This is a genomic window from Celeribacter sp. (assembly GCF_048266405.1).
In the GTDB taxonomy this organism is placed as follows: Bacteria; Pseudomonadota; Alphaproteobacteria; order Rhodobacterales; family Rhodobacteraceae; genus Celeribacter.
In genome coordinates, this window is record NZ_JBLWZO010000011.1 from 1 (window position 1) to 92,497 (window position 92,497).

At 54.8% G+C, this 92,497-nt stretch carries 90 protein-coding genes and 1 pseudogene; 44 read left to right on the forward strand and 47 right to left on the reverse strand.

Translation table 11 applies throughout. From position 1 onward, the window contains the following. Positions 1-280: LysR substrate-binding domain-containing protein (locus tag ACN0TS_RS15400; protein ID WP_417260250.1), on the forward strand; the 280-nt coding region annotated here is incomplete at its 5' end. A gap of 24 nt (positions 281-304) precedes the next feature. On the opposite strand, the gene ACN0TS_RS15405 is transcribed toward ACN0TS_RS15400, so the two are convergent. Beyond that, positions 305-1,240 carry a LysR family transcriptional regulator gene (locus ACN0TS_RS15405; protein WP_417260251.1) on the reverse strand — a complete coding sequence of 312 codons (936 nt, stop codon included), beginning with the start codon at positions 1,238-1,240 and terminating at the stop codon, positions 305-307. Positions 1,241-1,365: 125 nt separating this feature from the next. Here ACN0TS_RS15405 and ACN0TS_RS15410 point away from each other — a divergent pair, with 125 nt between their 5' ends. From ACN0TS_RS15410 to ACN0TS_RS15440, 7 genes are all read left to right on the forward strand, one after another. After that, positions 1,366-2,316, forward strand: a complete 951-nt coding sequence (locus ACN0TS_RS15410) for an LLM class oxidoreductase (RefSeq protein WP_417260252.1) — start codon at positions 1,366-1,368, stop codon at positions 2,314-2,316. Positions 2,317-2,326: 10 nt separating this feature from the next. Beyond that, entirely contained in the window at positions 2,327-3,121 is a 795-nt protein-coding gene (locus ACN0TS_RS15415) for an SDR family NAD(P)-dependent oxidoreductase (protein ID WP_417260253.1), read from the forward strand. 24 nt (positions 3,122-3,145) lie between these two features. Further along, on the forward strand, positions 3,146-4,159 hold the full coding sequence (locus tag ACN0TS_RS15420) for a zinc-binding alcohol dehydrogenase family protein (protein ID WP_417260254.1): 1,014 nt from the start codon (positions 3,146-3,148) through the stop codon (positions 4,157-4,159). Between the two features lie 209 nt (positions 4,160-4,368). Then, the gene (locus tag ACN0TS_RS15425; protein ID WP_417260255.1) at positions 4,369-5,121 is read left to right on the forward strand and encodes an amino acid ABC transporter substrate-binding protein; all 753 of its coding nucleotides are present in this window, start codon (positions 4,369-4,371) and stop codon (positions 5,119-5,121) included. 4 nt (positions 5,122-5,125) lie between these two features. Continuing rightward, the gene (locus ACN0TS_RS15430; RefSeq protein ID WP_417260256.1) at positions 5,126-5,800 is read left to right on the forward strand and encodes an amino acid ABC transporter permease; all 675 of its coding nucleotides are present in this window, start codon (positions 5,126-5,128) and stop codon (positions 5,798-5,800) included. Then, a complete protein-coding gene (locus tag ACN0TS_RS15435; RefSeq protein ID WP_417260257.1) occupies positions 5,797-6,558 on the forward strand; it encodes an amino acid ABC transporter ATP-binding protein in 762 nt (253 codons plus the stop codon). The genes ACN0TS_RS15430 and ACN0TS_RS15435 overlap by 4 nt, the downstream gene beginning before the upstream one ends. Before the next feature lie 232 nt (positions 6,559-6,790). Further along, positions 6,791-7,801 carry a GSU2403 family nucleotidyltransferase fold protein gene (locus ACN0TS_RS15440; RefSeq protein ID WP_417260258.1) on the forward strand — a complete coding sequence of 337 codons (1,011 nt, stop codon included), beginning with the start codon at positions 6,791-6,793 and terminating at the stop codon, positions 7,799-7,801. 115 nt (positions 7,802-7,916) lie between these two features. Here ACN0TS_RS15440 and ACN0TS_RS15445 read toward each other — a convergent pair whose 3' ends face one another. Further along, on the reverse strand, positions 7,917-8,816 hold the full coding sequence (locus ACN0TS_RS15445) for a LysR family transcriptional regulator (protein WP_417260259.1): 900 nt from the start codon (positions 8,814-8,816) through the stop codon (positions 7,917-7,919). 105 nt (positions 8,817-8,921) lie between these two features. Between ACN0TS_RS15445 and ACN0TS_RS15450 the strand changes: the two genes are divergently transcribed. From ACN0TS_RS15450 to ACN0TS_RS15485, 8 genes are all read left to right on the forward strand, one after another. After that, positions 8,922-10,634: an acyl-CoA synthetase gene (locus ACN0TS_RS15450; protein ID WP_417260260.1), complete on the forward strand. Its 1,713-nt coding sequence runs from the start codon at positions 8,922-8,924 to the stop codon at positions 10,632-10,634. A gap of 40 nt (positions 10,635-10,674) precedes the next feature. Further along, complete coding sequence (locus ACN0TS_RS15455; RefSeq protein WP_417260261.1) at positions 10,675-11,709, forward strand: TRAP transporter substrate-binding protein; 1,035 nt, start codon at positions 10,675-10,677, stop codon at positions 11,707-11,709. 168 nt (positions 11,710-11,877) lie between these two features. Continuing rightward, positions 11,878-12,414: a TRAP transporter small permease gene (locus tag ACN0TS_RS15460; RefSeq protein WP_417260262.1), complete on the forward strand. Its 537-nt coding sequence runs from the start codon at positions 11,878-11,880 to the stop codon at positions 12,412-12,414. Continuing rightward, positions 12,414-13,730 carry a TRAP transporter large permease gene (locus ACN0TS_RS15465; RefSeq protein WP_417260263.1) on the forward strand — a complete coding sequence of 439 codons (1,317 nt, stop codon included), beginning with the start codon at positions 12,414-12,416 and terminating at the stop codon, positions 13,728-13,730. The genes ACN0TS_RS15460 and ACN0TS_RS15465 overlap by 1 nt, the downstream gene beginning before the upstream one ends. Positions 13,731-13,741: 11 nt before the next feature. After that, positions 13,742-14,929: a thiolase family protein gene (locus tag ACN0TS_RS15470; RefSeq protein WP_417260264.1), complete on the forward strand. Its 1,188-nt coding sequence runs from the start codon at positions 13,742-13,744 to the stop codon at positions 14,927-14,929. After that, complete coding sequence (locus ACN0TS_RS15475; protein WP_417260265.1) at positions 14,926-15,360, forward strand: Zn-ribbon domain-containing OB-fold protein; 435 nt, start codon at positions 14,926-14,928, stop codon at positions 15,358-15,360. Before ACN0TS_RS15470 ends, ACN0TS_RS15475 begins: the two co-directional genes overlap by 4 nt. Positions 15,361-15,371: 11 nt before the next feature. Beyond that, positions 15,372-17,042 (forward strand): acyl-CoA synthetase, encoded by a 1,671-nt coding sequence (locus ACN0TS_RS15480; RefSeq protein WP_417260266.1) that lies wholly within the window; start codon positions 15,372-15,374, stop codon positions 17,040-17,042. Continuing rightward, positions 17,039-18,217: an MFS transporter gene (locus tag ACN0TS_RS15485; RefSeq protein WP_417260267.1), complete on the forward strand. Its 1,179-nt coding sequence runs from the start codon at positions 17,039-17,041 to the stop codon at positions 18,215-18,217. Before ACN0TS_RS15480 ends, ACN0TS_RS15485 begins: the two co-directional genes overlap by 4 nt. A 176-nt stretch (positions 18,218-18,393) precedes the next feature. Here the strand turns inward: ACN0TS_RS15485 and ACN0TS_RS15490 are convergent, their stop codons facing one another. The 12 genes from ACN0TS_RS15490 to ACN0TS_RS15545 form a co-directional block, all read right to left on the reverse strand. Further along, on the reverse strand, positions 18,394-19,194 hold the full coding sequence (locus tag ACN0TS_RS15490) for a tetratricopeptide repeat protein (protein ID WP_417260268.1): 801 nt from the start codon (positions 19,192-19,194) through the stop codon (positions 18,394-18,396). Between the two features lie 60 nt (positions 19,195-19,254). Continuing rightward, positions 19,255-21,060, reverse strand: a complete 1,806-nt coding sequence (locus ACN0TS_RS15495) for a TadG family pilus assembly protein (RefSeq protein ID WP_417260269.1) — start codon at positions 21,058-21,060, stop codon at positions 19,255-19,257. Beyond that, a complete protein-coding gene (locus tag ACN0TS_RS15500; RefSeq protein ID WP_417260270.1) occupies positions 21,050-21,496 on the reverse strand; it encodes a TadE/TadG family type IV pilus assembly protein in 447 nt (148 codons plus the stop codon). The genes ACN0TS_RS15495 and ACN0TS_RS15500 overlap by 11 nt, the downstream gene beginning before the upstream one ends. A 2-nt stretch (positions 21,497-21,498) precedes the next feature. After that, positions 21,499-22,458, reverse strand: a complete 960-nt coding sequence (locus tag ACN0TS_RS15505) for a type II secretion system F family protein (protein WP_417260271.1) — start codon at positions 22,456-22,458, stop codon at positions 21,499-21,501. Next, positions 22,451-23,422 carry a type II secretion system F family protein gene (locus ACN0TS_RS15510; protein ID WP_417260272.1) on the reverse strand — a complete coding sequence of 324 codons (972 nt, stop codon included), beginning with the start codon at positions 23,420-23,422 and terminating at the stop codon, positions 22,451-22,453. The genes ACN0TS_RS15505 and ACN0TS_RS15510 overlap by 8 nt, the downstream gene beginning before the upstream one ends. A 2-nt stretch (positions 23,423-23,424) precedes the next feature. After that, positions 23,425-24,966, reverse strand: a complete 1,542-nt coding sequence (locus ACN0TS_RS15515) for a CpaF family protein (protein WP_417260273.1) — start codon at positions 24,964-24,966, stop codon at positions 23,425-23,427. A gap of 3 nt (positions 24,967-24,969) precedes the next feature. Continuing rightward, positions 24,970-26,196, reverse strand: coding sequence for an AAA family ATPase (locus tag ACN0TS_RS15520; RefSeq protein WP_417260274.1), 1,227 nt, complete (start codon positions 26,194-26,196; stop codon positions 24,970-24,972). Further along, positions 26,193-26,729, reverse strand: a complete 537-nt coding sequence (locus ACN0TS_RS15525; RefSeq protein WP_417260275.1) for a hypothetical protein — start codon at positions 26,727-26,729, stop codon at positions 26,193-26,195. The genes ACN0TS_RS15520 and ACN0TS_RS15525 overlap by 4 nt, the downstream gene beginning before the upstream one ends. A gap of 23 nt (positions 26,730-26,752) precedes the next feature. Then, complete coding sequence (locus ACN0TS_RS15530) at positions 26,753-28,042, reverse strand: type II and III secretion system protein family protein (protein WP_417260276.1); 1,290 nt, start codon at positions 28,040-28,042, stop codon at positions 26,753-26,755. A 46-nt stretch (positions 28,043-28,088) separates the two neighbouring features. Continuing rightward, on the reverse strand, positions 28,089-29,051 hold the full coding sequence (gene cpaB / locus ACN0TS_RS15535) for a Flp pilus assembly protein CpaB (protein ID WP_417260277.1): 963 nt from the start codon (positions 29,049-29,051) through the stop codon (positions 28,089-28,091). Continuing rightward, on the reverse strand, positions 29,051-29,245 hold the full coding sequence (locus ACN0TS_RS15540; protein ID WP_417260278.1) for a Flp family type IVb pilin: 195 nt from the start codon (positions 29,243-29,245) through the stop codon (positions 29,051-29,053). Before ACN0TS_RS15540 ends, cpaB begins: the two co-directional genes overlap by 1 nt. Before the next feature lie 503 nt (positions 29,246-29,748). Continuing rightward, positions 29,749-30,420, reverse strand: coding sequence for a TetR/AcrR family transcriptional regulator (locus tag ACN0TS_RS15545; RefSeq protein WP_417260279.1), 672 nt, complete (start codon positions 30,418-30,420; stop codon positions 29,749-29,751). A gap of 182 nt (positions 30,421-30,602) precedes the next feature. Between ACN0TS_RS15545 and ACN0TS_RS15550 the strand changes: the two genes are divergently transcribed. After that, a complete protein-coding gene (locus ACN0TS_RS15550; protein WP_417260280.1) occupies positions 30,603-31,757 on the forward strand; it encodes an efflux RND transporter periplasmic adaptor subunit in 1,155 nt (384 codons plus the stop codon). A 21-nt stretch (positions 31,758-31,778) separates the two neighbouring features. Next, positions 31,779-34,886 carry an efflux RND transporter permease subunit gene (locus tag ACN0TS_RS15555; RefSeq protein ID WP_417260281.1) on the forward strand — a complete coding sequence of 1,036 codons (3,108 nt, stop codon included), beginning with the start codon at positions 31,779-31,781 and terminating at the stop codon, positions 34,884-34,886. Between the two features lie 84 nt (positions 34,887-34,970). On the opposite strand, the gene ACN0TS_RS15560 is transcribed toward ACN0TS_RS15555, so the two are convergent. Then, positions 34,971-35,483, reverse strand: a complete 513-nt coding sequence (locus ACN0TS_RS15560) for a fasciclin domain-containing protein (protein ID WP_417260282.1) — start codon at positions 35,481-35,483, stop codon at positions 34,971-34,973. A gap of 315 nt (positions 35,484-35,798) precedes the next feature. Between ACN0TS_RS15560 and ACN0TS_RS15565 the strand changes: the two genes are divergently transcribed. Together ACN0TS_RS15565 and ACN0TS_RS15570 are read left to right on the forward strand one after the other, a co-directional pair. After that, a complete protein-coding gene (locus tag ACN0TS_RS15565) occupies positions 35,799-36,374 on the forward strand; it encodes a TRAP transporter small permease subunit (protein ID WP_417260283.1) in 576 nt (191 codons plus the stop codon). Next, positions 36,374-37,765, forward strand: a complete 1,392-nt coding sequence (locus ACN0TS_RS15570) for a TRAP transporter large permease (RefSeq protein ID WP_417260284.1) — start codon at positions 36,374-36,376, stop codon at positions 37,763-37,765. The genes ACN0TS_RS15565 and ACN0TS_RS15570 overlap by 1 nt, the downstream gene beginning before the upstream one ends. An 87-nt stretch (positions 37,766-37,852) precedes the next feature. On the opposite strand, the gene ACN0TS_RS15575 is transcribed toward ACN0TS_RS15570, so the two are convergent. The 4 genes from ACN0TS_RS15575 to ACN0TS_RS15590 all read right to left on the reverse strand — a co-directional run bounded on the left by ACN0TS_RS15575 (position 37,853) and on the right by ACN0TS_RS15590 (position 45,368). After that, on the reverse strand, positions 37,853-38,941 hold the full coding sequence (locus tag ACN0TS_RS15575; RefSeq protein ID WP_417260285.1) for a TRAP transporter substrate-binding protein: 1,089 nt from the start codon (positions 38,939-38,941) through the stop codon (positions 37,853-37,855). A 398-nt stretch (positions 38,942-39,339) separates the two neighbouring features. Further along, positions 39,340-40,986, reverse strand: a complete 1,647-nt coding sequence (locus ACN0TS_RS15580) for a BCCT family transporter (protein ID WP_417260286.1) — start codon at positions 40,984-40,986, stop codon at positions 39,340-39,342. A gap of 158 nt (positions 40,987-41,144) precedes the next feature. Then, positions 41,145-43,652 (reverse strand): CoA transferase, encoded by a 2,508-nt coding sequence (locus ACN0TS_RS15585; RefSeq protein ID WP_417260287.1) that lies wholly within the window; start codon positions 43,650-43,652, stop codon positions 41,145-41,147. A 36-nt stretch (positions 43,653-43,688) separates the two neighbouring features. Next, positions 43,689-45,368, reverse strand: coding sequence for a GMC family oxidoreductase (locus ACN0TS_RS15590; protein ID WP_417260288.1), 1,680 nt, complete (start codon positions 45,366-45,368; stop codon positions 43,689-43,691). Positions 45,369-45,546: 178 nt separating this feature from the next. Between ACN0TS_RS15590 and ACN0TS_RS15595 the strand changes: the two genes are divergently transcribed. After that, a complete protein-coding gene (locus ACN0TS_RS15595) occupies positions 45,547-46,473 on the forward strand; it encodes a LysR family transcriptional regulator (RefSeq protein WP_417260289.1) in 927 nt (308 codons plus the stop codon). 186 nt (positions 46,474-46,659) lie between these two features. Here the strand turns inward: ACN0TS_RS15595 and ACN0TS_RS15600 are convergent, their stop codons facing one another. Continuing rightward, positions 46,660-47,310, reverse strand: coding sequence for a GntR family transcriptional regulator (locus ACN0TS_RS15600; RefSeq protein ID WP_417260290.1), 651 nt, complete (start codon positions 47,308-47,310; stop codon positions 46,660-46,662). A gap of 146 nt (positions 47,311-47,456) precedes the next feature. On the opposite strand from ACN0TS_RS15600, the gene ACN0TS_RS15605 reads away from it, so the two are divergent. From ACN0TS_RS15605 to ACN0TS_RS15640, 8 genes are all read left to right on the forward strand, one after another. Further along, entirely contained in the window at positions 47,457-48,731 is a 1,275-nt protein-coding gene (locus ACN0TS_RS15605; protein WP_417260291.1) for an ABC transporter substrate-binding protein, read from the forward strand. A 67-nt stretch (positions 48,732-48,798) separates the two neighbouring features. Further along, entirely contained in the window at positions 48,799-49,683 is an 885-nt protein-coding gene (locus ACN0TS_RS15610; RefSeq protein WP_417260292.1) for a carbohydrate ABC transporter permease, read from the forward strand. Further along, positions 49,680-50,495, forward strand: coding sequence for a carbohydrate ABC transporter permease (locus ACN0TS_RS15615; RefSeq protein ID WP_417260293.1), 816 nt, complete (start codon positions 49,680-49,682; stop codon positions 50,493-50,495). The genes ACN0TS_RS15610 and ACN0TS_RS15615 overlap by 4 nt, the downstream gene beginning before the upstream one ends. A 12-nt stretch (positions 50,496-50,507) precedes the next feature. Next, positions 50,508-51,563 carry an ABC transporter ATP-binding protein gene (locus ACN0TS_RS15620; RefSeq protein ID WP_417260294.1) on the forward strand — a complete coding sequence of 352 codons (1,056 nt, stop codon included), beginning with the start codon at positions 50,508-50,510 and terminating at the stop codon, positions 51,561-51,563. A 21-nt stretch (positions 51,564-51,584) separates the two neighbouring features. After that, the gene (locus tag ACN0TS_RS15625) at positions 51,585-52,712 is read left to right on the forward strand and encodes a cupin domain-containing protein (protein WP_417260295.1); all 1,128 of its coding nucleotides are present in this window, start codon (positions 51,585-51,587) and stop codon (positions 52,710-52,712) included. Further along, positions 52,712-53,506 (forward strand): HpcH/HpaI aldolase family protein, encoded by a 795-nt coding sequence (locus tag ACN0TS_RS15630; protein ID WP_417260296.1) that lies wholly within the window; start codon positions 52,712-52,714, stop codon positions 53,504-53,506. Before ACN0TS_RS15625 ends, ACN0TS_RS15630 begins: the two co-directional genes overlap by 1 nt. Further along, entirely contained in the window at positions 53,496-54,212 is a 717-nt protein-coding gene (locus tag ACN0TS_RS15635; protein ID WP_417260297.1) for an alpha/beta fold hydrolase, read from the forward strand. Before ACN0TS_RS15630 ends, ACN0TS_RS15635 begins: the two co-directional genes overlap by 11 nt. A 230-nt stretch (positions 54,213-54,442) precedes the next feature. Further along, the gene (locus tag ACN0TS_RS15640) at positions 54,443-54,592 is read left to right on the forward strand and encodes a hypothetical protein (protein WP_417260298.1); all 150 of its coding nucleotides are present in this window, start codon (positions 54,443-54,445) and stop codon (positions 54,590-54,592) included. 389 nt (positions 54,593-54,981) lie between these two features. Here ACN0TS_RS15640 and ACN0TS_RS15645 read toward each other — a convergent pair whose 3' ends face one another. The 4 genes from ACN0TS_RS15645 to ACN0TS_RS15660 are packed head-to-tail and all read right to left on the reverse strand — an operon-like array spanning position 54,982 to position 58,720. Continuing rightward, positions 54,982-55,890, reverse strand: coding sequence for an amidohydrolase family protein (locus ACN0TS_RS15645; RefSeq protein WP_417260299.1), 909 nt, complete (start codon positions 55,888-55,890; stop codon positions 54,982-54,984). Between the two features lie 3 nt (positions 55,891-55,893). Then, on the reverse strand, positions 55,894-56,634 hold the full coding sequence (locus ACN0TS_RS15650; RefSeq protein WP_417260300.1) for an SDR family NAD(P)-dependent oxidoreductase: 741 nt from the start codon (positions 56,632-56,634) through the stop codon (positions 55,894-55,896). A 17-nt stretch (positions 56,635-56,651) separates the two neighbouring features. After that, positions 56,652-57,704: a Gfo/Idh/MocA family protein gene (locus ACN0TS_RS15655; protein WP_417260301.1), complete on the reverse strand. Its 1,053-nt coding sequence runs from the start codon at positions 57,702-57,704 to the stop codon at positions 56,652-56,654. After that, positions 57,701-58,720: a LacI family DNA-binding transcriptional regulator gene (locus tag ACN0TS_RS15660; protein ID WP_417260302.1), complete on the reverse strand. Its 1,020-nt coding sequence runs from the start codon at positions 58,718-58,720 to the stop codon at positions 57,701-57,703. Before ACN0TS_RS15660 ends, ACN0TS_RS15655 begins: the two co-directional genes overlap by 4 nt. 202 nt (positions 58,721-58,922) lie before the next feature. Between ACN0TS_RS15660 and ACN0TS_RS15665 the strand changes: the two genes are divergently transcribed. The 9 genes from ACN0TS_RS15665 to ACN0TS_RS15705 are packed head-to-tail and all read left to right on the forward strand — an operon-like array spanning position 58,923 to position 67,481. Further along, a complete protein-coding gene (locus ACN0TS_RS15665; protein WP_417260303.1) occupies positions 58,923-60,239 on the forward strand; it encodes an ABC transporter substrate-binding protein in 1,317 nt (438 codons plus the stop codon). Positions 60,240-60,280: 41 nt separating this feature from the next. Next, on the forward strand, positions 60,281-61,165 hold the full coding sequence (locus ACN0TS_RS15670; RefSeq protein ID WP_417260304.1) for a carbohydrate ABC transporter permease: 885 nt from the start codon (positions 60,281-60,283) through the stop codon (positions 61,163-61,165). Further along, entirely contained in the window at positions 61,162-62,019 is an 858-nt protein-coding gene (locus ACN0TS_RS15675; protein ID WP_417260305.1) for a carbohydrate ABC transporter permease, read from the forward strand. The genes ACN0TS_RS15670 and ACN0TS_RS15675 overlap by 4 nt, the downstream gene beginning before the upstream one ends. Then, positions 62,016-63,170: a mandelate racemase/muconate lactonizing enzyme family protein gene (locus ACN0TS_RS15680; RefSeq protein WP_417260306.1), complete on the forward strand. Its 1,155-nt coding sequence runs from the start codon at positions 62,016-62,018 to the stop codon at positions 63,168-63,170. The genes ACN0TS_RS15675 and ACN0TS_RS15680 overlap by 4 nt, the downstream gene beginning before the upstream one ends. Positions 63,171-63,174: 4 nt before the next feature. Continuing rightward, complete coding sequence (locus tag ACN0TS_RS15685; protein WP_417260307.1) at positions 63,175-64,239, forward strand: ABC transporter ATP-binding protein; 1,065 nt, start codon at positions 63,175-63,177, stop codon at positions 64,237-64,239. Beyond that, on the forward strand, positions 64,236-65,399 hold the full coding sequence (locus ACN0TS_RS15690) for an enolase C-terminal domain-like protein (RefSeq protein ID WP_417260308.1): 1,164 nt from the start codon (positions 64,236-64,238) through the stop codon (positions 65,397-65,399). Before ACN0TS_RS15685 ends, ACN0TS_RS15690 begins: the two co-directional genes overlap by 4 nt. Continuing rightward, positions 65,396-65,737, forward strand: coding sequence for an L-rhamnose mutarotase (locus ACN0TS_RS15695; protein WP_417260309.1), 342 nt, complete (start codon positions 65,396-65,398; stop codon positions 65,735-65,737). The genes ACN0TS_RS15690 and ACN0TS_RS15695 overlap by 4 nt, the downstream gene beginning before the upstream one ends. Then, positions 65,734-66,642, forward strand: coding sequence for a dihydrodipicolinate synthase family protein (locus ACN0TS_RS15700; RefSeq protein WP_417260310.1), 909 nt, complete (start codon positions 65,734-65,736; stop codon positions 66,640-66,642). The genes ACN0TS_RS15695 and ACN0TS_RS15700 overlap by 4 nt, the downstream gene beginning before the upstream one ends. Next, on the forward strand, positions 66,639-67,481 hold the full coding sequence (locus ACN0TS_RS15705; protein ID WP_417260311.1) for a fumarylacetoacetate hydrolase family protein: 843 nt from the start codon (positions 66,639-66,641) through the stop codon (positions 67,479-67,481). The genes ACN0TS_RS15700 and ACN0TS_RS15705 overlap by 4 nt, the downstream gene beginning before the upstream one ends. A gap of 298 nt (positions 67,482-67,779) precedes the next feature. Here the strand turns inward: ACN0TS_RS15705 and ACN0TS_RS15710 are convergent, their stop codons facing one another. From ACN0TS_RS15710 to ACN0TS_RS15740, 7 genes are all read right to left on the reverse strand, one after another. Further along, positions 67,780-68,919 carry a substrate-binding domain-containing protein gene (locus tag ACN0TS_RS15710; protein ID WP_417260312.1) on the reverse strand — a complete coding sequence of 380 codons (1,140 nt, stop codon included), beginning with the start codon at positions 68,917-68,919 and terminating at the stop codon, positions 67,780-67,782. A 36-nt stretch (positions 68,920-68,955) separates the two neighbouring features. Next, positions 68,956-70,083, reverse strand: coding sequence for an ABC transporter permease (locus ACN0TS_RS15715; protein WP_417260313.1), 1,128 nt, complete (start codon positions 70,081-70,083; stop codon positions 68,956-68,958). Beyond that, entirely contained in the window at positions 70,083-70,880 is a 798-nt protein-coding gene (locus ACN0TS_RS15720) for an ATP-binding cassette domain-containing protein (RefSeq protein ID WP_417260314.1), read from the reverse strand. Before ACN0TS_RS15720 ends, ACN0TS_RS15715 begins: the two co-directional genes overlap by 1 nt. Before the next feature lie 130 nt (positions 70,881-71,010). Further along, on the reverse strand, positions 71,011-71,736 hold the full coding sequence (locus ACN0TS_RS15725; protein WP_417260315.1) for an alpha/beta fold hydrolase: 726 nt from the start codon (positions 71,734-71,736) through the stop codon (positions 71,011-71,013). Then, complete coding sequence (locus ACN0TS_RS15730; RefSeq protein WP_417260316.1) at positions 71,733-72,500, reverse strand: HpcH/HpaI aldolase family protein; 768 nt, start codon at positions 72,498-72,500, stop codon at positions 71,733-71,735. The genes ACN0TS_RS15725 and ACN0TS_RS15730 overlap by 4 nt, the downstream gene beginning before the upstream one ends. Before the next feature lie 70 nt (positions 72,501-72,570). Continuing rightward, on the reverse strand, positions 72,571-73,638 hold the full coding sequence (locus tag ACN0TS_RS15735) for an Ldh family oxidoreductase (protein ID WP_417260317.1): 1,068 nt from the start codon (positions 73,636-73,638) through the stop codon (positions 72,571-72,573). 12 nt (positions 73,639-73,650) lie between these two features. Further along, on the reverse strand, positions 73,651-74,190 hold the full coding sequence (locus ACN0TS_RS15740; RefSeq protein WP_417260318.1) for a cupin domain-containing protein: 540 nt from the start codon (positions 74,188-74,190) through the stop codon (positions 73,651-73,653). Between the two features lie 114 nt (positions 74,191-74,304). On the opposite strand from ACN0TS_RS15740, the gene ACN0TS_RS15745 reads away from it, so the two are divergent. From ACN0TS_RS15745 to ACN0TS_RS15765, 5 genes are all read left to right on the forward strand, one after another. Then, a complete protein-coding gene (locus ACN0TS_RS15745; RefSeq protein ID WP_417260319.1) occupies positions 74,305-75,339 on the forward strand; it encodes a rhamnose ABC transporter substrate-binding protein in 1,035 nt (344 codons plus the stop codon). Between the two features lie 84 nt (positions 75,340-75,423). Further along, a complete protein-coding gene (locus ACN0TS_RS15750; RefSeq protein WP_417260320.1) occupies positions 75,424-76,905 on the forward strand; it encodes a sugar ABC transporter ATP-binding protein in 1,482 nt (493 codons plus the stop codon). Next, positions 76,902-77,879 carry an ABC transporter permease gene (locus ACN0TS_RS15755; RefSeq protein WP_417260321.1) on the forward strand — a complete coding sequence of 326 codons (978 nt, stop codon included), beginning with the start codon at positions 76,902-76,904 and terminating at the stop codon, positions 77,877-77,879. Before ACN0TS_RS15750 ends, ACN0TS_RS15755 begins: the two co-directional genes overlap by 4 nt. Further along, entirely contained in the window at positions 77,876-78,844 is a 969-nt protein-coding gene (locus ACN0TS_RS15760) for an ABC transporter permease (protein ID WP_417260322.1), read from the forward strand. Before ACN0TS_RS15755 ends, ACN0TS_RS15760 begins: the two co-directional genes overlap by 4 nt. Positions 78,845-78,847: 3 nt before the next feature. Next, the gene (locus ACN0TS_RS15765; protein WP_417260323.1) at positions 78,848-79,141 is read left to right on the forward strand and encodes a GYD domain-containing protein; all 294 of its coding nucleotides are present in this window, start codon (positions 78,848-78,850) and stop codon (positions 79,139-79,141) included. A 3-nt stretch (positions 79,142-79,144) separates the two neighbouring features. Here ACN0TS_RS15765 and ACN0TS_RS15770 read toward each other — a convergent pair whose 3' ends face one another. Further along, positions 79,145-79,840, reverse strand: a complete 696-nt coding sequence (locus ACN0TS_RS15770; protein ID WP_417260324.1) for a GntR family transcriptional regulator — start codon at positions 79,838-79,840, stop codon at positions 79,145-79,147. Between the two features lie 325 nt (positions 79,841-80,165). Between ACN0TS_RS15770 and ACN0TS_RS15775 the strand changes: the two are divergent. Next, a pseudogene (locus ACN0TS_RS15775) lies at positions 80,166-81,251 on the forward strand (DDE-type integrase/transposase/recombinase). Positions 81,252-81,340: 89 nt separating this feature from the next. Here the strand turns inward: ACN0TS_RS15775 and hypE are convergent. The 15 genes from hypE to ACN0TS_RS15850 all read right to left on the reverse strand — a co-directional run. Continuing rightward, entirely contained in the window at positions 81,341-82,366 is a 1,026-nt protein-coding gene (gene hypE / locus ACN0TS_RS15780) for a hydrogenase expression/formation protein HypE (RefSeq protein ID WP_417260325.1), read from the reverse strand. A gap of 30 nt (positions 82,367-82,396) precedes the next feature. After that, positions 82,397-83,539, reverse strand: a complete 1,143-nt coding sequence (gene hypD, locus ACN0TS_RS15785; protein WP_417260326.1) for a hydrogenase formation protein HypD — start codon at positions 83,537-83,539, stop codon at positions 82,397-82,399. Beyond that, entirely contained in the window at positions 83,536-83,847 is a 312-nt protein-coding gene (gene hypC, locus ACN0TS_RS15790; RefSeq protein ID WP_417260327.1) for a HypC/HybG/HupF family hydrogenase formation chaperone, read from the reverse strand. The genes hypD and hypC overlap by 4 nt, the downstream gene beginning before the upstream one ends. Before the next feature lie 2 nt (positions 83,848-83,849). Beyond that, a complete protein-coding gene (locus ACN0TS_RS15795) occupies positions 83,850-85,388 on the reverse strand; it encodes a sigma-54-dependent transcriptional regulator (protein WP_417260328.1) in 1,539 nt (512 codons plus the stop codon). After that, positions 85,343-86,170: a hydrogenase nickel incorporation protein HypB gene (gene hypB / locus ACN0TS_RS15800; protein ID WP_417260329.1), complete on the reverse strand. Its 828-nt coding sequence runs from the start codon at positions 86,168-86,170 to the stop codon at positions 85,343-85,345. Before hypB ends, ACN0TS_RS15795 begins: the two co-directional genes overlap by 46 nt. Then, complete coding sequence (gene hypA / locus ACN0TS_RS15805) at positions 86,170-86,511, reverse strand: hydrogenase maturation nickel metallochaperone HypA (protein ID WP_417260330.1); 342 nt, start codon at positions 86,509-86,511, stop codon at positions 86,170-86,172. The genes hypB and hypA overlap by 1 nt, the downstream gene beginning before the upstream one ends. Beyond that, positions 86,504-87,388 carry a hydrogenase expression/formation protein HupK gene (locus tag ACN0TS_RS15810; RefSeq protein WP_417260331.1) on the reverse strand — a complete coding sequence of 295 codons (885 nt, stop codon included), beginning with the start codon at positions 87,386-87,388 and terminating at the stop codon, positions 86,504-86,506. Before ACN0TS_RS15810 ends, hypA begins: the two co-directional genes overlap by 8 nt. 2 nt (positions 87,389-87,390) lie before the next feature. Beyond that, positions 87,391-88,230, reverse strand: coding sequence for a [NiFe]-hydrogenase assembly chaperone HybE (hybE, locus tag ACN0TS_RS15815; RefSeq protein WP_417260332.1), 840 nt, complete (start codon positions 88,228-88,230; stop codon positions 87,391-87,393). Beyond that, a complete protein-coding gene (locus ACN0TS_RS15820) occupies positions 88,227-89,066 on the reverse strand; it encodes a hydrogenase expression/formation protein (protein ID WP_417260333.1) in 840 nt (279 codons plus the stop codon). The genes hybE and ACN0TS_RS15820 overlap by 4 nt, the downstream gene beginning before the upstream one ends. Positions 89,067-89,078: 12 nt before the next feature. Next, the gene (locus tag ACN0TS_RS15825; RefSeq protein ID WP_417260334.1) at positions 89,079-89,465 is read right to left on the reverse strand and encodes a hydrogenase accessory protein; all 387 of its coding nucleotides are present in this window, start codon (positions 89,463-89,465) and stop codon (positions 89,079-89,081) included. Continuing rightward, on the reverse strand, positions 89,462-89,782 hold the full coding sequence (locus ACN0TS_RS15830) for a HypC/HybG/HupF family hydrogenase formation chaperone (protein WP_417260335.1): 321 nt from the start codon (positions 89,780-89,782) through the stop codon (positions 89,462-89,464). Before ACN0TS_RS15830 ends, ACN0TS_RS15825 begins: the two co-directional genes overlap by 4 nt. Before the next feature lies 1 nt (position 89,783). Next, positions 89,784-90,392, reverse strand: coding sequence for a HyaD/HybD family hydrogenase maturation endopeptidase (locus ACN0TS_RS15835; protein ID WP_417260336.1), 609 nt, complete (start codon positions 90,390-90,392; stop codon positions 89,784-89,786). A gap of 310 nt (positions 90,393-90,702) precedes the next feature. Beyond that, positions 90,703-91,467 carry a Ni/Fe-hydrogenase, b-type cytochrome subunit gene (cybH, locus tag ACN0TS_RS15840; RefSeq protein WP_417260337.1) on the reverse strand — a complete coding sequence of 255 codons (765 nt, stop codon included), beginning with the start codon at positions 91,465-91,467 and terminating at the stop codon, positions 90,703-90,705. Between the two features lie 2 nt (positions 91,468-91,469). Then, the gene (locus ACN0TS_RS15845) at positions 91,470-91,670 is read right to left on the reverse strand and encodes a hypothetical protein (protein WP_417260338.1); all 201 of its coding nucleotides are present in this window, start codon (positions 91,668-91,670) and stop codon (positions 91,470-91,472) included. A gap of 14 nt (positions 91,671-91,684) precedes the next feature. Further along, positions 91,685-92,497 (reverse strand): nickel-dependent hydrogenase large subunit (locus ACN0TS_RS15850; protein WP_417260339.1); only part of this gene is annotated, 813 nt, incomplete at its 5' end.

Below are 92,497 nucleotides of genomic sequence, written 5' to 3' on the forward strand. Positions count from 1 at the left end.
AGACCAATCGGTGAGCATCACCCCCGCAAACATGCGGATTGAGGTGAATACCGTCAATGCCGCAAAGGCCGCCGTACTGGCCAGCCTCGGTATCTGGCACCTCCCACGAAGCGTGATCGAGCAGGAAATCGCACAAGGACGATTGGTTCGCATTCTACCGGACTGGAACTTGCCCACTTTGGGCATCTACGCTGTTTGGCCTGACATCGGCCCGCAAAAGGCGCTGACCCGACGGCTGATAGATCACTTCATCGCGCATCGCTCGGATTTGATGCTGTGAGTCCCCTCTTCCAACCCGCGCTTGTCATTGATCGTATACACGAATGACGTCACTGCGCACGAGATCGGATAACGTCCCTCCTATTTCATCCAGCAAGAAATCGACGAACACCCGCACTTTGGCTGTAAGCACATTTGACTTCGGGTAGACCAACCAGAGGGCTGTGTCTTGGTCTAATCTATACTCTGGCAAAACTCTGACCAGACTGCCGTTGGCAAGCTCACGGTGAACGCTCCACATCGAATTTATCGAGACGCCCGCCCCCGCCATCGTTGCGATTTTCTGGCTTTGCCCATCATCGCACAGGAGGCACGACGGTGCGAGCTTTGGGTCGAATTGTGCCTTTTTTCCCTCACGGTTTACCAAGCCCCGTGCCGAGAAATCCTTGAACGCAATTAAACGATGTCGCGCGAGATCGGATGGGTTTTCAAGGGGCGCGTGATCGGCCAGATATGAAGGCGATGCGCACAGCACGCGAAGGTCATCCGCAAGCTTGCGCCCCTTCAGACTGCTGTCCGACATCTCAAGATTGCGCAGGGCCAAATCGAAGCTCCCCTCGATCAGATCGAATTGCGTGTCTGACAGACGTAGATCGAGGGTAATATCGGGATACATTGTGAGGAATTTCGGCAATATCGGCGCGATGTAGTTTTGTGCGAAGGTACTGGGAGCCGCAAACCGCAATGTGCCGCTCACAGTTGGCGTGACCATCCCCAAAGCAGCAAGGGCTGCATCTTCTTGTGCCAGCATTTCCTTGGCGAAGGGCAGGAAATCCGCACCTTCTAAAGACAAAGACACCTTACGCGTTGAACGGCGTAACAAATCTGCGCCGAGCCTTTTTTCCAACTTGGCCAAACGCGCACTTGCGACGGCTGGGGCCATACCCAACTCGCGCCCCGCAGCGCTGATGTTCAGCTTCTCTGCACACAGCACAAACAATCTGACGCTTTCCGTATCCATACTATTATATGTAAAATCGGAATTCTAAAATCCGATTACTCCAGCTTATTTATGATCTCTATATAATTTAGATATCAGGTACAAAGTCAAACAGTCCGTCCCTATGTCAGAGCACTGAAATCAAAATGACCAAATTCAGTTCCATCAATACGGGCTATAACACTGTGTTTCGCCCGGACAGGCTAAGCCTCGGCTTGGTCGTCCCGTTGGAAGGCTACGCCTATGGGACAAAGCCCAAGATGGCCCGCCACCTTGAACGCGTCCGCATGGCCGAGGACCTCGGGTTTGCAGCGGTATGGTTGCGCGATGTCCCCTTTAACGTTCCGTCCTTTGGCGATGCGGGTCAGATGTTCGATCCATTTGTGTATCTCGGTCTGCTTGCCGGCCAGACCAGCCGCATTGCCTTAGGCGTTGCAAGCATGGTCCTGCCCTTGCGCCACCCTGCACATGTGGCCAAGGCCGCGGCGAGCGTGGATGTCCTGTCAGGCGGACGACTGTTGCTCGGCGTGGCATCTGGCGACCGTCCCGAAGAATACCCCGCAATGAATATGTCGTTTGACGATCGTGGCGACAGGTTCCGCGACAGTTTTGACTATATCCGAGCTATGGCGGATGATTTTCCCGCGTTTGATACGGCACAGGGTTCATCGCACGGCGCGATGGACATGTTACCCAAACCAGCGGGCGGCAAGCTGCCGTTACTGATCACAGGGGGCAGCCGTCAGCATCCCGATTGGGTCGCACAAAACAGCGATGGATGGATCACATATCCGCGAGATGCTCAGGCGCAGACACAAGTCATCACCGATTACCGCGCCCGCGTGACCGCAATGGGGCGGACCGACAAGCCTGTGATGCAGTCCCTTTATATCGATCTACTAGACGATCCAGATGCTAAAGCCCGTCCGATCCACTTGGGGTTTCAGTCGGGTGTCAATCACCTTCGCCGCCACCTTGAGGCCTTGCAACATGCGGGCGTCAATCATGTCGCACTGAACTTACGGCTTAATTCTGGCGATACAGAAACAACGATGAAACGGCTGGCAGGTGACATTTTGCCCACGTTTTCAACCTGAAGGACTTGTCATGTCTAAGACTATTCTCATCACTGGCGCCACCGACGGGATCGGCCTTGAGGCGGCAAAACTGTTGGCAAACGAAGGCCACACAATTCTGATCCACGGTCGGAGCGCCGCCAAACTGGATTCCGCTCGCACCGTCATTGGTGGGCATACCCAAGGCTATCTAGCGGACCTTTCGCGCACCGCTGAAGTGGTAAAATTGGTCGATGACATCACCCGCGACCACCCTCACATTGATGTTCTGATCAACAACGCCGGTGTCCTAAAATCGCCGCAAACCGTTACCGAAGACGGATTGGACCTGCGGTTCATGGTCAACACAATTGCGCCCTATATTCTGACCAAACGCTTGTTGCCATTGATGGGGCGAGACAGCCGAATCATCAACCTGTCCTCCGCCGCGCAAGCCCCTGTTGATCTCGCTGCCCTCAAAGGCGGTGTCACGATGGAAGATATGGACGCTTACTCACAAAGCAAATTGGCCATCACCATGTGGTCGCAGCATCTCGCATCGAACCTCACAGACGGGCCGAACGTGCTTGCCGTGAACCCTGGCTCCCTTCTGGCGAGCAATATGGTCAAAGAAGGCTTCGGTATCGCGGGCAATGACATCAGCATTGGATCGACCATCCTGCGCCGCGCCGCGCTTGATCCTGACTTTGCCAACGTTTCAGGCCGCTATTTTGACAACGACGCAGGCGCGTTCGGCCACCCCCATTCCGACGCCGATGATCCCGCAAAGGTCAACGCCGTCATGCAGGCGATCGACGCCGTCACTACTAGACTCTTGAACACCTGAACACTCCCGAAAGGACCCCACACTATGAAAGCTGTTGGATACAAAACCGCAGGCGCACTTGATCGCGCCGACTCTCTGATCGACATTGAAATCGACACACCCGTAGCAACAGGCCGCGACCTTCTGGTGCGCGTGCAAGCTGTGTCCGTAAACCCCGTGGATTACAAAATCCGCATGACCCGTCCTCCCGAGGGAGATGCCCCCGCCATTCTGGGGTGGGATGCAGTCGGTGAAGTTGTCAGTGTCGGCGAAGAAGCCACCATGTTTAAAGCAGGCGATTTTGTCTGGTACGCTGGCGCGATCAACCGCTCCGGAACAAACGCCGAATACCATCTGGTGGACGAGCGGATCGTCGGTAAAGCACCGACTTCTATCACAGCCGCCGAGTCTGCCTCTCTGCCCCTCACCGCCCTGACGGCCTACGAAATGCTGTTTGACCGTTTGCGTGTAAACGACCCCGTTCCTGGTGCGGCCAATGCGGTTGTTATCATCGGCGGATCAGGCGGCGTTGGCTCCATCGCGATCCAACTGCTGCGTGCCAAGACAGATATGATTGTCATCGCCACGGCATCGCGCCCAGAAACCCAAGAGTGGGTCAAAGACCTCGGCGCACATCACGTCATTGATCACACCAAACCCCTGACGCCCCAAATCGAAGCCTTGGGAATTGGCCAACCGGGTTATGTGTTCTCAACCACGCATACACACCAATACATCGGGCAAATTGCAGAGTTCATCGCCCCACAAGGTCGGTTTGGCCTGATCGACGACCCAGAAACGCTTAATATCATGCCGTTCAAGGTCAAAGCCGTCTCGACTCACTGGGAACTGATGTTCACCCGCTCCTTGTTTGGAACCGCAGACATCACGCGTCAGCATGACATCCTGAATGAAGTTGCTGAATTGATGGATGCGGGGAAAATCCGCTCAACCGCAACAGAGACTTTGGGCAAAATTGATGCTGCCACGCTGAAACGTGCCCATGCGATCCTTGAAAGCAACAAAGCCAAAGGCAAACTGGTGCTTGAAGGTTTCTAAGACGTCGCGGGTGGCGTCATACATTTTGCGCCACCCGCACCGTGTCTCGTACCGGGCATCGCGACGGCATCCATCCTCATAAATGTTTGTCTTGCAGAACAAATTTCCAACCATATCGACAGGCCTACGACATTGGTCTTGTCTCTGTTTGCCCCATTGAAGCAGGCATTTTACGTGTTACCTCCGTGTTGAATGAACGGAGAAACAAAATGAAAAAGTCTTTAGCGATCACAGCACTCGCCTTGTCTGTCACTTTCAGCGCAGCCCATTCCGAGACACTGAACGTGGGCATGTCGGGTGGCTACTTTCCCTTTACCTTCGTTAAGCTCGATGAATTGCAGGGGTTCGAGGTCGACTTTATGAAGGCCATCGCGGCAGAAACAGGAGACGATGTGAACTTTGTCACGATGTCGTTTTCTGGATTGGTCGGGGCTTTGGAATCGGGTCGGATCGACACCATTGCAAACCAGATCACCATCACGCCAGAGCGCGAAGAGAAGTTCGCGTTTTCGCAGCCTTACGTCTTTGACGGCGCGCAAGTCGTGGTCAAAAAGGGCAACGAAGAGTCGTTCACGGGCGTCGAGGATCTCAGCGGCAAGACCGTCGCGGTGAACTTAGGTTCAAATTTCGAGCAGTTGTTGAACGAGCTTCCAAACGCCGCCGAAATCGACGTGAAAACCTACGAAAGCAACATTGCCCAAGACACAGCACTTGGACGTGTTGATGCCTTCGTCATGGACCGCGTGTCCTCGGCACAACTGATCGCGGAAAGCCCTCTGCCGCTCGCGTTTGCCGGTAAACCGTTCAGTGAAATCCGCAATGCGCTGCCGTTCCGCAATGACGAAAAAGGGATTGAGTTGCGCAATCGAGTGGACGCCGCCATCACCACACTGAAAGAGAACGGCACTCTGGCCGAGATTTCCGAGAAGTGGTTCGGGACCGACATTTCGGCCGTGGAGTAAGTCAATGCGCGCGCTGGACTTCGAATACATGTGGGACTTGCTCCCTATCCTTCTGGGGTATGTTCCATTGACGCTATTCATGGCGTTGGTCGGTATGGTGTTCGCACTCATACTGGCCTCGCTTATGGCGGTTGAACGTGTGTTCCGCGTGCCCGTTCTCGACGGTTTTGTGCGCCTTTTCATCAGCTTCTTTCGCGGCACCCCGCTGCTGGTGCAGTTGTTCCTGTTTTACTATGGCCTGCCGCAGGTTCTGGCATTCTTGACCACGATCAGTGGTGTGACCGCGACGATCATGGGCCTGACCCTCCATTTCTCGGCCTATATGGCCGAGAGTATTCGCGCGGCAATCCTTGGTGTCGACCGCAGCCAATGGGAAGCGTCGCAAGCCGTCGGCATGACGCAAACGCAAATGATGCGCCACATTATCCTGCCGCAAGCGACCCGCGTGGCAGCGCCAACCTTGGTGAATTACTTCATCGACATGATCAAAGGCACGTCGCTGGCTTTCACGCTTGGTGTTACAGAGCTCATGGGCGCGACACAAAAAGAAGCGGCAGGCAGCTTTCTTTACTTTGAGGCCTTTCTTGTCGTGGCTGCGATCTACTGGATTATGGTCGAGGCGTTGTCCTACGCGCAACGCCACTTGGAAACCTACTTGAACAAGGCCTATGCGAGATGATGTCAAAAGCCGCTATTTCAATCAATGGGCTGACCAAATCTTTTGGTGACACCCCAGTTCTCAAAGGTATCTCGCTGGACATCGCACATGGTGAACGGGTGGTTGTTATCGGACCGTCTGGCACGGGAAAATCTACTCTGTTGCGCAGCCTGAATTACCTTGATCGGCCAGATAGCGGAACAATCAGGGTGGGCGATCTATCCGTTGATGCCGCGCGCGCATCGCGGTCTGATATTTTGGCACTGCGGCGCAGAACGTCATTTGTGTTCCAGAACTACGCACTTTTTGCCAATAAAACAGCGCGCGAGAATATCACCCAAGCTCTCATCACAGTAAAAGGCCAGTCCAAGGCCAAAGCCATCGCCCGCGCAGATGAAACCCTGCGTGAAACGGGTCTCATCGACAAGGCAGATTCCTATCCTGCTGCACTCTCAGGAGGGCAGCAGCAGCGCGTCGGTATAGGTCGCGCGATGGCACTTGATGCAGAACTGATGCTCTTTGACGAGCCGACATCAGCGCTTGATCCCGAATGGGTCGGTGAGGTGTTAGACCTGATGCGTCGCGTCGCTGAGAAGCGCCAAACGATGCTGATCGTGACGCACGAAATGCAATTCGCCCGAGAAATTGCGGATCGGATTATTTTCATGTCAGATGGGCAAATCGTTGAACAGGGGCCACCAGAGAGTTTGCTCGAAGCCCCCCAAGATCCACGCACGAAGGCCTTCTTGCGGCGTGTTGCAAAGACCGGGTCTGAATAAATCGGTTCGGATAAACTGCACTCAGGGAGCAATGGATCCCCAATAAGTTCTGCGCAAAAATTGGTGCCGTATATGTGCCCATTTCCCTTGCCGCCGCGCCGCCAATCCCGCCCTTCTCTCAGGTGCAGGTTCATAAAAGACTGCACGCTGTTCTTGGTGATGCGATTTATGTCTAGCATTTTTATCTTTTGATAGGCATAATTGTGCCAAGCAAAAGTTGAAAGAGATAGGCATGACAGCCCTAAGTAGCATCGCAATGAGCGCATACACCGATTTGGTGCGTCTGTTGAAAGACGACTCCATGTCTGAAATCACGGGCAAACCAATGTTGAAACAGCGCGGCGCCAAAGCCTATTGGTACGCCGCGCGGCGGGTCGGATCACAGATGCGCTTCATTTACCTTGGCGAAGATTCTGATGAGATGCGGGCGCGTATCGACCGTATTGAAGAATTACGCGCCACAGCCAAGGCACGGCAAACTGAGCGGTCGCGGTTGGTGCGTCTGTTGCGCGCCGAAAGCATGACACCGACAGATCGCGCGACGGGCTCGATCCTGTCGGCAATGGCCAATGCGGGCACCTTTCGATTGGGCGGCACGATCGTCGGCACACATGCGTTCCGCCTCTATGAGGGCGAACTGGGTTTACGCTTGCCTTTGGGTGAAGTGGCGAACACCGGTGACATCGACATTGCACAGTTTCGCAAACTCAGCCTTGCGCTTAACGATCAGGTTGATCCAGACCTGACAGAGGTGTTTACGTCGCTGAAGTTTGATCCCCTTCCTAGCATTGATAACGGTCAAACGTGGCGATGGTCGCAAGGCGGCAGCGGTCAGTTGGTCGAATTCCTCACGCCTGCGTTCGGCGTTGAGACGATCCGTGACCTCCCTGCCCTTGGGGTCAAAGCGCAGGCCTTGAACTACCTCAATTATCTGATTGCGGAGCCAATCCACGCAGCAGCACTCTATCGATCAGGGGTGTTGGTGCAAATTCCGCGCCCCGAGAGATTTGCGCTCCATAAGCTCATTGTCGCAGATCGTCGGCGCGATGGTGAAGGACGCCTCAAAGCCGCGAAGGACCGCGCCCAAGCCGCGTTTCTCATCAACGCGCTCGCAGAAGACAGACCCGATGATCTGTCCTTGGCTTACAGCGCGGCAATGGACGTCGGACCGCGTTGGCGCGAGCGTATTCAAAATACGCTGAAACGGATGCCCGAGACAAATGAAGTTTTGGACGGACTGTAGTCCCGCCGAAAAGTTAGGTGTCTTAACTTGGTTGGGGACAACTGGAACAACCTAAATTTGAAGAGAGTATAGTCCCGAGTTTAAGAGGTAAGACCTGCGTTGTGTTAGATACCGATCATGTGATCGGTTCAGTTAGTGAAAACGTTGAACATTCCGCGGCCAGTTTGGCGACCTCCGCCACGAGGCTCGCAGCTTCATTCTGCCGATAGGCGGCCCAATATTGCACGGCAGGCAAGCGTGGGTTGGTGCGCAAGATCTTCAATTCTTTTCGTTCAATTTCTCCCCGATATAGATCTATCGGTAAAGTGCTGATTCCGAGGCCGCATTTTGTCAGGTTTGCGATGGAATACAGGTTATTGCATAAGGCGCGTCGGTGCATTCGCGCACCAGCATCGGAAAACCAACTCTCGATTATGCTGAATAGGTTTGAATGCTGCGACAACAGCAAGATCGGCCATTGGGCGATCTCGGTCGGTTCGAGAAGTCGATCAGGTAGACCCAACGATGGACTACCCATCCATGCGAACGGAGCCTCGCCAAGAAAGATTGTCTGGTAGTGGGGCCGCTCTGTGATCTTAGGTAACAGAGCCGCATCCAATTCGCCCTGATCCATCTTCATCCAAAGGTTTTCGGTTAAATCTATATCTAGTTCCAGAGTGACTCCTGGATATAGATTGCTCAGTCGATCAATGAGTTGCGGTAGCCAAGTTAGAGCGACCAATTCGGCCACGCCTAACTTTACCGTGCCCGTCACATTGGCGGGATTTGCAACCCTTTTTAAAATTTCTTCGCGTAGGGCCATCATATCTTCGGCCATAGGCATCAGGCCACGGCCATGATCCGTCAATTGGGCTCGCCGCCCGACACGCATAAAAATCGGGACGCCAAGTTGCAACTCAAGCTCATGAATTCGTTGTGAAATAGTCGGCTGTGTTACATTCAATCGTTCGGCCGCGGCAGCAAAACTACCAAGGCGGGTGATCCAAACAAATGCTTCAAGTTGCTGTATTTTCATAAATACATAAGATATTCTTATGAATTACCATAGTCAATTATGATTTGTTTCAATGTAATTTCTCCCCTAGCGTCAGGTCAGTCGTTTTTTGGGAGGAGACCGACAATGCATAAATCTGAGGACTACTCACACATCAGTGGAGATTGTGTGAACAGACCAGCGATCGAGGCGCGTTTTGGTGCGCCGGCTAGTTACGATGCCTTGTATGAGAATTTTAGGATCGATCTACCTGAACGTTACAACATGGCAGCAGACACGGTTTTGCGTCATGCTGGCGGGCCGAAAGGCCAAGCAACCGCCCTCATTTGTGAAGCCGCAGATGGCACAATTTCGCGTTTTAGTTACGATCAACTGGCCGAAGCGTCTGCGAAGGTGGCCAGCCAACTTAAGGCACAGGGAATCGGCAAGGGTGACGTGATTGCGTGTTACCTTGGTCAGGGTGTAGAAGCAGCGCTCACCTATTTGGCAGGGTTCCGTCTCGGCGCGATCATTGCGCCGCTGTCGCAACTTTACGGCCCCGAAACCGTTCTACACGCCTTGCGCGACTCTAAGGCCCGACTGATCGTAACCGATACGAGCCTTTGGCCGAGGATCGCCGAGCGGCGGGGGGAACTTCCAGATTTGCAGAAGGTTCTCATCTCTGGGGATGCGCCAGACGGCACGCAGCCTTTCGACAGCTGGCAGGACGCTGACCCTTGGCTGCCCTGCGCCGACACCCATGCTGAGGATCCCGCTCTTTTGCTGTATACCTCTGGGTCGACGGGCATGCCAAAGGGCATTCTTCATGCGCATCGTATCCTGCGCGGTTACTTGGCATCGGTGTCATTGTTTTATGAAATGCAGATGGACGACCCAGATCAGGTGCTATGGACAGCATCCGACTGGTCATGGGTTGCTGGCATTTTTAATGTCATGATGACGGGCTGGTATTTTGGCCAAACCATCGTTGCTAGCAACGCACGTTTTGATGAGACTGGTGCGTTCGCCCTGATGGAGCGGTTTAAAGTTACACATTGCTTCCTGACGCCTACAGCGTTGAAGCGGATGGCTGCAATCAAAGCTCCGCGCAAGTCTTGGCCGAAACTCGTCTTGCGTGCAATCGGCACTGGGGGCGAACCGTTGCCTGGCGCTGTTCTGGAATGGGCGGACCGCACGCTCGATGTGCCTATCAATGAATTCTACGGTTTAACTGAAGTGAACCACCTCATTGGCAACTGTCGAAGCCTTTATCCAATCAAACCTGGTTCAATGGGGCGAGCTTACCCTGGCCATATCATTGAAGTCATCGACGAAGAGGGCAATCCAGTACCAGATGGCGAGGATGGTGAAATCGCCGCCCGCGATAACGACCCGACGTTGTTTTTGGGTTACTGGAACCAGCCCGACCGAACGGCCGCGATTAAGGTCGGACATTGGGTTCGCTCTGGTGATTTCGGCTATCGCGACGAAGACGGGTATTTCTGGTATCGCGGCCGAAACGACGATTTGATCAAGAGCGCAGGATATAGGATCGGTCCGGCCGAAATCGAGGATGCGCTCGTGCGCCACGACGCCGTGGCGGAGGCGGCAGTCATCGGCAGCCCCGACCCCGATCGTGGCCAGATTGTCAAAGCATTCGTGCGTTTAAGTGGCGATCATGTTGGTGATGAAAAGATGATCGCCGCCCTTCAAACACACGTCAAGCAGGTGCTGGCGTTTTACAAATACCCCCGAGAGATCGAGTTCGTTGAAGAGTTCAAGCAGACGAGCACAGGAAAGATTGACCGAAAGCACTTGCGTGAAGAGGAGCGGAAACGAAAACCCGCAGTGGGAAGCTGAGGGCTAACGAAAAGACAATAATGAAATTCAGGGAGGAAAAATGATGAACACATTTTTAAGCACACTTAAGGCCGTTGGGTTGGGCCTTGCTTTATCAAGCGGTCTGGCTGCAACTGCACAGGCAGACGTGCGTTTGAATATGAACCACCAATGGCCAGCAACCACTGTCGGGTCCAAAGTCGATCAGTGGTTTGTGGATGAAATTGCAGCACGTACCAACGGAGAGGTCAAAATCAAGATCTTTTGGTCCGAGGGTTTAGCCAAATCGGCGGAGGCGTTGGAACTTATTGAAACTGGCGCCCTTGATATGGCGGCCATGTCACCAGGCTATTTTCCTGCGCAATTGCCGCTGCATGTCGCGCCCAATTCGATCCCCATGAAAATGGACACGGTCGACCAAGCAAATACACTCATGAAGCGGTTAATGGCCGAGCTGCCCGCCTATGCTGAAGAGGCCGCAGCGAATGGCATCAAGCCTTTGTTTTTTCACCACCTGAATCCTTATCTTCTCGTTTCGCGCGAACCGATCACATCGGTAGAGCAGATGGAAGGGAAGAAGATGCGCACTTGGGGCAACGATATGCCTCGCATGGTGCAGGCGGCTGGCGGCACTCCTGTCACAATGATGTTGCCGGAAATCTACGAGGGGCTAAGCCGTGGTGTGGTTGATACTGCACCTTTCGCTGTTGATCTGATCGTGAACTACAAGATCCATGAGGTTGCGAAACACGTCAGCGAAATTACGCTTTGGGAAGGCCCTAGCTGGGGGGTTTGGATTTCGCAAGCTGCGTGGGACAAGCTGTCAACTGAGCAGCAAGCCGTGTTCGAGGAAGTCGCTACGGAAGCGATGGAGCGGGACCGTGTAGCTGTGCTTAATGCCGACAAAGAGGCTCGCGCTACACTCGCGGAAGCTGGTGTAACGTTCCATGAGTTTCCACAGGCTGAGAAAGACAAGTGGCGCGCTGCGCTTCCAGACTTCTTCGCAGACTGGATTGCAACTATGGATGAAGCTGGAAAGGGTGACGCCGCCCGTGAGGCCGTTGCCATCTGGAAAGACGTTATCGGCGAAAACTGATTGCGTAATGCCACCTCAGTACCCGTCTGCCGAATGGCAGACGGGTACAACTTACGCCCCCCGCATCTTGCCTCTCCTACCGGTCCGTTTGTTGCGGACGATGTGGAACGCATGCGGTTGATATTTAGGCCTATGAAAAGGCTACAAGTCTACGAAAGGTGACACTGCATGAAGAATGTCCCACTTACCTTGTTTCCCAGCATATTACGCCGTGCCAACAGACTGCTCGCATTTCTATCTGGCATCGCGTTATTATTGATGATGTTTCTCGGCGCGATCGACGTGGTAGGCGCGAGCATCCTAAACCATCCTTTGCCTGGTGCTTTCGAAGCCACTGAGGCGCTAATGGTCACGTCCGTTTTCTTGGCGCTCGGACTGTCACAGCAACGCCGCGCTCATATCAGTGTAGAGGTGATTGTTGGCTTCATGCCACGTTTGGCGAAACGGATCGCGGCGATTTTCTCATCCATACTCTGCGCATTGTTCTTCGGCTTAATCGCTTGGTTCGGCTGGGGTATCGCAGTGAAGAGCACGCTTGCAGGTGAGTTTTCTTCTGGTCTTATTAATTTCCCAATTTGGCCAGCCAAGATCGCCTTGGCCTGTGGGGCAAGTCTGATGGCAGTGCAGTGTTTGTGGGATGTCGTGGTCACCACCTTGCACCCAGATGACGCAAAATCAGATCAAACCAAGTTGGGAGTTGAGTAATGGATTCTTTAATACTTGGATATACCTGTGTCGGCCTGCTGTTCGCGTTTCTGGCCTTAGGTGTGCCTGTCGGCGTTGCAATGGGCATCCTAGGTGTTGGCGGTATGTACTTTGGCATGGGCGAAGCATTCGCGTTTGGCCAGCTGCGCACTCTGCCCTTCGCGGTTGTTAGCAATTATGCTTTCGCCGTCCTACCGCTTTTCGTTTTGATGGGCGTTTTGGCCGAGGCTGCTGGGATCACAGCGCAACTCTTTCACGCTGCTGATATTTGGCTGCGTCGGCTACGCGGGGGGTTATATCAAGCCGTTATTGTCGGATCGGCCTTATTCGCCGCCATTTCTGGATCAACTATCGTGAATGCTGTAGTATTCACCCGTATCGCTTTCCCAGAAATGATGAAATACGGCTATTCGCGGAGCCTTTCGATCGGATCCATCGCGGCAGCGGGAAGCTTTGCAGCAATGATCCCTCCCTCTATCACGATGGTTATTTATGCCATCATCACCGAGCAATCTGTTGGGCAGTTGCTGATCGCTGGTTTCCTGCCAGGCCTGCTTACAGCGTTTGTGTATTTGGGCGGGGTCTGGCTCATGGTTACACTGAAGCCGTCGTTGGCCCCTATGATCGACGACGTGGCTCCTACGCGGCGTGAAAAGCTCTTGGCTCTGCGAGGAATTACCCCTGTGGCCGGATTGATTTTGCTCGTATTGGGTGGTCTATATTTCGGGTTTTTCCCGCCATCGGCTGCTGGTGCTGTTGGGGCAGCTGGCGCTTTTTGCATCGCTCTGTATCGGCGCTACGGGGAGCGGTTGGGTTGGCTCGCAAATGCTCTTCGCGATGCAGCCTCTATCAGCTCAATTATCTTTGTCATTCTTATCGGTGGACTGATATTTTCGCGGATGCTCGTGGCGTCTGGCGTGATCGACGGGTTCGTCGATTTGGTGAACACCTTTGCTGGCACACCCGTCAGGTTCTTGATCTTCGTTTCGATCATGTATCTCGTGCTCGGCTGTTTTCTCGACACAACCTCCATGCTGGTAGTAACGTTGCCCTTCATTTTCCCAGCCGTGGTTGAGTTGGGTATTGATCCGATCTGGTTCGGCATCGTCTTGGTCAAGCTTATCGAGATTTCGGTGATCACACCGCCCGTGGGTATCAACCTGTTCGCAGTGTTGGGGGCCGTGTCGGGTCAAGCAACGTTTGGCCATGTTGTCCGCGGGGTGCTGCCGTTTCTCCTTATGGAACTGCTTGTCCTTGCGCTTCTTATTGGCTTTCCAGCCATTGCCACGTGGCTTCCTCAACAGATGCTTCAGTAGGGATGAATGGCATGAGCTATAAACCAGTTGTTCTCGGCGGTGATGTTGTCCCCTTTCGCCGCTACAAGGACGGGAGCGGCGTGCGTGACTGGGTGCGCGCCGCGGCCCTCGGGGCTCTGGCAGATGCCGGGCTGGAGGCACGCGACATAGATGCAGTAATTGTCGCATCCGAAACAGATTTTCTGTCACTGCAATTGGTTCCGGGCCCGCTGATATTGGATGAGATTGGCCTTACTGGTGTTCCCGTTATGCGGGTTGAGAGTGGCGGGGCGAGTGGCGGCAATGCCCTGCGCGCAGGTGTCATGCATGTGATGTCCGGGCTAGCAAAGCGGGTCTTGATCATCGGCTATGAAAATGCAGCCAGTCACCTGAACAGTGATGATGTTCGCTTACTCTATGGTTTGTCCTTCGATGCCGATCTTGAAGGCTGGGCTGGTGCAACGGCAACCATGTTGTATGCGCTGTCGATTCAGGACCACATGGAGCGGTTTGGCACCACCGCAAAACAAATGGCGGCGGTTTCGGTTAAGAACCATGCGAACGCGGGACCAAATCCTTGGGCACACAAGCCGATGCAGATTAGTACCGAGGACGTCTTGGACTCGCCCTTGGTTAGTTCGCCTTACAGGATGCTAGATTGCAGCTTGATCAGCGACGGCGCGGCTGCATTGGTTCTATGTGCCGAAGATGCTCTGCCCGAAGGAGCCGCTAACCGTTGCACGCGGGTGGTTGCCAGTGCCTGCGCGACTGATCATGTGCGTCTGGGCGATCGTCCGCAACCAGGCATCTTTCACGGCAAGGCTCGGGCAATGCAAGCAGCGTGTCGTCAAGCTTGGGTATTGAACCCCGCAACAGACATAGATGTAGTCGAGCTATACGATTCTTACACTGGCGCCGAGCTACAGGCGATCGAGGCGTTGGGCCTTTGCCCCGAGGGGCAGGCGGGCCCGCGTGGGCTGGACGGAGAGTTCAGTTTACAGGGTCGTTTGCCAGTAAACGTTTCGGGCGGCCTTATCGGGCAAGGCGGGGCACCTGGCGCCGTCGGATTGGCGCAGGCGATAACTGTTTCGCGCCTGATTGAGGGGCGCTATTGGCCCGACTTGCAGGTAGGGCGTCGCTATCGGCGCGGGGTGGTCGACTGCCACGCGGGCGTTGGCACGCTGAACGTTGTTCACATATTAGAAGGGCCAGACGGATGAGTGAAGACAAAGCCCTGACAGTCGATCTGAAATTGTCGCTTGGGTATCACCACGGGTTCGGAGCGATGTCGCCATTCTTTCGAGCATTACAACACGGGCAAGCTCTGGGCAGTTGTTGTCCAAAGTGTGGCGATGCGCGCTTCCCCCCGCGCCACCTGTGCCTTCATGACAGAACACCAACAGAACCCAAGCATCTGGACGGCACAGGAAAGATCATTCGTGTCACTGTTGGGTCAATTCCAATCCCGCTTGCAACCCCTACGCAGGAGCAGGCGTTTGCCGAAATAGTCATAGATGGCACGAACAATCGCGTGTTGGCGCGATTGAGCGGAAACCCTGCCCGCTTTTGCCCTGGATCCAAGGTGCGCCTTGTGCCACCCCAAAATGCCGTCCCACACCCAATTCAATTACTTGTCTTTGAACCGTATTGAGAGAGCTCATCATGAAAGACTCACACTTTGAAAAAGTCGCCGACGCGTGCCCCAATCTAAAATGGAGCGACACTGAAGCGCGCTACGTTATCGACATTCCCGAGATGGCCAATATCGCGGCTGATACAATCGGTCGCCATGCACACGGGGCGAACAGCAATAAGGCTGCGCTGATTTACGAACACGATGACGGTCGAATTGAGACCTACACCTTTGCCGAGATCGAGGACCAAGCAAACCGACTTGCCGTTGCGCTTCGCGCAATGGGTGTATTGGAAGGCGACCCAGTTGCAGTGCATGTCGGCCAACGCCCCGAAACGGCGATTGCCCACATGGCGATCTACAAGCTAGGCGCCGTGGTATTAACGCTTTCACAAATGTATGGAGCTGACACCCTTTCGCATGTGCTAGAACACTCTGGCGCACGGGTTATCATTGCAGAACGCGCGATTTGGAAGCGAGTCGGTTTGGACCCGCTCGATACCGCAAAAATTTCACACATGATCGCTGTGGATACGCCCAGCGAGAATATGACAAGTTGGAGCGATTGCTTAAGCCATGATCCGACAGGCTTTACGCCCGTGGCTACTCACGCCGAATCCCCTGCCTTGCTGATGTATACGTCGGGTTCGACGGGTCTGCCTAAGGGGTTGCTGCACAGTCACCGCGTGTTGCATGCCTACATGCCCACGGTCAATATGTTCTACGATCTGGAGTTGGAGCGCGCGGATGCGATGTTCTGGAGCCCAGCCGATTGGGCTTGGGTCGGCGGGCTACTCGATCTCGTCTTGCCTGCATGGATGGCGGGGCAAACAGTGGTGGCAAGCCAGCACAGGTTCGATGCTGACTGGGCATTCGAATTTATGGCGCGTCACGGTGTAACACACAGCTTTATGACACCCACTGCCTTGAAACGGTTGGCGGAAGTTTCAGAAACGGGGCGAGCGAACGACCTTTCACTTCGTGTGGTTTGCACTGGCGGTGAAAGCCTGCCAGGCGAAATTGTGCGCTGGATGGACGAGACGCTCGGGGTCACTTGCAATGAATTCTACGGCCTAACGGAATTTAACCACCTGATCGGCAATTGCCGCGCGCTTTACCCGATACGCCCAGGTTCGATGGGACGTGCTTATCCTGGACGCGTTGTCGAGTTGATCGACCATCAAGGTCACCCTGTTCAGGACGGTGAAGTGGGCGAGATCGCCGCGCGCGAAGACGACTGCACCTTGTTTTTGGGGTACTGGGGGGATCCGGGTGTTCCCGAACGATTGCGTAGTGGCCAATGGCTTCGGACTGGTGACCTGGCCCGTCGAGATAGCGATGGATACTACTGGTATCAGGGGCGAAATGATGACCTGATCAAGAGTGCTGGATACCGTATTGGGCCAGCAGAGATTGAAGATACACTCTTGCGCCACGCGGACGTCGCGGAGGCAGCAGTTGTTGGCAAATCCGACGCGGACCGAGGTGCGATAGTCGTGGCGTTTATCAAACTGGCCAACAAGAAGGAAGGCAGTCCCGAATTGACGCGAGAATTGCAGAACTTCGTGAAACAGAATCTCGCCTTCTACAAATACCCCCGTGAGATTCACTATGTGCAAGAATTTCCGCTGACAAGTTCATCCAAAATTCGTCGCGGGGAATTGCGCCGCATTTGCGAACAAGGCGCATTTGCGGAATGAAAAGCTGGCGCATGGTAGGCCTCGCGGCCGTTCAGGTAATGGGCCTTGGGCTTCTTTACGCTTGGAGCGTACTGATCAACCCTGTGCAGGACTATTTCGGTGTCGACCGCACGGCCACCAGCCTCGTGTTTTCAGTCAGCATTGCCGTTTTCTCTTTGACGGTCATGCTGGCACCACAGCTTTTCGCGGGGTGGCGATTGTTAGTCGTGGGGGCGCTGGCGTGCTTTGTTGGTTCGGCAGGGCTGATATTGGCCGCACACGCGCCAACATTCACGATTTTTGTCTTGGCTTATGGCGGACTTTTCGCTGCGGCCAGTGGTCTTGGCTATTCGGCAGGCGTCCAGATGGCTGTGGCAAGTGGGGTGGCACGAACGGGGTTGGCGACAGGTGTGATCATTTCAGCCTTCGCTGTGGGCGCCGTCATTCTCGGACCGCTGATGGGAAACGCCAGTGCGATGAAAGGCTTGACCGCCGCGCTCTATTTCCCTGCCGCGTTATTGGCCGTTATCGGCTTTATGAGCGTGTTGGTATTACGCATTTTTTCAAACCCCGCGATGGCCTTCTCATCGGGCAGACCGTCGGACAGGCAAACAACGGGATTAAAACCGACGTCCCATCGGCGGCTGACATGGCTGTTATGGCTTGGGTTCCTCACTGGAGCCGCGGGCGGGCTGATGGTGCTCGGTCACGCTGCAGGAATTATAGCAGAACAAAACGGATCCGTGGCAATGGCAGGAATTGCAGTCAGCATGATTGCCGCCGGTAATGCTCTTGGACGGATAAGCAGCGGTGCAATTTCGGACTGGTTGGGGCCGCGAACTGTCTTGTTGTTGGCGGTTTTGATGTTGGGGGTGTCCACGGGCGTTATGGCTCTTTCTGTCAATAGTACAATCAGCGTCATGGCCTTGGCTGCTGTCGGGATGTCCTATGGTATCATCGCGACAGGCTATCCTGTCGCAGTGCATCTGTTCTATGGACCAGAGCGGTTCGCGGCGATCTATGGTTGGGTCTTCACCGCTTGGGGAATCGCGGGACTAATTGCGCCGCTACTGGCAGGTCGGTTGTATGACGTTACTGGTAGTTACCAACTAGCCTTGCTAGTTGCCACAGTGTCATCGGTCCTGTCAGCCTTGATCGTACTTCTGTTTCCACGACGTTCTGTAAAAATAGGCTGAAGCACCAAGTGCAGTAATGTCTATACAGCGCATTTTCTTCGAAAAGATAGGTATTGACCTGATCGTGACGCCCCTATTTCTATCTGCACTCTAGTTTTCCCCGACATCTTGGAGTGAAAACATAACTTTGAATTAGAGGCGATGTGTGAGGGGCCTTCATTTTTCAATCTTAAGCCTCACACAAAGACAAGAGACCCGATCGGTTTTCCTTCCCGATGCATCCGGCGCAAGGCCTGATAGGTTTGGATATTTTCCTCTATTTCTTGTGAGGTCATATCATGGACCAGGGTCGCACGCGCATCATTGTCTCGGCCGTCCAACCCGTAAACCAGCGCAAGATTACCGCGTACATAAGGAGCCGCAGAGGGGTCTTTAACCAACTCTTGCAAAATCGCCGTGCCGCGCAAAATATCGCCTGAAATCGCTAATGACAGAGCATAATTGCTACGCAAGATGAAGTTCGTTGGGTAGTAAGTCAGCGCATCTTCATAGACACCTTGCGCCTGTTTGTGGCGCGAAAGCGTATCCAATGCGACCCCCTTTCCCGTCAAGGCAGAGACATTGCGGCCGTCTATGCGCAGCGCGTTATCATATGTATCGACAGCTTTTTCTGACTGATGCTGCGCCAGATACACACGTCCCAATGTCGTCAGAACCTCGACATCACGCGGTGCCAACTCATGAGCCCGCAAAAGGACCGATTCAGCGCGGCTGTTCTGGGCCATCCGCGCATAGCTGTTGCCTGCCCCCAAAAGCGCAGGCACGGATGTCGGATCTGCCACCAACACCTTTTCAAACAAACGTGCAGCAGTTTCATTGTCTCCTGTCTCGGATGTGGCCTGCGCAAGTCGCAAGGTGTCTTGACCCACGGGTGGCCCGCTGCCCATTTCCGAGGGCAGTCCCATGGAACACGCAGACAAATTCATTGCGAGGATTGCAGGGATGAGGAAACGTGTCAGAAAAGAGGATTGGTGCAAAACAGAACTCCAGTCAGAGTGATCAAAAAAGCGCAAAGCAGAAGCAGTGGGAAGGCAGTATCAATGGACAAGTATGACCTTTCCGCAACTAACACCATCCAGTGTCAAATCGCCTTGCCCTATACCGATACCAAGAGTGTTGAGAAGGCCGTCGACAACGACATCCAACGGCTCCAAGAGAGCGCCGAGAAGTCGGTTGGGAAGAATGCCCAAAACCACATTCAACAATGAAGAGAACACAGCTGAAACCAATGAGAGGCTCTCACTTTCGACGTTCACCTCAAGGACATTCGGGTCCAACAAGGTCTGCAAAGTCGAATTCACCAGCTCACCAGAACTGATCGTTTTCGCAGCGCCGCCAATTTCAGAGACGAAAAATTCAACCACTGGCTGTTGAGAGACACCAACTCCAGCATGGGATTGCAATTGTAGCGTCAAAAGGTTCAGACGAAAGATCAAAACGGACAAACTCAAATCAAGGAAGTTGGCAGGTTGCAGATCGGCGGGATCGAGCGGCGTTGTGATATCCTTAAAGATCAGCGGATCAAAATTGCCGATTAACATTTCAACCACATGTGTCCCCGTCACGCCCTCGAAAGGGGTAAATCCTGTGTCAAATATCGCGACCGTATCGCTTTGCGCCATAGCCTTGCAATTGAGATTGGTCAGCGTGGCGGTGGCACTCGCAATCTCGACATAAAGTGGCACGTACAAAGCCAGAACTGACACTCCGGTACCGAGATTACTCAACAGAGTTGGCGACAGGTCCAAATCCAGTTTTAGCCGCACCTGCGCGGTATGAACTGTCGCTCCACGTTCGCCAAGCATGATCCAGCCTGACTGCTCCTCACGCTCCCCCACAACAAGGTCAAGATCGACATTCAATACATTCTCAAGGTTCAGATCTAATCCGTTCACCTCAACGATGCGGCCTTCATTCACGATATCCAGTGACCCTTTCAGAAGATCGAGCACATTGACATTCACACCCGCGAGGATGTCTTCCAACTGTAGTGCAACCGCGCCGCTATCCATGCCAATCAGGTCCGCCGCATTCAAACCCCTCACCGCGGTGCTGTTGAGAATTGTCGTCAACACATCGGTGGAGCCAGACACAAGCCCTGTGTCCAGAATGGCCCCCGCTATATCTGCCAACTCAATATTGGAGGTCAGAATCGTTTCATAATTTCCAGCCGCCGCACCGATGCGGTTTCCAAGTGCATCCGAGAAAGTCAAAAGATCAATCTGCGTGTCCAGCAACGCTTGATAGTCAAGAAGATCAAGATCAACTGTTGTATCAAACGCGCTGCCCAAAAGCCCGTCAAGAATGCTCTCTCCAGAGTTGAGCGACAGTAGGCGGGAACCGAGACTGAACGAAGCGAAATCAAACCGCGCTGCGGTGGCACTCGCAGACATTTCTGTGCTGTCTGTATTCAAAAAACTCTGCGCGAAAAACAAAGGGGCCGTATCCGAGAGCGTAGCCTTCGCTGCATTCAGATCCTCATCAGACACACTGCCATGCGTAAAACGGTCTTCTGTGGGCGTTGACGGGTCATAGTCATAACGCCCAACACTTAACGTCGTCAGCGCGCCTGCGGATAATGCGTTGCCCCTTACGGTCTTGGTTCCCGCATCGAGATATGGCGCAGAGGCGCTGCCCTGCATCTCTTCATGAAGGTTCAGAACCGCACTAACAGCGACCATATCCGCCTGCGTTTGAAGCGTTTTTTGATGAAAATATAGCGAACCGAGATCGATGCCCACGGCCAAAAGCCCCATCGACACCGTCAAGAACAGCGCAAAAATGATCACCACCGCACCCGATTCATCCGCAGAATATCGTTGGAGAAACGCCCTAATACGCAAGGTAGCTCCTTCGCGTAATATCTGGAATTCCCAGACCGAGGAAACTGTCCGCGACAGCTACGGCTGTCCCGTCGAGATCATACGTCAACGTGATCTGCACCGCGTCGTATATATTTGTCACGCCGCACGCGACTTGGTCTTCCGGAAACACACAAATCTTCTGAACGATGATGTGACTGACGTCTAAAAAGGAAAACCTGTCTCCAGGAGCCCCAAGAAAAGTTTCGGCCCGATCTTTTCTATCCGCAAAATATGGTTCACTCACCGAATACCGCGCCGCTTCTGCAGCAAGTTGCTGTAGACTGTTCGCAATTGCAAAATACTGACCGAACGCCACTATCCCGAAAAGAATGCTAAGTAGCAGCGGCAGAACAAGCGCGAATTCAATAGCGGTTGCACCCTCCTGCCGCCGCCAAAATGTGTACCACACACCCATTTTCATGATCCCCCGGACATAAGATTATCAAGAATACTGAGAACCGCGGGCCCAATCAGAACAATGAACAGCGCAGGCATGATGAAGAAAATAAGCGGGACCGTCATGAGCGCAGGTAAACGCCCCGCTTGCTCTTCCAACCGCAAAAGCCTCTGAGCGCGGGTATCCATCATCAGTGTCCGCAACGCCGCCCTAAATGGTGTACCGAAGCGGGCGGATTGCACCATAGCATTGGCAAAGATCGCAATTTCGGACAAGGGAAGGCGCTCTTCAAAATTGTGCCACGCTTGGTCTCTGTCGGGCAAGACCCCAAGCTCAATGACCAGTTGTTGCATTTCCAAAGCCAGATCAGGACAGGTTGCATAGACCTCCCGCGACACGCGCTTTAGCGCAGGTAACGGCCCAAGACCGGAGTCGCTGGCAATAACCAACAATTCCAGCATGTCGGGGAAGCCTCTGCGCACACGCTCAAGTCGGCTCTTCTTCTTTTGGATCAAAATTGCATCTGGAGCACGGGACAGGACCAATGCTGCGGCGGAGACAATCGCAATCGCCTTTAGTGGATTAACGCCCTCTGCTGCGTTGAGAAACAGCCAAAGCAAGGCCCCCACCCCACCAGCAATTGGCATGACCAATTTCAGGAAGGCATAGACCAAATGGGCATCCCGACTGCGAATGCCAGCAACTTTCAAGAGAGCGACTGAGGCGTCTGCCTCTCCCCCTTTGACAACGGAGACACGCTCGGCGGTCATTGCTGCAACGCGGATCACGCCCTGCACCAAACGTGCGGAGATCGACAGAGGAGTTCCAAGGGTGCTTTGGCCTTTGGGCTGGCGAGAAAGGCTGCGGGCCAATCGGTGTCGACGCGCCCGTTGATCCATCATTCTCAGGAGCAACAACTGCAGAAGGCTAAGTCCCAAAACGATCAAGATTATGACACCGACCTGCACCATCTCAGACATCAATCCGTGACAGTTTGTACATGCTATACAGGCCCAATGAGAGACTAATCAAACCAGCAAGTGTCATCACATGTCCACGCGGATCATCTATCAATGGCTTGAGGTAGCTTGGGTTGAGAACAAATAGGATGGTCCCAATCCCGAAGGGCAGCGCAGAAAGGATCATGGCACTGACCCGTGTCTCGGCTGAAAGTGCCGCTGCCTTTTTTCGCAAATTGCGACGATCACGAAGTAGCACGGCGAGGTTTTCAAGCGTCTCAACCAAATTCCCACCGGTTTCGGACTGCAGACTGGTGGCCACTGCAATGAACCGTGCCTCAGGTGTTGCTATCCGATCAGCCATTCCCGAAAGAGCTTCATTCAAGGGCAGACCGACACGGTGTTCATCCCGACAGCGTAGAAATTCTTCGCGTGCAATTCCGGATGCATGGCTTGCGACCAATCCAAGAGCCTCGCCGAGCGGTTGACCAGCCCGCAATCCGCGGGCGAAGACGTCAAGGCAATCAGGAAGCGCCTCTGTAAACTGCCGGATACGACGGCTGCGCAACAGATCGAGAAGGAGGTTCATCGTTGTCCATCCGCCTCCGATTGCGATCATAACCCGGAAAAGCAGAGGCAAGGACGTTATCAACGTGAGTCCCAACCAAATGACAATGGAGATCCCTCCCATACCCAACAAAACCATGCGAGGCGTCAGAGACAGACCCGCTTCGCGTTGCCGACGATCAAGAAGGCCCATAACCCCACTGCGGCGATGTTTCATTGCGGACATCGTGGATTGGCGGGCAGTCTCGGCCACGCGACGACGCACCAGTTCGGATGTGGTTTTAGATTTATCCGCAGAATATCGGATAAGCCGGGCCCGACGAATACGCCGCGCGCGATCGTACAGGATCAGACTCACAGCTCCAATCGTGACGCAAATTGTATAGATCAAAATGAAAGTCGACACCGATCCGATCATGATCAGCTCCTCACAATCTGACGCAATTTAGCATCAAACCCTTGTTCAACCGCGCGATCTATAAAGCTTGGGAGCAGTCCGCTCGGGGCGAATTGGCCTTTCAACTGCCCGCCCTGCGCACCCGGTTCCGGGACGAAGCGGAACAGTTCTTGTAGGCTGATAACGTCCTCTTCGCCGCCGACGACCTCGGATATTGATGTGATCCGACGAACCCCGTCGCGCATACGCGAGATTTGCACGATGAGATGAATGGCATCTCTGAGTTGCTGCCGCACGAAGCTTGAGGGCAGAACAATGCCCGACATAGCGATCAGGTTTTCCATGCGGGTCAATGCTTCACGCGGATTGTTTGCGTGCAATGTGCTCATCGACCCATCGTGCCCAGTATTCATGGCCTGCAATAGATCGAACGCTTCGTCGCCTCGCACTTCTCCAATGATGATCCGGTCTGGCCGCATTCGCAACGCGTTACGAAACAGTTGCCGCATTGGAATCTGGCCCTGACCTTCAATATTGGCCGCCCGAGTTTCCAGTCGCACGACATGTGGCTGCTGGAGGCGCAGTTCCGCTGCGTCTTCGAGCGTGACAATGCGTTCGTTAGTTGGAATCTCACGGGAAATAGCGTTGAGCAACGTGGTCTTTCCCGATCCCGTTCCCCCTGACACAAGCAGGTTCAACCGCAATTTTGTCGCGATCTGTAAGAACGCCGCCATATCCTTGGTCAGAGACTGGCGTTGGACCAAATCAGCAAGTTGCAGATCATCTTTCGGAAACTTCCTTATCGTCATGGTCGGTCCGTCCACGGCCAAGGGCGGGATAGTCACGTTGATCCGACTCCCATCTGCAAGGCGTGCATCCACCAAAGGCGTCGTCTCATCGATGCGGCGCCCGACGGCAGAAACGATCCGTGTGGCGATGGTCAACACATGGTCATCATCACGAAACGTAATATCTGCCAACTCAAGCTGACCTTCTCGTTCGACATAAACCTGGTTCGGGCCATTCACCATGATTTCCGAAATGCTATCATCGGCAAGCAACCGCTCAAGCGGCCCAAGCCCAAGCATATCGTCGACCACATAGTCGACGAGTTCCGCGCTCTCCATCCCGTTAAGATCAATACGCTGCACTTGACTAACAGACTGTACGGCATTGCGAATTGCATCTCGCTGCGCCTCAGTGGAAAGCTCTGCGAGCGTACGCAGGTCGAGCAGGTCCATGACAGCCGGTGCAATCTGTGTGCCAAGCCGCATAACACGTTTGGTAAAATCAGGCTGATAGTGTGCGCGGGCTCTGATCTCGACATTGTGTGGGGGCACATCAACAGGCAACGCCATCGAGAGCGGCAAAAGTGCCTGCATCAATTGCCGCTGGCGTTCACGAGAAAGATTATGACCTGTCGTGTCTTGATACCAATCAATCGCCAAACTCACGGCATAGGCGCCACCTTCGCGTCCCTCGGACAACAGCGTCTTCAATTGGCCCGTAATTTTCAATTGGACATTGTCCATATCCTCATGGACGTTCTCGGTGCTCTCATACATCGATTACACCTTTTCCCACCATGACACGCGCTGCGTTGGCGTCATGCCGCCAACGGATGGAGCCCGTTTGAGCTCTTCGGAAAATTGACGGACACAACGCGCATAGCGGCTACGTGGGAAAAGGGTTTGTATCGGCACCCCTTTAACCGACGCCCGAGATATGTCACTCGCACACAGTGGCAATTCAAGAGATAATGGTCGGTTAAGCGTATCAGCGACTTCTTTCGCACTTAGCCCTGCATCTCGCCGCATATGTGACATCACAAACCACACCCGAGGTTGCGACGCGTTATGTCGGGCCAAACGATCCAACAGGCGTCCGGCGGAACGCACCGCACCAAACCCGGGTGAAAGCACAAGGACAAGATCGTCAATATCCTCCAAAATAGCGTGATTTTCCAAGACAAACCGTCGTGGCAAATCCACCACCGAAGCGGGGAAGACCTCCTGGAATGCCCTTAAAAGACTACCAAGCCCAGCTTCATAGCGAGCGAGAACAAGGGGGTCCTCTACTTCGGCAGAGTACACCGAAAGGCCTGGCTGAACCTCCTGCATCGTCGCATGTAAAAACGTTGCATCAACGCGCTCTGGTGTCGTCAACGCATCAAAGACACCCATCGTCATTTCCATATCCAACTCGACCGCCACGGGTCCAAAATGAAGATCTGCATCTAACAGCCCAACACGGGACTCCGCTGTGGGAATTTCTCCACGTCCCTTCGCCTTCGTTGCCAAGGCGATCGCAAGGTTAACGGCAAACACACTGGCCCCCACACCACCACATACACCACAGACTGCAATGGATTGGCCTCGCGTTTGATGCGCATTCTTTAGAACCGTGGCGCCTCTCCACAGGTCAGGCAATGGGTTCCCGTCACGGTGCGGGGTAATAATATAATCCATCGCTCCAGCGATAAGATAAGCCCGATAGGTCGGCACATCTAACTCTGGCCCGAGTAGAATAATTTGAACACCGCCGACAGCAACTTCGCGCAGGATCTCAATCGTCTCATCCAATAGAGACGCACCAATTTCGACAAGAACGATATCGCCAAACTCGGCCAATCCCGACAGCCGCGAAAAGGTTTCTAATGTGCCCGCATGATAGGTCGCCAGATCACCATTTGGCGCTTGCTGCATCAGCGCGGCAACTGCATCGCGACCTTCCTCTGTTGCCACGAAAGCTTCGACACGACGGTCAGCCTGAGGACGGTTCAACAATTGGTTCATTGCACAGCTCCCCCGTTGGGCGCATCCCTATTCGCCATTGCGGCCGTTGTGTCAGGTGCGAGGACATCCCCCGGCTCATGAACCATCACAGCAAGGTTGATTGCGGAAGCACAGCCCAGATCATCCACACCTGGTTGGCACGACACCTTCAACCCGCGCGCGCGGGTAACGCGAATGATCCCCACCTGCCTGTAGGGTGACGGACGCGGGCCAAATGTGGTGTCTTGGAGATATTGCATCTTCGCAGGATAACGCGCCAAAAGCGACTGCATCATGCTTTGCCGTTCCGCATCGACACGCGGCTTGCCCGTTGCTGGGATTGTGACAATGACTACATCCCCTGATTGCAGCGCCAAGGCGTTTAAGAAGGCCGATAGACGCTTGTGCTCTTGCGCGGATAGTGCTGACGATCCTTTGGAAAACCGATACTGATGTTGCGCCTCGACGTAAGGTGCAGACAAGCGTTGCGTGACGCCGATCATTTGCGTTGGAGCCTCACAACCTGCTAACAAAAGCACAATCAAACCCGCCATCAATCCTTTTGCACTTCCAATATTCATTGCAACAAGAACCCCGCATTTCCGTTAATATTTTTGACTGAGACCGGACCGTTCTTGCTCGTTGGAACACCAAAGGAGAACGACCCCAGAAATTGGCGATCCAAGGTGCCGGCGGGCGTAAACCCATCTAATGGCGTTTTGAATTTGTCAGGGGTTGCGGGAGCGACGATGTAGGGTGTCACGATAATGACCAATTCGGTTTCACCTGATTGATAGCTGCTAGAACGAAACAACGCTCCGAGGATCGGAATATCGCTCAAACCGGGGACTTCGTTGAGATCCTGCTGTGTCGTCGCACTAAAAAGGCCTGCTATTGCAAAGCTTTGTCCGCTACCCACTTCGATTGTCGTGCTGGCACTGCGTTCAAGGATCAAAGGAATATTCTGCGTATTCGATGTACTGCCATTGGAAAAATCCAACTCACGGATTTGGGTACGCACATTGAGCTTGATCTGATCGCTGCGCAGCACCTCTGGCAGGAACTCAAGTTCGACCCCGAATGACTCAAATTGAACGGAGCTAGAATCGTCCCCCTCGCTCACAGTTTGAAAGGGGAAACGTCCACCCGCAAGAAAACTCGCCTTGTCGCCTGAACGTGCCGTCAGGTTCGGTTCAGACAGGATCGTCACCAACCCTCGGCTCTTCAGTGCTTCAATTGTCCCGCTGATCGAAAAGGCGGTTTTCAAACCACCGCCATTGGAATTACTGCCCGACGACGTGGTCCAATTGACCCCGAGATCCTCGGACACGCTGCGCGAAACCTCCGCAATGCGGACCTGTAGGTTGACTTGAGGCGGGGTTTCTAATGCCAAACTGTTCACCACAGTCACCGTGTCCCCCGCCAATTGGCGCACAACGGATTCAATACGCTCGGCATCTGTAATAGTGCCGACCCGCCCACTCAGGATGATTGCGCCTCCGGCCTCAGAAACCGAGAAGGTGCCATTTGGAACTGTGGCATGCGCTGCGCTGCCTAACGCCTTCATATTCACAGAGACTTCGACCGCGCTGCTGAGCGTTACCTCCTCTTGGTCGTCAATGACAAACAAAGTGGTCTCCCCAATCTGTTTGCCGTAAATGTAGAGGAGTTTTGGGGATTTGATTTCCACATCCGCGACATCCGGATTGGCAAGAAAGACTGTTTCGGCCGGTGCGTCGAGCCTAATCAGCTTACCCTGCCCTGCAAACAAATCAATGTCGCGACTGCGCGTCTCAATTAACGTTTGCGCCACCGCAGGAAGCGCGAAAATCATCCAGAGTATAAACAGGCATATGGTGCGAAACATTAAGGGCATACCTTTTGGCAATGAACTGAAGAAAAGATGTCGTGTATTATTTTGCTCGCGCAGGCGACTTTGTGGCCGTCGTGTCTGCCTTCGATATTACCTCTGACAACGCCTCCAAAGTGGCAACATCGGCGTCAGAGATGGTAAGCACGTTGACCTGTGTCTTGGCCCCACGAACCACAGAAACACGCTGGCTCGGTGCTGCGCGTTCAGAGAGCTCTGCCCCGCCGGAGACTTGGGAAGCGAAGATTGGCGTATCCGTTGAAATAATAGGTTTGTCTCCCTCCGTCCCGTCACTCAAAACCAACATCAGGTCCCCCATTTTTTGGGCGAGAGCCAAAACCTTGGCCCCAGCAGGCGGTAGTTCAAAAGTGATGATTTCTGGCGATGCCTTTAGCGGCTTCTGTTTCTTGCCGTCATGCTGTTCCGCGATTTGATCCGTTGCGATAACCCGCACATTGCGCAGCACCGTCCGAATGGCGAGTATGTTATTGTCGGCTGTATAAGAGAGCATTACATCAACGCGATCTCCATTGCGGACGAGGCCCGCCACGGAAGTTGCCTCCGTCACCGGCAACGAAATGGCGCGCATCCCTTCGCTCAGCTTCAGCATAGATGTATGCATCGGCTCCACCGTGTCGGGAATATTCGGCACGATCAGGTCAGAGGACACGAAAGGCGTTCCACTGGGCACCATTCTGACTGCGGGCACCTGCGTCAACGCTTCGCGGTTCGCAGGCGTGTCCCGCAGAAAGTTCTCCACAATTTGCTCTTCGCCCATCTCGACAGAGCCAATGCCATCATCGGAAATAGGCGCACCAGTCGACAACTCCGCAGCCGCAACCAGCACCCGATCAGATGCAATTTTAACTGGGGCCTGCACCGGAGCAGGTTGCGATGTGGCCTGATTTTCTTGACGAAAACCAAACCACATCACCGCCCCGGCGACCGCGGCAGAGACTGTTAACACAGTCCCGATACGGCCAAATAATCCGAGGGAACCGAGCATTAGTCACAAGTCGTTGCAGTTGATGTATCAATGCAGTCTTTGACATTTCCAAATTGTGTATCCAATTCGGTCCCGATACCGGCGACAGCCCCCACAATCACTGCAGCAATCAAAGCGGCGAAAAGGCCGTATTCAATTGCTGTAGCACCGTCTTCCTCGTGATTGAAGCGGGCTATAATTTTGAAAAGTTTCATTGTGCGCAGTCTCCTGAATCTTGTTTTTATAACGACCCAAATCGACCACAAATCCTTGGAAAAATTCATCCCAAAACACCTGTGCCAATTAGGGCCAGACCATACTTAAGAGATGACGAACGCACTATTTCCAAACAGGAAATAGAAAAATTGCGATGCAACTACTTACAAATTTTAACTAGAATTACTTTTGAAGGATACGCTACGCACGTCACCCGAAAATAGATGCTCCCTTCATTGAGGGAATAAGTTAACAATTCCTTAAGGCGCCTATTTTTATTCCGCTTTGGAATACATTTTTTTGTATTGATTAAGAGGCAGGCGCTCAGCCCCAATAATGGGCTCATTTTATTGGATTGCGGCAGTTAGCAATTTCACAGCTGGGATGATGCTGTGGCTTAGCGAGACTGACCGCCAAAACGATCGAAACCAAATTCGCAGGTACTCGTTCTAAGCGAGTGACTGGTTGGGACAGGTCATGTTCTACAATACAGACGAAGCAATTAAGGCGCGATGCCCCTTAGAAACATAGCAATCGCAAATTCTCGTCTACGCTCTACTTCGAGGTCGGAGGGCTGTTGGGCGTGGGGCTGTAGAAGGCGCGTGAGCGGGTTTTCAAGGGCCATATCCAAGAGGATCTCAACGGCCATGTCGATGTCACCTTGAGGTAGCGAAATCTCACCACTCGCGATGGCACTCTCAAGCTCGGCGCGCACAAATCCTACCAATGTTCCCCTGCCGGAGGTGTAGAGTTCATGTGCCAGGACGGGATAGGTTTGCGCCTTTGCAATGACAGACCTCAAGAGTTCGAGTTTGTTCATATCTTCGCCCGACGGAGCGTTAAAACGCAGTAATAGCGACAGTCTTTCACTGAGAGGGCGTTTTGCATCTTCGGCTTTGAGCGGCAGGAAAATAGTGCGCGCGAGGTTTATGACTGCACGTACAAGCAGGTCTTCGCGGCTTTTGAATATTTCATAGACCGTGCGCTTCGACATGCCTGCTGTCCGCGCGACCAAGGACATGGTCACATCGTCGAAAGGGATTTCCAAAAGAAGTTGCGCGGTCGCTCGCAAGATTGCGGCTTCTCGAGCTGCGAGGCACATTTGCGGCGGACGTCCGCGCCGTGCCTTCACAAAGCAGCTGCTATTCTTTTTCAACTTATTATCACTCATCATCGACGTGTTCCTTGGAGAATATGGAGCCTCCCGTACAAATACGCTTTACAAAACTCTCGGGTTTTTTTAAGCGTAACGCAAGTGTGTATTTTGGTTTTCCGTCCTGCACGATAGCAGGGCTGACACAAGTCCTCGATTTGCGGCGTTGCCCCGCGATTTCTTAATCTTTGGAGCTAATCCTAATGCATCGTTCTTTTTTCGCTCCGCTGAGCCGAATGACTGCCGCGCTAATTCTGGCCGCAAGTCTCCCTTTGGGCGCGACGGCTCAAAATGGCCCTCCACCATCACCTGTCACGGTCCAGACGCTGGAAGCCAACGATGTGACCTTGACGGCTGAACTGCCTGGTCGCGTTGCTGCCTCATCCGAGGCACAAGTCCGCCCCCAAGTGAACGGGCTGATTTTGGAGCGCCTCTTCGTTGAAGGGCGACCAGTTGAAAAAGGTGATCTTCTTTACCGCATCGACGCCGCTTCCTATGAAGCTCAAAAAATCGCAGCAGAGGCACAGCTTGCGCAGGCCAATGCATCTCTCAGGGCCGCTCAGTTGGAATTCGACCGTCAGCAAGAGTTGAAATCGCGTAGCGTTGTGTCCCAACAGAACCTCGACAACGCAATTTCAGCCCTCGAAGTGGCAAAGGCAAACGTTAAAGTCGCGGAAGCCCAAGTGCTTGCTACCGGAATTGATCTGGAGCGCACATCCATTCGCGCGCCGATCTCCGGGGTTGTCGGGTTGAGCGATGTGAGCGTTGGTGCGCTTGTGACCTCTGGTCAGCCGACGCCGCTAACTGTGATCCGCACACTCGATCCCGTTTACGTCGATGTCACGCAAGCCGCCGCCGACATGTTGCGTTGGCGCCGTGCTCAAGGTGGAGAAGGGTTTGCCGAAGACCTTGGTCAGGTCGTTGAACTCAAACTCGCGGATGGCACGACCTATGAGCATCAGGGCAAGCTATCTGCCGCAGAACCTCATGTGGATGAAGGCACTGGGACCATCTTGCTCCGCCTGTCTTTCCCGAACCCTGAAGGGTTTTTGCTGCCCGGCATGTATGTTCAGGTTGATATGCCACAGGGTGTATTGAAGGACGCAATTTTGGTGCCACAACAAGCCGTCACACGTGATCGTCGGGGCGAGCCTACGGCGCTTGTCGTCAACGATGAGAACGTCGTTGAGCAACGCAAGCTCACGGTTTTGCGGGACCACGGAACCGATTGGGTCGTGACGGAGGGCGTTAGTGCGGGTGACCGTGTCATCGTCGCTGGACTGCAAAAAACCGCGCCAGGTGCGACAGTGGTCCCTCAAGAGCAAGCGGCCACCGAGTCTCCCGCTGAAAATAACTGAATTCAAATCTGAGAGCATCCCATGGCACGTTTTTTCATTGACCGACCTATCTTTGCGTGGGTGATCTCGATCCTGATTATGGGCCTCGGCGTGTTGTCGATATACACCCTGCCCGTGGCACAATATCCACAGATCGCACCGCCGTCGGTGACGATTAACGCGACCTACCCTGGTGCTTCCGCCGATACGGTGGCCAATACGGTGACGCAGATTATCGAGCAACGGATGACGGGACTTGACGGGATGCGTTATGTGTCGTCCTCGTCCACGTCATCGGGGTCGGCGTCTATCACGCTAACGTTTGAGACGGGTACAGACCCCGATATAGCGCAAGTTCAGGTGCAAAACAAACTCGCACAGGCGACGGCCTTGTTGCCCGAAGCGGTGCAACGTCAAGGCGTCACGGTTCAAAAATCCTCAGCAGGCTTCCTGATGGTGATCGGCCTGATTTCCGAAGATGGCAGTTTGGATCAAGCTGACTTGTCGGATTACCTCAACTCCAACCTCGTTGATGCGTTCAGCCGCATTGAGGGGGTCGGTGGCACGCAGGTGTTTGGTGCAAAATACGCCATGCGGATCTGGCTCGACCCGTCTAAACTGGCTGCGTTTGATATGACGCCTTCGGATGTGGTGGCGTCTGTTTCCTCCCAAAACGCGCAAATTTCTGCGGGGTCGTTCGGCTCGCTTCCAGCCGTGGATGGTCAGGCGTTTACGGCGACTATCACCGCGCAATCCCTGTTGGAAACTCCAGAAGATTTCCGCAACATCATCCTGCGCTCCGAGGCCGATGGTGGGCTTGTGCTGTTGGAAGATGTGGCCCGTGTCGAAATCGGCGCGGAAAACTACATGGCCATTGCTCAGTATAACGGTCAACCCGCATCGGGGATGGCCGTGCAACTGGCGCCGGGAGCAAACGCGCTCGACACATCAAAACGCGTACGTGAAAAAATCGAGGAATACGCGGAGTTTTTCCCTGACGGCGTAACATACGTCATTCCCTATGACACCACGCCATTCGTCGAGATTTCAATCCACGAAGTGCAGAAAACACTGATCGAGGCAATTGTTCTCGTGTTCTTCGTAATGCTGCTCTTCTTGCAAAACCTGCGTGCGACGCTCATTCCAACCCTTGCCGTGCCCGTGGTTATCCTCGGAACCTTCGCCATTCTCGGTGTCTTCGGATTTACAATCAACGTGCTGACCATGCTTGCCTTGGTGCTTGCCATCGGTTTGCTTGTGGATGATGCGATCGTTGTGGTGGAGAACGTTGAACGGATCATGGAGGAAGAAGGCCTTTCGCCACGCGAGGCCACGCGCAAATCCATGGACCAGATCACAGGCGCCTTGGTCGGGATTGCCCTTGTGATTTCAGCAGTATTCATCCCGATGGCCTTTTTCGGCGGCTCAACAGGCGTCATTTACCGTCAGTTCTCTGTCACCATCGTGTCCGCAATGATGCTGTCGGTTTTGGTTGCCTTAACTCTGACGCCTGCGCTTTGTGCCACGTTGCTGCGCGGCAAAGATATCGAACATGCGAAAAGCGGCCCCTTTGCGTGGTTTAACAGCGGCTTTTCCAAACTCTCTGGTGGCTATGGTTGGACGGTGAACTACGTCATCCGCCGCCCATTGCGGATGTTGCTTGTCTACGGCCTCATAGGGGGCGGCATTGTCTGGCTCTTCATGCAAACGCCCACGGGGTTCTTGCCTGATGAAGACCAAGGGATCATGCTCGCACTTGTCCAAGGTCCATCGGGTACCACCGCCGAAAACACTCTCAAAGCCACGAAACAAATTCAGGACCACTTCCTGAACAATGAAGCTGAGGCTGTCGACTCTGTGTTTAGTGTTGTTGGCTTCTCCTTCGCCGGCGCGGGCCAGAACAACGGGTTGGCCTTTGTTCGGTTGAAAGACTGGGAAGAACGTCAAAGTCCCGCGCAATCGGTTCAGGCCATTGCAGGGCGTGCGTTCCCCGCGATGATGGGAATACAGGAGGCGATGGCGTTCCCGATTGTCCCGCCTGCTGTGACGGAGCTTGGCAACGTATCGGGCTTCGACTTCTACTTGCAGGCGCAAAGTGGCCAGACCCACGAGCAGCTTCTCGAAGCACGTAACGCCGTTTTGGGCATGGCTGCGCAAAGCCCGCTCATTGCATCCGCGCGCCCCTCGGGTCTGGAGGATGCGACGCAGTACAAACTGGACATCGATTGGCGTGCCGCAGGGGCTATGGGCGTGTCCCCCTCCACTGTCGGCAACACATTGGCAATCGCCATGGCCGGAACCTATGTGAACGACTTTAATGACAACGGGCGCACCAAGCGCGTGTTCATTCAGGGCGAGGCTGACGCCCGCGCTACGCCGTCGGACCTTCAACGCTGGCGTGTGCGAAACTCCGCTGGCGAATTGGTGCCCTTCTCTAACTTCTCCAGCGAACGTTGGGTTTATGGGCCTCAAGGCTTGAACCGTTACAACGGCACTCCCTCGATGCAAATCCAAGGCTCTCCCGCACCGGGAGTTTCCACTGGCGAAGCCATGTTGGAGATCGAACGCATTGTCGATCAACTGCCCGGCTTCTCAGTGGCGTGGACAGGGCTTTCGCTTGAGGAGCGTGATTCAGGTTCGCAGGCACCGCTGCTCTATGCCTTGTCACTCGCCGCCGTGTTTTTCTGTCTGGCCGCTCTTTACGAGAGTTGGGCCATTCCCTTCTCTGTGATGTTGGCGATGCCTGTCGGTATTCTCGGCACTCTCTTTACCGCATGGAACTTTGGCTTCCAAAACGGTGTGTTTTTCCAAGTTGGTCTTTTGACGGTCATTGGCCTTACGGGTAAAAACGCCATTCTCATCGTCGAGTTCGCGCGAGAACAGGTGGATAGTGGCAAAGAGCTTTACGATGCCGTTTTGACGGCGGCACGATTGCGGTTCCGTCCCATTATCATGACCTCACTGGCATTCTCTCTGGGCGTTGTCCCTCTGGTCCTATCCTCTGGCGCGGGTTCCGGTGGACGTCGCGCCGTCGGTGCCGCCGTACTCGGCGGGACGATCACAGGAACAATGCTTGGTATTCTCTTTGTCCCACTCTTCTTCATGCTGATACGCAAGACGTTAAGCAGGACGACGCCCAAAGCCGATTAAGTAAAGAAAGGGCCCTGAGCACATCGCACAGGGCCCCGATCGTAGTAAGCGGGTTCGCCACTGGAAAGAGACCATAGCCCGATTTTAGTGACAATCTGGCCGGGTGCCAGGCAGCAGAACCTTGTCAATGACATGGATAACCCCGTTGTCTGCCTGAATATCAGCAATAATCACATTGGCGGTTTTGCCAGAGCCGTCCGCAATCGTTACGCCGCTTGTTCCAGCCGTTATGCAAAGGCGCTCACTGTCGTTGATCGGCTTGAAATAGTTCGACCCAACCGGAAAATCGGCAGCCATCAAAACGCGGTCGTCAACATGGTACAGAAGGATATCTGTTAGTTGCCCTTTGTTCTCGGGCAACAGGAGCGTTTCCACAGTTCCGTCCGGCAGAGCGGCGAATGCGTCGTTCACTGGTGCATAAACCGTGAAATCACCATTTCCCGCCAGCGTCTCCGCCAATCCCGCGGCTGTAACGGCAGCAACAAGCGTTGAAAAACGATCATCGGAGGCGGCAATTTCGACAATGGATTCGGCGCTGGCGGCGGATCCTGCGACGGCCATCACAGCAGCGGCCGCAAATGTAGACAACGTAGACATGATATTTCTCCCTTTATTGGTCAATTTATAAAGGTGATACGGGCCTAAGCAGTTGCTGGATCATTCTTAGGGCATTCGTGGAACCCCTCTTACGCCAGATGGCCCACAGCCTGTCGACTGGCAACCTCCCGCGCAAGAGCAAGGGGGCGGTCCCTGCCTGATGTCGAAAGTGGTATGAATTCCCGCCAGGACAGGCCCGCTTTCTAAACCGAAATGCGATATTTCAAGCCAGACCGCTTGTAATTCCCCCTCACGATCGGGATAAAACGCTTTAAGGTTGGGCCGTTCGCCCGCCCCTCAGCAGGAGGATGCAGCGTGAAAATTTTAGGGCGTATTGCCGCCATCATCTGCGCGATCAACACCTTGGTCGGGAAGTTGGTGTCCTGGCTGTCTGTCGGCATCGTGCTTGTCTGTTTCACCGTGGTGGTTCAGCGTTATCTCTTCGCCGTCAGCTACGTCTGGATGCAGGATCTCTACATCTGGCTCAACGGTGCGATGTTTACCGCGGTCGCTGGCTTTGCGCTGCTGCGCGACAACCACGTGCGCGTCGACATCTTTTACCGCCCCGCCTCCAAACAGAAAAAGGCGGTGATCGACCTTGTGGGCGTGCTCATCTTCCTCTTTCCGGCCATGTGGGTGATCTGGACCTATGCGTGGCCCTTCGTTCTGCGTTCGTGGAAATACGCCGAAGGGTCGGCCAATGTTGGCGGAATGCCCGGTCTCTTCGTGCTGAAGACCTTCATCCTTGTCTTCGCCGCGCTGATCGCGCTACAGGGGCTGGCCATGATACTGCGCTCGATCCTTGTGCTTGCTGGCCGAGAAGAACTTGTCCCTGAAAGTATCCGCTACACCAGTGGCGATAATACATCCCTTCCCACGGAGGCCGTCTGATGGATCCCGTTCTGATCGGAGAGCTTCTCTCTGGCCTCATGTTTGTTGGCATCATTGCCTTTTTGCTGATGGGCTTTCCGGTAGCCTTCACTCTCGCGGGCACCTCTCTGATTTTTAGCGCAGCGGGCATGTATTTCGGGGTCTTCGATCCCTCTAACTTTGGCTCTCTGGCGAACCGCTACATCGGCTATATGACCAATGAAGTGCTGGTGGCCGTGCCTCTCTTCGTCTTTATGGGCGTCATGCTGGAGCGTTCGAATATCGCCGAGCAACTGCTGGCGACTATGGGCAAACTATTCGGCAACATGCGCGGCGGCCTTGCAATTTCCGTGGTGATCGTTGGCGCCATGCTGGCGGCCTCGACGGGCGTTGTCGGGGCTACGGTCGTCACCATGGGCCTGATCTCGCTGCCCGCCATGATGAACGCAGGCTACAAGCCGACCTTGGCCACAGGGGTGATCTGCGCCTCGGGGACGTTGGGTCAGATCATCCCGCCCTCTACGGTACTGATCTTCATGGGAGACATGCTTTCCGGGATCAACGCGCAAGTGCAGATGGCCAAAGGGAACTTCGCCCCCACGCCTGTCTCGGTCGGTGATCTCTTCGCCGGAGCCATGCTGCCCGGCCTGCTTTTGGTGGTGCTTTATATCGGATGGGTGATCTTCAAGGCGATTACCGATCCTGAGAGCTGCCCCGCCACGCCAGTGCCGCCAGAAGAAAAAGCACAACTGAAACGTGAAATCTTTACCGCCCTGCTTCCGCCTCTCATTCTGATCCTCGCGGTCCTTGGCTCAATCTTAGGCGGCATCGCCACGCCGACCGAGGCAGCCTCGGTGGGTGCTGTGGGGGCCACAATTCTGGCGGCCCTGCGCTGGAAGCTGTCGGCGAAAGTCCTGCAAGAAACGGCGGTGCAGACCGCAACCATCACCAGCATGGTCTTCATCATCCTCTTTGGCGCCGCGATCTTCTCGGTGGTCTTCCGGATGATGGGCGGCGACACTCTGGTGCATGAATTCCTGACGGGCCTGCCTGGTGGGCCGCTGATGGCGGTAGCGGTGGTCATGGCGATCATGTTCGTGTTGGGTTTCATCCTCGACACATTCGAGATCATCTTCATCGTAATCCCGATCACAGCGCCGATCCTGCTTGGCATGGACATCAGTCCGATCTGGCTTGGCGTCATGGTGGGGCTGAACCTGCAAACCTCCTTCTTGACACCACCCTTTGGCTTCGCGCTTTTCTACCTGCGCGGCGTGGCGCCCGACAGCGTGCCGACCTCAGCCATCTACCGCGGCATTCTGCCGTTTGTATTGTTGCAAATCTTGGCCATCGCGCTGCTCTTTGCCTTCCCTGGCCTGGTCACTTGGCTACCGTCTATCATCACAGGCTGACAGCCCGCCACGATCCACAGCGCACGAACAACAAAAAAGGGCCCGGAAATCGTCCGGGCCCTTTCACTATACGAAAAGAGTTGTTCCTCAGAGCGTGAAGTACTTAGCCCGCGCCTGAATGAAGTTCATGTCGTTGCCTTCAGTGCGAGTCCGCATCAGGTTCAGCGAGGAGATAAAGTGCTCGGTGACCTTGCGGGTCATCTCGTCGTCACTGTCACGCAGTTCCGAAATAATCTCCATTGATGCCTTCGCGCCCGCTTCAAGGATCTCCTCAGGGAACTGACGCACCTGAACACCATGCTCCTCGACAAGGGTCTTCAGGGCACGCGGATCGTTGGCAATGAAGTCTGCACTCACGGTGTCATACTCGGCCTGGCAAACGTCACGAACGATCGCCTGCAGGTCGTCGGGCAGAGCCTGGAACTTCGCCTTATCGACCACCAACTCGGTCGCAAGACCAGGCTCCACGAAGGACGGGAAGTAGTAGTTCTTCGCCACTTGGTAAAAACCGAGCGCGAGGTCATTGTAAGGGCCGACAAATTCAGCAGCGTCCAGCGCACCCGATTGCAACGCTTGGAAGATCTCGCCAGCCGCCATGTTGGTCACAGTGGCGCCCAGTTTTTCCCAGACACGACCTCCGAGACCAGGAGTGCGGAAGCGCACGCCCTTGAGGCTGTCAAGACTGGTCAACTCGTCGCGGAACCAGCCCCCCGCCTGAGTGCTGGTGTTGCCGGACAAGAAGCCCTGCACGCCAAATTGGTCATAGACTTCGTCCCAGAGCTCTTGGCCACCCAAGTGCTGCACCCAAGCTGCCAATTCACTGGACGTCATGCCGTAGGGCACGCCAGTGAAGTAGGACAGTGCTGTCGACTTGTTCTGCCAGTAGTAGGCAGCACCGTGGCTCATCTCGGCGGTGCCGTCGATCACAGCATCCAAAGATTGCAGCGGAGGCACCATTTCGCCGGCTGCATAGACCTGCACAGTTAGACGACCGCCTGACGCGGCGGTGATCCGGTCCGCCATACGCTGCGCGCCGACGCCGAGCCCCGGAAAATTCTTCGGCCAAGTAGTGACCATGCGCCAAGTGATGCGCTCCTGCGCAACAGCTGGGCTGGCAAGGGCGGCAGCACCGGCACCGGCCAAGGCACCACCACGAATGAAAGAACGACGATCCATGTTTCCTCCAACAGATTTAATACATGTTTTCCACGGCTTCCGGATGTATTCGGACCGCTTCGGGGCCATCAATACAGTATGAGGGGAGACAGTCCAATGTCGTTAGCATGTGTTTTTCTCATGCATGGGTTTGCACATCATATCAACGCAAAATGGCTGTGAGTACAGCCAACGAGAGCGGCATCCCACCGCCTTTTGGCGATCTCTGCCACTCTCAAAAATGCTGCGCTTTCTGCGGAAAATGGCATTGGGTCGTTTTGCCTTTCAGCAAGGAGCGGATCCGCAGGTCGGCTATGAAGTGCCCCTAGTTTATAGACACTTTGCTTCGAAAGTTACTCAGATAAGTGTCTACAATACTACAGTGCCCGCAATACTAGAGGCACCCCACCTTTAGGTTTTCAGCTTTCTACATGAACGTTAATGACACCGTTCTTTTCACGGATACTGTCCTTCACAACAGCCTTAACCAAGGCAATCCCCATAAGCACCATAACGAAACTAAAGGGCAGTGCTCCGATCACCATTGCGGTCTTGATCGCGTCCAAGCCACCGACGATGAGCAAACCACCGACAACCAAACTAAGTGCAATACCCCAGAAGACGATATGCGGGCGGCCCTTTGGTGTATCTTCTCCTGCTGCATTGATTGTGTTCACGATCAAAACGGCAGAGTCCGCTGTTGTGACAAGATACGTCAGCAACAACACCACAACGACAATGGCCATGATCCACGCGAGAGTTGGGCTCAACATGAAGTCCAACATCGCAAAGAGTTGGTTCGATTGTCCCGCACCGGAAATCAAATCACCGGCCTCGCCATTCAGCGTCAAATCAATGGCCGTCCCACCGACAATGGTGAACCAAACGAAGCACATCAAGGACGGCACAAGTACTGAACCGACAATGTATTCCCGCAAGCTCCGCCCACGCGAAATGCGTGCAAGGAACACACCGACAAAAGGTGCAAATGCAATCCACCATGCCCAATAGAACACGGACCACCCCTCTTGCCATGAAGCAAGCGCATCACCTGTTTCCGTGCCATCAGGGCGCCAAACAGTGACCAGAATACCAGGCAAGCGGACGATGTATTCGATCAACCCATTAAACAGCGCGCCGAGACCGAAGAACGTCGAGCCGAAGAGAATGAAAAAGGCCAACAGGAAAAAGCTGAGTCCCATGTTGATGTTCGACAGCCATTTAATGCCCTTGCCGACCCCGGATAGCGCCGAGAGCGTCGACGCGCCCATAATGACAACCAAAGCCACAACCACACCTGCAGCACTTGGGCTACCGTCCTCTGCGGTAATCCAATCGCCAAAGCCGATCCGTGACAGGCCAGAGACAAATTGCTCGACCCCGAAGCCAAGCGTTTGTGCGACACCCAAAATGGTCGCAACAACCGCTACCACATCAACGACGTGGCCAACGGAACCGGACAAGCGCTCGCCGAACAGAGGCGCAAGACCCGAACGGATAGTGAGCGGTAAATTGCGGCGGTAAGCGAAATAGGCAAGCGAGAGACCAACAAGCGAATAACACGCCCAAGCCGAGAACCCCCAGTGCAGGAAGGACCAAACATAAGCCGAGCCGACATTGTTGGCCCCACTTGCATCTGTCGTTCCTTTGATCACATCAGGGTTGGTGGCGAAATGATACATCGGCTCCGCAGTAGCGAATGTCAGCATCCCAATACCGATCCCCGCCCCGAACATCATGGAGAACCAAGAGAAACTGGAAAACTCCGGCTTATCATCAGGCGTTCCGAGCTTGAGCTTCCCAGTGCTTGGAAGCAAAGCAAGACCAACACAAATGAGGATAAAGAAGGCGACGATATAGATGTACCATGCCGCGAAACCTTTCAGCAAAAAAGCATTGAGAACGCCGAGAACAGCCGCGGCATTTTCAGGGACCGAAATTGCCCAAACAATAAGGGCACTCACGAGAATTTTGGACGTTATTGCAACGTGTTTATTGAAGCCCGAATAGAAACCGTCATCCGCGGTTTCGATGGGCAGTTCCATCAGTGGGGGTAGTTTAGCCATATTTCCTCCCATTTGGCTGTCAAACCTGCACCTGACGTATCAGCGCGACAAAGCGACGATATGAAAGTAGTTAGTGAGGTTTGGGTGAACGCGGCCCTTCGTTGAAATGAGGGCCGCAATTTATTTATTCATGGCCGACCGACCACCGCTATGCGGCGTCAGCTTGGCAGGTATTGCGCACTCCATGAATTGTTAATGCCACCAGATTTCAACATCGCCTCAATCGCCTGATCGGCATACCCGAGGCCCTTAACGACACTCTGTGTCGACGCGCCAAATTTTTCAGTCGGAGATAACGCAAAGACCTTAGTGCGGGTTGGGCGCACGGCGTAAGGGTCCAACTGCGTGACCTGATGGCCGCTTGGGTGATCGGGATAGATTGAGAATGCATAGCTGCCCCTGTCGGTGCCCGGCGTGCCATCTGCAATACGTGCATGTTCGGCACGAAGTGCGTCGAGGTTCTCACAAATAGCGACACCGATATCGGCCGCACGTAGACGCGATACCCACTCGGACGCGATCTGGCTTTGGAAGGCCTGCGCGAGATAGGAGGCACGTTGATCGACGGCAATATCAGGAAGGTCTTCTAACCCCTCCACATTGCGGAAACGTGGCAGGTCGCGCTCGTAGGTACTCAGGAAAATATGCTGTCCCGACGCGGTGCTATAAAAGCGGCTCAGATCATCCCAGCCATTGCTGTCGGGACCGGAGGGTTCATCGAACAAGCCGCGCCCCTTAAAGTCAAAAGCAAAGGGCACCTGCAACAATCCGCTATTGGCATTCAACGAGGTACGCCCACGACCGATACGGCCAAAACGATGCTTTTGGTACAGAGCCGCTGCGACAGACAACGCACCACCAAATCCGCACATCACGTCGATTGTGCCCACATGGGCGTGCTCCTCGGGACGGTCCATCGCGCCGCCAAACCGCAGCATAATCCCTGTCGTTGCCTGCACGAGATCGTCATACCCGATGTAATCGGTCCGCGCACCGCGCCGCACACCAGAAAAACAATCCAGTTTACAGAAGATAGCATCGGGGTTCAGCTTGTGCAGGTTCTCGGCATCAAGCCCCATACGTTTGATTTGACTGTCTGGCGCATTCCAAATGATGACGTCGACAGACTTCACCAAATCCTCGAACACCTGCCGCCCGTGGCGCGACTTCATATCTGCCAGCACCGACTTTTTACCGCGCCCCTGACTCATGCCGTAGATGACCGTGTTCCAACTGTCATAGAGCGGTGTGGAGGGATCGAGCTTGATGACCTCGGCACCGAAGCGCGCCAGATAACCCGCCGAATGCGGCCCCGCGATTACGTTACACAGGTCCAACACTCGCACGCCAGACAGCCACCCTTCAGGTGCATCTTCGTCCACGTCAGGCAACTCGGTGCGGTGTTTGCGCAGGATTTTCAACGCCTCGGGTATCTCGACCCATCGGCGCGGAGTGGGCTTCAATGCCTCCTCCCCGCTTTCCTCCATCCAGACCACAGGGCCCGGCTGGGTCATTTCACCATATTCCTCGTCAAACACGTCGATCATCAAACCCGATGTTTCGGCATACTCATCATGAATCCATTCTTGCAACCAGCGTTGCGGCGCACCGGGAATACCCGCACGGCCAAACATCTTTTTCCACTCATGTGAGGTGCGGGTCATAAAGACCTCTTTCATCCGCTCCGCGATAATATCGGCCCAATCCTTCGGCATAGGATAGACGCCGAGTGACACTGGTGACGACCATTCGGACCACGGTTTGTAGGTATCTTCTTCCTCTGTCAGCCCCTCTACGATCAGATCATCGAGAATACCCAAAACCTCAAGGCAGCGCCGTGCGTGGAATTTATGGCTAGGGCAGACCACATAAAACATCCGCCCGTCTTTACACATATACGCGCGGAAGAACGGATCGAGCAGTTCCTGAAGCTCCTCATAGCTGACATTCATCGGCAGACCCTCGGTCCGCCGTCGTTCAATCTCGACCTCACGCTGTGTGAGATAGCGCTCTGGCATGTTGTCGACCTTGATCGAATTGTAGCACAGCCCCTCCATCACCGCCGCCGCAAGCGGCACCTCGATGTGATCGCCAAGACCCGTTGTCTGACGCGACTGAAGCGCAAGAACGGTGGCCGATGCAGCGATTTGCGCAGCGTAGGCAGAGGCCAAGGGCAGCGGAGAAAACGACGGGTTGATGCCCATCAAAACGCGGTTCAACCCCATATCTGTAAAGACGCCAGAACTCGCCGCCACCACGCTTTCAAATGCGCGCAAATCCCTGCGCTCAGCATCATTCGAAGCAAACCCAGGTACAGACAAAGTAATCAATTCGGGACGCGCCTCTCGCAGCGCCGTGAAATCAATACCCAAAGCCGCGAGTTTTCCAGGACGGAAGTTTTCGATAACGATGTCGGCCTCGGCTATAAGGGCGAGCGCATCTTGAAGGCCCTGTTCCGACTTCAGATCGAGATTCACAATCACCTTATTGCGATTCAAAATCGCATTGGCAGGGCTATCCCACATCGGCCCATCGACGGGGTCCACATGCACAATCGTCGCGCCAAGATCGCCCAGTAGCATCGCAACTGCTGGCCCCGCGATATATTGACCGAAATCGACCACTTTGACGCCAGTCAGTGGAAGTTTTGAAAACGAACTATACATCCGTCACTCCATCGTAAAAGGGGTGTTCCCCGTGGTTCACTGTTGTTCAGCCAAGATCCAACGCGCCGCTTTTTCTGCGATCATCAGCGTTGGTGAATTCGTATTTCCGCTTGTAATTTCAGGCATCACACTGGCATCGACCACCCGCAGGCCGCGGACGCCTTTGAGACGCAAATGTGGGTCGAGAACCGCCTGCGCATCGTCCGCGCGTCCCATCTTCACCGTCCCGACGGGATGGAAAATCGTGTTGGCAATATCGCCAGCCAGTTTGGCGAGTTCTTCATCCGTTTGATACTGCAGGCCGGGTTTGTATTCCTCGGGAGCAAAGGCGGCCAACGCTGGTTGGCGCATGATCTCGCGCACTTGCCGCAGACTATCTGCAGCAACCTTTCGGTCCTCTTCCGTATCGAGGTAATTCGGCGAAATTTTCGGCGCATTGCGGAAGTTTGCTGATCCAATTTCAACCGAGCCACGGCTCGTCGGGTTTAGATTACACACACTGACCGTCATCGCGGGGAAGTCGTGGAGGTCTTCACCGAAAGCCTCAAGGCTCAACGGTTGAACATGAAATTCAAGGTTCGCATGTTTCTTGCTCGGGTCGGAGCGCGTAAAAGCCCCCAACTGGCTTGGCGCCATGCTCATCGGCCCAGAGCGCTTGAGCATATATTCCATACCAATCTTCGCCTTACCAAACATGGAATTTGCCAATGTATTGAGCGTCTTGACCCCTTTCACCTTAAAAACCGCGCGGATTTGAAGATGGTCTTGAAGGTTGCGCCCAACCGCAGGCGCATCAAGAACCACATCAATCCCATGGGATTTGAGCAAATCCGCGGCACCGATCCCCGACAGCTGCAAAATCTGTGGCGAGTTGATGGCCCCCGCCGACAGAATTACCTCTTTGCGCGCTGATACGGACACCGAACGTCCTTTGACATTGACGATCGCCCCATTGCATTTCGGCGTGTTTCCTTGCGCGGCGTCGAAAGTCAAACGCTCGGCCTGTGCCTGTGTCCAGATGGTCAGGTTCGGACGCTGCTTCGCAGGGCGCAAGAACGCCTTTGATGTGTTCCAACGCCAACCAACACGTTGGTTCACGTCGAAATATCCGACCCCCGCATTGTCACCGCTGTTAAAGTCATCAACCTTATCGATCCCCGTTTGAACGGCCGCATCCGCGAAGGCGTCCAAGACATCCCACCGTAATCTTTGCTTCTCAACACGCCACTCACCGCCGGAACCGTGGAGATCCGAGAACCGCATGTTGTTGCTCACTTCTGGGTCTGCCCCATCGTCCAACCGGTAGTGATCTTCGTGCGCTTTGAAGGCGTCAAGGGCGTTTTCCCAACTCCATTCATCCTCGCCTGTCAGCTTTGCCCAGTTATCATAATCCCGTGCCTGTCCGCGCATGTAGATCATGCCGTTGATCGAAGAGCATCCGCCCAACGTCTTACCGCGGGGGTAGCGCAAAGTGCGCCCGTTCAGGCCCTTGTCTGGTTCGGTGTTATACATCCAATCCGCACGTGGATTACCAATGCAATACAGATATCCAACAGGAATATGGATCCAGTGATAATTGTCGGGCTTGCCCGCTTCGAGCAAAAGAACGCGGTTCTTGGGGTCAGCACTGAGACGATTTGCCAAGAGGCATCCCGCGGTGCCCGCCCCGATAACAACATAGTCGAACACCGACGTTTCATCGCTCTTTGCAGTCATACTACCCCCCTATGTGGTTTCGCATTTCCACGGGGAGAGACATGCCAAAAGCGCCTGCGAAACAGGAAACCTCTAGCGTGATTTGGTTGCCTCCTCCCGACAACTGAAACAATCGGTAAAGAGCAAATCTGTCGAAAGCTAATGACAAATCTCGAATAGCATTATAAATAGTATTTATATGGAGCGCAGTTTCAACATTAACACAATGGTCGCATTTTTAACCGTGGCCCGCGAAGGCAGCGTCTCTCGCGCGGCTGCCGCCCTCAACCTGACACAGCCTGCAGTCAGCCATCAACTCAAGCGTTTAAGTGAAGAAACCGAGACGCAATTGTTCGAGCGCACCTCAACCGGACTGCGCCTTACACCTGAGGGAGAGAAGCTTGTCCCGAAGGCTGAACACGTCTTACATGCCTTCTCCGATTTCAAAAAAAGTGCGAAAAAATATTCAGAACGGATAAGTGGAAAGCTAAGAATTGGCACGATCGTTGACCCCGAATTTATTCGATTGGGAAATTTACTCAGCAGCCTGCGTAACTACTATCCTGACATCGAAACAGAACTGTCTCATGGCGTAAGCGGCGAAGTTCTGAACCGTATTCAACGCAAACAGCTGGATGCAGGATTCTACTTGAGCAGCGCGGATGACTTCGAAAAAATTGGGGAAATGACACAAGGAGCCGTATTGGCACTAAAACTTGCTGAGTTTTCCTATCGCGTTGTAGCTCCGGCTGGATGGAGCAAGGAGGTCGAAAATGCTACGTGGGAAAAACTCGCAGGATTGCCGTGGATAGGGACCCCAGAGACGTCGGTGCATCACCGCTTACTCAAAAAAGTTTTTGACGACATCGGCTGCGACCAAAACACCGTAGCATTGGTCGACCAAGAAGCCTCCATGCTGGAAATGGTCCGATCAGGCGTTGGCCTTTCTTTAAGTAGAGAGTCCATTGCATTGCACCAACGACAATCATTCGGGCTCGAAATCTGCGAAACTGTTTCTGTCCCCGCATTGCTGAGCTTTGTATATTCATCACAATCGAGGAACAGCACCGCGCAAGACGCCTTGCTCGAAATCGTCAAACAAGTTTGGCTGTCGGCAAATCGTTAGTGCGCGGCACTTTTGCACAAATCGTAAAAGTGATATTACGTATTTTTGTGTGTCATCTTGAGGCTTAAACCACACAACCAGTCGAGCGGTGTCAATAAGGTGACATCAGAACAACTGAACTCCCACGAATTGCTGCAATCCATATCTCAACACAATGACTTGGCAGTCCCCTGTTCGGCGGAACACTCACTTGCGATCCACACGCCCTTGCCCAAAACGGCGTTGATAAAGCAAGCGGTATGCTTCGGCCGAAGCCGGCAGGTGATCTCGCACTGCAGTTTCATATGCGTCTGTCGAGGTTTTTGTCATTGCTTCAATGATGGTTCTATGCTGCGCGACGATCGCATTCATATGTGCTTCATCATCATACTTAACAACTCGAATTGGTTGGGCCATACGGGCATGTCGCGCAATCAGATCAGCCAGCCTCGGATTGTTGCAACAACTATATTGCAGCTCATGAAACTTCTGATTCAACTCATAAACACCACGAAAATCATCTCGCCTGAGCGCCGCCTCGTGCTGATTAGCAATATCACGTAGTTGTTCAATAATATCTTTCGATACCGGCAAGGCAGTGCGGCGCGCTGCAGCAGTTTCTAGCACAATGCGAAGATCATAGAGCGCATCGACTTCATCAGGGGTATAATCGACAACTTCAACCCCGCGACGCGGGCGATGCACGAGCAACCCGTGGCTTTCAAGCTCTGAAAATGCGTGGCGCACAGCATGACGTTTCGCGCCATATTCCTCCATGACCGTGTCCTCGGTTATCCGTGACCCAGGCGGGTAGACCCCAAAAATTATATCGTTTTCCAGATCCTTAAGTAGCGGCATTGGAATTGCTTATCCTCATATTGAACTCCGCCAGGCACACTAACCAAAAGATCGCAGCAACTCCATCAATATTATTATCAATAATTTTATTGTCAGAACATCGCGCCCTTGTTATGGTCGTTAAAGTTTCAAATGGGAGGGATACTATGAAACGTTTCACGAGCGCGATCGCAATCAGCGCAGCACTTTTCTCAACAGGCGCCCAGGCTTGGGAGGCAACCGAGGGCAAGCCCTATGACGGCGAGACCGTACATGTCCTCGCGGTCAAATCGAGTCAATTCGAGGCCCACGAAGCGCGCCTTGACGCCTTCGAAGCCGCAACCGGCATTGATGTTGTTTACGACTACGTGCCGTTTCCAAACATGAAAGAAGCCCTCACGACAGAGATGGTCGCAGGAGGCGATTACGACGTTGTGTCTATCATGGATCAATGGGTGCCGTCGTTGTCGCTTCTGGTTCAGCCGATTGGTAATGAGATTGCCGCACAAGGCACTAACCTTGACGACTTCCCACCTGCACACCTGCGCCACGGCATGTTGAACGGCGAACTGGTTGGCCTGCCTGTGCGCGGTCACGTGCAGCTTTTGTTCTATCGCCAAGATCTTCTGGATCAGGCGGGCGTCGACGCACCTAACACCTGGGAGGATGTTGTTTCCGTTGCCAAAGCGATCCAAGAAACCTCCGATGCTGCGGGGATCGCCCTACCCTATGGCAAGCTCAACGGTCAGAATCTGATGGTCTGGATCAATTTGTTGTGGGGTCACGGTGGCGACCTGTTTGACGAGGACGGCACGCCAATCTTCACTTCGGAAGCGGGAATCGCGGCCACCGAGCAATATATCAGCATGTTGCGCGACGAGAAGATTGCGCCCGCAGGATCGGCTACATTTGTCGAACAGGATGCCGTCAATAGCTTCAAGCAGGGCAATTCCGCAATGCTGCCAGTCTGGTGGTGGGTCCGTTCTCAACTGACTGACCCAGAACAGTCTCGCATCACCCCCGATCAGCTTGGATTCACCTCAATGCCCTCTGTTGGCGGAGCGGCAAAAACAACCTTTACCAACACATGGGTTTTCTCCGTCACTGAAGGTGCGGACAACAAAGGGGCTGCGGCAGAATATCTCGGCTGGCTTACCGACCCTGCCCTCGAACGTGATGTTTTGTTGGACGAAAACCTCGACGAAGTCGTATCCGTACATTTCTCGAATCTGCGCGACGATGAGGTCAACGCACGTTGGGGTGGCATGCATAGCGCCGCCGCCGACGCCTTGGCCAACGCCGAAGGCATGGAGTTTGGCGACAACTGGCCACGTGTTTCAGAGATCCTCGAAACCGCGATCTCAAGCCTTGCCAGCGGCGAAGAAACCGACACAGCTGCCGCATTGAACCACGCAGCAGAAGAGATCAAGCGTATCCGCTGATTTCCTAATCCTCGGTGGGCGGGCCCGTATAAGGCTCGCCCGTCACCATTGATTGAAAAGGTGCATCATGCGGGATCGGTCACTCTCTTACATTCTACTGGTGCCAGCATTCCTTATCGTGCTGGCCACCACACTCTACCCACTCGCCTATTCACTGGTCACCTCATTCCGTGAATGGGACTTGACCAAGCAACGCCGCCCCGAAGGCTTCGTTGGTCTTGAAAACTACGGATTTGCTTTCACCGAACCAGGCTTTCAGAACTCGTTGTGGGTAACTTTGATTTTCGTCCTCACAAGTGTCGCTCTGACGCTTGTTTTAGCCATGTCCCTAGCGTTACTGCTGCGCCGCAAAGGACGGCTGCACACCTTTACGCGGATCATTTTAATCCTACCGTTCGCGATGAGTCCTGCCTTGATTGGTGTCAGCTACCGCTTCATGTTCAACCCTGAATTCGGCGTCCTTGCCAAAGGGATCGGCGCAGTATTTCCCGCGCTCGAGGGTGTGCCATGGCTCGCTAACCCTGACCTTGCTATGGCCATTCTGGTGCTCACAGACGTCTGGCACTGGGCTCCTTATATGACCTTCATGTGTTTGGGTGGGCTTGCCTCCGTCCCGCGCGAGACCGAAGAAGCCGCCCGCATCGACGGCGCGTCGAGCCTACGGATTATCTTTGGCATTGTCTTGCCTCAGATGAAGGGCGTTTTACTTGTCGTTGCCGTGCTAAAAACAATCTTCGCGCTTAAAATGTTTGATCAGGTGGTGACACTAACAGGCGGCGGACCAGGCACCTCGACCGAAACGCTTGCCTTCTTCATCTTCAACGTCGGCTTCAAATGGTTCGACATGGGCTATGCCTCGGCATTGGCCTGGATCCTCACCGCAATCATGATGCTGATCTCCGTCTGGTATGTCCGGATGCTGCTCAGCGAAAGAAAGATGGCCACGGCATGACCAAATCCGTTTTCTGGTGGGTCGAGCGCGCCTTGCTGCTCTTGATCTCAACCATCGTACTCTTCCCGATCGCATGGATGTTCTTGACGGCATTCAAACGCCCGAAGGACGCCTACTCCCTGTCCCTCGACTTTAACCCGACGTTGTCCAATTTTGTCACCGTGTTCTCGGACCCCTGGAACCTAGGCGATATGGTGCTCAACTCGGTCATCGTTGCGTCCGTCACCGTTTTGATTGCGGTGCCGTGTGCGTCGCTAGCGGCCTACTCCTTCTCTCGCTTTCGCGTCAAAGGGCGGAAATTTTTGTTCTTCATGATTCTGTCGACGCAGTTCATTCCCGCCGTGGTGATCGTGCTGCCGTTCTTTGTTATGTTCAGGACATTGGGGCTGCTCGACACCCGCCTCGCGTTGATTGTGGTCAATCTGGCGATCGTCACCCCCTTTGTTATCTGGATGATCAAAGGCTTCATTGACGCGATACCGACGGATAGCGAAGAAGCCGCTATGATTGATGGAGCCTCGCGACTGCGGGTCATCAAAGACATTGTTTTGCCAATGGCCGCGCCAGGCATCCTGACCTCCTCGATCTTCTGCTTCATCTTGACGTGGAACGAATTCCTCTTTGCCCTCATCTTGACTCGCCGTGACGCGGTCACACTGCCTGTGGGCCTCGTGAGCTTCCGAACGGAACGTGGCGACCTTTGGGAATTGATGAGCGCAGCCGGGGTCATGATTACCGTGCCAATCTTCATCATGGCGCTACTCATTCAGAAACACTTCACGCGCGGCATGACAGCTGGCGCAGTTAAATAAGGGGCTTGAAACATGGCCGAAGTACAACTCGTAAACATCGAAAAGCGCTACGGTGAATTTCTCGCCGTCCCGCGCCAGAGTATGACCATTGAAGAAGGCGAATTCCTCGTTCTGCTCGGTCCATCGGGCTGCGGGAAAACAACGACCATGCGGATGATCGCAGGGCTGGAGGATATCACCAGCGGCGACTTGCTGATCGCGGGCGAACGCGCAAACGACAAACCGCCCAAGGACCGCGACATCGCGATGGTGTTCCAAAACTATGGCCTTTATCCCCATATGACCGTGGCGGAGAATATCGGCTACCCGCTCAAACTACGAGGGATTGACCGAAAGACACGTGACGCACGGGTGCTTGAAACCGCACAGAAGGTGGAGCTAGAGGCGCTACTCAAACGCCGTCCTTCCGAACTGTCGGGGGGGCAACGACAACGGGTTGCCTTGGCACGCGCCATCGTACGGACGCCAAAGATATTCCTGATGGACGAACCTCTCTCTAACCTCGACGCCAAGTTACGCGTGACCATGCGTGCTGAACTCAAGCACCTGCATCACGAGTTGGGTGTTACAACCGTCTACGTCACGCATGATCAAATGGAAGCCATGACACTCGCAAGCCGCGTTGCAGTCATGCGCGAGGGACGGATCGTGCAACTCGACACCCCAAAAAAAATCTACTCAGAACCCGCAGACCTCTTCGTTGCGGGCTTCATCGGATCGCCATCCATGAACCTCGTCGAGGGACGCATTGCAGACGGCAAGTTCGAAGCATCTGGCGTGTCGCTGACGGTAGAAGGCACAGACCGTGAGGGCGTCGTACTCGGAATCCGTCCAGAGGATTTGGAGATGACGGCGACGGAAGGCGCGCCAATCAAAGGCAGCCTCTACGCGCTAGAACTGACGGGAGATTCCACCCTGCTCACCTTGCGTGACGGGGCCACTTCGATTTGTGCCCGCGGGCCTGCCGATTTCGAAGCGCCGATCAATGCTTCATGCGCCCTCGCCCCAAAACACGGCGCGCGCATCCACCTGTTTGACAAAAATACCGGTCGACGCCTCGACGTCTGACTGATGGAAAAGGACTGAACTATGACCAAAGTTTCACAACACGAAGCAAACAACCGTCACATAACAAGTGACGACTATGTCTCCTGTACTGTCGCCTTTATCGACTGCAAGAAGCCTGGATCGCACCTTAAGGAAAACTACTCGATCATCGGTCCTGGCGTAACCTCCTCGGACGAACAGGTCGTGAACCTTCCCGAACCGCATGGCTTCAACATCGGAGCCGCCGCCATGCCCAACGGCATCACCAACAACCTGCACATTCACTTCACCGCCGAAGTCTTTGTCGTACAAAAAGGCGAATGGACCTTCCGCTGGGGCTCGAACGGCGAAAACGAAGTCGTAGGCCGCGCAGGCGACATCGTCTCCGTGCCGACTTGGGTATTCCGCGGCTTCACCAACACTGGACCAGATGATGGATGGCTGTTCACCGTTCTGGGTGGAGACAATACTGGTGGCGTGATTTTCCATCCTGAGATCATCCGTGAGGCTGCAGATTACGGACTTTACATTTCCAGTGACAACACCCTCATCGACGCCAGCCGTGGCGACACCGTGCCTGATGAAAGCGGACGTATACCACCCATGCCCGATGCTGAAATGGCTGATTTACGCTCCGTTTCGCGCGACGAGATGATGTCGCGGGTCGTGACCGAAGGCGCGCGAGATTTCCGCCCCGCCTTCATCGACGCGTACCTCCCTGGCGGCGGCGCACAGATCGCACCCGTGATAGGCTTTGGCCTGACCCAGAACCGCAACCACAGCACTCCAATCACCAACCCGCACGGCTTCTCGATCGAGTGGCTGCGCATGGAAGCGGGTCAAAAGGTCAGCCCCTTCACGCTTGATGACAAAATGGTGGTGATTGTCCGCTCTGGTAAACTTCGCCTACTCCTGAACGATGGCGCGGATGTCACAATCGATCTCGAGGCACGCGACACCTATTCTATCCCCGCAGGCGTCGTACGCTCAATCGAAACCTTGGGCGATGAGACCGCGGAAGCGCTCGTGGTCGTGGCGGGCGATCATCGCAAGCGCCCTGCGTTTTCTGCCGAAGTCATCAGCGCCGCACGCGATGCGGGCCATGCGCTCGACGCCGGTGGATACGTGGCCAAAGCAGCCCTACTGCCCGACTACAAGCGAGCTGGTTAATGCGCAGCAACACCGTCAAAACCAGACTCGCTTCGGGCGAGATCGTCGTGAACGCATGGCTGTCCATCGGATCAAGCTATTCCGCAGAGGGCGTAAGCCATAGCGGCGTGCATTCTGTCACGGTGGATTTGCAACACGGGATGATGGGCTTTTCGGAGGCGCTGCACATGGTGCAAGCGATCTCCTCCTCGCCCGCCATTCCGTTGGTGCGGGTGCCCGACCTTAATCCCGCGGAGATCATGCATCTGCTCGACGCGGGGGTATATGGGGTGATTTGCCCGATGATTTCCACCCCCGAACAAGCCGCGGAACTGGTCGCGGCCTGTCGCTATCCGCCCTTCGGCAATCGCAGCTTTGGCCCGTCGCGCGGGTTGCTCTATGGCGGAAAGGATTATGTAGCACACGCGAACGAGACCGTCATGGCAATCCCCATGATAGAAACCGCCGAGGCCGTTGAGCGGATCGACGCAATTCTCGCCGTCGAGGGCGTCGATATGATCTACATTGGCCCGAACGATCTCGCCTTCGCGCTCGACGGGAATGTGAGTTTTCCACGCCCGCGTTCCGAGGCCGCAATCAAAACAGTTATTCAGGCTGCGCGTAAACGCGGTGTGCCTGTGGGGATTTTCTGTGCAGATGCTGAGGACGCACAAGCGCGACACGCCCAAGGCTGCACGCTGGTGACACCGGGGAACGACTTCGGCCACTTAACCCGTAGTATGGCAGCTGCGGTCGATACGCTATGCGCCACATTATCCGGAAACACCCCTTCTCAAGCAGCTCATGGCTATTGACCTCGCAGACGGACGCCCCTGGATTCTCTTACCCGGCACATTGTGTTCTGAGCGGGTCTTCAGGGCGTTCCTCGACGAACTATGCGTTCCCGATACCGCGCTCCAGCCTGTCGCATTGCAACACCCACACGTCGAAGACTACGATGAAGTGCTGACTGAAACCTGTGCTCAGGGGTCAGTTGTTTGTGGTTTTTCACTTGGAGCGCTTGTCGCCGCGCATCTGGCGGACCGCCTTCCTGCAAGCACCTTTTTGCTCTTCGGATTGAACGCTCATGCTGACCACCCGGAGAAACGTGAAGGACGCGAACAACTCGCCCGCGACGTCATCATGGAAGGCGCAAATACAGCCCTTGCGCCGCGATTACCCATACTAGCAGGACCAGAGCCGCAAAAAGCACGCGCGTTGCTCCTCGATATGGCGCAAGAAACCGCTGGGCAGATCACCGCACAAACAGAATTGGCACTCACCCGCCCCGACGCCTGCGAAGTCCTTGCTCGTGCGCGCGCACCCATCGGTCTCCTTACCGGAACGGAAGACAAAATCACCCCGCTTGCCATGGCACACACTGCGGCGCAGGCCGCACCAACAAGCCGCGTCATACCACTCGAAGGGTTAGGACATTATGCCCTTGTCGAAGACCCCGTCGCCTGTGCTTCCGCCGTCGCAAACTACGCATCTCAAGTTGATACCCGCACTCACTGCTAGGAAAACCTATGGCCACCGTATTTGATTTCATCTCCGACGAGTTCACCAGAGCAACCGATATGACAGGACTGTTCGCGCGTTCAGGCGTAACCGTTTTATAGCGCATTGGCGTGCCACAAAGGGCCCAAAAGGACACAGCACCGATTGAAATCATCGCGCTCAAATGACTTCAAGCTGCAGGCGCGCAGCAATTCTTCTGGAAGTATTGCTCGACGTTCGACTCAACACCTGTGAGCAATATAGGACAGGTCTCTGAGACCTTGATGATCGATCTTGAGGTTTCCCAAACAGTCTATTGCCTCGCGCTTCCCAAGAACAGTCGCACGCTGTTTATGAGCAATCTGTTTTTAGGGGAAAAACGCTCGCCGAATGCCCTGTGAGGGATCATCCCTATGCCGAAGTGGCCCCCCCCACGACATTTCATCGAGCCATATGCTCGCGACAGCCGCAATCGCGAACACCAGAATTGCATAAGGTATCATTTTCAATATCCTTTCATTCAGGAATAGACAGGCTTCAGAAAACACAGGGGAGAGACATTCACATCGGCCATGGAATTTATGCCCGTTTGCTTTGCTTTCACGTTCGATGACTTTGTCATTCCACCCCTCCGCTTCGGTCGCAATTCAGAGACAAATCAAGATGATTTTCCCGACGACGTACCCGTTAGATGCAATTGGTACAGAAAGGTTCCCGATAAAATGACATGGGCAGATGGTCGGGCACATAGCTCCGACCATCTGCCTCAGCGCCCCAAAGATTGCACCGCCTACAAACGGTAAATGCGGCGGGCGGTTTGAGAAAATACGGCGTCGATCACATCGCGAGGCAGACCCGAGAACACGCGCTCTAACTGCTCCAACTGTCGGCCCAGAGGGCAGTTCACACTTTCCACGGGAAGGTTCGAGCCGTAAAGAATTCGCCCTGCCCCGATTGAGGACAGAAGGTGCAAAACGTGCGGCCTAAGCACTTCCGCGTCCCACCCGCGATTCATGGTCCAAAGGCCCGACAACTTGACCGCTACATTGGGCGTTGCGGCAAGTGCCGCGATCCCTTGCTGCCATTGCGCAAGGTTGTCAGGAATGTCGGGCTCTAACGTGCCAAGATGATTGATCACAATCTTCAACGCGGGATGTTCCGAGGCAAGCTCGGCCACTTCGTTCAACTGTGCGGGCACAACCACGCATTCAAGACACAGGTCATTCGCCTCAAGCACCGCGAGATTGTGGCGGAACACAGGGTCGCGCAGAACTTCGGGCTTCGACGCCACACGCCACCGTCCCGCGCCATCCCATGCGACGGGAGTGCGAATGCCGCGCAAGGAATGGTGTTCGAGATGGCGCGTGATTTGCTCCTGCGCTTGCGCGTGGCACAGGTCAACCTCAGCCACGATTGCCGAAGGCCAACCCGTTTCTTCACAAAGAGACTGCAGCCAGCGGGTCTCGTCAACGGGGTCATCCGCGCCGCAATTGGCCTGCACATGCACGCAGGCCGTCAGGGGCACCTTACCGAAGGCGGCCAGATGGTCCTTCGGCAAATAGTTCTTGCTGATCGATGCCTTGTCCCCGAACCGCGCGGGCGGCGCATCGGGCGCAAGCCAACGATAAGGAAACCGATCCAGATCCCAGAAATGGTGATGCCCGTCGACCAGTGCTATCCCGTCAAGCCAATGCGCCATGGTTCAATAAGTCGCTCGACCGCCCGACAGATCAAAGACCGAAGCCGTGGTGAAGCTGTTCTCTTTCGAACACAGCCACGCGATCATCGCTGCGGCCTCGTCAAGCTCAAGGAAACGTCCACGCGGGATTTTCGACAGCATATAGTCGATGTGTTCCTGCGCCATCTGGTCGAAAATCCGTGTGCGCGCGGCGGCAGGCGTTACACAGTTTACAGCGATATCCTTGTCGGCCAACTCCTTGCCCAGCGACTTGGTCAACCCGATGACCCCCGCCTTTGACGCGGAATAGGCGCTGGCGTTCGGGTTTCCCTCTTTGCCCGCCACTGAGGCGATATTGACGATCCGGCCATAACTCTGCTCGATCATCGTGGGAACAACCGCGCGATTGACGTGGAAGGTGCCGAGCAGATTGATCTCGGTGATGGTGCGAAATTCTTCGACCGAATAGTCAGCGAGCGATGCGTTGGAACCTGCCACACCTGCAGAGTTCACCAAAATATCGGCTCGCCCCGCCGTCTCAAGCGTGGCGCTCATCGCCGCCTCGACACTGGCCCAGTCGGAGATATCCACGTCATAGGCTAGCGCCCCTCCGCCAATTTCCTCTGCGGCTGCATCGGCAAGCGTCTTGTCGCGGTCCCAAATGACAATACGCGCGCCTCCGGCGGCCAGTCGGTTGGCCACGGCACGGCCGATGCCCTGCGCTCCTCCTGTGACAATTGCGGTCTGGTTGGTAAAATCTGTCATTGTGTTGCGGCCTTCTATTATTGTTTGATTACCTGTTCCGCGCCTTGGGATTGACCCGAAGCGACGATGGCATGAAGTGTCTCTACGGCGCGCGCACCGACCTCGCCCGTGCTTTCGTTGCGCCCCTGCCCCGATGCGATATCGACCAACCGATTGGCAGGGCCTTCGCAGCTGTATTTCCACGCGCCTTCAGGAACCTGTGCGGCCCGGGTCTCCCCATCGGGGAGCTTGAGGACAAGACGTTCGGTTTCGATATCCAGCAGGATCGAGCCCTTGCTGCCATAGACGCGAATATCAACCTCGAAACCGTGGCCGTTGGGCACACCGCAGCTCCCGGAAAGAACACCCGTAGCGCCATTCTGGAAGCGCACGACTGCCGCGTCATGCAGATCGATCCCCGTTGGCGCATCAAAGAGCATTGCGCGCACCGAGGCGGCGCGCAAATCCGTTAGCCAATAGAGAATGCCAAGTGCATGAGAGAGTTGCCCATAAGCATATCCGCCCCCCTGATCTGGAGCTTCCCATGTACTGCGGTCAGGCTGGATGGCAATGTGTTGCCAGTTGGACAGCGTACCGCCAGAGAAGATATTGCGCGTAAAAGAGGCCATGTGACACACAACATGCTCGATCTCGCCAATCTCGGCGACCATCTCGCGCATTTCGTCAAGGCCATGCTTATAGTGCCAGCCATATGCGACCAGCAGCTCACGCCCAGTCTTCTTGGCCACCCGAACCAGATCCCACGCCTGTTCGGGGTCGAGACACATGGGCTTCTCGACCAGAACGTGACAGCCCTTTTGCAAAAAGGCTTTAGCCTGCTCGTAATGCAGGTTGTGGGGTGAAGAAATCACAGCGATATCGATGTCGCGCTCAAGAACCTCGCGCCAGTCTTCCGTGGCAAAGGAAAATCCAAACTCGTCGGCAATCAGCTCCAATTCCGCCCGCCCCAAGCGACACACGGAATCGAGCACCACCTCGTCGCGCGCAGCCAGAACGGGGATATGCATACGATAAGCGAAGTGTCCCGCGCCGATAATGGCGGCTTTTACGGAGCCTTTTGAAGAGGTCATGTGCTTTTCCTGATTTTAAGGTTATATCCGATGTCGTGTGTGACGGCGCTTTCGCGGCCCCCGCCCAGTCTTTCCATAACCAGACTTGCGGAGCGTTCACCGATGGCCCGCCCCTTGATCTGAACAGTTGTCATTGGAACAGGCAGAAGGTTTGAGAGGCTAAGATCCCCGAAGCCCGCAATGGCAACATCCTCGGGCACGCGAACGCCGTTCGACATGCACCACAGCATCGCGCCATGTGCGGGCAATTCTGCGAGGAAGAAGATCGCGTCGGGGCGGTTCGGGCGCTTCAAGAGTTGAGCTATCAGTGCAACCCCTGCCTCGATTGTGGCGGGATTATCAAACTCGACAATCGTGTCCTCGGTCACGCTCCGTCCCGCCGCACGCATCGCATCAACAAAACCACGCGTCCGGTCCTCGGCCTGATCATTGTGGTGCGACGAGCCGCCGACCATTACGATATTCTGGTAACCCCTGCCAATCAGGTGGCGCGTCATATCGATTGCCGCAGTGTAGTTATCGAACCCGACAGCAGCATCAATCACATCGTCACGCAGGTTCCATGCTTCGACAACAGGCCCTGAAAACCGCGACAGCAGCTTTCGCGTGGTGTCGGTATGCGAAAACCCCGTGACGATAATCGCGTCGGCCTGCCGCGCGATAAAGGTGCGCACTGCCTCCTCTTCCTTTTGTGGCGACCAGTCACTGACAGCCAATAGCATTTGCTGCTTCTGTGGCTCCAGAATGCGGCTCACACCTTGGGCAAAATCGGCAAAAAGTGAACTGGCGAGGATCGGAACGACCACACCGATCATATCCGAGCGTTGCGACACCAGCGAGCGTGCAGTGAGATTCGGAATATAGCCAATCTCCTCGATCGTGCGCTGGATTTTGGCGCGCGTGTCGGCATGAACGGTCTCGGGATGGCGCAGCGCACGCGACACGGTGATCAACGACAACCCTGAAGCTTTCGACACATCTTTCAGCGTCACCTTTTTCTGTCCACCATGCGCCATATATGGCCCTCCCCATGAGCGTGCGACCCAATTAACGCGTGCAATTGCACGAATAAATGCGTGAAACACATCTCACCAAAATCATCATTGACATACGAGTATCATTGCCAATAACGTTCGTCAATGTGAAATGATACTCGTATGTCATTAGCATTCACCGCATTACGCGGAACGCCGATAAGGCACAAAAAGGGAGGACGAAATGTCGAATTCAATCAGCCGCCGCAGATTCCTTGGAACCACCGCTGCCATCGGTGCAGCCGCGCTTTTGCCGGGGACTTCCGCATATGCCGCAAGCGGAGAAATCTCCGTTTGGAAGTTCGGGGGAACACCTCAAGAAATCGAAGTTTGGGCCGAACGTAATGATATGTTTACCCAAGCAAATCCTGACATCAGCCTGAACTATTCCTACTTCAATGGCCAAGTACGCCGTCAGAAAATCCTCGCGGGTTTCCAAACCAACCGCCTCGCGGACGTCGTGATCGCTTTCGGACAGGACATCCCCGAATTTGCCGGTTTCGGTATGATCCAGCCGCTCGACGAAATCGCAGGCGACCGCCTTGATGATTGGAAGGAGAGAATGGTTCCCGAAGTCTACGAATCGGGGATGCACGAGGGAAAACTCTACGCGCTTCCGACCAGTGTAGACATGGCCAGTTTCCTCGCCATAAACCTCGACGCCATGGAGGAAGCGGGCTTTGATCGTCCTCCCGAAACATGGGAAGAACTGCGTGAATACGCCAAGGCGATGACTAAACCCGATCGTCCCGGCATTGCGTTCCCCGCAACGACGGCACCTGTGGATATCAACATTTTCGAAGGTCTCCTGTACGCCAACGGCGGTCGGATTTTCGACGAGGAAACGGGGAAAGTGACCCTCAATGATCCAGGTGTTGTCGATGCATTGCAATTCTACCTCGACCTGATCGCGGACGGTTCAACCCCCGCTGCTACCTCGCTAACCGAGACGTTCTTCCGCGACACTGCACAGCTCTTTGGTCAGGGTCGTTCCGCAATGTGGATCGGCCTTTCGTGGCTGAATACGCCGTGGGGTGTAAACGAAGATGTGCGTTGGACGGGTGTTCCGATGCCCAAGCCCGAAAAGCCGACAGGAAGCTTCGATCCCGTGAATGCGATCATGGACGGCTCAGCAATGCTGATGGTGTCCTCACGCTCGAAAAATCCAGAAGCGGCGGTCGAGTATCTCGACTTCTGGGCGCAGGACAAACAACTGGAAATCTGGGGCGGGCAGCCCGAAACCGCGCGCATCCCCGCCGGCAAGGCTGCATGGGACAACCTCGAACTGGCCGAAGCTTGGCCGAACTGGGTGAAATCCTATGAGGCAGGAACACTGTTTGAAAACGGCGCACCGATGCCGCGCTTCATCGGCGTCTCCGCAATCGAATCCGCTCTCGGCACTGCACTCCAACAAGCGATTCTTGGCCAGAAGACGCCGCAAGAAGCACTGGATGAAGCCACTGCCTCGGCACAAAAGCAGATCGATCTGATCCGCGGCTGACCCGAAGCAACCATAAACCAACGAAAAAGGAGGGCCTGACGATGCTGCGAAGTGATCGTTTTCTGGCGTATATCTTGATATTGCCTGTAGTTGCCGCTGTCTTGGCTTTTGTTGTCGGGCCCACTTACAACGTGGCCACGCTAAGCCTTACCCAAGTGGTGATGGGCATGGAGCGCGGATTTGGCACGCTTGGGAACTTCCAGGCGCTCGTCGACGATCCAGTCTTTGGTCTCGTCTTGAAAAACACCGCCATTTGGATTCTTGGTGGCACATTACTTTGTGTCACTGTGGGTCTCGGCGTCGGAACATTTCTGGCCATCGACAGTCGGATGACGGGCTGGCTTCGCGCGCTCATCCTGTTGCCTTGGGTCTTGCCCGATGTGGTCACCGCGATGGCTTGGAAATGGATGCTGCATGGACAGGTCGGCATCATCGGTCAAACCCTGCAATCATGGGGTTTTACCGAGGGCGCGGTATCGTTCATGGGTGACCCCAAGCTGGTTATGTGGATGCTTGTTGTCGTGCTGATTTGGCGCAAGATGCCACTCGTGGCGCTGATCTTGTGCGCCGCAATTCGAGCCGTTCCAGACGATCAGGTTGAGGCCGCGCGCATGGATGGGGCGAATGCGATCGAACGCTTCCGTTTTGTTACCCTGCCAAACATCGCCTTTTCCCTAACCGCTGTGACCGTGATCTCTATGATCTGGATCACCGCCGAATTTGCCCTGCCGTGGATCATGACAGGTGGCGGCCCCGCCAACGCCAGCCAGATCATGGCAACCTACATTTACCAACAGAGCTTCGAGTTCTTCAACTGGGGCGTCGCCTCGGCCATGTCGGTGGTCAACCTCGTCATGCTGGCCTCCATCGTCGCACTGTATCTTTACGTTAACCGCCGCTCTTGGGCTTCGGAGGAACAGAAATGAACGAGCAACCGCGCACCCTTTATTGGATATTCCTTGGCTTTGTCGGCCTCGTGATTTCGATCTACGTCCTGTTCCCCGTGTTCTGGCTGTTCCTCGCGTCGTTCAAGACACAAGCCGAACTCGCACAACTTCCGGTCTCCTTCTGGCCAGAGTCCCCGACGCTGGATGCCTATAAGGCCCTGTTCTCACCGACCCACCAGAAAGGGCAACTTCTCGACTGGCCACAACTGATCGGCAACAGCTTCTTTGTCGCAATCAGTTCCACGGTGATCGTCTTGGTCTTTGCAACGCTGGCAGGCTACGCCTTTGCCCGACTGCGCTTCCCTGGCCGTGATCTCATTCTCGGCGGGTTACTGATCAGCCGGATGTTCCAAGGTGCGGCCCTGCTTTTGCCGACCTATCGGCTGATGTCTATGCTGGGTTTACAGGACAGCCTGATCGGCCTCGTGCTGCTCTACTCCGCCTTCGGCCTGCCCTTTGCCACATGGATCATCGCCTCCAGCCTGCGCGAGATTCCCAAGGAGCTTGAAGAAAGCGCCATGATGGACGGGGCAAGCCGCTTGCAAAGCATGGTTAAGGTGGTGTTGCCTCTTGCGACACCTGCCCTCATCACTGCCGCAATGTGGCATTTCGTGGGTGCATGGTCCGAATTTGCCTTCGCCTCAATCTTGCTCGAATCCAATGAGCACAAGACCGTCACCATCGGGCTTGCCAGTTTCGTGGAACTCTTCACACTTGAATTCCAATACGTCGGTGCCGCTGCAACCATTGTTGCCCTGCCGATCATGTTGGTCTTCTTTTTCGGGCAACGCTACTTCACGCGCGGTCTTCTTGCTGGGGCGGTGAAGGGATGAAGATCACCTCCATCACCGCGCGCGCTGTGGACTGCGGCTTCAACAGCCAAAAACTGCAAACGTCCCGCGTGGCCTCCCCTATGTCCCGCTTTCCCCGCTTTGCCGAGCAAAGGGCCAGCTGGATGTGGCCAACCAAGAAGGTCTTCGTCCGTGTCACGGGCGAGGACGGCAGCACAGGCTGGGGCTGCACCAACGGTGGTGAGATTGTCGAGATGATCGTCAATGAACACCTGTCGCGGCTTCTGGCCGGCCAGGACATGAACTATCTGCGCTTGCTCAATGACCAGATGTCCGCCTCCTTGCTGCCCAACGACCGTTCTGGCTTTGCCATGATGGCCGTGGCTGGGGTCGATATTGCCCTGTGGGATCTCGCGGCAAAGGCCAATGGCCAACCGCTGGTCGACGTCCTCGGTGGCGCGGATGTAGACGCCCTCCCCGTCTACATAACGACCCCGCGCCCCGAGGTCTTTATCGGAGGGCCTTGGAAAGGGCTCAAAGCCGCCGCGCCCTATGGCCCTGAAAGTGGGGAAGACGGGCTGAAGGAAAACGTAGCACTCATGCATCGCTTTGCTGAAGCCGCTGGCGAAGGCGTACCCATTATGATCGACGCCTTTCTGGCATGGGATGCCGATTACACCCTGCGTTTTGCCGAAGCTGTGGCCGACCTTCCCGTGGCATGGATCGAAGACCCGATCCCTCCGCAAGATATCGAAGGTCTGCAAAAGATCCGGGATGGCCTCGACCCCGAGGTTGCATTGGCACTTGGCAATTTTGCCTTCTCATATGCCGATTGTGCAGACCTGCTGCGCTCGGGCGTAGTGGGCATGCTTCAACCTGACGTGGCATGGGCGGGCGGCATCACCGAGACCCTGCGCATTCTCGAACTGGCAGAAAGCGCGGACGTGCCCGTAATCCTGCACAACACCTGCGAACAGCCGTGGGCCCTGGCAATCGCCGCAGCCCGTCAATCCGGCGTGCTGGTCGAATGCGTGGATCGGGGAGAAAGCTCGCCGCTCTACGAACTCATCGGCCCGCGGCCCGACTTTACAGATGGCCACGCCGCCATCCCCCGTGACCCGAAGGGCAACCAACCGCCCGCACATGTATTCGAGGCCTTTGGGCCCTCCGCAACCGACATCAAGAAAGGATAGACCCATGGGCTCTGTCGCACTCAAAAATATCCGCAAATCCTATGGCGCCGTCGAAGTGTTACACGGCATTAACCTCGACATTCGCGACGGTGAATTCACCGTTCTGGTTGGCCCTTCGGGATGCGGAAAATCAACACTCCTGCGCTCCATCGCGGGGTTGGAAACCATCAGCAGCGGCGATATTGCCATTGACGACACCGTCATCAACTCACTGGTCCCCAAAGACCGTGATATCGCAATGGTGTTCCAGAACTACGCGCTCTATCCGCATATGACTGTGGCCAAGAACATGGCGTTTTCACTTCGCCTTGCCAAAGAACCGCAATCGGAGATCGACCGCAAGGTCAACGCCGCTGCCGAGATCCTCGACCTCACGGCCCTCCTGGACCGCTACCCGCGTCAGCTTTCGGGTGGCCAGCGCCAGCGCGTCGCCATGGGGCGTGCCATCGTGCGTGACCCCAAAGTGTTCCTGTTCGACGAGCCGCTTTCAAACCTCGACGCCAAACTGCGTGTGCAAATGCGCTCGGAGATCAAGGAGCTTCACCAGCGCCTCAAGACCACCACGATCTACGTGACGCACGACCAGATCGAAGCCATGACCATGGCTGACCGTATCGTCGTCATGCGCGGCGGCCACGTCGAGCAAGTCGGATCACCGCTGGAACTCTATGACAACCCCGCAAGCATTTTCGTGGCGGGCTTCATCGGCTCGCCCGCGATGAACTTCATCACCGCACGCGCCAATGGTTCGACGTTGGAAACCGAAGACGGCAAACCGCTCGGTGAAACAAGCGCCAAGGTGGGCCAGGGACAGACTGTCACAGCAGGTTTCCGTCCTGAAGATATCTATTTCGCGGACGACGGCATCCCCGCGACGGTCGCCCTTGTCGAACCCACGGGCGCGGAAACCCAACTGACGCTGCGCCGTGGCGATGACTCGATCATCATGACCACCCGCGATCGCGTCACACAAAAGCCTGGCGATACGGTCCATTTCGCCGTCGCATCGGGAAAACTGCACGCCTTTGATCCGCAGACCGAGAAAACTCTCACGGAGGCGCGTCCATGAAAATCACCGATGTGCGCGTAATCCGTTTCAAGACCCATGCGGATCGCTGGGACATTGGTCACGCGCGCCTGAAACCCAATGCCGAGGTGCATCAGACGATCACCTGCATCGACACCGACGAAGGACTCACGGGCTACTTCCTCGGCGGCGGCAAACATGGCGACCAAGATGGCATGAACCCCGACGAGCAACGGCTGATCGAGGGTCAAGTCCGCGACATGATCCTTGGTGCCGATCCTTTTGATCGCGAGTTGATCTGGAAATGGATGTGGGTGCGCAACATTCCCGAAGTGGCGCAAAGCGTGATTGACTGCGCTCTGTGGGATCTCGCGGGTCGCGCGGCGGGTCTGCCTGTCTACAAACTGATGGGCGGCGCACGCGACAAGGTTCCTGCCTACGCCTCCACCTACCCCAACATCGGCCAGCCGGAGGTCTACGCCGAACATGCGCTGGAGTGCAAAGAACAGGGGTACCAGGCCTATAAGATCCACCCGCACTACTTTTGGAACCCCCACACGGGCCAGCCCACCAATGGTCGCCCGTCGAACATCCGCGCCGATATCGAAACCATCAATCTGGTGCGCGAGGCCGTGGGGCCCGACATGGTGCTGATGTATGACGTCTGGGGCACCTATCACACCATCGAAGAGACGATCAAAGTGGGTCGCGAGTTGGAAAAGCTCGACTTCTATTGGTTCGAGCACCCGATGCCCGAATACCGCGTCGAGAGCTACCGCCGCCTGTGCCGCGAGCTGTCGATCCCGATCCTCGCTCCCGAGATTGCAGCAGGTGGCGTCTTCACACGCGCAGAATGGATTCTGCAAGGTGCCTCCGACATGAGCCGCATGGACATCCGACGCGGTGGCGTCACGGGCTGTCGCAAAACCGCCGTGGTCTGCGAGGCCTTCGGTCAGAAATGCGAAATCCACATGGCGGGTTGGGGCAACCTTCAGGTCATGGGCGCGACCTCGGAGGATACAAGCGAATGGTATGAGAAGGGTCTGCTCGCTCCTGGCGTCGATTACGATGCACCGCACCCCTACCTCAAACGCAATTGCGACCCGATGGATGACGAGGGCTATGTCGCTCTGCCGCAGGCCCCCGGCCTTGGCTACGAGATTATCTGGGATCACATCAACGACAACAGGATCGGAGCATGACTATCTATCGCCGCGCTTGGACGATGCAACTTCGCGACGGGGCGGAGGCGGCTTACGAGGCTGCACACGCCTCAATCTGGCCCGAACTCAAGGACCAGATGCGGGCCAGCGGCATCGTGCGCTTCTTTCTCTACCGATCCGGGCGGACAATCTTCGCGTTTCAGGAACGCGACCGTCCTTTTGGTCAGGATACAACCGCCCCGCCCAACGACGTCTCAATCCGCTGGTGGCGCGAGATGGCCCCGCTCATGGTCACAGAAGGTCCCGAGTATCGTCCCGTCCACACCACACTGCGCGAGGTCTTCGCGCTCGACACCATAACGGAGGTCCAGACATGACTGGTATCGAGGGCATTGTTCCCATCCTTCTCACACCTTTCAATGACAATATGTCAATCGACTACGGCAGCTTGCGTCGCGAAATTGACGTGACACTGGAAACTGGCGTCCATGGCGTTGGCATCGCGATTGGCAGCGAAATTTTCAAGCTCACACCACAAGAGCGTCGCGAGATGTTGCGAGCTGTGGTCGATCAGGTCGAGGGCCGAGTGCCCGTGATCATGAACACCTCCGCTCCCGGCACGGCACCTGCGGTGCAGTTGGCCGTCGAGGCTGCCGAGGCGGGAGCCGACCGCCTGATGATCTGGCCGCCCGACTTCTTCGCGCTCGGCCCAAACGCGGTAATCGACCATCTGTCGCACATCGCCGAAGCCACGCAATTACCGATCGTGCTCCAAGACGTGGTGCAAGCCCCGATCTCGCCCACTCTGGCCTTGCGCATCGCCGAAGCGGTGCCGCAGGTGGACACCATCAAGGTGGAGACAAACCCGACCGTCGCACAGGTCGACGCAATGGTGCAGGCCATTGGGGGTAAACTTACCGTCCTTGGCGGTGCGGGCGGTGGCACGTTGGTCGAGGAATATCGGCGCGGGGCACGCGGAACCATGCCATTTGCCAGTCAGGCCAGCCAGTTCATGCAGGTGTGGAATGCACTGGAAGCTAGGGACGAAGACCAGGCGACCCATGTCATCGAGACTGAAATCCTTCCCGTCAGCCGTTTTGGATTCCAGTCTGGGGACATGTTCTACCACGTCCACAAGGCACTCCTGTGCCAAGCGCGCATCTTCCGCAACGCCCACGTGCGCCCCCCGACCGCACCACCGGATCCAATCTCCAGCGACGAGTTGTCACGGCTGCTCGCGCGCAGCAACCCCGCGAAACGTACGCAAAAGGAAATCGCATGAAACTTCTTCGTGTCGGGCCGAAAGGCCAAGAACGCCCCGCCCTTCAACATGATGATGGCACGCTCCGCGATCTGTCTTCGGTCGTCACCGACATTACGGGCGACACGCTGCTGCCCGAAAACCTGGACCGTTTGCGACAGGTCGACCCTGCGACCCTGCCCGTCATGGACAACAATAGCCGCATCGGCCCCTGTGTCGGTCAAGTGGGAAAGTTTATATGCATCGGCCTGAACTATGCCGATCACGCCAAAGAAAGCGGCATGGCCATTCCCGAAGAACCCGTCATTTTCATGAAAGCCACCTCGGCGATCTGTGGTCCGAATGACGATGTCATCCTGCCTAAAGGCGCCGAGAAAGGCGATTGGGAGGTTGAATTGGGAGTTGTCATTGGCTCTCCGATCAAGAACGTCAGCGAGACCGAAGCCTTGGACCACGTTGCGGGCTATTGTGTGGTCAACGACGTATCAGAGCGCGCGTTTCAAATCGAGCGTGGCGGTCAGTGGGTCAAAGGTAAGTCCGCCGATACATTCGGCCCCCTTGGTCCTTGGCTCGTCACCCGTGACGAGGTTTCCGATCCCGCGAACCTGTCCATGTGGTTGGAATTGAACGGTGAACGTGTTCAAGACGGCTCCACCAGAACCATGATTTTCGGCGTTGCCGAAGTCGTGTCCTATCTATCGAAATTCATGTCACTGCAACCAGGGGATGTTATCTCGACAGGCACCCCTCCCGGCGTCGGTTTGGGCATGTCCCCGCAACGGTTCCTCAAGGAAGGCGACGGCATGCGACTTGGCATTGAGGGCCTTGGTGAACAGCGCCAAACCGTCCGTCAGGCGTAGCGCCCAGATAATTCAATTCAGTCTGCCCCTGTCCCATCTGGATTTGGGGCAGATTGTCGATCGCCTGCATACGATCATGCCGCCCTCGCCAACTGAGGGGCCCTATTGGTCTAAACGCTTTTCTTGATAATTTTAGAACCAAGAAGAGGCGTGTATAAACAAGGCAGAAGTCTACAAAATTCGGGGCTATTCAAGTTTCCTGTAGCCGCCAAAGGGTGGGGTATTGCGCATGTTGCAAACATTGGGCGGCCACACTGATGGTGTGACCACCCAACTTGAGGCTTAAAAATCGAAAGCCTTACTTGACTGGGGCCAATCCGGAGTAGCGGAAGGCTTCTGCTTCGAGCGCATCGATTTCTTCACCCGACATGCCTTTGTGAGCTATGACCATCCGACCAAGGAACACCAAGGGCAACTCGTCGGCTCGTCCCTCCAGCACGGCCTTGACGGATTCAGCCGCCGCAGAACCGATGTCGTCAGACATCCGCATAGGCGTCGCATCCAAGGTACCATCACGGATCGCGTCGAGTTCGAGCGATGTGCCACCCCATGCTGTAGTGTAGAAGTCCTCGGTTTTCCCGGATGCGATTTGCGCTTCTACCGCGCCAATCCCCATTGCCGTATTTGCCGTGTGGACCACTTCAACCTCTGGGAACGCGGTCATGATTTGCTCCATGGCCGTGTAGCCCTTCTCACGATTGAAGTCCGCATATTGCTCGGCAACCCGTGTCCAGTTTCCAGTCTCTTCGACACACTCCGCAAAGGTCTGCGAACGAAGATTGTCGATGGATCCAGGGATGCCACGGATGAGCGCATAGGACTTATCGGACCCGAGGTCGTCGACCATGAAATCACAAATCGCCTTTGCGCCCGATGGAGAATCGAAGTTGAACCACGTCACAGGCTGTGTTGTCAGATCCTTCAACGGCGTGTGATTGCCCCAGATCATTGTGGTAAACCCTTCGGTGTCCACAAGGCGCTGGATGTTGTCACCTTGAGCCATCAGCTCTGACGGCGCATACATCACGAAGTCCCAGATATCGTCATCATTGACGACCTGTGCGACGAATTGGTTTTGCAACTCGCCTTCATTCATACGTGTCGCAAACTCGGTTGTCTCATACGGAATGCCGAGTTCGCCCAACCGCGTCGTGAACGCAATGTAGTTGCGGTTGAAGAAGTCCGACGTATCCGCCGACGGGTAGATTAGAGCGATCTGAACAGGGTCCGAAATCTCTGCCGCTACCTTGACAGGTGCTGCGGCGACGGTCGCCTGCAACGCTGCCAACGCAGCGGGATCGGTTACTTGCTCTGGCCGCCAGACCTCGCGTTCATCGTCATCCGGCAGTGTAAAGAGCGGCAGCTCTTGAGCCATAACGGGACCAGTCAGCCCCAGACACAACGCCGACGTCATTGTCAGTGCATAAAAACGTTTCATTTTTTCCTCCCTAGAAAGTTTATGTTGGTCGTATCTTTAGGTGGTGGCAGCCCCTGGCAGGGCGGCCCCCAGAATGAACAGCGCGATAAGTGCGGCGATCAAACCACCTATAAATTTGAGAATTGACAGGTTCTGACGTGAGCCGATCTTGGCCCAGAGGTTGCCAGTGACGTCTTTGTCTTTCGACTGTAGCCACGAATACGCAGCGACCGAGACGACGATCACAATACCTGCGGCGACGGATTGCCAGAAGAATTCAATGCGCAAGATGATGGTGGCATTGGTGATCATGGCGAGCAAAATGACACCACAGAAAGCACCCAGCATGGAGGCTCGGCCTCCGAACAAGGATGTCCCACCAACCACAACCGCCGCGATGACGTGCAGATTGAGGAAGCTGGCAGAGGTCGCCTGAATGGAGTTCAGTTTGCCCGCCAACATGACGCCGCCCAATCCGGCCAGTGCGCCCATCAGAGAATATGCATAGACACGCTGGCGATCGACCGCGATGCCGGCCATCTCGGCAGCCTCAGGGTCAGACCCGATCCCGAGCGCATAGCGCCCGAAGAAGGTACGCGTCAGCACGAAGTAGCCCGCGACAATGGTGAATATCCCGATAAGGACAGGCACAGGCAGAAACCCTTCGATCCGCCCGCGGCCAATGACCTTGATGATCTCAGGGAACTTCGCCAAGACAAGCCCCTTGGCAAGCACCAAGGCGATGCCACGATAGATGAGGTCCATGGCCATGGTGCCAATCAAATCGGGCACATTCAATTTCGTGACCACCATACCGTTGATCGCCCCGAGGGTTGCCCCGACGGTGATCGCGATCAAGATACCCACATAGGGCGAAAAGCCGTATTGCTTGATCATAAAGGCCATGATGAGCGCGCTTAGCGCTGCAATCGAGCCGATTGACAAATCGATGCCGCGTTGCGCGATGACAAAGGTCATCCCAACCGCCATCGGCATGAACATGGCCGCTTCCATGAAAACAATCTCAAAGTTCGAAAGGCGGAAGAACCTTGCAGGCTCCACAAGCAACATGAACACCATCAGCATGGCGATCATTAAAAGCGGGCCGAAAATTGACACGTAGGGGTTAATACGTTCCATAAACGATTGCCGCGCCGGAACTTGAATATTTGTGGTTGCGTCCATTATGCCACTTCCTTCTTCTCATGCGCGCCAACAATCATTCCGAGCACTTCTTCATGGGTCGTTTCTGAAACTTTCAACGTGCCGACCTTGCGGCCACGGCGCATGACCTGAATGCGGTCTGCGACTTCGAAAACATCATCGAGAGAGTGGGAAATCAGGAGAACGGCGAGGCCTTGATCGCGCAGGTTGCAGATCAGTTTCAGCGTGCGTGCTGTTTCTTGTGGCCCGAGAGCAGCTGTGGGTTCATCCATTACAAGCACACGCAAGTCGCCATGATAAATAGCGCGCGCAATCGCAACCGCCTGCTTTTGACCGCCGGACAAGCTTTCCGTCGGCGCATCCATATCTGGCAAGCGAGTGCCGAACCGCTCGAACAAGACACGGCTGGCCTCCGCCTTCATCCGTGCATTATCGAGAAACGGAATGCCCAAGACGGATTTGGTCAGCTCATTGCCGAAGAAAATATTGGCAGCTGGCGTAAGGTCGCCCGCAATCGCCAGCGTTTGATACACCGCATCAATCCCCAGCTGGATCGCATCGTCGCGGCCGTTCAACGTGACCTCCTGGCCAGCGATTTTGATCTGACCTGCAGAGGGTCGCAAAACACCCGTGAGGATCTTGATCATTGTCGATTTGCCAGCGCCGTTGTCGCCCACGATAGCAAGGACTTCCCCTGCGCGGGCCTCAAGATCCACATCGTTCAACGCTACAGCGCCACCAAATCGTTTGGTGATGCCCCGCATCTGTACGAGTGGCTCGTCACCGGGTGGCGAATTTGTATTGGTTTGTTTGTTCATAGGCTCCTCCAGAATCTTCCGTGGTGTGCGGATTGGAGGTCAGTATGTTTAATTGTTGATTAAATTGTCAACAATTTAATCAACAATTATTTGTCTTCCGAAATTAGTACCTAATTTCAATCAGAACGGACTATGTCTCACACCATTCTTTGATGGCATTGGCAGTTTTCTGAACTTGCTCAAGTAGAACAAAGTGCCCCGCGTTAGAGATAACTTTATGTGTCCCGGCACGCGCTGCGGTCGCAATTTCTTCGCCCAGCTCCATCGGCGTAAGAACATCTTGCGCCCCATTGATCACCAAAACCGGAGCAGTAAAGTGAGACAAGTCCTCCAAGGACGATGGGCGCGTTATAGCCAGTTCAATCTGATGAGAAAAATCATCAATACGCGTGTTACTGGCCATGTCTAAAACCAACGACTTTATATCCGTGCGCGAAGTCTTAGGCTCGGCGACATATTTTTCCCAAAGCTGCGTTTCGACAAACTCTCTTGGCCCCATCTGCTCGAATTGATGGACCATCGCACGCCGAACCGGCGTCATCTCCGGCAGATCTGCGCGCGCCGTGGTGCTGATCAACACCACGCCCTGACACCGCTCGGGATACTGACGCAGTATCTCAAAAGCAACCTGACACCCGAGTGAAAACCCGACGACATAGAACCTGTCGGCCATGCCAGTAACCGAGTGAGCCGCGAGGTCAGCCACGGACGCACTGTTGATCCGTGGCACCACACGCCCCGCCCCGACAAAGGACGGTCCCAGAGCCGCCATTAGGGGATCAAAAACGCGCGCATCACACAGTGTCCCTGGCAAGAACATCCACGTCGGCGCGCCCGTGTCTTGACCGCTTGTCATGTGTCGATCGAGCGGCTTTGAGCAACGGCAACGGTCATCGCCTGTGTTGCGAGGGCAAAGTCATTGCCCGGCGTGACCAAGGCGAACCCTTCGTCGATGCGCTGCTTGGCCAATGTCGCGTTACTACAGAAAATGCCAACAGGCACACCGGCTGCGGTGGCACGCTCCAGAATATGAGCAATGGCCGCCGTCGTTTTACCTGGTCCGTTCTCCGCGCCGGGCGTTTCACCAAGTGCGAGCGCCAGATCATTCGGGCCGATGTAGATCATATCGATCCCCGGAACGGCGAGGATATCATCAATATTTGCCAACCCTTCCGCGGTCTCGATCATTGGGATCGTTAGAATTTCATCATTTGCATGTTTGAAATAGTCATCCCCGCCATAGAGCTTGCCACGTGCGGGTCCGAACGAACGGGTGCCAACCGGAGCATAGCGACAGGCCGAGACCAGCGCCGCAGCATCTTCTTTGGTCGACACCATGGGACAGATAACGCCATAGGCTCCCGCATCCAAAAGGTGCATGATACATTCGGCCTCATTTGACGGGGACCGCACAATTGGAACGGCGGGCGTCGATGAAATCGCCTGAAGCATATGCACCGCCGCTTCAAATCCGAGCATCCCGTGCTGAAGATCGACGGTGACGCAATCATACCCTTGGTGCCCTGCCCCTTCGGCAAGGTAGGCGGAGGGGATGGAAAGCCAGCCGCAAACGATTGCTTGCTGCTGTGAAATCATCTCTCTCAACTTATTTTTACGCATGGCAGTATGTCCTAATATCTATAGTGAGGTATGGGCGCATACGGCCCGACAGATGTCTGGTTGGGCGGCGTCAGACCGCACAAAGAATTGCGGGGAATTCATACCCCTGCGCTTCAGCAATGCTCTGAATTTCAGCCATCAAGGATGCGGGCACAGGCAAACCATCGCGCTGGCGCTTCATCATCGTTTCATGCTCCAATTCGCCCGGAATCAACATGCGGCCGCCTTTTGCTGACATCGGCGATGCCTTAATGGTCTTATGCATATCCGCCATGCGCGCCTCCAACTGCTCCCGACCAAGGAAGGCATCGGGGTCGATAACGATGAACATGTGACACGTGTCACTCGGCTCCTTCGGATTAGCATACATGCTTTTGATGTCGAATTGATACGCACCACCCGTCAAGACTCCACAGAGAATATCAACCATAAGGGACAGGCCGAACCCTTTGTGCCCACCAAGGGGAAGCAGGAACCCTTCGAACCCGACAAACGGATCATCGGTAGGCTCACCATTACGATCCGTCGCCCAGCCGAACGGAATCTTCTCGCCTTTCTCTTGCGCGAGCAGCAGCTTGCCTCCTGCGACCGCTGACATCGAGATGTCGAGGATCATTGGGAAATCGCCTCCGGTTGGCGCGCCAAAGGCCAAGGGATTGTTGCCTGTAATCGGTTTGGCGCCACCAGGCACAACGAGGTTTGGAATCACGTTTGTCATGGCAAGGGCGATCATGCCTGCATCAGTCGCCTGCTTGATATAAAGACCCGCAGCGCCAAAGTGATTGGAATTGCGCACACCCACAGCACCAATGCCGTTTGTTTTGGCCAACTCAATGGCACGATCCGTGGCCTTATGGCCGACGACATACCCAAGGCCGCCGTCCCCGTCCCAAACTTCAAAACCGCCTCGCCCACCGAGACATTTAATATCAGGGTGCGAATTGACGGACCCGTCCAATATCCGCTGAGCGTATATAGGCAGGCGCAACAGACCGTGGCTGTCGACGCCCCAAAGGTTGGTTTGGACAAGGTCGCGCGCGCAATCCGCCGCATCTGCTGCCGAAAGCCCCAAGTGTGCGAGGAGGCCCGTGAGGAACTCTGTGGTGTCCGCAACAGGGATAGTTAAATTATCTGACATCTCTTGGATCCTTTATTTGGCAAACTGGGGAAGTGGCGCGGCGCTCACCATGACTGAAGCAAAGACACAGGGCGCGTTCGAGCGGTTGTGCCACGTATGGGCTGTCCCCCTCTGGATCAGCACGTCCCCTGCCCGCAAAAGGGTTTCTGCGTCGTCTGTGACAGCAACCACCTCACCGGAAATGATAATGTTGTAATCGACCGTCTCATTACGGTGCATGGTCGGGTCGTCGGACCCTTCGACCTGAATGTTGGACGCCGCAATAGAATCGAAATCTTGATCGACGGCATCAGCCCTTTGCTGGGTATCTGGAAGAAGCTCGACGATTCTGAACCGCGTGCCACCTTCTGGAGGATGGTGCTTAACAGGCCGCGCCGCTGCGTCTTCGGTGCCCGCATTTGACGCCAGCGGCCCGTCGGTTTCCCAAAGTTCATAAAACGTAAGCGCCCGCCCAGGTTGCTCAGCGATCTGGCTGGGCGGCGCATCATGTAGAATGTAGGAGCGCCCGCTTTCACTGTTCGCCGTGACAACCCGTTTAAAACTTAGTGGCATGACTGCAATTTCCTCGCCTGAAATTATTCTCACCATTATTGTTGACAATTATTTCAACAATTGTAAAGCTCCTTTGTATAAAGAATTTTCAGGGCTCATCTCAGGGAGGATACAATGCTCAAAGGAATCTTACGGCGGACTGTTATTGGCGGCTTGTCAGCAGGACTGCTGCTCAATGTTGTAGCCGTTAGCGAAGGCGCGGCTCAGAACAAACCACGTTATGCCATGCTTGTTCGCGTCTTGGGGAACACGGCGTTTGAACTTGCAGGCGTAGGTGCGCAAGAAGCTGCAGACGAACTTGGCGTCGAGCTGATTTACACAGGGCCAACCGAAAACACAGCGGAAGGCCAAGTGGCTTTGATCAACTCGCTGATCGCCCAAAAGGTCGACGCAATTATGCTGTCCGCGAATGACGCGACCGCGCTCACTCCATCATTGAAGCGCGCCATGCAGCGCGGAATCAGTGTTGTCACATGGGACCAAGACGCCGAAGTTGCAGCCCGTTCGCTGCATATTGCGTCAGCAACGAATGAACTCATTGCACTCGGGCCCGTCAAAATTGCGTCGGACCTCACAGACGGAGGTGGTGATGTCGGGATCGTGTCTGGGCCAGCCAACTCTACAACACAAAACGAGTGGGTCGACGAGATGATCCGGCTGACGACCGAAGACCCGGCATATGACGGATTGAATGTTGTCGAAGTTGTCTACGGAGACGAGCGCTCTGACAAAGCCTATAATGAAGCGCTTGGCCTTGTGAACAAGTACCCCGATCTGGAAGCCATTGTTGCATATACATCCGTCGGCATAGCGGCGGCCTCGCAAATGGTCCAAGATCAAGGCTTGATCGGAAAGGTTAAGGTCACGGGCCTAGGGTTCCCGAATGAAATGGTGGATCACGTGCTCTCTGGTGCGACACCGGCCTTCGCTATCTGGAATATGCAAGATGTAGGCTACACTACCGTTTATGCCACACATGGTCTTGTGAACGGCGACATCACGGGCGCACCGGGCGAGGATATTTCAGCGGGTCGCATGGGTGACGTTCAAATTGGTGACAATAACGTGGCCGTCATGGGTGAATTGTTCGTCTATGATGAAACGAACGTCGAAGCCGCAGCAGACCTCATTAACTCTGTTGGAAAATAACGTTGCTTTGACCTGACATCACGATGCGCGCCTGCCTTGTGTGGGCGCGCAGTTTCCAACACATACGAACAGGTATTTATTTCGATGCTCGAAGTAGTCGATCTTCACAAGAACTTTGGGGGCGTTAAAGCGCTGTCCGGCGTATCGCTGACGGCCCGCCCTGGGCGTGTTCTAGCTGTGATTGGTGAAAACGGAGCGGGGAAATCCACAATCATCAAATGTCTAACGGGCATTCATCGCCCGACATCCGGAGACATCTGTCTTGATGGAAAACCGCACGCTTTCAAAAGCCCCTTAGACGCCGTCAGCGCCGGCATTTCGGCCATCCATCAAGAGCCATCCATGTTCGATGATCTAACCGTCGCAGAAAACATCTGTGCCGGTGCAATACCACGTGGCTTTGGCGGGTTCGTGAATTGGTCCAAGATGAAACACCGCGCCATCGAGGTGCTCGACAGGATCGGATCAGACATCTCCCCTAGCACAAGCCTCAAGTCGCTGAGTGTTGCAGAGCAACATATGGTTTCTTTGGCAAAGGCACTTGCGGCAGACGCCCGTGTCATACTTTTCGACGAGCCAACTGCGGCCCTGTCCCAGACCGAAATACAACACCTTTATACGATCATTGATGCCCTGAAAGCCGAAGGGAAAATCATCCTCTTTATCAGCCACAAGTTCGATGAAATCTTCAGGATTTGCGACGACTACGTCGTGCTTCGAGATGGGGCGCCGGCAGGTCACGGCGAGATTAGTGACACCTCCGAAGACCAATTGATCAAGATGATGGTCGGACGTTCCGTCAGCGACATTTATCCCAAAGCCCAAGCCGACATCGGAGACGTTGTTCTGGAGGCTTCGGCTCTATCCCATCCGACAGAATTTAGTGACGTTAGTTTCCAAGTTCGCCGCGGCGAAATCCTCGGGTTTTATGGACTCGTCGGCGCTGGCAGAACAGAGGTCATGGAGGCCATTTTCGGCCTAAAGACCCTCTCTCGCGGAACCCTTCGTTTAAATGGCAAGGAGGTCACAATTGACACCCCTCGTCAGGCAATGGACGCGGGCCTCGCCTATGTTCCAGAAGATCGACAACACCACGGCGCGATACTGCCATTTTCCATCACCGCGAACATGTCTTTGCCGCAGCTTGAAAAAGTATCTCGCGGGACGTTTTTGAATGCAGAGGCGGAAACAGAATTGGTCGAAAGTTTCGCCAACAAAGTGCATATTCGTGCGCGGGATTGGGATCAAAATGTGTCCGAACTTTCGGGTGGCAATCAACAGAAGGTCGTCATCGGAAAATGGCTCGCAACACAACCCCGCGTCATCATTCTGGACGAACCGACCAAGGGGATCGACGTCGGCTCCAAATCCGCAGTTCACGAGACGATCGGAACCCTTGTGCAAGCAGGCCTTGCCGTTGTCATCGTATCCTCCGAACTAGAAGAGGTACTGGGCATATCGGATCGCATCATCACAATGGCGCGGGGACGCGTGGTTACGGAATTTGATAGATCGTCGTTCTCGGGAGAGAAGATTGTCGCAGCAGCATCGGGAAACATGTCATGAAAACCGTTCTCCGGCACCGCGAAACAAGCTTGCTCTTGGTCATTGCCGTCTTTTTGGCAATCATCAGCGCACGGGCACCTGAATACCTTGCAATGAGCAATATCGCCAACCTTCTATCGAATTGGGGGTTTCTGATCATCCTTGTCGTGGGGCAACTTGGCGTATTGTTAACGCGCGGAATTGATCTTTCTCAAGCCTCTATTCTTGCATTTACGGGCATGTTTCTGGCTTTGCTTTCCCAAGCTGCTCCAGACCTCCCCTCCATTGTGTACGTCGTTGCTTCAATCGCTATGGGCGTTGTGCTGGGATGTATAAATGTTCTTTTGATCGCTTTGGCTGGCCTTCCCCCCATCATCGCAACACTCGGAACAATGACCATTATCAGGGGTATGATTTTCGTCCTCAGTGACGGTGCGTGGATTTCATCCCATGAAATGGCGGCCAACTTTAAGAGCCTGCCTGCGGGTTCATTTTTAGCACTGCCGAATGTGTTTCTGATCGCCGTTGCCACAGCCGTATTTGTGTGGGTACTTTTGACATTCCGTCGCGCAGGACGAGACGTTTACGCGTATGGCGGCAACCCGACGGCTGCGCGCAATTCCGGCATCTCACGCATTAAGGTAGAGTTTCTGGTGTATGCCCTCTCCGGCGCTGTTGCCGGCCTTTGTGGCTACCTATGGGCCGGTCGGTTTGCGATCGCATATTCTCAATCCGCCGAAGGTCGAGAATTCGCGATTATCGCAGCCTGCGTTATTGGCGGCGCATCCATAACTGGCGGGCGCGGGACGGTACTAGGCGTAGTCTTAGGGGCGTTTTTCATCGCCATGCTGGACACAGCACTCCCGTTTCTCCGCATTGACCCCTTCTACCAACTGGCAGTGACGGGCGCCGTCATTTTAATCGCGGTAGGCGTAAATGCTCGCGCGGAACGCGCACCAGGCCGACAACTGCTTGCTCCGGAGGACTCTAAATGAAGACGTTGAAATTTGGCCTTTGGGACTCAGCCCTTGTCGCCATCCTCGTTGGTGTGATGGCACTAATGACATACTTCACACCTTACTTTCTGGACATCTACAATCTGGTCGACAGCACCGTTAACTTCTCGGAAAAGGCGCTGATCGCATTGCCAATGGCGCTTCTGATTATCGCACGTGAAATAGATGTGTCGGTCGCGTCAATAGTCGCGTTGGCTGCTGTATTGATCGGGGTCGCTGCTGATGCCGGCGCACCCGTGCCTGTCCTCGTGTTTGTTGGACTGCTTACAGGCACACTGGCGGGCGGACTAAACGGAGTGATGGTGAATTACCTTGGGGTCCATTCGATCGTTGTGACAATTGGCACATTGTCGCTCTATCGCGGTATTGCAGTCAGCATTGTTGGCGACGGTGCTCTCACCAGCTTCCCCGCCTCCTATGCTTGGTTTGGGCAACACTATCTGTGGGGGTATGTGCCGGTCGAATTCGTCATCTTTCTGATCTTCGTTGCGATCTTCGGCGTCATTCTTCATGGAACAATTCACGGGCGCCGAATTTTCGCAATGGGCACTAATCCAGAAGCCACAAGATACTCTGGCATAAACATCGCGCGCTATCGCGTTGCCATCTTCGCCGCGACTGGATTTATGTGTGGCTTGGCTGCAATCCTTTTGTCGAGCAGACTTGGTAGTGTCAGGTTGAACATCGCTACAGGTTGGGAGCTTCAGGTCATTACAATGGTCGTCCTCGGTGGCGTCGGCATTGCAGGCGGTACCGGAACAATCATCGGTGTAACGTTGTCCGTATTTATCATCGGATTTTTGACCTTCGGGTTATCTCTCATGAACATCCCCGGGATCGTAATGAACATCTATATCGGGCTGATGCTTATCGCAGCTATCGCCCTACCGAAAATTATCTCCGCACTTCCGATAAATTACAAATCACCTCAAAAGGAACAGTAAACCATGCTCACTTACTACATCACTGAAGAAGTTACTCGCGAAGGGATGATGACCGTCGATGAAGCTCCAGAACGCGCCAAAGGCGTGGTTGCATTCGCACAATCCATGGGAGTCACAGTCGAAGAATTCTTTTTCTGCACGTCCCAGTTTGATTTCATCATGAAAGTCACCGCTGAAAGCGAAGAAGCTGTCGCCGCGTTGTGCATGGCGGTGCGCAGGTCGGGCAATGTGACGGCCAAGATGACACGCGCCTATACCCCCGAGGAATGGGGCGGCATTGTTGGCCGCCTTTCCTAATCCTTAGAGAACAATGCGACGGCGAGGGCGTATATTTACGCTGTCGCTGTCCGCTCCGTGACGCACGTCATATTGTTCCCGATATCTTTCGATCCGCGCCAAATCAAAATGAGCGCGGATCTGCTCTGCAAGAGCATCATGGTCAGTGCCTGCCATCGCTTTGATAATGTTATTGTGCTGCTCAATCACATTTTCCATGAGTTCCGGATTGCCGAACTTCATCGCAGTAATTGGATGTGTGCGCATCGCGTAATCTTCAATCGCTGCCGCCAGAGCCGCATTGCTGCAATGGGAATATTGAACACGGTGAAACTCGGTGTTGAGGTGTAGAACCTCACGATACTGCGCATTGCGGGTTGCTTCGCTATGGCGCTCTTGTATCTCACTCATCTTTTCAATGATCGCTTCTGGAGCAGGTAAGACCATCAGCTTAATGGCATGTGTTTCCAGCAATTGACGAATTTCGAATAGGTCTGTGACCTCAGTTGGGTGAGGCTCTCGCACAAAGACGCCTCGATTAGGAATGCGTTCAATAAAACTCAATTCTTCCAGGTGACTAAAGGCTTGGCGTAAGATGTGCCGCTTGGTCCCGTAACGCTCGACCAACTGCTCTTCACCCAGCTTGGCCCCAAAAGAAAAGGTACCAACTACAATGTCTTCATATAGTTGCGAGAGGACTGTCTGAGAGTTTGAGGTCATTGATATGCTGCCCAGTTCGTTTCTTAGTCCAACACTTACGTTGGCCCATTCTCTTACTTAATACTGTATTTGTTATGAGCATTGTCGACAAGATCGTTTGATAAACGAAGTCAGTGCGGAGGGTAGTTTGGTCAGGATTTCGATGTCACCGGAACTGTCTTTGAATTGGCGGTCTGTCAAACCGTGCGATTAGACCACCAATACTTGAATATCCGAAATACTTGTCACCTTGTGACTCACCGATCCGAGTATATAGCCTTTCTGGACCTGTCGCGGTTTGATGCCGCTCCTTTGCTAGCATTTACTGCAACACAGGAGGTCGACAATGTCGAAACGGAAGCAACATCATCCAGAATTCAAAGCCAAGGTGGCGTTGGAAGCGCTGAAAGACGAAGAGACGGTCAGCGAACTGGCGAGCAGATTCGGGGTTCATCTATTACCGGCAGGTGTTTGCATGCACACACCGAGAGGCGACGATGATCCACCAATACAAACGAGCTCTGCTAGAGGGCGCGTCGGGTGTTTTTGAGCGCGGCAGCCGTAAGAAGCCTGAAATCGACGAGGAGCAAATGAAGGAATTGCACGCCAGGATTGTGGGGTAAGCCCGCGAACGCCATGCATTCGAGAGCGAGATGAACCTCGATCTGATGCGCGTGATTGATAAGCAGTTCTTAGAAACCCCGTTTTATGGTGTGCGTCAAATGACGTGGCACCTGCGCAATGAACAGCATCTGGTAAATGAAAAGCGTATCCGGCGCCTTATGCGATTGATGGGTCTCATGCCGATCTGCCAGAAACCCAACACGAGCAAAGCGGCGAAGGGCCACAAGATTTACCCATACCTGCTGCGTGAGTTACGCGTGGATCGGCCAAATCAAGTTTGGTGCTCCGACATCACATATCTACCGATGCGGCGCGGCTTCCTTTATCTGGTGGCTATCATGGACTTGCACACGCACAAAGTTCTGGCGTGGCGTATCTCGAACAACGAGACCTTGGCTGCCATTGGTCCGAGGACAATGGTCGAGTGGAGGCTGGCTTTTGCCCTCTCGGAAGATTGCTTGGCAATCGCCTGCCGGCAATGGTTGATGCACTGAATGAGGCTATCCACAAATTTGACCCACCAGACATAATGAATACCGACCAAGGCAGCCAGCTCACGTCTTTCGCCTGGACAGATAGATTGCGGCGTTCAAACGTGCGCATCTCAATGGACGGCACAGGTCGATTCCTCGATAATATCTTTGTCGAACGGCTGTGGCGGTCTCTGAAATATGAATGCGTTTACTTACACGCTTGGGAAACCGGGTCAGAAGCCAGAGCTGGCGTTAGAAAATGGATCGAGTTCTACAACCACAAGCGCCCGCATTCTTCTCTTGGCGGCAAACCCTTTCCGACCGATGGGGAGTAGCTCAATTCATCCTATTGTGTCACAGATCTAAACTGCAAAGGATCGCATAAGCCAAGTTTCTCAGCAATGTGCCTGAACAAAACTAACCATTAACAAATACGTGGCAACTGTTCACCGACCAGCATATCGACGATACGTGCTCCGCCAAACAACGTTCGCATCGTCACACGCGGTCCAACGCCAGCTTCATGTGCGCGACCAATCGCAACAGCTCCCTGCCCTTCAGGCACGGAACGCATCGCCGCAAGCGCAGCATCTACGTCTTCCGCCGCAACAAATAGGACCAGCGTCCCTTCGTTGGCCAAGTAGAGCGGATCAAGTCCCAGAATTTCACACATTCCTTTGACTTCTGCGCGGATTGGCAACGTGTCTTCGGCAATCTCCACGGCCACCCCCGCTTCATCCGCGATTTCATTGAGCGCAGAGGCCAGCCCCCCACGCGTCGCATCGCGCGCACAACGCAACGATGGACATGCCTGAGCCACAGCGGCCATCAGATGCCCAAGGCCTGCACAATCCGACGGAATGTCCGCGCTTAATGCCATCTCCCCACGCGCCGCCAGAATAGCTGCCCCGTGATCTCCGAGCACATGATTGACAATCGCAACGTCTCCGGGCCGGACATGCGTCGCGCGCAGGTCACGGCCAGCCGGAATCACGCCTATGCCGGAGGTGGTGATGAAAACCTTGTCCGCCGAACCTCGACCGACCACCTTGGTGTCGCCCGTGACAATCCTGACGCCCGCCTTGTCCGCCTCGGCTTTCATCGAGGCTACAATCCGGCGCAAAAGAGCAATCTCGGTTCCTTCTTCAATAATAAAGGCCGCCGAAAGCCACAGTGGAGTTGCGCCCCCGACAGCGAGGTCGTTCACGGTCCCGCACACCGCAATTTTTCCAATGTCTCCGCCAGGGAACTCCACGGGATCAACCACAAAACTATCCGTAGTGAAGGCCAGCCGCGCACCGGGCTCCCGCACGGCATCACTCATCAATCGCGCCTGATCTTCGGAGCTTTCCGGCTCGAACACAGAGGTAAAGACCTCACCAATCAAATCGCGCATTGCCTTGCCACCGCCGCCATGCGCCAACGTCACATGTTGATCCCTCAATGCCATGTCTGTTCTTTCTTTTCTTGGCGTGAATGGCTATTCGGCGACCTCTGCCGCACGTGCGCCACCATATTGATAATAAGCAGCGCAAGCGCCCTCAGAGCTGACCATCAATGCGCCCAATGGCATTTCCGGTGTACAGCCTTTCCCAAACTGAGGGCATCCTGTCGGCTTCAACTGACCAGTCATCACCGCGCCACATGCACAGCCTTCCGGTTCCTGCACCGAGCGGGACCCAGCCGCATAGCCAATCCCGAACTTCTCTTCGGCGTCGAATGCGCGGTATGTGTCGCGGATGCGCAGACCTGAATGATCAATCTCACCCAAGCCCCGCCATTCAAAGGACGGCCGAAGCTCATAGACATCTTCGATTGCCGCCAAGGAGACTGGGTTGCCGTGTTCTGGAACCACACGGGCGTATTGGTTCTCAACCTCGGCCCGTCCGTCGCGCAGTTGTTCAAGCACCATAAGAACAGATTGCAACAAATCGAGAGGCTCGAACCCCGCAACCACGATGGGCTTGCCGTATTCATCAGCGATAAAGTCATAAGGATGTGTGCCAATGACCATCGACACATGTCCTGGTCCGACAAACCCGTCGAGCATCATATGCGGATCATCGAGAAGCGCCTTGATGGGCGGTGGAACGGTGATGTGATTGCAAAACACGGAGAAATTCGTGAGGTTCTCACGCGCGGCCTGTTGGATGGACAAGGCTGTAGACGGCGTCGTTGTCTCAAATCCCAACCCGAAAAACACCACCTCGCGATCAGGATTACGGCGGGCCAGTTCCAACGCATCAAGCGGCGAATAGACCATACGGATATCCGCGCCCTCGCTTTTGGCCTGCAAAAGAGATTTCTTCTGTCCTGGCACCCGCATGGCATCGCCGAAGGTGGTAAATATGACCTCCGGCTGTTCCGCAATTTCCACACATTCATCCACCCGAGCCATCGGAAGCACGCAAACAGGACAGCCCGGACCATGGATAAATTCAACGCCTTCAGGTGTGAGCTTGTCCAACCCGTAGCGGAAAATCGCATGAGTATGCCCGCCGCAGATTTCCATGATATAAACTGGTTTCTCTTTCGTCGCGCCGATCTCGTCGGCCAACGTGCTGATCCGTGCCAAAAGCGCCTTGGCGGCCTTCGGGTCGCGAAACTCTTCTGCGTATTTCATGCCTGTACCTCCGCGACGGAACCGTCTTGTCTCAGTGCCTTCTCACCTTCAGCCATCGCCTCAAGCGCCTCTTGCGCTTCGCCCAGATCATGGAGTGCCTGAAGGGTGGCCGCGGCCTCCTCTTCGTCGATCAGCGCCATTGCGAAGCCCACATGGATCAAAGCCCATTTCCCGATCAAGCTGTCCATCTCACCAACTAAAACTGGTGCGATATTCACCTCGCGTTTGACGCCGGAGACATCAGCCAAGGCCATCATACGCGCCTCATCAGTGATCTCTACGATCTGTCCCGGGATTCCCAGACACATGGCTATCTCTCCTCACTTGTGATTTCATCGTCTTGATGCTTCCGCTCAACCAAACCATAGCGCTCGATCTTGGCGCGCAGCCCGACGCGCGAAAGGCCAAGCTCCGCCGCCGCACGGCTTTTATTCCATTTCAATCTGGTGAGCGTCTCCCGAAGAATGCGCATTTCGATCTGTTCTACCCTATCCTTAAGAGTGCCAGTTCCGATCAACACACGATCAACAGCTGTCTCTGGCTCGGCACCTTTGGTCGGGATTGCTTGTAAAATGTGACGCGAAATCAATTCAGGGCCCAGCAGGGCATCCTGTGAAAAGATCAACATACGAAGAACTTCGTTTTCAAGCTCCCGCATATTGCCCGGCCAGTCATATTCAGACAGAAATTGTAGCGCATCATCGGACAAGCCACTGACGGGCTTGCCATGTTGTTCTGCCATCTCGAACAGAAAGGTTTGCGCCAAAACCGGAAGATCTCCCTGACGTTCACGCAAAGGTGGCACAGTCAGCCCCGCTTTAGATAAAGCAAAGTAGAGCTCGGCATTGAACCGGCCCTCGGCCACTTCAATGCGCAAATCCCGCTCTGTTCCTGTCAAAAGCCGTACCTGAGCATGTCGCATTTCGTGACTGCCCACAGGCCGGAAAGCCCCGTCCCGCGCCGCACGTAACAACAAAAGCTGAAGGCGGGGCGACAGGCTACACACGCCAGACAGATAGAGTGTACCCCGATCCGCTTTCTGGAACAGTCCCGTTTTGTGACTGGTGATCCCTGACAAAGCCCCGCGACGGGCACCAAACAATTCGATCTCCAGAATATCGTCATCGACAGACGCACAGTCGAATTCGAAATAGGGTTTGTCCGATCGCAACGAACTATAGTGCATCGCCCGCGCCAAATTCCGTTTACCCGTGCCTGTCTCTCCTGTGAGCATAACGGGCACATCGAACGTGGCAAACTGGCGCGCCTGTTCGATGACTGCATTGAGCGGGGAATTTGCCGCACGCAGCACAGTCTCGAACCCCATCCCCTCGCGCAAGGCCTTACGCTGTTCTTCGAGCTTCACCTCAACCGAACGAGAAAGGTATCGCATTTCCAGAGACATACGATCATAGTCGCGGTTCAGTTGGAACAGGTCCGTGGCATTTTTTGCCACCATCATCAAATGGTCAGGGTGCCATGGTTTAGTGAGAAACTGGTAAATCCCCGCATCATTTATCGCGGAAATCATATCCCCTGTTTCTGTGTATCCCGTAATGATAATTCGCACCGTTTCCGGCCAACGTTCGCGCACCTCTGTCAGGAATTCGACACCGGTCGTACCCGGCATCCGGTGATCACAAAAAATCACCTGCACAAAATGCTCTTCCATCAGGTCTCGTGCGTCGCTTGCATTCAACGCAGTCAGAATATCGAACTCATCTTCAAGCGCCATGCGCATGGCGGCGAGGCTGTGTTCCTCGTCGTCCACCAACAGAATTGTGGGCAGGGAATCGGTCATGGTCAGACCCGAACTGCCGGTTTCGCCGCGAGCCGATCGTGAAGCCATTGCACCCAGGCTTCCATCCCTTCGCCCGTTCGCGCGGAAATACGCAAGATTTCAATCGCCGGGTTCACGCGCCGAAGGTTTTCCTCATAGAGGTCCAGATCAACGTCACAATACGGTGCCAGATCAATCTTGTTGAGCAAAGCCATCTCGGACACGGTGAACATGTCGGGGTATTTCAGCGGCTTGTCTTCACCTTCCGTGACCGAAATAACAGCCACTTTGCAATCTTCTCCAAGATCGAACCCTGCCGGACACACGAGATTTCCGACATTCTCAATGAACAGCATAGAATTGGGGTCCAGCGACAGATGTTCCATCGCGTGCCCCACCATATGACCGTCAAGGTGACAGCCCTTGCCAGTGTTGACCTGAACCGCCTTGGCCCCTGTGGAACGAATGCGCTTGGCATCATTCTCGGTCTGCTGATCGCCCTCGATCACGGCGAGAGGTTGATCGCCAAGCATCTCGATTGTCTTACACAGCAATGTGGTTTTGCCTGACCCGGGAGAAGACACAAGATTGATAGCAAAGGCACCCTTATCCTTTAGAACAGCACGATTTGCCTCGGCGTACCGGTCGTTCTTGGCAAGGATATCGGTTTCGATTTCGATCAAGCGCTCCTGCGTCATGCCGGGCACTTCAACGCCTGCTGGACCCTGCCCGAAATGCATGTTGGACCCGTGATGATGGTGAGCATGGTCGGGACTATGCCCGTCCCCATGATCGTGATGATGGCCATGCCCTTCGACACTTGCTGTTCCGCAACCGCACACATTACACATCAATGCACCTCCAAGTCTTTGATCCGCATTTCATCGCCCCCAACGGGCATCAGCTTTCCACCGCCACAAGTTGGGCAAAGGTCCAGCCTATTCTCGATCTCAACCTCTTTCATACAATCGTAACACATGGCCCGCCCCGGAAGGTCGATCATCTCCAACAACGCGCCTTCGGCAACCGAACCGCGCATTACCACATCAAATGCAAAGGCAAGCGCAGGCTTCTCGACACCGGCGAATTTTCCGATTTCAACCCGAACAGATTTCACCGAAGAAAACCCGTTTTTGACCGCAGCATCTTCGATCACGGTGCGAATGCCCTCACATAATGACATTTCATGCATTGGCGATCCCTCCACCTTTTGCGCCACCATGCAATGTCACTGGAGAGCATGGGTCCAAAACATCAACCAGAAGTGTCGCCAAATGACGGCTTGCCGCTGGTAGACTGGCAAGGGACTGAGCCATAATCCCCCCTGCCGCCATCATATGGTCGGTCGGAGTAATCCGTTCAAATTGTGTCACGATACCTTCCCGCACACAGGCCCGCATCGCATAGGCTCCGCGCGAAGCTGGTACAACAACCCAACCGTCGTCCAGTCGCTTAGGTGCCGGAACTTCTCCCCGCGAACAAGCGGCCAGATCCAGCATCCGCGCGAAGACCCGCCACAACGGCCCGCGCCCCCGCGTCTCGGCAATATGCTGCATCACCGGATGGGTGCCGTGCCGTGCCGCCACGGAGTTTTCACAGGCATTGGCCTGAACAACCCGTAGATCATCTATGTACGGCAAATCAGCCACGGCCTCCCCCGATTGAAACGCTGCATCCAATGCACGCAACATCGGGGCAACCCCTTCAGTCTGGCGAAGATATAAAGAAAAATCCGCCTCTGTTTCAGGCATCTGTGGCGGCAAGACTCCGACTACTCCTTGCGCAACAGGCAGGGTGGGAAGCCCGAAATGACGGGGCAGAAGAAGACCCAAACGAACGAGGTGGTCACGGATAAAATCCTGAGCAAGCCTCTGGCGCACGTCCGAGTCCAAAGGCAAGCCAAAAGCAAGTTTTGCCGCAGCCTCTTGCGCGCCTCGACACAGGTTGAACACTCTCGGGATCAAGGTCACCACCTCTTCAACCGGCTTGCCGAGCACGAGCTTCGCCACAGGCATAGCCTGCGCCAATGTCGCACTCAAAGCACCAGTATCCGAGGCAGATACAGCCATGATTACTCGCTTTCCTCAATTTCATCTTCGCTTTTCGGCGCCCCACTCATTCCGACGGTCAAAACCTGTCTTCGGGTCGGAGCCACGGTCAGCTCTTCAGCACGGGCCTCTTGCTCGGCCGCCTCACGTTCAGCCTGCTCCGCGATTTCCTGCTCGCGTGCCGCACGAATATCGGCGCTACGATCCGTCTCGGCCCGATGCTCATCCTGAAACAATGCCACCATCACAGCCTTGGCGACATCAACGGCCTGCGCCTGAGTTTTGAACTCCCCCATAGGAGAAAACAACGAGCAGGCTTTATAACCGCCCGTTTGTTCGCGTGTATTGTGAATAAACTCATAGTCGCCGGACGGGAAAGAAATAATCTCTTTCTCGCCTGCCGTGAGGGCGCTCCAGTCCTCACCCTCGGCGGGCAGCTGGAGCAGGTTCATGAACCATGGCGAAATCAATACGCCCAGTGGGCGGCCCTCATATTCCATGAACCCGACAGCCTGCACATGCAGAAGCTTGTTCACAATCGGCACGTCCCGCATTTTCGCATGCCAGACTTCCGTGAAATCGCTCACCAGTGCTTCGGTCTTTCTGGCCAAACGTGCAGCTGCTTGCATCGCGTCGGAGCCGGGATCTTCCGACACCAGAAACTGTTCTTTTGGAGCATCACAATTCGGACATTTCCAATCATCTGGCAAAGCCAGAAATGGCGTACCTGGCAGGATCGACCGTGTGTCATCTCCCTCCTGCGGATCATAAGGCGTCCAGCAAATTTTGCATTCCATGATCGCCTGATCCGAAATCTTGTCATTCGCGCCAAGGAACGAACCCTCGAACCCGACCGCAGTCATTGGATCGCCTCCATCACTTCTTGCAGGCGTTCGCCACTATCCATGAGGTCTTCATCCGCAGCGAGCGCCACCTCTGGCATGGCCGTGACCTCGAATGTATCAAGAATGAGAACATCCATCGAATTGAAGAACTGCACCCGCCAGACATGCGGCATAGCGGTTGCCATCACCCGACAGTTGCCATAGCCGCGCGAGAGGATGTCTGTCGAACCCTGCCCCAAGGCCACATCGAGCCACGCCAAATCCTGTTCGGTATGCGGCAAGAGTGTCAGATTGATCACATGTGGTTCCAACCCCGGAGCATAGTTGCGAGATTTGTCTTCGATCTCGATCAGCAAGGGTGGCGCATTGACGACAGCGGGGCTGCGTGGCGCATTTGCGCCCTGCCCCGCGCGTAACGGTTCAAAGGCGCGAGCCCGCGCCATTTGCGGCACATCGCCCACTTCTATCACATCAAGACCCGCCGCCTTGAGCATCCAGACGCCGGCAAAAACGCTTTCCTGAACCTTGATTGCGGGAATACCGCTTATTTTCATTGCGACTTCACCCGCTCCCATCGTCTCTGCGATCAAGGCGCGGTTGGCCTCATCGAGACCGGTTAGATCGAATTGTTCAGGAACATGGGTTTGCGCGACCCGCGCGCAGGATTTGGAAATTTGCGACAGAAGGTCCAGCGCCGGTTTGAGCGCATTGGTGATTTCAACCTCGGGAATATGCACCGTATAGGTCTGCATATCCTGCGGCATCGGCATGTATTCGAGTTCTGCCCCATCCTCTTCGGGTGGTTGCGTTCCGGGGCCAAAGCCCATCGGCGGGAGTTGAAAATTATTGACCATTAGCAGGCTCCCTCAAGCGGCTTGTGGTGTGGGCATGGCAAGGATTTGCACGATGCGATGCATATATTCATCCCAATCCCGAACCTTCGGAATGCCTGCGAGAAAAACTCCGTCGCGGTAGAACAAAAGGGACGGTGTTTTAAGAACGCGTGTGGTTTCCCGCAATTCGGCTTCGATCGCCTCGCCAACCACAGCGCAATCAAATTTACCCTGAAAGGCAATTTTGAGTTCCGGAAGAATCACCGCCACATCCGCCGTTTCAAGATTGCGTTTTGCATCCCCAGGTACAAACAGAACATGAGTGCCTGCGCGACGGGTAAATTCGGTCACATCATGGTCCGTATCCAATACAGGCCAACCAAATTCGGTCGTCAGACGTTCAATTAGCGGGTGGCTCATGCGGTGGTCTCCCCTTTGTCACGTGCCGCCTGAAGATGCGGCGGAAGTTGCGGTTCACGGGTGTCGAGATCCGCAAATGCGTCCCCGAGATCGCGCCCTTCCATAAGCGCGCGCAACCCGTCCAATGCGTTTTTGATTTTGATTGCTTCCACTTCCGAAAGAACCTCCCGCGCGGTGCCAAGAAACGTCAGCACCCAAGTGCCCGGCTCCAAAGGACCGGTCAGAGCAAGGTCAATCAGATGTGTGTCTGTCCCGTCAGAAGCGGTCGCAGCAAGCTCTTCACGGGAGAGGATTTTCATTGGGATGCCAACACACATATCAAACGTCCTGCGGCAGGAAACGGTCATCGCCAACGCGACAGGCCTCCTCTTCCGAAGGGCGCCCCATTTCATATGCAGAACGTTGGATAGATGGATCGGCGAGATCCGGACTTTTGGTTTGACCTTCTCGCACTTCAACACCAAGACCGCGCAATTTCTCGGCCGCAATCTCGATGGCAGGCGTAATCTGCGCAGAAACAACGTCGCGCAGCCCCCCGCCGTAGTCTTCCAACTCTTCAGGCTGACAACCAATCAGGATCAGTTTTTCAGGGCAATACCCCATGAGCTGCGCTGTGGCGATAACGTCCTGAAATCCGGTTTGATGCAACGACATCTTTTTCGCCCCCATAAAGGCGGGAACATCGTCATCTTCGACGATTTTCAGTGTGCCCGGCGCAAGCCCGTAGTCCACCGCATCGAACACGAGCAACGTGTCCACCTCTTCCAGAAACGGCAGAAGATAGAGCCCTTGGGTGCCGCCATCGAGCAGCCGAACATCCGGACCAAAGGCGTATGTTTGCGCCAGTCGCTCGACACAGCGCACACCAAAACCTTCATCCGCCCACAGAACATTTCCGATTCCAAGGACGAGAATCCTCGCAGTCATTGTACCCCTCCTCCAAAGGCCATCACATCTCCGCCCGCGCGCTTTTGTGTCTCTATCGGGCCGGAAGATATACTTTCGACATATGTGCCAAGTGATCGTAATCCTTCTGATCAGGCGCAGCCCAGAAAATTCGGAATACAATGGAATACAATTAAACGCTTAGAAACGCAGGATTTTTCAGCAAATCTCATAAAACCTTCACAAATTGCATGAAAAGAAACTAACCACTTTGTAAATATTCTGGAAACCAAAAATGCAGAAGACGGGAACCTGCCCCGCCTTCTGCTAAACTAACTTTAATCGTCGTATATTAAGGTCGCCGATCCTTGAAACTCCGCGTGCCCGAAATCATGGTCGAAACCATGGACTGACGCGACAGAATATCTTCGCGGATCGCGGCATAAATATGGACGATCATAAACACCACGATAAACCACATTCCCAAATGATGTACGGAGTGGACGATCTGGCTATTGCCAAAGAGCGTGAGAACCCAGCCCGCCATCGTGTCAGCAAAACTGCCCTGCCCCGTGCCTTCGGAATAGAGCGCCCAACCCGTGAGAATCATAAAGCTCAGACCCAAAGTCATGAAGAAGAACATAGCCATTTGTGCCAGCGGGTTGTGGCCCACATATTTCTTCGGCTCTTTTTCCAGAAACGCGTACCACTTGAGTTCGATCACCACTTCTTTCCACCACCGCTTTCTCCACACTGGAATGTAGAACAGCTGCTTGGCGTGATGATTTCCAACAAAGGCCCAGTAGATGCGGCCAAAGAAACCCACGGTAACGATCATGCCTGCCGCAAAATGTGCAAAACGGATATAGCCCATTACAAACTGATGCGTTGCCTCGGCAATCTGCATTGATGGCAAGGGCGAGGCAATGAACCAGCCAGTCACACAAAGTATCGTGATTACCAGAGCATTGACCCAATGCCACACACGCACTGGCCATTCATAAACAAAGATCGACGTCTGATTGCGAAGGCTTTCAAGATCTTCTTCTGTTGCATCTCCTATCAACGGCGTGGCCAATTCAGCTTTCGGATAAGGAAGAGTGTCTTGTTCCGACATTTTTATTCCTCCTTACGCTTGGCCTTACGCCCTTTGATTGTGTTCACAGCAAGCCAGACTACGGCCACAGCAAGTGCGGCTATCAACAGATGCGCCTCTGTGTGTCCATGTGCTCCCGGCAACGTGGCATGTCCTTCATGTGCCAACACCGGAGACGCCACAGTTGCGGCCAATACAGTTGCAGATACGATTTGTTTTTTCACGATATTCTCCTCCCTTAACGCACTTTGACTGTCGTCAACTCATCACCATCCGGCGACATGACATGGGTCGAACACGCCAGACAGGGATCAAAACTGTGCAATGTACGCAGAATCTCCACCGGCTCTTCAGGACGTTCCATCGGCGTATCCAGAAGCGAGGCCTCAAAAGCCCCGATATTACCCTCAGTGTCACGCGGGCTGCCGTTCCAAGTGGTCGGCACCACGCATTGATAGTTCTCGATGCGCCCGTCCTTGATCTTGATCCAGTGACCCAAAGCCCCACGTGGGGCTTCGGTCATGCCTACACCTTTGGCCTCTGACGGCCATGTGCTCGGATCCCATTTCTCCACATTCGCCGTGGAGCTATCGCCGTTTTTGATATTGGTGATCAGCTTGTCAAAGAAGTGTTGTTGCAAACGTGAACAATATTCGGATTCAAGCGCACGGGCCGCCGTTCGGCCCAGCGTCGAGAACAACGCATCCAAAGGCAGATCCATGGTCTTGAGCAGCCCCGTGACCTGATCGGAAATGTCTTCATGCCCTTTCGCATACCCGATGATATACCGCGCCAGAGGGCCAACCTCCATCGCGTGCCCTTTCCATCGCGGAGCCTTGATCCAGCTGTATTTGGCAGCCTCGTCCAACTCTTCGATATTGGTGCGGGTGCCTTTCGCATTCGGGCCAAGCTCATAGTTCGGCTCGGTGATCCCGTCCCACGGGTGAAGCCCCTTACCCGCCTCACCATAGGTGTACCAGCTGTGATCCACGAATTCCTGCACCTGCTCCGGATCACGCGGATCAACATCATAGACTGTCGACAGATCACC

Bases quoted from the DNA above. Each gene is read 5' to 3' on its own strand.
- ACN0TS_RS15405 (WP_417260251.1), bottom strand. From the start codon at position 1,240: ATGGATACGGAAAGCGTCAGATTGTTTGTGCTGTGTGCAGAGAAGCTG.
- ACN0TS_RS15410 (WP_417260252.1), top strand. From the start codon at position 1,366: ATGACCAAATTCAGTTCCATCAATACGGGCTATAACACTGTGTTTCGC.
- ACN0TS_RS15415 (WP_417260253.1), top strand. From the start codon at position 2,327: ATGTCTAAGACTATTCTCATCACTGGCGCCACCGACGGGATCGGCCTT.
- ACN0TS_RS15420 (WP_417260254.1), top strand. From the start codon at position 3,146: ATGAAAGCTGTTGGATACAAAACCGCAGGCGCACTTGATCGCGCCGAC.
- ACN0TS_RS15425 (WP_417260255.1), top strand. From the start codon at position 4,369: ATGAAAAAGTCTTTAGCGATCACAGCACTCGCCTTGTCTGTCACTTTC.
- ACN0TS_RS15430 (WP_417260256.1), top strand. From the start codon at position 5,126: ATGCGCGCGCTGGACTTCGAATACATGTGGGACTTGCTCCCTATCCTT.
- ACN0TS_RS15435 (WP_417260257.1), top strand. From the start codon at position 5,797: ATGATGTCAAAAGCCGCTATTTCAATCAATGGGCTGACCAAATCTTTT.
- ACN0TS_RS15440 (WP_417260258.1), top strand. From the start codon at position 6,791: ATGACAGCCCTAAGTAGCATCGCAATGAGCGCATACACCGATTTGGTG.
- ACN0TS_RS15445 (WP_417260259.1), bottom strand. From the start codon at position 8,816: ATGAAAATACAGCAACTTGAAGCATTTGTTTGGATCACCCGCCTTGGT.
- ACN0TS_RS15450 (WP_417260260.1), top strand. From the start codon at position 8,922: ATGCATAAATCTGAGGACTACTCACACATCAGTGGAGATTGTGTGAAC.
- ACN0TS_RS15455 (WP_417260261.1), top strand. From the start codon at position 10,675: ATGATGAACACATTTTTAAGCACACTTAAGGCCGTTGGGTTGGGCCTT.
- ACN0TS_RS15460 (WP_417260262.1), top strand. From the start codon at position 11,878: ATGAAGAATGTCCCACTTACCTTGTTTCCCAGCATATTACGCCGTGCC.
- ACN0TS_RS15465 (WP_417260263.1), top strand. From the start codon at position 12,414: ATGGATTCTTTAATACTTGGATATACCTGTGTCGGCCTGCTGTTCGCG.
- ACN0TS_RS15470 (WP_417260264.1), top strand. From the start codon at position 13,742: ATGAGCTATAAACCAGTTGTTCTCGGCGGTGATGTTGTCCCCTTTCGC.
- ACN0TS_RS15475 (WP_417260265.1), top strand. From the start codon at position 14,926: ATGAGTGAAGACAAAGCCCTGACAGTCGATCTGAAATTGTCGCTTGGG.
- ACN0TS_RS15480 (WP_417260266.1), top strand. From the start codon at position 15,372: ATGAAAGACTCACACTTTGAAAAAGTCGCCGACGCGTGCCCCAATCTA.
- ACN0TS_RS15485 (WP_417260267.1), top strand. From the start codon at position 17,039: ATGAAAAGCTGGCGCATGGTAGGCCTCGCGGCCGTTCAGGTAATGGGC.
- ACN0TS_RS15500 (WP_417260270.1), bottom strand. From the start codon at position 21,496: ATGGGTGTGTGGTACACATTTTGGCGGCGGCAGGAGGGTGCAACCGCT.
- ACN0TS_RS15505 (WP_417260271.1), bottom strand. From the start codon at position 22,458: ATGTCTGAGATGGTGCAGGTCGGTGTCATAATCTTGATCGTTTTGGGA.
- ACN0TS_RS15510 (WP_417260272.1), bottom strand. From the start codon at position 23,422: ATGATCGGATCGGTGTCGACTTTCATTTTGATCTATACAATTTGCGTC.
- ACN0TS_RS15515 (WP_417260273.1), bottom strand. From the start codon at position 24,966: ATGTATGAGAGCACCGAGAACGTCCATGAGGATATGGACAATGTCCAA.
- ACN0TS_RS15520 (WP_417260274.1), bottom strand. From the start codon at position 26,196: ATGAACCAATTGTTGAACCGTCCTCAGGCTGACCGTCGTGTCGAAGCT.
- ACN0TS_RS15525 (WP_417260275.1), bottom strand. From the start codon at position 26,729: ATGGCGGGTTTGATTGTGCTTTTGTTAGCAGGTTGTGAGGCTCCAACG.
- ACN0TS_RS15530 (WP_417260276.1), bottom strand. From the start codon at position 28,042: ATGTTTCGCACCATATGCCTGTTTATACTCTGGATGATTTTCGCGCTT.
- cpaB (WP_417260277.1), bottom strand. From the start codon at position 29,051: ATGCTCGGTTCCCTCGGATTATTTGGCCGTATCGGGACTGTGTTAACA.
- ACN0TS_RS15540 (WP_417260278.1), bottom strand. From the start codon at position 29,245: ATGAAACTTTTCAAAATTATAGCCCGCTTCAATCACGAGGAAGACGGT.
- ACN0TS_RS15545 (WP_417260279.1), bottom strand. From the start codon at position 30,420: ATGATGAGTGATAATAAGTTGAAAAAGAATAGCAGCTGCTTTGTGAAG.
- ACN0TS_RS15550 (WP_417260280.1), top strand. From the start codon at position 30,603: ATGCATCGTTCTTTTTTCGCTCCGCTGAGCCGAATGACTGCCGCGCTA.
- ACN0TS_RS15555 (WP_417260281.1), top strand. From the start codon at position 31,779: ATGGCACGTTTTTTCATTGACCGACCTATCTTTGCGTGGGTGATCTCG.
- ACN0TS_RS15560 (WP_417260282.1), bottom strand. From the start codon at position 35,483: ATGTCTACGTTGTCTACATTTGCGGCCGCTGCTGTGATGGCCGTCGCA.
- ACN0TS_RS15570 (WP_417260284.1), top strand. From the start codon at position 36,374: ATGGATCCCGTTCTGATCGGAGAGCTTCTCTCTGGCCTCATGTTTGTT.
- ACN0TS_RS15575 (WP_417260285.1), bottom strand. From the start codon at position 38,941: ATGGATCGTCGTTCTTTCATTCGTGGTGGTGCCTTGGCCGGTGCCGGT.
- ACN0TS_RS15580 (WP_417260286.1), bottom strand. From the start codon at position 40,986: ATGGCTAAACTACCCCCACTGATGGAACTGCCCATCGAAACCGCGGAT.
- ACN0TS_RS15585 (WP_417260287.1), bottom strand. From the start codon at position 43,652: ATGTATAGTTCGTTTTCAAAACTTCCACTGACTGGCGTCAAAGTGGTC.
- ACN0TS_RS15590 (WP_417260288.1), bottom strand. From the start codon at position 45,368: ATGACTGCAAAGAGCGATGAAACGTCGGTGTTCGACTATGTTGTTATC.
- ACN0TS_RS15595 (WP_417260289.1), top strand. From the start codon at position 45,547: ATGGAGCGCAGTTTCAACATTAACACAATGGTCGCATTTTTAACCGTG.
- ACN0TS_RS15600 (WP_417260290.1), bottom strand. From the start codon at position 47,310: ATGCCGCTACTTAAGGATCTGGAAAACGATATAATTTTTGGGGTCTAC.
- ACN0TS_RS15605 (WP_417260291.1), top strand. From the start codon at position 47,457: ATGAAACGTTTCACGAGCGCGATCGCAATCAGCGCAGCACTTTTCTCA.
- ACN0TS_RS15610 (WP_417260292.1), top strand. From the start codon at position 48,799: ATGCGGGATCGGTCACTCTCTTACATTCTACTGGTGCCAGCATTCCTT.
- ACN0TS_RS15615 (WP_417260293.1), top strand. From the start codon at position 49,680: ATGACCAAATCCGTTTTCTGGTGGGTCGAGCGCGCCTTGCTGCTCTTG.
- ACN0TS_RS15620 (WP_417260294.1), top strand. From the start codon at position 50,508: ATGGCCGAAGTACAACTCGTAAACATCGAAAAGCGCTACGGTGAATTT.
- ACN0TS_RS15625 (WP_417260295.1), top strand. From the start codon at position 51,585: ATGACCAAAGTTTCACAACACGAAGCAAACAACCGTCACATAACAAGT.
- ACN0TS_RS15630 (WP_417260296.1), top strand. From the start codon at position 52,712: ATGCGCAGCAACACCGTCAAAACCAGACTCGCTTCGGGCGAGATCGTC.
- ACN0TS_RS15635 (WP_417260297.1), top strand. From the start codon at position 53,496: ATGGCTATTGACCTCGCAGACGGACGCCCCTGGATTCTCTTACCCGGC.
- ACN0TS_RS15645 (WP_417260299.1), bottom strand. From the start codon at position 55,890: ATGGCGCATTGGCTTGACGGGATAGCACTGGTCGACGGGCATCACCAT.
- ACN0TS_RS15650 (WP_417260300.1), bottom strand. From the start codon at position 56,634: ATGACAGATTTTACCAACCAGACCGCAATTGTCACAGGAGGAGCGCAG.
- ACN0TS_RS15655 (WP_417260301.1), bottom strand. From the start codon at position 57,704: ATGACCTCTTCAAAAGGCTCCGTAAAAGCCGCCATTATCGGCGCGGGA.
- ACN0TS_RS15660 (WP_417260302.1), bottom strand. From the start codon at position 58,720: ATGGCGCATGGTGGACAGAAAAAGGTGACGCTGAAAGATGTGTCGAAA.
- ACN0TS_RS15665 (WP_417260303.1), top strand. From the start codon at position 58,923: ATGTCGAATTCAATCAGCCGCCGCAGATTCCTTGGAACCACCGCTGCC.
- ACN0TS_RS15670 (WP_417260304.1), top strand. From the start codon at position 60,281: ATGCTGCGAAGTGATCGTTTTCTGGCGTATATCTTGATATTGCCTGTA.
- ACN0TS_RS15675 (WP_417260305.1), top strand. From the start codon at position 61,162: ATGAACGAGCAACCGCGCACCCTTTATTGGATATTCCTTGGCTTTGTC.
- ACN0TS_RS15680 (WP_417260306.1), top strand. From the start codon at position 62,016: ATGAAGATCACCTCCATCACCGCGCGCGCTGTGGACTGCGGCTTCAAC.
- ACN0TS_RS15685 (WP_417260307.1), top strand. From the start codon at position 63,175: ATGGGCTCTGTCGCACTCAAAAATATCCGCAAATCCTATGGCGCCGTC.
- ACN0TS_RS15690 (WP_417260308.1), top strand. From the start codon at position 64,236: ATGAAAATCACCGATGTGCGCGTAATCCGTTTCAAGACCCATGCGGAT.
- ACN0TS_RS15695 (WP_417260309.1), top strand. From the start codon at position 65,396: ATGACTATCTATCGCCGCGCTTGGACGATGCAACTTCGCGACGGGGCG.
- ACN0TS_RS15700 (WP_417260310.1), top strand. From the start codon at position 65,734: ATGACTGGTATCGAGGGCATTGTTCCCATCCTTCTCACACCTTTCAAT.
- ACN0TS_RS15705 (WP_417260311.1), top strand. From the start codon at position 66,639: ATGAAACTTCTTCGTGTCGGGCCGAAAGGCCAAGAACGCCCCGCCCTT.
- ACN0TS_RS15710 (WP_417260312.1), bottom strand. From the start codon at position 68,919: ATGAAACGTTTTTATGCACTGACAATGACGTCGGCGTTGTGTCTGGGG.
- ACN0TS_RS15715 (WP_417260313.1), bottom strand. From the start codon at position 70,083: ATGGACGCAACCACAAATATTCAAGTTCCGGCGCGGCAATCGTTTATG.
- ACN0TS_RS15720 (WP_417260314.1), bottom strand. From the start codon at position 70,880: ATGAACAAACAAACCAATACAAATTCGCCACCCGGTGACGAGCCACTC.
- ACN0TS_RS15725 (WP_417260315.1), bottom strand. From the start codon at position 71,736: ATGACAAGCGGTCAAGACACGGGCGCGCCGACGTGGATGTTCTTGCCA.
- ACN0TS_RS15730 (WP_417260316.1), bottom strand. From the start codon at position 72,500: ATGCGTAAAAATAAGTTGAGAGAGATGATTTCACAGCAGCAAGCAATC.
- ACN0TS_RS15735 (WP_417260317.1), bottom strand. From the start codon at position 73,638: ATGTCAGATAATTTAACTATCCCTGTTGCGGACACCACAGAGTTCCTC.
- ACN0TS_RS15740 (WP_417260318.1), bottom strand. From the start codon at position 74,190: ATGCCACTAAGTTTTAAACGGGTTGTCACGGCGAACAGTGAAAGCGGG.
- ACN0TS_RS15745 (WP_417260319.1), top strand. From the start codon at position 74,305: ATGCTCAAAGGAATCTTACGGCGGACTGTTATTGGCGGCTTGTCAGCA.
- ACN0TS_RS15750 (WP_417260320.1), top strand. From the start codon at position 75,424: ATGCTCGAAGTAGTCGATCTTCACAAGAACTTTGGGGGCGTTAAAGCG.
- ACN0TS_RS15755 (WP_417260321.1), top strand. From the start codon at position 76,902: ATGAAAACCGTTCTCCGGCACCGCGAAACAAGCTTGCTCTTGGTCATT.
- ACN0TS_RS15760 (WP_417260322.1), top strand. From the start codon at position 77,876: ATGAAGACGTTGAAATTTGGCCTTTGGGACTCAGCCCTTGTCGCCATC.
- ACN0TS_RS15765 (WP_417260323.1), top strand. From the start codon at position 78,848: ATGCTCACTTACTACATCACTGAAGAAGTTACTCGCGAAGGGATGATG.
- ACN0TS_RS15770 (WP_417260324.1), bottom strand. From the start codon at position 79,840: ATGACCTCAAACTCTCAGACAGTCCTCTCGCAACTATATGAAGACATT.
- hypE (WP_417260325.1), bottom strand. From the start codon at position 82,366: ATGGCATTGAGGGATCAACATGTGACGTTGGCGCATGGCGGCGGTGGC.
- hypD (WP_417260326.1), bottom strand. From the start codon at position 83,539: ATGAAATACGCAGAAGAGTTTCGCGACCCGAAGGCCGCCAAGGCGCTT.
- hypC (WP_417260327.1), bottom strand. From the start codon at position 83,847: ATGTGTCTGGGAATCCCGGGACAGATCGTAGAGATCACTGATGAGGCG.
- ACN0TS_RS15795 (WP_417260328.1), bottom strand. From the start codon at position 85,388: ATGGCTTCACGATCGGCTCGCGGCGAAACCGGCAGTTCGGGTCTGACC.
- hypB (WP_417260329.1), bottom strand. From the start codon at position 86,170: ATGTGTAATGTGTGCGGTTGCGGAACAGCAAGTGTCGAAGGGCATGGC.
- hypA (WP_417260330.1), bottom strand. From the start codon at position 86,511: ATGCATGAAATGTCATTATGTGAGGGCATTCGCACCGTGATCGAAGAT.
- ACN0TS_RS15810 (WP_417260331.1), bottom strand. From the start codon at position 87,388: ATGGCTGTATCTGCCTCGGATACTGGTGCTTTGAGTGCGACATTGGCG.
- hybE (WP_417260332.1), bottom strand. From the start codon at position 88,230: ATGACTGCGGTCGGGTTCGAGGGTTCGTTCCTTGGCGCGAATGACAAG.
- ACN0TS_RS15820 (WP_417260333.1), bottom strand. From the start codon at position 89,066: ATGGTCAATAATTTTCAACTCCCGCCGATGGGCTTTGGCCCCGGAACG.
- ACN0TS_RS15825 (WP_417260334.1), bottom strand. From the start codon at position 89,465: ATGAGCCACCCGCTAATTGAACGTCTGACGACCGAATTTGGTTGGCCT.
- ACN0TS_RS15830 (WP_417260335.1), bottom strand. From the start codon at position 89,782: ATGTGTGTTGGCATCCCAATGAAAATCCTCTCCCGTGAAGAGCTTGCT.
- ACN0TS_RS15835 (WP_417260336.1), bottom strand. From the start codon at position 90,392: ATGACTGCGAGGATTCTCGTCCTTGGAATCGGAAATGTTCTGTGGGCG.
- cybH (WP_417260337.1), bottom strand. From the start codon at position 91,467: ATGTCGGAACAAGACACTCTTCCTTATCCGAAAGCTGAATTGGCCACG.